The organism is Thalassobacillus sp. C254, assembly GCF_001310615.1.
The window spans coordinates 50672-164186 of the sequence record NZ_BAXQ01000001.1; the positions used below are offsets into that span (position 1 = coordinate 50672).

114 protein-coding genes and 30 pseudogenes (1 of these 144 only partly in view) are annotated in these 113515 nt (G+C 41.5%); 43 read left to right on the top strand and 101 right to left on the bottom strand.

What is annotated here, in order from left to right; all coding sequences use genetic code 11:
- Positions 1-5: 5 nt before the first annotated feature.
- Positions 6-1211 (top strand): annotated as a pseudogene (locus JCM19033_RS00340) (Bcr/CflA family efflux MFS transporter); the annotation flags it as partial.
- A gap of 241 nt (positions 1212-1452) precedes the next feature.
- Here the strand turns inward: JCM19033_RS00340 and JCM19033_RS00345 are convergent.
- On the bottom strand, positions 1453-1812 hold the full coding sequence (locus JCM19033_RS00345; protein WP_198153370.1) for a hypothetical protein: 360 nt from the start codon (positions 1810-1812) through the stop codon (positions 1453-1455).
- A gap of 324 nt (positions 1813-2136) precedes the next feature.
- Between JCM19033_RS00345 and JCM19033_RS22985 the strand changes: the two genes are divergently transcribed.
- Positions 2137-2292, top strand: a complete 156-nt coding sequence (locus JCM19033_RS22985) for a hypothetical protein (protein WP_157049677.1) — start codon at positions 2137-2139, stop codon at positions 2290-2292.
- Between the two features lie 40 nt (positions 2293-2332).
- On the opposite strand, the gene JCM19033_RS00350 is transcribed toward JCM19033_RS22985, so the two are convergent.
- The 6 genes from JCM19033_RS00350 to JCM19033_RS24745 all read right to left on the bottom strand — a co-directional run bounded on the left by JCM19033_RS00350 (position 2333) and on the right by JCM19033_RS24745 (position 5492).
- On the bottom strand, positions 2333-2992 hold the full coding sequence (locus JCM19033_RS00350; protein WP_054635141.1) for an FMN-dependent NADH-azoreductase: 660 nt from the start codon (positions 2990-2992) through the stop codon (positions 2333-2335).
- A gap of 220 nt (positions 2993-3212) precedes the next feature.
- Positions 3213-3638 carry a MarR family winged helix-turn-helix transcriptional regulator gene (locus tag JCM19033_RS00355; RefSeq protein ID WP_054634859.1) on the bottom strand — a complete coding sequence of 142 codons (426 nt, stop codon included), beginning with the start codon at positions 3636-3638 and terminating at the stop codon, positions 3213-3215.
- 263 nt (positions 3639-3901) lie between these two features.
- Positions 3902-4348: a cupredoxin domain-containing protein gene (locus tag JCM19033_RS00360; protein WP_054634860.1), complete on the bottom strand. Its 447-nt coding sequence runs from the start codon at positions 4346-4348 to the stop codon at positions 3902-3904.
- 196 nt (positions 4349-4544) lie between these two features.
- Positions 4545-4751 (bottom strand): hypothetical protein, encoded by a 207-nt coding sequence (locus tag JCM19033_RS00365; RefSeq protein ID WP_054634861.1) that lies wholly within the window; start codon positions 4749-4751, stop codon positions 4545-4547.
- 123 nt (positions 4752-4874) lie between these two features.
- Entirely contained in the window at positions 4875-5123 is a 249-nt protein-coding gene (locus JCM19033_RS00370) for a hypothetical protein (protein WP_054634862.1), read from the bottom strand.
- Between the two features lie 234 nt (positions 5124-5357).
- Positions 5358-5492: a hypothetical protein gene (locus tag JCM19033_RS24745; protein WP_269757887.1), complete on the bottom strand. Its 135-nt coding sequence runs from the start codon at positions 5490-5492 to the stop codon at positions 5358-5360.
- 576 nt (positions 5493-6068) lie between these two features.
- On the opposite strand from JCM19033_RS24745, the gene JCM19033_RS22990 reads away from it, so the two are divergent.
- Entirely contained in the window at positions 6069-6443 is a 375-nt protein-coding gene (locus JCM19033_RS22990; protein ID WP_198153371.1) for a type 1 glutamine amidotransferase domain-containing protein, read from the top strand.
- Between the two features lie 30 nt (positions 6444-6473).
- Here the strand turns inward: JCM19033_RS22990 and JCM19033_RS00385 are convergent, their stop codons facing one another.
- Positions 6474-6896 carry a hypothetical protein gene (locus tag JCM19033_RS00385; RefSeq protein ID WP_054634865.1) on the bottom strand — a complete coding sequence of 141 codons (423 nt, stop codon included), beginning with the start codon at positions 6894-6896 and terminating at the stop codon, positions 6474-6476.
- Between the two features lie 11 nt (positions 6897-6907).
- Positions 6908-7570 carry a poly-gamma-glutamate hydrolase family protein gene (locus JCM19033_RS00390; protein ID WP_054634866.1) on the bottom strand — a complete coding sequence of 221 codons (663 nt, stop codon included), beginning with the start codon at positions 7568-7570 and terminating at the stop codon, positions 6908-6910.
- Positions 7571-8123: 553 nt separating this feature from the next.
- On the opposite strand from JCM19033_RS00390, the gene JCM19033_RS22995 reads away from it, so the two are divergent.
- Positions 8124-8348 carry a hypothetical protein gene (locus tag JCM19033_RS22995; protein ID WP_054634867.1) on the top strand — a complete coding sequence of 75 codons (225 nt, stop codon included), beginning with the start codon at positions 8124-8126 and terminating at the stop codon, positions 8346-8348.
- Positions 8349-8481: 133 nt separating this feature from the next.
- Here the strand turns inward: JCM19033_RS22995 and JCM19033_RS00400 are convergent, their stop codons facing one another.
- Both JCM19033_RS00400 and JCM19033_RS00405 read right to left on the bottom strand, forming a co-directional pair.
- Positions 8482-9411, bottom strand: coding sequence for a peptidoglycan-binding protein (locus tag JCM19033_RS00400; protein ID WP_054634868.1), 930 nt, complete (start codon positions 9409-9411; stop codon positions 8482-8484).
- Between the two features lie 38 nt (positions 9412-9449).
- Positions 9450-9776, bottom strand: coding sequence for an N-acetylmuramoyl-L-alanine amidase (locus JCM19033_RS00405; RefSeq protein ID WP_054634869.1), 327 nt, complete (start codon positions 9774-9776; stop codon positions 9450-9452).
- 234 nt (positions 9777-10010) lie between these two features.
- Here JCM19033_RS00405 and JCM19033_RS00410 point away from each other — a divergent pair, with 234 nt between their 5' ends.
- Entirely contained in the window at positions 10011-10760 is a 750-nt protein-coding gene (locus JCM19033_RS00410; protein WP_054634870.1) for a potassium channel family protein, read from the top strand.
- Positions 10761-10855: 95 nt separating this feature from the next.
- Here JCM19033_RS00410 and JCM19033_RS00415 read toward each other — a convergent pair.
- The 4 genes and pseudogenes from JCM19033_RS00415 to JCM19033_RS00430 all read right to left on the bottom strand — a co-directional run bounded on the left by JCM19033_RS00415 (position 10856) and on the right by JCM19033_RS00430 (position 13027).
- Positions 10856-11709, bottom strand: a pseudogene (locus JCM19033_RS00415) (MBL fold metallo-hydrolase).
- A gap of 119 nt (positions 11710-11828) precedes the next feature.
- Positions 11829-12035, bottom strand: a complete 207-nt coding sequence (locus tag JCM19033_RS00420; protein ID WP_054634871.1) for a hypothetical protein — start codon at positions 12033-12035, stop codon at positions 11829-11831.
- Between the two features lie 259 nt (positions 12036-12294).
- Positions 12295-12480: a YjzC family protein gene (locus JCM19033_RS00425; RefSeq protein ID WP_054634872.1), complete on the bottom strand. Its 186-nt coding sequence runs from the start codon at positions 12478-12480 to the stop codon at positions 12295-12297.
- Between the two features lie 223 nt (positions 12481-12703).
- Positions 12704-13027, bottom strand: a complete 324-nt coding sequence (locus JCM19033_RS00430; protein ID WP_054634873.1) for a hypothetical protein — start codon at positions 13025-13027, stop codon at positions 12704-12706.
- 151 nt (positions 13028-13178) lie between these two features.
- Between JCM19033_RS00430 and JCM19033_RS00435 the strand changes: the two genes are divergently transcribed.
- Positions 13179-13601, top strand: coding sequence for a pyridoxamine 5'-phosphate oxidase family protein (locus tag JCM19033_RS00435; RefSeq protein ID WP_054634874.1), 423 nt, complete (start codon positions 13179-13181; stop codon positions 13599-13601).
- A 279-nt stretch (positions 13602-13880) separates the two neighbouring features.
- Here JCM19033_RS00435 and JCM19033_RS00440 read toward each other — a convergent pair whose 3' ends face one another.
- On the bottom strand, positions 13881-14069 hold the full coding sequence (locus JCM19033_RS00440; protein WP_054634875.1) for a hypothetical protein: 189 nt from the start codon (positions 14067-14069) through the stop codon (positions 13881-13883).
- Positions 14070-14209: 140 nt separating this feature from the next.
- Positions 14210-14593: a hypothetical protein gene (locus tag JCM19033_RS00445; protein WP_269757888.1), complete on the bottom strand. Its 384-nt coding sequence runs from the start codon at positions 14591-14593 to the stop codon at positions 14210-14212.
- 287 nt (positions 14594-14880) lie between these two features.
- Here JCM19033_RS00445 and JCM19033_RS00450 point away from each other — a divergent pair, with 287 nt between their 5' ends.
- From JCM19033_RS00450 to JCM19033_RS00465, 3 genes are all read left to right on the top strand, one after another.
- On the top strand, positions 14881-16146 hold the full coding sequence (locus JCM19033_RS00450; protein ID WP_054634877.1) for a peptidase: 1266 nt from the start codon (positions 14881-14883) through the stop codon (positions 16144-16146).
- A 737-nt stretch (positions 16147-16883) separates the two neighbouring features.
- Positions 16884-17435, top strand: coding sequence for a superoxide dismutase family protein (locus JCM19033_RS24750; RefSeq protein WP_054634879.1), 552 nt, complete (start codon positions 16884-16886; stop codon positions 17433-17435).
- Positions 17419-17598: a hypothetical protein gene (locus JCM19033_RS00465; RefSeq protein ID WP_054634880.1), complete on the top strand. Its 180-nt coding sequence runs from the start codon at positions 17419-17421 to the stop codon at positions 17596-17598. The genes JCM19033_RS24750 and JCM19033_RS00465 overlap by 17 nt, the downstream gene beginning before the upstream one ends.
- A 75-nt stretch (positions 17599-17673) precedes the next feature.
- On the opposite strand, the gene JCM19033_RS00470 is transcribed toward JCM19033_RS00465, so the two are convergent.
- On the bottom strand, positions 17674-18132 hold the full coding sequence (locus tag JCM19033_RS00470; RefSeq protein WP_054634881.1) for a hypothetical protein: 459 nt from the start codon (positions 18130-18132) through the stop codon (positions 17674-17676).
- A 206-nt stretch (positions 18133-18338) separates the two neighbouring features.
- A pseudogene (locus JCM19033_RS00475) lies at positions 18339-19234 on the bottom strand (SDR family oxidoreductase).
- Between the two features lie 312 nt (positions 19235-19546).
- On the opposite strand from JCM19033_RS00475, the gene JCM19033_RS23005 reads away from it, so the two are divergent.
- Complete coding sequence (locus tag JCM19033_RS23005; RefSeq protein ID WP_157049679.1) at positions 19547-19684, top strand: hypothetical protein; 138 nt, start codon at positions 19547-19549, stop codon at positions 19682-19684.
- Positions 19685-19726: 42 nt separating this feature from the next.
- Here the strand turns inward: JCM19033_RS23005 and JCM19033_RS00480 are convergent.
- From JCM19033_RS00480 to JCM19033_RS00525, 9 genes and pseudogenes are all read right to left on the bottom strand, one after another.
- A pseudogene (locus JCM19033_RS00480) lies at positions 19727-20370 on the bottom strand (uracil-DNA glycosylase).
- A 59-nt stretch (positions 20371-20429) separates the two neighbouring features.
- Entirely contained in the window at positions 20430-20777 is a 348-nt protein-coding gene (locus JCM19033_RS00485) for a metal-sulfur cluster assembly factor (protein WP_054634882.1), read from the bottom strand.
- 178 nt (positions 20778-20955) lie between these two features.
- Positions 20956-21977 (bottom strand): annotated as a pseudogene (locus JCM19033_RS00490) (processed acidic surface protein).
- 314 nt (positions 21978-22291) lie between these two features.
- Complete coding sequence (proC, locus tag JCM19033_RS00500; RefSeq protein WP_054634885.1) at positions 22292-23101, bottom strand: pyrroline-5-carboxylate reductase; 810 nt, start codon at positions 23099-23101, stop codon at positions 22292-22294.
- A 410-nt stretch (positions 23102-23511) separates the two neighbouring features.
- On the bottom strand, positions 23512-23802 hold the full coding sequence (locus JCM19033_RS00505; protein ID WP_054634886.1) for a hypothetical protein: 291 nt from the start codon (positions 23800-23802) through the stop codon (positions 23512-23514).
- 84 nt (positions 23803-23886) lie between these two features.
- On the bottom strand, positions 23887-24174 hold the full coding sequence (locus tag JCM19033_RS00510) for a hypothetical protein (RefSeq protein ID WP_054634887.1): 288 nt from the start codon (positions 24172-24174) through the stop codon (positions 23887-23889).
- 90 nt (positions 24175-24264) lie between these two features.
- Entirely contained in the window at positions 24265-24495 is a 231-nt protein-coding gene (locus JCM19033_RS23985) for a hypothetical protein (RefSeq protein ID WP_054634888.1), read from the bottom strand.
- Between the two features lie 116 nt (positions 24496-24611).
- Complete coding sequence (locus JCM19033_RS00520) at positions 24612-25535, bottom strand: AEC family transporter (protein WP_054634889.1); 924 nt, start codon at positions 25533-25535, stop codon at positions 24612-24614.
- 296 nt (positions 25536-25831) lie between these two features.
- Positions 25832-26074 (bottom strand): hypothetical protein, encoded by a 243-nt coding sequence (locus tag JCM19033_RS00525; protein WP_157049680.1) that lies wholly within the window; start codon positions 26072-26074, stop codon positions 25832-25834.
- A gap of 155 nt (positions 26075-26229) precedes the next feature.
- Between JCM19033_RS00525 and mbcS the strand changes: the two are divergent.
- A pseudogene (gene mbcS, locus JCM19033_RS00530) lies at positions 26230-27814 on the top strand (acyl-CoA synthetase MbcS).
- 48 nt (positions 27815-27862) lie between these two features.
- On the opposite strand, the gene JCM19033_RS24755 reads toward mbcS, so the two are convergent.
- Together JCM19033_RS24755 and JCM19033_RS24760 are read right to left on the bottom strand one after the other, a co-directional pair.
- Positions 27863-28141, bottom strand: coding sequence for a hypothetical protein (locus JCM19033_RS24755; protein ID WP_269757889.1), 279 nt, complete (start codon positions 28139-28141; stop codon positions 27863-27865).
- The gene (locus JCM19033_RS24760) at positions 28138-28512 is read right to left on the bottom strand and encodes a hypothetical protein (RefSeq protein ID WP_269757890.1); all 375 of its coding nucleotides are present in this window, start codon (positions 28510-28512) and stop codon (positions 28138-28140) included. Before JCM19033_RS24760 ends, JCM19033_RS24755 begins: the two co-directional genes overlap by 4 nt.
- Before the next feature lie 275 nt (positions 28513-28787).
- Between JCM19033_RS24760 and JCM19033_RS00540 the strand changes: the two are divergent.
- Together JCM19033_RS00540 and JCM19033_RS00545 are read left to right on the top strand one after the other, a co-directional pair.
- Positions 28788-30133, top strand: a pseudogene (locus tag JCM19033_RS00540) (alanine/glycine:cation symporter family protein).
- Positions 30134-30443: 310 nt separating this feature from the next.
- Positions 30444-30841 (top strand): annotated as a pseudogene (locus tag JCM19033_RS00545) (staygreen family protein).
- Between the two features lie 241 nt (positions 30842-31082).
- Here JCM19033_RS00545 and JCM19033_RS00550 read toward each other — a convergent pair.
- Positions 31083-31307 carry a hypothetical protein gene (locus JCM19033_RS00550; RefSeq protein ID WP_054634891.1) on the bottom strand — a complete coding sequence of 75 codons (225 nt, stop codon included), beginning with the start codon at positions 31305-31307 and terminating at the stop codon, positions 31083-31085.
- Between the two features lie 125 nt (positions 31308-31432).
- On the opposite strand from JCM19033_RS00550, the gene JCM19033_RS00555 reads away from it, so the two are divergent.
- A complete protein-coding gene (locus JCM19033_RS00555) occupies positions 31433-31777 on the top strand; it encodes a YolD-like family protein (RefSeq protein ID WP_054634892.1) in 345 nt (114 codons plus the stop codon).
- A 466-nt stretch (positions 31778-32243) separates the two neighbouring features.
- Here JCM19033_RS00555 and JCM19033_RS00560 read toward each other — a convergent pair whose 3' ends face one another.
- Positions 32244-33131: a D-glycerate dehydrogenase gene (locus tag JCM19033_RS00560; protein WP_306301168.1), complete on the bottom strand. Its 888-nt coding sequence runs from the start codon at positions 33129-33131 to the stop codon at positions 32244-32246.
- A 449-nt stretch (positions 33132-33580) separates the two neighbouring features.
- Here JCM19033_RS00560 and mgtE point away from each other — a divergent pair.
- Positions 33581-34926 (top strand): annotated as a pseudogene (mgtE, locus tag JCM19033_RS00565) (magnesium transporter).
- A gap of 37 nt (positions 34927-34963) precedes the next feature.
- On the opposite strand, the gene JCM19033_RS00570 reads toward mgtE, so the two are convergent.
- The 4 genes and pseudogenes from JCM19033_RS00570 to JCM19033_RS00575 all read right to left on the bottom strand — a co-directional run bounded on the left by JCM19033_RS00570 (position 34964) and on the right by JCM19033_RS00575 (position 36325).
- Positions 34964-35290 (bottom strand): metallophosphoesterase, encoded by a 327-nt coding sequence (locus tag JCM19033_RS00570; RefSeq protein ID WP_306301169.1) that lies wholly within the window; start codon positions 35288-35290, stop codon positions 34964-34966.
- Positions 35221-35382 (bottom strand): annotated as a pseudogene (locus JCM19033_RS26940) (metallophosphoesterase family protein); the annotation flags it as partial. The pseudogene JCM19033_RS26940 and the gene JCM19033_RS00570, both read right to left, overlap by 70 nt.
- Positions 35334-35456 carry a hypothetical protein gene (locus JCM19033_RS26945; protein WP_306301170.1) on the bottom strand — a complete coding sequence of 41 codons (123 nt, stop codon included), beginning with the start codon at positions 35454-35456 and terminating at the stop codon, positions 35334-35336. The gene JCM19033_RS26945 and the pseudogene JCM19033_RS26940, both read right to left, overlap by 49 nt.
- Positions 35453-36325, bottom strand: coding sequence for a 50S ribosomal protein L11 methyltransferase (locus JCM19033_RS00575; RefSeq protein WP_054634893.1), 873 nt, complete (start codon positions 36323-36325; stop codon positions 35453-35455). Before JCM19033_RS00575 ends, JCM19033_RS26945 begins: the two co-directional genes overlap by 4 nt.
- Before the next feature lie 92 nt (positions 36326-36417).
- On the opposite strand from JCM19033_RS00575, the gene JCM19033_RS00580 reads away from it, so the two are divergent.
- Complete coding sequence (locus JCM19033_RS00580; protein WP_054634894.1) at positions 36418-37323, top strand: DMT family transporter; 906 nt, start codon at positions 36418-36420, stop codon at positions 37321-37323.
- 111 nt (positions 37324-37434) lie between these two features.
- On the opposite strand, the gene JCM19033_RS00585 is transcribed toward JCM19033_RS00580, so the two are convergent.
- Together JCM19033_RS00585 and thpD are read right to left on the bottom strand one after the other, a co-directional pair.
- The gene (locus tag JCM19033_RS00585; protein ID WP_054634895.1) at positions 37435-38337 is read right to left on the bottom strand and encodes an aldo/keto reductase; all 903 of its coding nucleotides are present in this window, start codon (positions 38335-38337) and stop codon (positions 37435-37437) included.
- A 78-nt stretch (positions 38338-38415) separates the two neighbouring features.
- Positions 38416-39345 (bottom strand): ectoine hydroxylase, encoded by a 930-nt coding sequence (gene thpD, locus JCM19033_RS00590; protein WP_054634896.1) that lies wholly within the window; start codon positions 39343-39345, stop codon positions 38416-38418.
- Positions 39346-39663: 318 nt separating this feature from the next.
- On the opposite strand from thpD, the gene fumC reads away from it, so the two are divergent.
- Positions 39664-41052 (top strand): class II fumarate hydratase, encoded by a 1389-nt coding sequence (fumC, locus tag JCM19033_RS00595; RefSeq protein ID WP_054634897.1) that lies wholly within the window; start codon positions 39664-39666, stop codon positions 41050-41052.
- Positions 41053-41294: 242 nt separating this feature from the next.
- Here the strand turns inward: fumC and JCM19033_RS00600 are convergent, their stop codons facing one another.
- The 4 genes from JCM19033_RS00600 to JCM19033_RS00610 all read right to left on the bottom strand — a co-directional run bounded on the left by JCM19033_RS00600 (position 41295) and on the right by JCM19033_RS00610 (position 43366).
- On the bottom strand, positions 41295-41786 hold the full coding sequence (locus JCM19033_RS00600) for a GNAT family N-acetyltransferase (RefSeq protein ID WP_054634898.1): 492 nt from the start codon (positions 41784-41786) through the stop codon (positions 41295-41297).
- A gap of 83 nt (positions 41787-41869) precedes the next feature.
- Positions 41870-42223, bottom strand: coding sequence for a hypothetical protein (locus tag JCM19033_RS00605; RefSeq protein ID WP_054634899.1), 354 nt, complete (start codon positions 42221-42223; stop codon positions 41870-41872).
- Positions 42224-42254: 31 nt separating this feature from the next.
- Positions 42255-42434 carry a hypothetical protein gene (locus tag JCM19033_RS21740; protein WP_083465191.1) on the bottom strand — a complete coding sequence of 60 codons (180 nt, stop codon included), beginning with the start codon at positions 42432-42434 and terminating at the stop codon, positions 42255-42257.
- A gap of 350 nt (positions 42435-42784) precedes the next feature.
- A complete protein-coding gene (locus tag JCM19033_RS00610) occupies positions 42785-43366 on the bottom strand; it encodes a phosphatidylglycerophosphatase A (RefSeq protein WP_054635142.1) in 582 nt (193 codons plus the stop codon).
- A gap of 188 nt (positions 43367-43554) precedes the next feature.
- Between JCM19033_RS00610 and JCM19033_RS00615 the strand changes: the two genes are divergently transcribed.
- The 3 genes from JCM19033_RS00615 (at position 43555) to JCM19033_RS00625 (ending at position 45861) form a co-directional block, all read left to right on the top strand.
- Positions 43555-44283 (top strand): esterase family protein, encoded by a 729-nt coding sequence (locus JCM19033_RS00615; protein ID WP_054634900.1) that lies wholly within the window; start codon positions 43555-43557, stop codon positions 44281-44283.
- A gap of 75 nt (positions 44284-44358) precedes the next feature.
- Positions 44359-44793, top strand: coding sequence for a GNAT family N-acetyltransferase (locus JCM19033_RS00620; RefSeq protein WP_054635143.1), 435 nt, complete (start codon positions 44359-44361; stop codon positions 44791-44793).
- A gap of 3 nt (positions 44794-44796) precedes the next feature.
- Positions 44797-45861 carry a M42 family metallopeptidase gene (locus JCM19033_RS00625; RefSeq protein ID WP_054634901.1) on the top strand — a complete coding sequence of 355 codons (1065 nt, stop codon included), beginning with the start codon at positions 44797-44799 and terminating at the stop codon, positions 45859-45861.
- A 136-nt stretch (positions 45862-45997) separates the two neighbouring features.
- Here the strand turns inward: JCM19033_RS00625 and JCM19033_RS00630 are convergent.
- The 9 genes and pseudogenes from JCM19033_RS00630 to JCM19033_RS00665 form a co-directional block, all read right to left on the bottom strand.
- A pseudogene (locus JCM19033_RS00630) lies at positions 45998-47790 on the bottom strand (L-lactate permease).
- A gap of 86 nt (positions 47791-47876) precedes the next feature.
- Positions 47877-49334: a CoA-acylating methylmalonate-semialdehyde dehydrogenase gene (locus tag JCM19033_RS00635; RefSeq protein ID WP_054634902.1), complete on the bottom strand. Its 1458-nt coding sequence runs from the start codon at positions 49332-49334 to the stop codon at positions 47877-47879.
- 15 nt (positions 49335-49349) lie between these two features.
- Positions 49350-50560: pseudogene (locus JCM19033_RS00640) on the bottom strand (iron-containing alcohol dehydrogenase).
- A 203-nt stretch (positions 50561-50763) separates the two neighbouring features.
- Positions 50764-50895 carry a helix-turn-helix domain-containing protein gene (locus JCM19033_RS24770; protein ID WP_269757893.1) on the bottom strand — a complete coding sequence of 44 codons (132 nt, stop codon included), beginning with the start codon at positions 50893-50895 and terminating at the stop codon, positions 50764-50766.
- Positions 50896-51232: 337 nt separating this feature from the next.
- Positions 51233-52156 (bottom strand): annotated as a pseudogene (locus tag JCM19033_RS24780) (sigma 54-interacting transcriptional regulator); the annotation flags it as partial.
- 376 nt (positions 52157-52532) lie between these two features.
- Positions 52533-52844, bottom strand: a complete 312-nt coding sequence (locus JCM19033_RS00650; protein WP_054634903.1) for an MBL fold metallo-hydrolase — start codon at positions 52842-52844, stop codon at positions 52533-52535.
- Positions 52841-53173, bottom strand: a complete 333-nt coding sequence (locus tag JCM19033_RS00655) for an MBL fold metallo-hydrolase (protein ID WP_054634904.1) — start codon at positions 53171-53173, stop codon at positions 52841-52843. The genes JCM19033_RS00650 and JCM19033_RS00655 overlap by 4 nt, the downstream gene beginning before the upstream one ends.
- Positions 53154-53366, bottom strand: a complete 213-nt coding sequence (locus JCM19033_RS23990) for a hypothetical protein (RefSeq protein WP_054634905.1) — start codon at positions 53364-53366, stop codon at positions 53154-53156. Before JCM19033_RS23990 ends, JCM19033_RS00655 begins: the two co-directional genes overlap by 20 nt.
- Before the next feature lie 76 nt (positions 53367-53442).
- Positions 53443-53682 (bottom strand): hypothetical protein, encoded by a 240-nt coding sequence (locus JCM19033_RS00665; RefSeq protein ID WP_054634906.1) that lies wholly within the window; start codon positions 53680-53682, stop codon positions 53443-53445.
- A 160-nt stretch (positions 53683-53842) separates the two neighbouring features.
- Between JCM19033_RS00665 and JCM19033_RS00670 the strand changes: the two genes are divergently transcribed.
- The 4 genes and pseudogenes from JCM19033_RS00670 (at position 53843) to JCM19033_RS00680 (ending at position 56780) form a co-directional block, all read left to right on the top strand.
- Positions 53843-55723, top strand: a complete 1881-nt coding sequence (locus JCM19033_RS00670) for an ATP-dependent helicase (RefSeq protein WP_054634907.1) — start codon at positions 53843-53845, stop codon at positions 55721-55723.
- Positions 55724-55873: 150 nt separating this feature from the next.
- Positions 55874-56001: pseudogene (locus JCM19033_RS21745) on the top strand (3'-5' exonuclease); the annotation flags it as partial.
- A gap of 12 nt (positions 56002-56013) precedes the next feature.
- Positions 56014-56172 carry a hypothetical protein gene (locus JCM19033_RS23010; protein ID WP_198153374.1) on the top strand — a complete coding sequence of 53 codons (159 nt, stop codon included), beginning with the start codon at positions 56014-56016 and terminating at the stop codon, positions 56170-56172.
- A gap of 122 nt (positions 56173-56294) precedes the next feature.
- Complete coding sequence (locus tag JCM19033_RS00680; protein WP_054634909.1) at positions 56295-56780, top strand: CotY/CotZ family spore coat protein; 486 nt, start codon at positions 56295-56297, stop codon at positions 56778-56780.
- Between the two features lie 43 nt (positions 56781-56823).
- On the opposite strand, the gene JCM19033_RS00685 is transcribed toward JCM19033_RS00680, so the two are convergent.
- From JCM19033_RS00685 to JCM19033_RS21750, 3 genes are all read right to left on the bottom strand, one after another.
- Entirely contained in the window at positions 56824-57036 is a 213-nt protein-coding gene (locus JCM19033_RS00685; RefSeq protein WP_054634910.1) for a hypothetical protein, read from the bottom strand.
- Between the two features lie 111 nt (positions 57037-57147).
- Positions 57148-57345, bottom strand: coding sequence for a hypothetical protein (locus JCM19033_RS00690; protein ID WP_054634911.1), 198 nt, complete (start codon positions 57343-57345; stop codon positions 57148-57150).
- Between the two features lie 143 nt (positions 57346-57488).
- Positions 57489-57581, bottom strand: coding sequence for a YjcZ family sporulation protein (locus JCM19033_RS21750; protein WP_083465193.1), 93 nt, complete (start codon positions 57579-57581; stop codon positions 57489-57491).
- 263 nt (positions 57582-57844) lie between these two features.
- On the opposite strand from JCM19033_RS21750, the gene JCM19033_RS00695 reads away from it, so the two are divergent.
- On the top strand, positions 57845-58186 hold the full coding sequence (locus JCM19033_RS00695) for a hypothetical protein (RefSeq protein WP_054634912.1): 342 nt from the start codon (positions 57845-57847) through the stop codon (positions 58184-58186).
- Positions 58187-58267: 81 nt separating this feature from the next.
- Here JCM19033_RS00695 and ptsG read toward each other — a convergent pair.
- From ptsG to JCM19033_RS24805, 7 genes and pseudogenes are all read right to left on the bottom strand, one after another.
- A pseudogene (gene ptsG / locus JCM19033_RS00700) lies at positions 58268-60366 on the bottom strand (glucose-specific PTS transporter subunit IIBC).
- 132 nt (positions 60367-60498) lie between these two features.
- The gene (locus tag JCM19033_RS26950; RefSeq protein WP_306301171.1) at positions 60499-60738 is read right to left on the bottom strand and encodes a PRD domain-containing protein; all 240 of its coding nucleotides are present in this window, start codon (positions 60736-60738) and stop codon (positions 60499-60501) included.
- 23 nt (positions 60739-60761) lie between these two features.
- Positions 60762-61331: a PRD domain-containing protein gene (locus JCM19033_RS00705; RefSeq protein WP_306301172.1), complete on the bottom strand. Its 570-nt coding sequence runs from the start codon at positions 61329-61331 to the stop codon at positions 60762-60764.
- Between the two features lie 124 nt (positions 61332-61455).
- Complete coding sequence (gene fabI, locus JCM19033_RS00710; RefSeq protein ID WP_054634913.1) at positions 61456-62238, bottom strand: enoyl-ACP reductase FabI; 783 nt, start codon at positions 62236-62238, stop codon at positions 61456-61458.
- A gap of 362 nt (positions 62239-62600) precedes the next feature.
- On the bottom strand, positions 62601-62750 hold the full coding sequence (locus JCM19033_RS24785; RefSeq protein WP_269757896.1) for a hypothetical protein: 150 nt from the start codon (positions 62748-62750) through the stop codon (positions 62601-62603).
- 38 nt (positions 62751-62788) lie between these two features.
- Positions 62789-64496: pseudogene (locus JCM19033_RS24790) on the bottom strand (cation:proton antiporter).
- Positions 64497-64527: 31 nt separating this feature from the next.
- The gene (locus JCM19033_RS24805; protein ID WP_269757898.1) at positions 64528-64665 is read right to left on the bottom strand and encodes a hypothetical protein; all 138 of its coding nucleotides are present in this window, start codon (positions 64663-64665) and stop codon (positions 64528-64530) included.
- Between the two features lie 259 nt (positions 64666-64924).
- Between JCM19033_RS24805 and prpE the strand changes: the two are divergent.
- A pseudogene (gene prpE, locus JCM19033_RS00720) lies at positions 64925-65673 on the top strand (bis(5'-nucleosyl)-tetraphosphatase PrpE).
- A 202-nt stretch (positions 65674-65875) separates the two neighbouring features.
- On the opposite strand, the gene JCM19033_RS00725 reads toward prpE, so the two are convergent.
- The 4 genes and pseudogenes from JCM19033_RS00725 to JCM19033_RS00740 all read right to left on the bottom strand — a co-directional run bounded on the left by JCM19033_RS00725 (position 65876) and on the right by JCM19033_RS00740 (position 68667).
- On the bottom strand, positions 65876-66715 hold the full coding sequence (locus tag JCM19033_RS00725) for an RluA family pseudouridine synthase (protein WP_054634914.1): 840 nt from the start codon (positions 66713-66715) through the stop codon (positions 65876-65878).
- Between the two features lie 19 nt (positions 66716-66734).
- Positions 66735-67529, bottom strand: coding sequence for an NAD kinase (locus JCM19033_RS00730; protein ID WP_054634915.1), 795 nt, complete (start codon positions 67527-67529; stop codon positions 66735-66737).
- A gap of 113 nt (positions 67530-67642) precedes the next feature.
- Positions 67643-68262, bottom strand: a pseudogene (locus JCM19033_RS00735) (GTP pyrophosphokinase family protein).
- Positions 68263-68280: 18 nt separating this feature from the next.
- The gene (locus tag JCM19033_RS00740) at positions 68281-68667 is read right to left on the bottom strand and encodes a hypothetical protein (RefSeq protein WP_054634916.1); all 387 of its coding nucleotides are present in this window, start codon (positions 68665-68667) and stop codon (positions 68281-68283) included.
- Between the two features lie 261 nt (positions 68668-68928).
- Here JCM19033_RS00740 and JCM19033_RS00745 point away from each other — a divergent pair, with 261 nt between their 5' ends.
- From JCM19033_RS00745 to JCM19033_RS23995, 6 genes and pseudogenes are all read left to right on the top strand, one after another.
- Positions 68929-69510, top strand: a complete 582-nt coding sequence (locus JCM19033_RS00745) for a CYTH domain-containing protein (RefSeq protein WP_054634917.1) — start codon at positions 68929-68931, stop codon at positions 69508-69510.
- A gap of 105 nt (positions 69511-69615) precedes the next feature.
- Entirely contained in the window at positions 69616-69948 is a 333-nt protein-coding gene (locus tag JCM19033_RS00750; protein ID WP_054634918.1) for a hypothetical protein, read from the top strand.
- Positions 69927-70309 (top strand): annotated as a pseudogene (locus JCM19033_RS00755) (lytic transglycosylase domain-containing protein); the annotation flags it as partial. The gene JCM19033_RS00750 and the pseudogene JCM19033_RS00755, both read left to right, overlap by 22 nt.
- Positions 70310-70611: 302 nt before the next feature.
- Positions 70612-70995, top strand: coding sequence for a globin (locus JCM19033_RS00760; RefSeq protein ID WP_054634920.1), 384 nt, complete (start codon positions 70612-70614; stop codon positions 70993-70995).
- A 66-nt stretch (positions 70996-71061) separates the two neighbouring features.
- On the top strand, positions 71062-71931 hold the full coding sequence (locus JCM19033_RS00765) for a ClpXP adapter SpxH family protein (protein ID WP_083465194.1): 870 nt from the start codon (positions 71062-71064) through the stop codon (positions 71929-71931).
- A 293-nt stretch (positions 71932-72224) separates the two neighbouring features.
- Entirely contained in the window at positions 72225-72395 is a 171-nt protein-coding gene (locus JCM19033_RS23995; protein ID WP_198153375.1) for a hypothetical protein, read from the top strand.
- A gap of 35 nt (positions 72396-72430) precedes the next feature.
- Here the strand turns inward: JCM19033_RS23995 and pepF are convergent, their stop codons facing one another.
- Both pepF and JCM19033_RS00775 read right to left on the bottom strand, forming a co-directional pair.
- Positions 72431-74257, bottom strand: coding sequence for an oligoendopeptidase F (pepF, locus tag JCM19033_RS00770; RefSeq protein ID WP_054634921.1), 1827 nt, complete (start codon positions 74255-74257; stop codon positions 72431-72433).
- Between the two features lie 178 nt (positions 74258-74435).
- Entirely contained in the window at positions 74436-75668 is a 1233-nt protein-coding gene (locus JCM19033_RS00775) for a competence protein CoiA (RefSeq protein ID WP_054634922.1), read from the bottom strand.
- Between the two features lie 92 nt (positions 75669-75760).
- Between JCM19033_RS00775 and JCM19033_RS00780 the strand changes: the two genes are divergently transcribed.
- Together JCM19033_RS00780 and splB are read left to right on the top strand one after the other, a co-directional pair.
- Positions 75761-76003: a transcriptional regulator SplA domain-containing protein gene (locus tag JCM19033_RS00780; RefSeq protein ID WP_374701186.1), complete on the top strand. Its 243-nt coding sequence runs from the start codon at positions 75761-75763 to the stop codon at positions 76001-76003.
- A gap of 11 nt (positions 76004-76014) precedes the next feature.
- Positions 76015-77043: a spore photoproduct lyase gene (gene splB / locus JCM19033_RS00785; protein ID WP_054634924.1), complete on the top strand. Its 1029-nt coding sequence runs from the start codon at positions 76015-76017 to the stop codon at positions 77041-77043.
- Between the two features lie 240 nt (positions 77044-77283).
- Here the strand turns inward: splB and cls are convergent.
- The 6 genes and pseudogenes from cls to JCM19033_RS00810 form a co-directional block, all read right to left on the bottom strand.
- Positions 77284-78791 (bottom strand): annotated as a pseudogene (gene cls / locus JCM19033_RS00790) (cardiolipin synthase).
- A 191-nt stretch (positions 78792-78982) separates the two neighbouring features.
- Positions 78983-79653 (bottom strand): annotated as a pseudogene (gene mecA, locus JCM19033_RS00795) (adaptor protein MecA).
- Between the two features lie 475 nt (positions 79654-80128).
- Positions 80129-80525, bottom strand: a pseudogene (spxA, locus tag JCM19033_RS00800) (transcriptional regulator SpxA).
- Between the two features lie 422 nt (positions 80526-80947).
- Positions 80948-81085, bottom strand: a complete 138-nt coding sequence (locus JCM19033_RS24000; protein WP_198153376.1) for a hypothetical protein — start codon at positions 81083-81085, stop codon at positions 80948-80950.
- Positions 81086-81205: 120 nt separating this feature from the next.
- Positions 81206-81778, bottom strand: coding sequence for an N-acetyltransferase (locus JCM19033_RS00805; RefSeq protein ID WP_054634925.1), 573 nt, complete (start codon positions 81776-81778; stop codon positions 81206-81208).
- Between the two features lie 180 nt (positions 81779-81958).
- A complete protein-coding gene (locus tag JCM19033_RS00810; RefSeq protein WP_054634926.1) occupies positions 81959-83164 on the bottom strand; it encodes a putative glycoside hydrolase in 1206 nt (401 codons plus the stop codon).
- A gap of 431 nt (positions 83165-83595) precedes the next feature.
- Here JCM19033_RS00810 and JCM19033_RS00815 point away from each other — a divergent pair.
- Positions 83596-84131 (top strand): annotated as a pseudogene (locus JCM19033_RS00815) (HD domain-containing protein).
- A gap of 82 nt (positions 84132-84213) precedes the next feature.
- Here the strand turns inward: JCM19033_RS00815 and JCM19033_RS00820 are convergent.
- Both JCM19033_RS00820 and JCM19033_RS00825 read right to left on the bottom strand, forming a co-directional pair.
- Complete coding sequence (locus JCM19033_RS00820) at positions 84214-85083, bottom strand: NAD(P)-dependent oxidoreductase (RefSeq protein ID WP_054634927.1); 870 nt, start codon at positions 85081-85083, stop codon at positions 84214-84216.
- 23 nt (positions 85084-85106) lie between these two features.
- The gene (locus tag JCM19033_RS00825) at positions 85107-85379 is read right to left on the bottom strand and encodes a YciI family protein (protein WP_054634928.1); all 273 of its coding nucleotides are present in this window, start codon (positions 85377-85379) and stop codon (positions 85107-85109) included.
- Between the two features lie 480 nt (positions 85380-85859).
- On the opposite strand from JCM19033_RS00825, the gene JCM19033_RS26955 reads away from it, so the two are divergent.
- Together JCM19033_RS26955 and JCM19033_RS26960 are read left to right on the top strand one after the other, a co-directional pair.
- Complete coding sequence (locus JCM19033_RS26955; protein ID WP_306301173.1) at positions 85860-86303, top strand: hypothetical protein; 444 nt, start codon at positions 85860-85862, stop codon at positions 86301-86303.
- Positions 86300-86842, top strand: a complete 543-nt coding sequence (locus JCM19033_RS26960) for a sodium:calcium antiporter (protein WP_306301174.1) — start codon at positions 86300-86302, stop codon at positions 86840-86842. The genes JCM19033_RS26955 and JCM19033_RS26960 overlap by 4 nt, the downstream gene beginning before the upstream one ends.
- A 170-nt stretch (positions 86843-87012) precedes the next feature.
- On the opposite strand, the gene JCM19033_RS24005 is transcribed toward JCM19033_RS26960, so the two are convergent.
- The 3 genes from JCM19033_RS24005 to JCM19033_RS00840 form a co-directional block, all read right to left on the bottom strand.
- Positions 87013-87240, bottom strand: coding sequence for an EamA family transporter (locus JCM19033_RS24005; protein ID WP_269757925.1), 228 nt, complete (start codon positions 87238-87240; stop codon positions 87013-87015).
- The gene (locus tag JCM19033_RS00835) at positions 87156-87908 is read right to left on the bottom strand and encodes an EamA family transporter (RefSeq protein WP_054634929.1); all 753 of its coding nucleotides are present in this window, start codon (positions 87906-87908) and stop codon (positions 87156-87158) included. Before JCM19033_RS00835 ends, JCM19033_RS24005 begins: the two co-directional genes overlap by 85 nt.
- Positions 87909-87976: 68 nt before the next feature.
- Entirely contained in the window at positions 87977-88486 is a 510-nt protein-coding gene (locus tag JCM19033_RS00840; protein WP_198153378.1) for a peroxiredoxin, read from the bottom strand.
- A gap of 105 nt (positions 88487-88591) precedes the next feature.
- Between JCM19033_RS00840 and JCM19033_RS00845 the strand changes: the two genes are divergently transcribed.
- The gene (locus tag JCM19033_RS00845; protein ID WP_054634931.1) at positions 88592-88783 is read left to right on the top strand and encodes a hypothetical protein; all 192 of its coding nucleotides are present in this window, start codon (positions 88592-88594) and stop codon (positions 88781-88783) included.
- Here the strand turns inward: JCM19033_RS00845 and JCM19033_RS00850 are convergent.
- Both JCM19033_RS00850 and JCM19033_RS00855 read right to left on the bottom strand, forming a co-directional pair.
- On the bottom strand, positions 88769-89380 hold the full coding sequence (locus JCM19033_RS00850) for a glycosyltransferase (RefSeq protein WP_198153379.1): 612 nt from the start codon (positions 89378-89380) through the stop codon (positions 88769-88771). The two genes, JCM19033_RS00845 and JCM19033_RS00850, sit on opposite strands and share 15 nt — an antisense overlap.
- The gene (locus JCM19033_RS00855) at positions 89362-89871 is read right to left on the bottom strand and encodes a hypothetical protein (RefSeq protein WP_054634933.1); all 510 of its coding nucleotides are present in this window, start codon (positions 89869-89871) and stop codon (positions 89362-89364) included. The genes JCM19033_RS00850 and JCM19033_RS00855 overlap by 19 nt, the downstream gene beginning before the upstream one ends.
- Before the next feature lie 231 nt (positions 89872-90102).
- Between JCM19033_RS00855 and trpS the strand changes: the two are divergent.
- Positions 90103-91093 (top strand): annotated as a pseudogene (gene trpS / locus JCM19033_RS00860) (tryptophan--tRNA ligase).
- Positions 91094-91437: 344 nt separating this feature from the next.
- Here the strand turns inward: trpS and JCM19033_RS00865 are convergent.
- Together JCM19033_RS00865 and JCM19033_RS00870 are read right to left on the bottom strand one after the other, a co-directional pair.
- The gene (locus JCM19033_RS00865) at positions 91438-92190 is read right to left on the bottom strand and encodes a YjbA family protein (protein WP_054634934.1); all 753 of its coding nucleotides are present in this window, start codon (positions 92188-92190) and stop codon (positions 91438-91440) included.
- Positions 92191-92285: 95 nt separating this feature from the next.
- Positions 92286-92507, bottom strand: a complete 222-nt coding sequence (locus JCM19033_RS00870) for a hypothetical protein (RefSeq protein WP_054634935.1) — start codon at positions 92505-92507, stop codon at positions 92286-92288.
- Positions 92508-92734: 227 nt separating this feature from the next.
- Here JCM19033_RS00870 and JCM19033_RS00875 point away from each other — a divergent pair, with 227 nt between their 5' ends.
- The 4 genes from JCM19033_RS00875 (at position 92735) to JCM19033_RS00890 (ending at position 96797) form a co-directional block, all read left to right on the top strand.
- Positions 92735-93016: a hypothetical protein gene (locus tag JCM19033_RS00875; RefSeq protein WP_054634936.1), complete on the top strand. Its 282-nt coding sequence runs from the start codon at positions 92735-92737 to the stop codon at positions 93014-93016.
- 219 nt (positions 93017-93235) lie between these two features.
- A complete protein-coding gene (locus JCM19033_RS00880; protein ID WP_054634937.1) occupies positions 93236-94966 on the top strand; it encodes a CBS domain-containing protein in 1731 nt (576 codons plus the stop codon).
- Positions 94967-94992: 26 nt separating this feature from the next.
- Entirely contained in the window at positions 94993-95658 is a 666-nt protein-coding gene (locus tag JCM19033_RS00885) for a hypothetical protein (protein WP_054634938.1), read from the top strand.
- A gap of 176 nt (positions 95659-95834) precedes the next feature.
- Positions 95835-96797, top strand: coding sequence for an LCP family protein (locus tag JCM19033_RS00890; RefSeq protein WP_054634939.1), 963 nt, complete (start codon positions 95835-95837; stop codon positions 96795-96797).
- A 505-nt stretch (positions 96798-97302) separates the two neighbouring features.
- On the opposite strand, the pseudogene fabF reads toward JCM19033_RS00890, so the two are convergent.
- From fabF to JCM19033_RS00970, 19 genes and pseudogenes are all read right to left on the bottom strand, one after another.
- Positions 97303-98546: pseudogene (gene fabF, locus JCM19033_RS00895) on the bottom strand (beta-ketoacyl-ACP synthase II).
- Positions 98547-98746: 200 nt separating this feature from the next.
- Complete coding sequence (locus tag JCM19033_RS00900; RefSeq protein WP_054634940.1) at positions 98747-99682, bottom strand: beta-ketoacyl-ACP synthase III; 936 nt, start codon at positions 99680-99682, stop codon at positions 98747-98749.
- A gap of 210 nt (positions 99683-99892) precedes the next feature.
- Positions 99893-100159, bottom strand: coding sequence for a hypothetical protein (locus tag JCM19033_RS00905; protein WP_054634941.1), 267 nt, complete (start codon positions 100157-100159; stop codon positions 99893-99895).
- A 353-nt stretch (positions 100160-100512) separates the two neighbouring features.
- Entirely contained in the window at positions 100513-100704 is a 192-nt protein-coding gene (locus JCM19033_RS00910) for a ComZ family protein (protein WP_054634942.1), read from the bottom strand.
- 118 nt (positions 100705-100822) lie between these two features.
- On the bottom strand, positions 100823-100990 hold the full coding sequence (locus JCM19033_RS24010; protein WP_198153380.1) for a hypothetical protein: 168 nt from the start codon (positions 100988-100990) through the stop codon (positions 100823-100825).
- An 81-nt stretch (positions 100991-101071) separates the two neighbouring features.
- Positions 101072-101221: a hypothetical protein gene (locus tag JCM19033_RS23015; protein WP_157049682.1), complete on the bottom strand. Its 150-nt coding sequence runs from the start codon at positions 101219-101221 to the stop codon at positions 101072-101074.
- A 166-nt stretch (positions 101222-101387) separates the two neighbouring features.
- Positions 101388-101837: a spore coat protein gene (locus JCM19033_RS00915; RefSeq protein WP_269757899.1), complete on the bottom strand. Its 450-nt coding sequence runs from the start codon at positions 101835-101837 to the stop codon at positions 101388-101390.
- A gap of 94 nt (positions 101838-101931) precedes the next feature.
- Positions 101932-102165, bottom strand: coding sequence for a hypothetical protein (locus tag JCM19033_RS00920; protein ID WP_054634943.1), 234 nt, complete (start codon positions 102163-102165; stop codon positions 101932-101934).
- Positions 102166-102200: 35 nt separating this feature from the next.
- Positions 102201-102278 carry a YjcZ family sporulation protein gene (locus tag JCM19033_RS21760; protein ID WP_083465225.1) on the bottom strand — a complete coding sequence of 26 codons (78 nt, stop codon included), beginning with the start codon at positions 102276-102278 and terminating at the stop codon, positions 102201-102203.
- 308 nt (positions 102279-102586) lie between these two features.
- Positions 102587-103545 (bottom strand): annotated as a pseudogene (argF, locus tag JCM19033_RS00925) (ornithine carbamoyltransferase).
- A gap of 15 nt (positions 103546-103560) precedes the next feature.
- Positions 103561-106736: pseudogene (locus JCM19033_RS00930) on the bottom strand (carbamoyl phosphate synthase large subunit).
- Positions 106729-107810 (bottom strand): annotated as a pseudogene (locus tag JCM19033_RS00935) (carbamoyl phosphate synthase small subunit). The pseudogenes JCM19033_RS00930 and JCM19033_RS00935 overlap by 8 nt, the downstream one beginning before the upstream one ends.
- A gap of 43 nt (positions 107811-107853) precedes the next feature.
- On the bottom strand, positions 107854-109014 hold the full coding sequence (locus JCM19033_RS00940) for an acetylornithine transaminase (RefSeq protein WP_269757900.1): 1161 nt from the start codon (positions 109012-109014) through the stop codon (positions 107854-107856).
- Positions 109015-109034: 20 nt separating this feature from the next.
- Positions 109035-109814 carry an acetylglutamate kinase gene (gene argB, locus JCM19033_RS00945; protein WP_054634944.1) on the bottom strand — a complete coding sequence of 260 codons (780 nt, stop codon included), beginning with the start codon at positions 109812-109814 and terminating at the stop codon, positions 109035-109037.
- A gap of 29 nt (positions 109815-109843) precedes the next feature.
- Positions 109844-111078 (bottom strand): annotated as a pseudogene (gene argJ, locus JCM19033_RS00950) (bifunctional glutamate N-acetyltransferase/amino-acid acetyltransferase ArgJ).
- Between the two features lie 22 nt (positions 111079-111100).
- On the bottom strand, positions 111101-112138 hold the full coding sequence (argC, locus tag JCM19033_RS00955; RefSeq protein WP_054634945.1) for an N-acetyl-gamma-glutamyl-phosphate reductase: 1038 nt from the start codon (positions 112136-112138) through the stop codon (positions 111101-111103).
- Between the two features lie 251 nt (positions 112139-112389).
- Positions 112390-112695 (bottom strand): annotated as a pseudogene (locus JCM19033_RS00960) (redoxin domain-containing protein); the annotation flags it as partial.
- An 18-nt stretch (positions 112696-112713) separates the two neighbouring features.
- Positions 112714-112893, bottom strand: a complete 180-nt coding sequence (locus tag JCM19033_RS00965) for a hypothetical protein (RefSeq protein WP_054634946.1) — start codon at positions 112891-112893, stop codon at positions 112714-112716.
- A gap of 107 nt (positions 112894-113000) precedes the next feature.
- On the bottom strand, positions 113001-113515 hold the 3' portion of the coding sequence (locus JCM19033_RS00970; protein WP_054634947.1) for an SCO family protein. The gene runs 88 nt beyond the window's last position; only the last 515 of its 603 coding nucleotides appear in the window; its start codon lies off the right edge, out of view; the stop codon is at positions 113001-113003.

A 113515-nucleotide genomic window follows, 5' to 3' on the forward strand; every position in this document is an offset into this window, starting at 1 on the left:
TATGTATGCTTCATAATCCTACAGGTAAAGAACGTCTGGGGTTGGCTTTCCTTCTAGGTTTGCTGGCAGTCCTCGGCCCTTTTAATATTGATATGTATCTGCCGAGCTTCCCTGAAATTGCTCATGATTTAGAGGCAAGTGCCTCATTAGTACAACTTAGCTTAACAGCATGCTTAATCGGACTTGCACTCGGCCAGCTCGTTGTGGGGCCGATCAGTGATGCCCAGGGCAGAAGAAAACCATTATTAATTTCCATTTTTTTGTTCGCTCTTTCGTCCCTTCTTTGCGCTCTGGCGCCTAATATTACTACGCTTCTTATTGGACGTTTTCTGCAAGGCTTCACCGCATCAGCTGGAATAGTCCTTTCTCGCGCTGTAGTCCGTGACGTTTTCAGTGGGAAAGAGCTTACGAAATTTTTTGCCCTTTTAATGGTTATTAATGCAGTAGCTCCTATGGTTGCTCCTATGGGCGGCGGAGCCATTCTACTTCTCCCATTTGCAAGCTGGCATACAATTTTCTATTTTTTAACTCTGCTTGGTCTCTTTATCGTAATTACTGTGGCATTCCGTTTAAAGGAGACGTTACCACCTGAGAACAGAATTCCCAGCTCCATTGGAAATTCTATCCGGACCATGGGCAGTCTGGTGAAGGACCGTTCCTTTATCGGGTACGCTTTGGTTGTCGGGTTTGTTCACGGTGGAAGCTTCGCTTATGTTTCAGGTACCCCCTTTGTTTATCAGGGGATCTATGAGGTCTCGCCTCAAGTATTTAGTATATTATTTGGCATCAATGGGCTTGGCATTATTATGGGAAGTTGGCTTATCGGCCATTTTGCTGGAATCATCCAGGAAAGAAGTCTTCTTAAAGCAGCAGTCCTTACAGCCGTAAGTGCAACTTCTATTCTTTTAGTGATGACTATTATTGAGGGACCGTTAGCATCCATTGTCATTCCTATTTTTATTTATATGACATCTATGGGGATGATTTTAACTAGCTCCTTCACACTGGCTATGGAAAAACAGGGTCACCGGGCAGGCAGCGCTAGTGCTTTGTTAGGGATGTTTCCTTTATTATTAGGTGCTGCTGTTTCGCCTCTCGTTGGGATTAACGAAACCACAGCAGTACCAATGGGAGCCATATTATTCATCACTTCCTTTATTGGTTTGCTGGCCTTTTTTCTCCTCACTCAAAGCAATCAAGAGCAACAAAACAAAGAGTTGAAAATGGAGGATAACTCCCCCATTTTCGACATAAAAAAAGACAAGGATCTCCCCTTGTCTTTTTTGCTTTCCTTTTCTCTAAAGCTCTCCCCTGTCATCTGCTAGTCAGTCATCCACCTAAAATTCTACAGAGATCGAGAAAAACAGACAAATAAACAAAATATTCTGACATTTATTATCGCATTTTGTCGATTCATTTTATTTAAGCGCCAAGGCTTGCTTTTCTATTTATTTACCTTCTTGCTTCCACAAATTTGTGTAAGTATGTGGCGCACTGTAATGTAGTTTCTTTAATTTCCCTTTCGCTTTTGTGAAACTTTTTTGCTGTCATTTCTAATGGATTGTTCATTGGATCGTATAACTGCACTTCAAGGTAATATGTGTATATTCTCCGTTCCTCTACTCCCATTTGCTGAAGTCCTACTTCCCACAGCATGTCAGCTTCATTTTCCTTATTTCCTGTAGCATACATAATTCCCTCGATACGATCTGTAACAGTTGTGCTCATTAAAACCATCCACTCCTCTGAAAGTTTTCTAAAAGGTAATTTCTTCAAATTATACAATAATCCTTTACTGGTTTCAAATTTCAAATTTAGTCCATTTTAACTAGTTTTATTTTTTTCTTCTTTACCTCGGTAAATTCTATGTGCAGCAAATGAGGAAAATTCCAATTTGTTTGTCAACTCACATAACCTGAATCGGCTGTTATGAAAGGAAAAATCAACAAACCAATTATTCTTTTTAGAAAAGTACATAGGTGTTTATCTGTATAAATTATCAGACTTTTTCAAAAATCATTAGATTTATCATATAATTTTTACAATAGATGGTATAAAATAGATATATGGACCTATTCATTCATTCTGATAATTTTATTACTTATGCACATAGTAAGTAAAAAAAGGAGGGTACCCATGATGTTCACTTATGGCAAAGACATTCCCCTGGAGAACGTGCCTAACGAAAATCAATCTGCTGATTCACAGGAAGCAGCCACTCCGACTTCAGAGCAAGAACGTTTCTCTTATGATTACAGAAAGCCAATCCCCTTGGAAAACATCCCGAAATAGAAAAACCTCGTGATGAGATTCTCATCACGAGGTTTTTTCTTTATTGTGCTTTGACTGCATCCTTAGCGAAACGTTTTGCTGTTTCTTTTGCATTTTCGATTGCCTCTGCCTTGATCTCCTCTGATTTTTCAGGATTTTGAGCCATTCCTTCGGCAATGACTGATTCAACATCTGTTACACCCATAAAGGCTAATACCTGCTTAATGTAGCGGTCGCCCATTTCCATTTCCTTTGCAGGGCCTTCAGAGTAGATGCCGCCCCTCGCTTGAATGTGGATCGCCTTCTTATCTTCAAGAAGTCCCACAGGGCCTTCTGCTGTATATTTGAATGTCTTGCCTGCAATAGCAATGTTATCAATATAAGCCTTTACTCTTGGAGGAAAGCTGAAGTTCCATAGTGGAGTAACAAAGACATACTTGTCAGCTTCAATAAACTGGTCAGTCAATTCATTGATACGTGACACTTTATCTTTTTCATCATCACTTAGCTCTTCATAGCCTTTTCCTTGCTGAAGCTTGCCCCAGCCTTGAAATACATCGGTATCAATATAAGGAAGGTCTTTTTTATAAAGGTCGATATGCACCACTTCATCATTTGGGTTTTCTTCTTTGTATGCTTTTAAGAATTCTTCCCCAACTGCCAAACTGATAGATTCTTCTGGTGTTTTAGGATTTGCAGTAATGTACAATACTTTTGCCACTTGTATCTTCTCCTTTTTTTCCGTGTTTTTGTTATGGTTTCCTAACTCTTCATGTGTCATGCAGACATGAGAGTCAGAATAAATGAATGTATCTTCAAGATAAGAGGTTGCTATAGCAACCAAAACCCCAAAAAATTTTCTACAATCCCCACTATAATATAACTAAGTTGTTACAGCAACTATTTACACTCAATTTTTGATAAAAATTTTCCTGCCTGATCTAGTACACATTGTCTCTCATTTTTGAAAGCACTTTTCGAGTCGTATTTAATTCTTCCTCTGTAATCCCTCTGCATACTAGCTGGTTAAATTCTTCAGCTACGGGAAGGACTTTTTCTTTTAAAAGCTCTCCTTCTTCTGTGAGATATACTCTTTGAGACCGGCGGTCTTCCGGACAGCCTGCTCTGCGGACAAATCCCTTTCTCTCCAGGCTGTATGCCATCCGTGCGATATTAGTCTTATCCTTGTTTAAACGCTGGCCGATTTCATTTTGAGTAAGGCCATCTCTTTCCCACAGAACCATCATAATTAAATTTTGCTCTGGCGCTATATTATAAGGAGATAACTTTCCCTTTACGTAGTTCGTTAGCGTTAAGTCTGTCTGGTGTATAAAAATGCTGATATAACTCTCTATTGATATATTCATTCCCATTCTCCCCTGTATCTCTTTCCATCTTGTAGTCCTTGTCTCCATTATTTAACATTCTGCATTAATACTATACTTTTATTCTACAATGAACAAGGGAGTGAACCAAACTTCTTTTGTATCTTTAATATAAAATGGCCACCAGCGAGAAAAAGCTTGGGCTGCATTTTCAAGTTTTTTTCTTTGTGATTGATTGAAGTCACTCTATATGAACGGGAAATATTATAAGGCAAGCCTTCCAGCATGGAAGGCTTGCCTTGTTCCTAATTGACAACAATATATCCAACCATAGGGCCATTATCATCATGATGGGAATGCGTGAGACAAATCAGACGATAGATTCCACTCTCTGTAAAGTGAAGATCTATTTCTGTCTCTTCTCCTTTTTTCACAGTTCCTTTAATATCAGTACCTTCGATCATAAAAGGGTGCTCTTTTCCATTCACGCCGTATATCTTTAATTTCACCTGTTTATTTTTTGGAATGACAATGGTTCCTGGATCCCAGCGATAGGCTTCAATTTCTTTACCATCCTCAGTAGTCGTCTTAAATTCAGTTGTTACCATTTGAATCTCAAATTCCTCTGCCGGACCGGCTGTCTCATATGATTGAACTTCCTCATTGTACCACCAGGCAAAAATTAAAAAGAAAAAAACAGGTGAACAAATAATGACAGGAAGCCATTTTTTCTTAATTATGATCGAGCGCATGTTTCTCCCCCTTTGCTTGTCATATAATACATCTATATGACACGAAGAAGGATAAGCATGTCTATATCTTCCATTTTCCTTTTAGGGGTTTTTACTTTTATGCCCCCACCACCTGAACTGTCCCCCGTTAAAACAGATACTTAGAGGTATCTAAAAGAAGGCTGGGAATCGTTCCCAGCCCTCTGATGTTTCCCTGTTAGCTTTTCTTTTTTGATTTCTTTGGCTTCACAAAGGTAACTCTTGTTACCAGATTCATGTTAATGGCTGTATTTTCCTCATGAACCAGCCATTTATCCTTGCTTTTAGTAATCTGATCGAGAATCTCTTTCTTTGATTCACCTTTTATTCCGACAGTTTTGTAATTATCTCGGTCGAAATAAAATCTCACCTTATAGGTTTCCATAATTCCCCTCCCTTTCGGTTATACATTTTCCTATTGCTTTATTCCCTTCTTTATCAATACAGTAACTTCAATCTTTTCCTTCAAACAAATAAAAAACTGTCCGTTATCAGGACAGTCCTAAGCCTATGCTCCTTCTTTTATAAAACCTCTCAGCACATTCTCCTGCCGGTACTTTAAATGGATATCAATCAATATGCTGTCTATCAGCTCTTCATCATTTATTTTGTGTTTACTTACTAAATTCTCTTTTCGGCAGACTCTCCAATCATTTTTTGAAAACCTCACTAAATAAATCCCCTGAACATTACTTTTCACAATTCCGTCTTTATTTGTTAAAGAGCAAGTAACTTTTTCTTCAGGATAATATTCCATTATGAATTCCTCCTTTTCCCTAATAGCACATGCCTGGGCCTCGGTGAATCCTGTGAGTAGTGTTTTTTATTTATATGCGGACAAGTCTGTAAATAGTAGGAGATTATTAGTAAATCTATTATTAATAAATTAATAGTTTTAATGGAAGATAAGAAATAATGGCAATGTTGAACATAGGAACATGTCTACAACATGGTTGGAAAAAAGAAGAACATATGAACTTCGATTAATAACTTACCCAGTATCAGCTGCGTTGTAAAGTTCTATCGTATCATTTGGCTGAAATGAGGATAAAACACCAAGTCCACTGATAAAAAACAAAAAAACAACAAGAGCAAGTACACGTCTGTTCAATCTGCTGCTTTTCATTAGCTCCTCCTTTACTACCGTATTCGTATTGTTAGTAAACCAGGATGCCCTAATTTGTAATTTTAATCCGTGTAATTATAATTCATTGCATGTTCTGGTTTTCCTCTTTAAAGCTATAAATTAATTGTATATTCTGAAAATTAAACAAAGTATGTTGCTTTATATGAGGAAACCAATATTCTTCCTTGTTATTCTGAATATTTGAGATAAATAAAAGGAATAGGAATGACAAACCTACAATACGAAAGGGAGAGTTTCTATTAAGAGAATACTGATTGCAGCCACGAATCATGAGACATTGGAAAATCCGAAGAAAAGAACAGGATTATGGTTAAGTGAGCTGACCGTATTTTATGATAAGGCAATTAAAAAATATGAAGTAGACATTGTGAGTCCTACAGGGGGTGAAGTTCCTTTAGACCCAAGGAGCAAGCTTACTGCCCTTCTCCGAAAGAAAACGAGAAAGTATTTAAAGGATCCGGCCTTCAGGAATAAGCTTCAACATTCATTATCTCCTGAAGAAATTAAAAGTGATGAATACCACGCTATTTATTTTGCAGGAGGCCATGGAACCATGTGGACTTTCCTGATTCGACATATCTGCAGCGAATCACAAGAGAAATTTACGAAAACAAAGGAGTTGTCTCAGCGATCTGCCACGGTCCAAGTGCCTTAATCAATGTAAAGCTTTCGAACGGGAAGTATTTAATCGAGGACAAGACGTTAACCTCTTTTTCTTATAAAGAAGAGCGTCTGCTCATGCTTCATAAACAAATCCCTTTTGTCCTTCAATCAAAGCTGGAGAAACGAGGAGCAAATTATAAACAATCATTGCTTCCCTTTACCTCTTTTGTAAAACAAGATGGACGACTGGTCACTGGTCAAAACCCACAGTCGGTTAGAAAAACAACAAAGAAAACGTTAAAGCTTCTTAAGAAAACCTATAAATAAAGAAGGGGACGTCTCCCCTTCTTTATTGTATCATATATCGGATGCTCTATAATTATGGAAGATCCTCAATTGAGATTCAGTTAAGGCGTACGTATTCATAGCATCCTGTCTTGTGATCCCGAATTTTTCACTGGCTTTCTTTTCTACATAAGCGTCATATTCTTCCACATCTGTTTGTTTCCCTGCTGCTGCTAAACGCTCGTACTCATCACGCATATAAACGTAAACTGCACGTTGATCTTTAGGCAGGGTTTGTAAAAATTCTTCCGTTTTTTGCCTGCTGTCTGGCATTTCTCTTCCACCCTCTTTCATCCATCGATCTCTACTTTCTATATATTCGACAAAATCAGGAGAGTTTCCTTTAATATATAAATAAAAAGTATTAATCAATTTTACTGTTTGGACAAAAGAAACAGTCTTTTGACTTGCTTCATTCTTCGGTACGTTACCCATAATTCTACAAGTTATTTGATATAACCTTCATACCCTTTAATCACTGCTTCTGCATAGTGAAACAATGTATTCGTCCAATTTACACATTCTCTTCGTCTTGGACGATTCCACTTTCCTTCAGAAAAAAATGACCTCCTTAGTCCTTCACTTAATTCAAATTGAACGCCTTTCCCAATTTTTGTGCGGTTGCAAACGTTGACTGGGTTATTTCCTCCAATATGAAAAGGTGCCAGTTCAACCTGGAACCCGTATGCTTCAAGACTTGACCAAATAGCGTTCCGCAATGAATAATTAAGACCTCCAATATATGTGACACTCTCTTTTCCCATGCACCCATGAAAGGCAAGGTGGTGTTTCTTCTCATGAGATATCCGTACAATATTCTTTTCATCATAATGATTTGAGGTTACATGAAGGATGGTGTTACTTTTCCTAAGCCTTCCATTAAAATCAAAATAAGTAAAACCTCCCTTTTCTGAAACAAGGCAGGCAACCTCCGTGGTTCCAGGCTCAATTCCCCCGCCGTGAAGTGAAGAAACCACGGTCTCACTGTCGTTTTCTTTTATTGTAAAGGAATAGTCTCTGCCCGGACTCCAATAAGGATCAGAAAGAAGCTCTGTCATTGAATCGTATAAGTCCTGGCAGCCATCCCACCTTTCAAAAGGTGTCTTCATCTTTACCCCGCCTGTTCGTTTGCTCTTTTTTTTATTCTATAGATACGGCTTTCTTATTGAAAGGAACCTGCCTGTTTTTTCTGAAATGACTTCAGTATAAATCATCACGTAAGGGAAAAAGTAATCCACAGGGGGGTGAAAACATTGAGAAATAACAACAATAGAAATAACAATAATAACAATAACAACGAGAATAACAATCTGGAGAATGAATTAAATGTTGACGATTTAAATACAGAATTTGCTTGTGAAGTAAATCTGCAGGATTTAAAAAACAGAGATAACCGCGAGCGTAACAATAATAACTGTTAATTGAAAGGGTGCCTGGCACCCTTCTTTTTTGTAATGATTCTGTAACACTGATAAGTGCGGAACCCTGGGTTTATTCGCTTTGTCTCCTTTTCCTGTTTGTGGGTGCCAGGCACCACTGAAGGCGCCACTGTCAGGCACCTTTCTGATCTCAAAATTTTGATTATTCCCATCCTTTTTCTTCCAAATAAACTTAGTATAAGAATGTTAAAAAAGGCAATGCTATTTTTGGGAGGTGATAACGATGAATAACAATAACAACAACAACAACAACAACGACAACCGCAACAATCGCAACAACCGTAACAACCGCAACAACAACAACAACAACAACAACGAACTAAATCTTGACAATGTGAACACTGAGTTCGCAAACGATAACGATCTACAAGATTTAGACCGCAACAACCGCAACAACCGTAATAACCGCAACAATCGCAACAACAATGATAACAACAATAACAACTAATGATTCATCTCCAAACCCTCGTAATATACTTTACGGGGGTTTCCCCTTTATAGTATGCTGCCCCATATATAGCAGGTGAAGGCCTTGTTTAGCAGCACAAAAAAGGCTCAACGCCCAATGTTTTTCCCTTCTTTTATCCCTGCCTTTCTGCTTCTTGAAGAGCCCGGTGCGTTGCAGGTCCGGCTATACCGTCCACCGTGACTCCTGCATCCTGTTGAAAACTTCTTACTGCTTCTCGTGTCACCGGCCCGTATATTCCATCTGCTCCGTACGTCCCTATATCATATCCTAAGTCCAGGAGTCGCTGCTGCAAATCTCGAACCAACGGACCACGGGAACCCTCTTGCAGGATTTGACCGCTCCACCCTCCGGACACTTCTTCCATTGCCCGATACGTTTCGGGTCCGGCTATACCGTCTACCGTGATTCCTGCATCCTGTTGAAAGCTCCTTACTGCTTCTCGTGTCACCGGCCCGTATATTCCATCTGCTCCGTACGAGCCTAAATCATATCCTAAGTCCAGAAGTCGCTGCTGCAAATCTCGAACCAACGGACCACGGGAACCCTCTTGCAGGATCTGTCCGCTCCAGCCCCCGGACACTTCTTCCATTGCCCGATACGTTTCGGGTCCGGCTATACCGTCTACCGTGATTCCTGCATCCTGTTGAAAGCTCCTTACTGCTTCTCGTGTCACCGGCCCGTATATTCCATCTGCTCCGTACGTCCCTAAATCGTATCCTAAGTCCAGGAGTCGCTGCTGCAAATCTCGAACCAACGGACCACGGGAACCCTCTTGCAGGATCTGTCCGCTCCAATTCTCTTCATCTGGCGTATCAGGTGTATCTTCATCTCCTCCACCATTTCCTCCATTTTCAGTAATATCATCAAAAGCTGCGGCCAGTGCTGCAGCATGAGCTCGTGCAGCTTGCTCAATAAAACTTGGATCTTGTAAATAGCTGGCATCATTACTGTTAGTAACGAAACCTCCTTCAGTTAAAATAGAAGGCATTGTGGTGTGTCTAATAACATAAAATCCTGCAGTCATACTGCCACGGTCTGGCATTCTTCCGCTCCAGGCGAAATTATATAACTCCCTATGAATTACTTCGTGAAGTTCTTCTGTACGTTGCGGAGCGCCTGGTACCGATATGTCTCAAACCCTGATACCCCGGAGGCTGCTGCATTGTAATGAACCGAGATGAATATGTCAGCTCCCCAACTGTTTGCCTGCTGAACCCGATTTTCCAGGCTGACATCGACATCCGTCGTACGGCTCATATTTATCTCTGCCCCACTATATTCGTTTTGGAGAATATCTCTTATGTGAAGAGCTGTGTCCAATGCCAAGTCTTTTTCCACCAGACCATTTCCAACTGCCCCCGTATCACTGCCACCGTGCCCAGGATCAATAAATACCCGTACACTCATGAGCCATCTTCCTCTCCTTTTATTTTTGTTTGTTCCTTGTGAGAATTTGTCTAGTACCAGCCAACATGAGTGTGGCTTATTGGCGGGTTACCTTTCAGCTTACGGTAAACTCACTAGATACGGCTCGGCCATACCCCATGTACGTATAAAAGGGCCGGCAGTCCAAGCTTTCTCTTACTCTATTTACTAAAAAAAGGTTTTTGAGATATTGTATAAGAGAGAAAGGAGAGAAAAATGAAACGATCGTCTAAACCTGTCTACGTCATACTGTATGAAATATTCATGGTCGCATTAGCTATTTTATCTGTATCAATGATTTGGATCGACAATGTGTACGTTCCCCAAATCGATTTAATGGTTTGGCTCATTTTTACAATTGATGTTTCCGTCCGCTTTTTCAAAGCAGGTTCAAAATGGGAGTATGTAAAAAAGAACCCCTTTGATATCCTGGCTATTGTTCCCTTTGATTCATTATTTCAAATGGCAAGGATTGCCAGGCTAATCCGTGCGCTTCGGGCGGTAGCTATCATTAATTACTACGCCAGAGGACTTACTGCCGTTTTGATGACAAATAACTTACATAAAGTGTTAACAGTCACGATCATGCTCATAATGTTTACAGCCATACCAATGCCTTACATAGAGCCTTCTATTGAATCTTACGGTGATGCAGTGTGGTGGTCAATTGTCACCTCAACCACTGTTGGGTACGGAGATATTTCTCCAGAAACCGGTGGTGGACGCATGATCGCATTACTATTAATGCTAAGCGGAATAGGCGTGATCGGAATGGTTACTGGATCTGTTGCCACGTACTTTCTTTCAGATAAAAACAAGGAAAACCCAACTGTTACCCATATTGTTGACCAACTTTCAAACTATGAAGAATTAACAGCTGATGAAGTCAAGCGGCTGGGTCTTTTGCTTACAGAATTGGAAAAAGAAAAGTCGAAATCTGAACAAAACGTTTCAGACACGCATTAACCCTGCCTGCTATTCAGGCGTTCTCATACGCCTTGCTACATACCATGAAGAAAGACAGCCCTGGGATATCCAGAGCTGCCTCTTTTTTATTCGCTTCAATCTTCTTTAGCGCCGTCTCCTTTTTCAGGAACAGCAAGGCTGTCAAAGTTATCAGCAAGATCCTGCAGCCCCTCACGAAGCTCTTCCCCTTCCATTGGGTACCCATGCCCTGTAACCGCAAGGTCCAACGGAAGACTATTTAACTTGCTGACTGAATGCTTGGCTGCTTCCCAATCAGGCGTTAAATATTTAGGAGGACCACATATTTCTTTTTCCTGCTTCATCGCCTTATACAACGATTCTTGTTTCACCGTAACAAACGCGTCTCCTACAAGTAATACTTTGTCGTCTTGTCTGTATAAAGAAATATGCCCTTCTGTGTGGCCTGGAGTGGATAACCATTCCCACTCAGGCATTCCCGGAATGCTCCCTTCCTCAGGAAGAGGCTGTACCTTCTCTCCCAAATCAATAGAATTTGTAGGAAGCATTGGCGCCAGCTTAGGAACCATGCCCCCTTCAACCGAGGAATCAGGCTCTGGATAAGTCTCTTCTCCTCTTAAAAAAGGGAGCTCCTTTTCATGAGCATAAACGGGAACATCCCATTCTTCCACGATATCAAACAATGCACCCACATGGTCAAAATGACCATGGGTAACTACCACCGCTTTCGGCGGGTTTGTTTCACCAAATCGTTCCTTCGCTTCAGAATGATATCTTTGCCTGACCGTGGCATACCTGCATCCACAATAAACCATTCGTTTGTCTGCCCAGGATAGCCGACAAAAATAACATTGGCAATTTGAACAGGATAAACGTAAATATCCTTACGCACTTCTTCTCCTTTCCCGCTTCTGACGGTGGTCAAGGGGACAAATCTTTTGTTTAGCTTGTTATCTACCTTGTTGCTCACTGCCTATTCCTCCCTTCCATCTTTATGACATACCTTCCCTTTTTTTCCCTCCATGGAAACTAAAAAAAACAGAAGCTGGCTAAAAGTGTTTCCACTTAAGCCTAGCTTCTGTTTTTGGTTTAGCTTGCTGTTCTTTCACATTCATCTTTCTTTATCACCAATCTGTGAAAAGGGAATTCTTCCTCTTTATCCTCAATTGGATATTCTAACAATTCAATACAAATCGTCCGTTGATATTCAGCGATAACTTTTGCCTGTTCGCCTTCATAAATCACAATTTCTTCTTTTTCAAATAAGGTTTCTGGAGCATCATCTCTACCATACATAAAAACATCCCCTTAAACTTATTATTACAATTATAAAGGTTTCTACGAATAAAGCAAGGGAAAGTTTCAAAGGCCGATAGAACTAACGATCCTTGAGAAATCATTATGATAATTGCTGTATCAAAATAATTCCATAATTTAAATGAATCTATATGTATCACAGCTGACTGCCGAAGAAGGAAACGATCTGGACTGTTCACTCGTTCTCATAACCGTTAAAAAAGCTTGGATGATTACACATCCAAGCTTGGAAAAATCCTTATTTCTTTCTCCAATAGACAGCATCATTTTCTGTTGGCATTGGAGGAAATCTATCTTCTTTTTCTAACTCGATCTCTTCCATATTTTCCATCGGCGGGTTTCCTGACTCCGTGTTTACATAGCTGTCAAACACATACGTGCCTGTTTCTGGTGCCTTTTCACCTGTCTTGTAAAGAGTAGCCATAGTTTAAAACCTCCTTGGGAAATGTGATTCATAGAAGATTTGCCCGATCTATGGATCGTATAAACCTTCTCATTTCACATCACAACTTTTGTCTTACACACACTACTCCTTAGACTCTATTAACAATGATTATGCATGATTCTAATGCAGCTGTTTCATATGGTGCTTTAAGCTCCTGCCAGGTGATTTCGATTCGGCTTACGATCACCCTATTCCAATGTGCCTATTTATCAGATTGACTGTGAAGTAAATACCAGGCGATCTGAGTACTCGATAAGACACCAAGCAAGATTGCGCTGAGAACCCAAAAACCTGTATCCTCAACTACTGGTATAAGAACAATAATCAGTGCATTGGCCGCAAAGCCGCTTTGGTACCAGGCAGTAGTTAGAAAACGCATAAATGTAAAAAATCCAGCCAGACTTACTGCAAATATGATAATAACGGCCAGTGCATACGGATACTGCCGTGCTCCCTCAATTGAAAAAAACAGGACAGCTAGGGCAGCTGCAAAGATCAGCATAAATATTCCTTTTGTTTTCCCCATTTTTTCTCCCCTTATAACAAAATCCTCTTTTAAAACAGCATAACAAAAAAATGTTCAGGTGTATAAAGCAGACTTAATGTAAAGATAGATGTTTGAGCCATACGTTCTGAAGGAACAATGAAGATAGACATTCATAAAGGAGTGACGAAGGGTGAACAAACAGGAAATCAGGCAAAAGGCCATTGATATTATTGACAACAATAAAATTGGTACATTGGCAACCGTAGTACATGATAAGCCACATTCTCGCTATATGACTTTTTACAATGAAGATTTAACTCTTTATACGCCTACCAGCAAAGAAACTCATAAGGCTGAAGAACTGGAACAAAATCCGAATGTTCACGTTTTACTCGGCTATAATGGCGAAGGCATCGGGGATGAATTCGTGGAAATTGAAGGAACAGCGGACATTAGAGATTCAAATGAAATTAAGGAAAAAATATGGAATGAAGAGCTTGAAAGATGGTTTGACGGTAAAAATGATCCTAACTTAATTGTTCTGGAAATTAATCCGACTGCGATCCGCGTAATGAATGACAAAGGTGAACCTCCTCACTCTGTGGACCTGTAAGCTTTAGTATGTACCGCTCATCTCAGGCTGTTGATAACCCTATTCAACCAGCCTTTTTGAGTAGTAATTCTTTTCTATGCAAGCTGTGATCTGAACTTAGGCAATCGGGGATAGGCTTTACAAGAACAACTCCATTTTATGTTGATCATTTATAAATCCAGAGATTACATCAATATTCTGTTTGCTGATAATCTAAAAAGAGAGCGTTCGGTTGTTACCCTAAAAGTTAGAATGTCTACTCTAACTTTCGGGGCGGTACCTTCCCGCTCTCTTTTTTATCTATCTAAATAGCTGGCTGTTAATTTCTTTTTCCACATCTTTGTTCTTTTTATGGTCAGCTTCTCTTTTTTTCTCAACATCCATGATGTTATCTACATCTTTTTTGTATTGTTCATGGGTCAATCCATGAGACTGCATAAGGCCTTTTTCCATGTTTTCCGTTACATTCGGTTTTTCTTCTTCACTCATTTTTATACCTCCAAGGTTTTTATAAACTTTTTTTGTGAGATATTCTCACTTATATTTTTCTTCATTCCTGTTTATCTCACACTTAAAACTGCCAAATTGTGTCTATTCCATGGACACTTTTTTCCAAGTGAAAGGCTTCTTTATTCCAGAGGGTCTTTGGATTTACCGTACTTTAACAAGTCATATATGGCCATAGAGTCACTTGGCTGATCTTTCGAATAGCGTGCCGGAAACAAAGCAAAAAACATGTAGTATACAGAAAAATAAGCAAAATAATACCAAAACATATGCTCATCCATCACACCAGACATAATTAAGCCGTTAACTACAAAGATAGAGAGCAAATTAAAAAGCGGGCCGCCCAGGTATATTAAAACCCTTGCAGCAGTTGTGTCATGCTCTATTTTTTCAAACTGGTTAAATGCATGCCAAAAATATATCCTTCTTATTTCAACAGGTCCTATAGAAAAGAGTGGTTTCCCGGTTCCAATGACTAGCCTTGTCTTTCCTCCAAAAATCCACACAAAAAAAGCATGCCCCAATTGGTGAATGATGGTGATCATAGGCAGCAGGACAAACAGGGAAATAACAAGGACCCATGTATCTTCCCATGAAACATGTTTTCCCTCCCTGTTAAAACTATCTTCACTGACTCTCTTTATATATCCTCTTCTTCTCTTTTTAAATCTATTTTTTTCCCCTTTGTTCCTTATAAAGCGTATGTTTTGAATACCATTATTAAGGAAATTGGTAAGTAACGCGAAATATTAACTCTCCATGACTAATTCACTTTTTTTGAAGGAGGTTGTATATGAGCACGGAGGAAAAGATTAAACAATATATTTCGAACAACCGGGATCATTACATTGATCTTCTGCGTGAGTGGGTTCAGCACCCGACAAGATCAGGCCAGGAGTATGATTTACAAAAAAAGATCGCTGAGCGCCTTGAAAATTCTGGTCTGGACGTAGACTTTTGGGAGCCGGACAGAAGAGAACTTGAAGATCACCCGGCTTTCACAAGTCCCCGCAAAGACTTTAAAGACAGCCCAAATGTGGTAGGAACCTTAAAGGGAAGCGGCGGAGGACACTCTCTCATTTTAAATGGCCATATCGATGTCGTACCTGAAGGAGACCTGGAACAATGGGAGGATGACCCATTTTCCGGTGCCGTTAAGGACGGAAAAATGTTTGGACGGGGAACGACTGATATGAAAGGCGGAAACCTCGCTCTTCTCATTGCTTTGGAAGCCATAGTAGAAATGGACATTACATTAAAAGGAGATCTTATCTTTCAAAGTGTGATAGAAGAAGAAAGTGGCGGAGCCGGCACCCTTGCAGCGATAAAAAGAGGGTACAAAGCAGACGCAGCCCTTATTCCTGAACCCACCCAAATGAAAATCATTCCAAAGCAACAAGGATCCATGTGGTTCCGGGTAACTGTACGTGGGATCTCTGCCCATGCGGGAACACGATTTGAGGGGATCAGTGCTCTTGAGAAATCCTGGAAAGTGTATGACACATTGATGGCACTAGAAAACCAGCGGAATATCCGGCTCCAGGATCCTCTATTTAAGAACATGACTATTCCTATTCCTATTAATGTTGGTACCATTCAAGGCGGAAGCTGGCCTTCTTCAGTTCCATCTAAGGTAGTAATGGAAGGAAGGTATGGCATCGGTCCTGATGAGACAATTGAAGAAGCAAAAGCGGAGCTCGAGCAGTCTCTTCACCGTCTCCAGCAGTACGATGACTTTTTTAAACAGCATCCGGTAGATGTCGAATGGTTCGGCGCAAACTGGATACCTGGCTCTGTCGATCTTTCTCATCCTCTTCTTGGTATCCTGCAGGACCAATATGAATCTTCCCAACATGAAGAACCTGTGATCCAGGCTTCTAACTGGGGTACTGATGGTGGAATGCTTACCCAGTACGCTGATACCCCTGCCATCGTTTTTGGACCTGGAACAACAAAAATGGCTCACTTTCCAAATGAATGCATTGAATTAGATAACATTTTTGAAATTGCAGAGATTTTCTTCCACTCTATAATTGAGTGGTGCGAGAAGGAAGATTAATTACCTTGCTCACTGCGAGGAGAACATCGCTGGATAAAAGCTGCTTCTATTATGAAGCAGCTTATTTTATTGATGTGGACCCAAAAGTAAGAGGAACTGAAAATCCCTCAGTGGTCACCCTTCAAAACGTAAGAGCTTCCTGCACCATAGACCATGAAAGAGAGAAGTGTTGCACCTGGGACTTCAGGGTAGAATGAGGTGTTTTTTAGCTGAAAGATCCTTTTAAAACAGATCATTATTTGTTTCTATCTAAATGCTGAGTGCCATATTTATAACGGCATAGTGAAGGCAGACACTATTTTTAAAATTCTATTTTAAACTAGTAATTTTCTCCCCTGGAATTGCAATGATACTTTGGTCTTATTTTCTTGAGATAATGTTTTGAAATCTATAAACCTGGCAATAATTCTAGTAACAAACACAAAATAATAAATTAAAAACTGACAAAATACAAAAGATATTCAAGGAGGAAAAAAACATGAGTTTACACGAGTATATTGAAAACATTAATAAAATGCTGGAAGAAGCAAAAGAGGAAGAAGAAATAACTGAAGAAGATATGGATCTAGAATAACACTCTATTTACTTAATTCTTGATGCCAACAGGGACTATCCTGTTGGTTTTCGTATTTCAACTCATATAACTTGTTTACTAGAATAATTGTTAGGGAAATATGGTACTGACCATAAAAAAGAGTGACAGAACTCTTCTAGAAAACATAGAAAGGAGAATTTTCATGAAACCATACTTGCTTAAATCACTTCCTATTGCGTTAGCTGCCATAGTCGCAGCTGGCTGCCAGACTCAGGACAGTCCAGGTACTGAAGATATGCAGCAGCCGTCTGATTATGATGAAGACGTAGACGAAATGGATGAGGCTGAAATTCCTGGCGGGGAAGCAGAACCAGAAGCTGAACCAGACACTGAAGAACAAAACGGTGAGGCACAGGCTTCTATTATTGGTTATTATGATGAAACAGGTGATGAAGTGGAAGCCCAGGCTGTCATGAATACACCGAACGAAGAGGTTGGCACTGTACAATTTTACACGACAGCTGAGGACAACGTCCTTGTGGAAGCCAACTTTGTTGATCTGGAAGTAGAGCCAGGCTATCACGGGTTTCATCTTCATGAAGAAGGCGTTTGTGAAGTAGACGATGATGGAGAGCCGTTTACATCTGCCGGCGGTCACTGGAATCCTGATGATGAGGATCATGGCTCCCACGCAGGTGATCTTCCTCCGTTTATATCAATGAAGATGGAACTGGTACTTGCTGACAAAAGTTGATACGTTTACTTCTGAGCAGGCAGCTGAAGACGAAATAGCAGTTATGCTTCATGAAGATCCAGACAACTTTGCTCACATCCCTGACCGTTACCAGTCTGAAGATGCAGATGAACCGGTCCTGATGAAGACACTCTTGCAACCGGTGATGCTGGTGACCGCTTAGCCTGTGGTGTAGTAGAGGCTGTAGAAGAATAGCAGATATAAAAAAGGATGACCGGAGCGGTCATCCTTTTTCTGTTTAATCTATCGGATCTTTTCCTTTGCCATATTTAAATAAATCATAGATAGCCATCAAATCACTTGGGTGATCTTCTGAAAAACGAGCAGGGAACAAAGAAAAGAACACAAAATAAATCGTAAAGTACACAAAGTTATAGAAAATGATGTGTTCAGGCAGTATACCTGCCACAATCATACTATTGACCACGAAAACAGACAGTATATTAAATATCGTTCCTCCTAAAAGGATAAGAACGTGAGCTGTTTTTGTATCCCACTTCAGCTTCTCGATCTGGCAAAAAGAGTGCCAGAAATATATTCTTCTAAATTCCATCGGACCAATATTAAATAATTTTTTTCCTGTTCCTATTGTAAAAGTAGATTTCCCCCAAAAACCCATATAAAAAATGCGTGACCCAGTTGATGAACCATTGTGATAAACGGCAATATAACCAGGAGCGAGAGAAAGAAAACCCACATGTCTTCCAGTGTAAACATTTGTCCGATCCTCCTTACCCTTACCTATAATACAGCATTATTTCTTTTTCCTCGTTTTGGACAAATTAATCGTATTTACGCTTTAATTTATCATTTTACATAATTCCTCAATTTTTCTGGCTCCAGACTTTTCCACAGCTAATAAAAAAAGCACCTGCCAGTGGGCAGATGCTTTTTCATACTCTCTTATCCGTTGACTACAGCTCCTCCATTCACATGAATCGTCTGTCCTGTCACATAGGTTGAATCATCTGAGGCTAAATATACATAACTTGGAGCAAGCTCTGCTGGCTGTCCTGGCCGCTGCATCGGTGTAGGTGCCGGATCGCCAATCCCAAAGTCTTTTACCACATCTTCTGGAAAGGAACTTGGAATGAGAGGTGTCCAGATTGGGCCTGGCGCCACCCCATTTACCCTGATTCCTTTGTCAACCAGGTTTTGTGATAAAGATCGTGTCAGGGCCACAAGGGCGCCCTTCGTTGCAGAGTAGTCCATTAACACCGGCATTCCTTGATAGGCCACGATAGATACCGTATTAATAATTGAGCTGCCTTCTTTTAAGTGTGGCAAAGCGGCCTGGATGAAGTAAAACGAACCATAAATATTGGTTTGAAAAGTCCGGTGAAGCTGCTCTGAAGAAATATCTCTAATATCTTCCTGGTAATGTTGCTCGGCTGCATTATTAACCAGAATATCTAATTGACCGAATTCCTCTATTGTCTTCTCAACAGCTTCTTTGCAAAATGCTTCCTCCCCTACATCCCCTGGGATAAGAAGGCATTTTCCTCCCTTTTCTTCCACTAATTCTTTCGTTTTCTCAGCATCTTCGTGTTCATCTAAGTAAACAACGCTGACATTGGCTCCTTCTTTTGCATAATAGATGGCAACTGATCTGCAATCCCGCTGTCGCCTCCAGTAATCAAAGCAACTTTATCTTTCAGCTTGCCGCTGCCCTTATAAGCTGGATCGTCATATATTGGTTCTGGATTCATTTTGTATTCATAGCCAGGCTGTTTGTCCTGTTCCTGTGGAGGAGTTCCCTCAGACTGCCGGCCTTTAAAAAGGTTATAGCCTTCACTCATTGATTAACACTCCTTCTTCTTTTTTAAATTTGCCTAAACAGAAATAGGCAATACTAGTGTTTATCCGATAATCATTTTCATTAAACTTTTTTCCACCTTTTTCTCTCCCTTACCCTGCCCAGGATAGAAAGAAGCTGACAGCTTTTCCTCACTTTGATTTACATTCAAACTTTTATCCATAATAAGGTCTGTAACAAAAGCCCTTCACTACTAATGACTCATAATTTATGTAGGTAAATTTGTATATACGTCTTCAAAATAAAAGGCATATTTGTTAAAATTTTCACGAGATTAAATGACAAGGTGGTACATATGAAAAAGCTTGCTGCAACGATATTATTTTCCTTTCTTACTTTAGTAGTGTCTGTCCCTGTTTTCTTTGCAGATTCTCTTGATGACGATAATGTTGATCAACCTGAGGAAGAAACATATTACCAAACCCAATTATAAGCAACGACAAAACACTCATCTGTACTCTCAGATGAGTGTTTTTTAAGAGGTCTCATGTTGAATTAAGGCTGCAAGTGCTTTTGCATCTTCGTAGATCATTTCTTCAAGCTTCCTGTTATAAAAAACAGAGGCCGGATGAAAAAAGGAAAAAGAATATATTCTTTCATTCCATAAACCAGGGTATTGTCAGTTGTATTTTTCAGCTTGAGTATTTTTGTCTTTTGCGCCTCCCCATGAATCTCTGTCATTTTGTCCTTTTTTCCTGTCAGTCTTTCATAGGCCACACCTCCCAATGTAACAATGATCGTCGGATCTATTTTCTCAATCTGGTAATCAAGAATAGGCGCGTGGGCAATGATTTCTTTTTTTGTCGGTTTTCGGTTCGGCCTTTTGATAACCACTTCTTCTCCTTTTTGTTTTCTGACTATTTTATACGGGCGGCTTCTTACAGCACTTGTAATGTATACATCCTCCCGTGATATCCCTGCACTTTCAAGAAATTTATCCAGTTCCTTTCCCGCCCTGCCGGTAAATGGCTGCTTAGATATTAGCTCATGCTCTCCAGGCGCTTCTCCAACAAACAGGACATCAGCATAAGGATTCCCTCCGCCGATGAGAAAGCCCTCAGCAGGATAAGGCTCCATTCTTTTTTTACACGTATCAATTAAAGCTTGCGGAATGTCCATGGTTTCCTCCTTTTGGCAGAAACGAAAAAGGCCATCATAACAAATGATGACCCTTCGCTCTATGCTCGATCTTCAGGACCTTCGTGTACGCCTAATGCGATCTTGGCGTACCTTGACATTTTACTTTTATCCCATGGTGGATCCCATACAATATTTACATCTACTTCATTTATTTCTCCAAATTCTTTTAAATCCGATAAGGCATTTTGAATATCATTGACAATCGTTCCAGCAAGAGGACAGCCCATGGATGTCAGTGTCATTTCCACTTTGACGTTCTTGCTGTCATCAATATCCACGCCATAAATCAATCCAAGATTCACAATGTCTACTCCAAGCTCAGGGTCTTCAACATTTTCCAGCTCCCCATACACCCGGTCAATCATTTCTTGTTTTTCCTCAGACATTTTATCCCTCCCCACATCTATGAGTACGGGCTCTATTTTCCATGAATGTAGAACCTTCTTCACTTGTTTTAACCTTTTTTTATTTTATTTAAACCTCACTTGTACTGTGTCTGACGGTACAGAAAAAGAAAGATGAGGGGCGTTCTGCTCCTCATCTCCTTCTTATTTACATTTTGTTTCATGCTGCTGTCTTTCTTACTCTTACGTAGAACAATCCTCCAAGCACTGCCGCAGCTAATCCAATGAGAACCTGTAATGGATAAGAGGAAGCTGTTTCAGGAAGTCGCCCTCCTGTTTCCGTCCGCTCAGCCGGTCCGCTTACACTTTCTCTATCTCCCCCTGCATCAGCCGAAACCTCAACGATAGTCTTTATTTCATTAAACTCTCCAGTCACTTGATCAATAGAGTCGTAAGCAAATAATTCAGCTGATAAAATGATGTCGGCAAGAAAGTCTCCTTCTGCGTTGTATAACTCTATTAACAGATCATATCCATTCGTCGTTTCAAGAGAAAGGAGATCACCAAGCGTAAGAGAAAGCTTTTCTTCTTCCTTGGTCAGATAAAAGTCGGCTTCAAGCTGGAAAATGCTTAACAGCTCCTGGCAGATGGATAAGAGTTCGGCAATATTTTCTGCCGTTAAATCATCAGCGCTTTCAAAGTAAGGGAAGCTTTCCAGCCTTTCAAGCAGTGCTTCTAATCTTTCCAGGACTCCTTCATTCAAGTCTCCGTTTTCAGTAAACAATACTTGATAAAAGTGTTCATACAGTACCCAGAATTCATCTTCATCCAGACCAAATTCTGCAAAATAATCATCATAGAGCATTTCAGCTTCTTCAAAATCAAGCTCAGCAAGCATGTGGTCAAACAGGAAAAAATCTAAATCATCAGTAAACTTGAAATCTGCTAATGTCTTGTCGTCTGCTTTAAGCAGCTGCTCAAGCTCCTCTATTGTCATCTCGTAATCTGTTAACAGCTCATGTAACGATTCGTCTGTTAGTAAGTCTCCTAAAATATTCTTAACTCCTCTGCATCCTCAAAATCAGAGAGCTCTGTCCCATATTCAGTCTCCAGGTACTCCTCTAACTCTTTCTGAGTCCAGTCAATCTCCTGCAGGTACAAATCAAGCTCCTCCTGCTCGGATGCAGCATATGTATGTACCGGGACCAACGCCAGCAGCACAACAACAGCCAAACATTTCATCAGTAAACGACTCACGGTTTACTCCTCCTGCCATATGTAGTTGTAGGATCAAAGAATCAATTGTGATCAAGATTAGTATAATTAGTATTTTCCTGAATTACCACATATTTTTTCTTTATTCTGCAAATAACTTAATCACTATTTTAAAACGCTAGAGTTCTCTTATATTCTTTTTTATACAAGTATTCTTGTATTTTGTTATTCTTTGAACCATTCAAGGAAACCGACCTTCAGCGGATTTCATTCCGTTTATCTATGAATAACTGAAAAAGCCGCTCCCTCTATGAAGGAACGGCTCTGAAAAGATCTTTTTTTCAGTCTTCAGCCTGGTCTTTGGCCCGTTGGTTTGTCGCTTGCACGGCGTTCTTAATCAATTCTTCAAACCCGGCTTCTTTTAATGTTTCTATCCCGGCAGCTGTCGCTCCTCCCGGTGACGTCACCTGTCCTCTAAGATCAGCGGGATTATGGCCTTCCTGAAGCATGGCGGCTGACCCGGCTGCCATCTGAACGACCAGCTTCCTGGCCTGCTCTCTTGTCACTCCGTATTCCATTGCTGCCGTTTCCAAAGCTTCGCAAAATAAATACATGAAAGCAGGAGCGCTTCCTGTCACTGCCGTTAAATCATGAACCTGCTGGGCACTTAATTCTTCATACTCCCCGATCGCGTGCAATATCACTTCTAATACATGTCTATGCTCACTGTTCACATACTGCCCGCATACATAGGTGGACATCGACTGTTGAACTTGCGCAGCTGTGTTAGGCATAATCCATGCCACAGGGGTGCCTTCTGGAAGACGCTTCTCCATATAATCTGGATCGATGCCTGCTGCAACTGTAATAACAAGCTGCCCATCTACAACTTCTGCCAGCTCCTTAAGTAACTCATCATGAACTCCAGGGGGAGCTGCCAGTACGATGACTTCAACCTGGCCAGTTTCCTCCTTCCACTTGGTTGTTTGCTTTACCCCGTACTGCTTCGCTTGATTATGTAAACGTTCCTCATCGGATTTATTTGAAACGATAATTCTTCCGATATCAGGGTGGCTTTGGCGAAGCAAGCCGGCGTAGATCGCTTCCGCCATTCTTCCTGCTCCAATAAATAAAATGTTATTTTTCTTCATATACCGCTGCCCCTTTCTTATATGGCTCCAAGGTGATCTCTTTCTATTTTACCGTATCAGCTTTTGAGGGAACAAACTATTGACGTTTTCCAACGAAAGGCTGCTAGAATATTATTTTTCTTCTGTGCTTCCTGGGATGGCTTTATGTAATCAGCGGATATTAAACGCTTTGTGTATAAATCGAACGGTTTGCAGATTAATTGGGTCGTTTTACGCAATAATTGGGTCGTTTTGCGGGTTAATTGGGTCTATTTTCAAATAATTGGGTCAAAACCAACACTAATTGGGTCAAACGACAAATTTCAACACTCCTCGCACTCTCACCCGCTTCCTCCCTTCCGCTTATCTCTACTTCTGCTCCCATAGAAAAAAGCTGTTGAGATTTTACTCAACAGCTCTTCCCTACTTTTCTAATTGCGTAAACCGTTTAAATGACCTACACCTTTTAGCGTAATCACACTTTCTTCCACAGTGGAATCAAGAGCCTCCACAGAAATGATTCCATTTAACGTTCCCCGGTCTGTTTCAAATGTGAGTCTTTCCTTGGTGTCATCCTTCATTGCATCTGTAAAAAAGCGCTGGTTCTCCACGCCATAAAGCTTTGCTTCCCATGATCCGGAAGTTTCATCTTCAACGATTAACTCTCCTGAAGTTATATGAAGCTCGTCATTATGCTCATTAAATACTTGATCAATTTTCATTTTGACGTCCTCCTTCATTAAAGCTCTTACTCTTTTAATAACGCCATTCCCCGGGGAAGAAAAGATAAAACTGGGAAGAAGAGATTATTCTTCATCATCTTCTTGAGTCTCTTCTACTTCATCTCTTTCTTCCTCAGACTCCTCCAGCTCTTCATCCTCAATTGCTGGATCCTGATCCCCTTCTTCTCTCTCTTCCTGTTCTTCTTCATCTATAATTTCTTCACTATCAGCAGGTGGATCCTCTTCTTCATAATCCTCAACCGGCTCTTCATCAATCGGCTCCTCGGGAGCTTCATCTTCCTCCCCGCAGCCTGTTAGAATCCCAGCTGCTACGAGAGCCGAAGCTGCTGAGTAAACAAATTTCTTTTTCATATAGAAAAAACCTCCATATTAGAAGCTGGTGTATGATAACTTCCTATTCAAACATTTCTATTCCCACCCAAAGTATGTATTAAACAAGTCCTAGGCAAAGCGGAAAATGTAGATAACATAGGAACAAATAGCTAACAGGCCAGCGGAAGTAATCAAAATCCATAATTGAAGGCGGCTTATGTATCGTTTCAGCACTGCCGAAGCCGTAGTTAACCCGAAAGTAAGCACCAAGTTTAAAAGAAATAAATAAACCAGGGCAGCTTCTATTCTTTCAAAGTGAAAGAAAAAAGATAGAATAAGACTGATTAAAAGAGCAATCATGAGAAAAAAGAATATACACTTAATTGTGCAATTCGCTCTTTTGTATCTACCTTTTTCTTTTCCTCTAATTTCTTTGTTCTCGTCATTCTTGCCATGTAAGTTCTCCCTTTCTTCTATTAAAAAAGTATAAAGGCAATATACACGACTGCCGTTACAGTTATGCTGCTTAAAATAGTAGAAACCAGTACCATTTGAGCCGCAAGGTCAGGATTGTTGTCATATTCAAGGGCAATGGCCGCGCTGTTTCTTGACGTAGGAAAAGCACTTGAAATCAAAAGTGCCTGGGCCATCATTCCCGAAAGATCCAATAACCATATCACAGCAAGGGCAAGCATTGGGGAAAAAAGCAGTCGTAAAAAACTGCTAAAGGCTACAATTCCAAGGTTCTTATTAAGCTTTAAGTATGCTACCTGAGCGCCCAAAGACATTAAAGCCACTGCCAGAAAACCAGCTGCTGCTGAATCTAAAGGAATAGCAATGGCTGCAGGGAGGGTAATGCCGGCCCAGCTGAACAACAGTCCTAACAGAAGCGCATGAAGAACCGGCATTTTCACAAAGCTGGCTGCTGCTTTCTTCGCTCCCTGCTGCGAGGCTCCCATAGAAAACACGCCATATGTAAAGGTTAAAATATTTTGAAACGTCATTATGATAATTTGAATCGAAGCCGCAAATGGATCATTCCGAAACACGAGCGCATTCACAGGAAGACCAAAATTGCCTTGATTATTTAAAAGTATACTATTTTGCAAGGTTACCCTGTAATCCCGCTGGTATCCGAAAATTTTACTGCCGGCATAGCTTATCAGCATAACCCTGCTGCCTGAATGAAAAGAAAAAAGAAGCACGTTTCCTATCAATTCAAAAGAGAGACTGCTTTCATAGATTCGCAGAAAAATAACCGCCGGAATCAAATAATAAAAGTTTACTTTTGATAATGTAGACAAATCCATTTGAAATTTTCGTTGCAGGAGGACCCCAACAAAGATAAGAACAAACACAGGTGCAATAATTTCTGAAATAATTAACAACAAAACGTCCATCGCGTCACCAACTTTTCTCTTACCACTGTAATATTTCTACCAGAAGTATAGCACACTCCCTTTTAACAAGAGGAAAAGCTCGCTCGTTTGCTCTCCTCCTCTCTTTAGTTCTTCTTACTTCTGAAAAGAAAAAACCTGCGCCAGAAGGCACAGGTTAGTTCTCCTCTTTACTTTTACAACTGAATAAACCAGTTTTTCCAGACAGCTGGCTTATGACTAATGCTCCGGCCAGGCAGCCGATACCCGTTAAGAGGAAGCGGTTAAGGTCAAAAGCAGGGATAAAGATCGTCTCTTCATCAGTTACCTCGTAGACGCAATTGGCTTTTCCCTGACCGCTCCGCCTCCTCCTCCCCCTTCTCCCTCTTGAGAGGATTCTTTTTCTGTACCTGATCCCCCTCCGCCTCCAAAGGACAAGATTTTTTTGAAACCGGGATCACTGTTTTATCCCCATGTCTGACCGGCTCGCCGTATACAAGCTGCTTTTTCATACCCTCATTAAGTATTTCTCCTGCTTTTTCGAAAATATTTATTTTCTCCATTCCATCCTCTCCTTCCTTATCTTCATATCTATTATCTTTTTTCACACAAATGTCCTGCTTTATAAAAAAATCTTCTCCTGCAATAATAAAAATATTCAAAATTCAACTTCAATTTAGTATAATAGGATGATAATAGATTTTCAGGAGGGGATCCTTTGAGTACTGAATCACTAATTGCACCTGCTAAGTATAATGTAACGAATGAATTGGAAGCGTTTTCAAATGATTCGACCCGCACGGCTATCCGATGGCTCGATGAGTCAGGAGAACGCCGGGAAGTCTCTTATTCCTTACTTATTGAAAAAATGAATCAATATGCCAACGCTTTGAAAACAGTAGGCATTGAACAAGGAGACCGGGTAATGATCATTCTTCCCCGCTCACCTGAAGCTTATATTACCTATTTAGCTTGCTTAAAAGCAGGCATTGTAGCCATTCCATGTTCGGAAATGCTTAGAGCGAAGGATTTATCATACCGAATTAATCATTCCAGCGCCACCGCAGTTATATCTTTTCACACCGCTGTCGGTGAAGTTGAAAACATCTCTGATCCGACTCCGTCCCTTCAGTACAAACTGACAATCGGCGGCTCGCATAGCGGATGGGAAAACCTGGAGTCTTTAGCTGATTTGCAGCCGGCTGCCTTCTCTGGCGCTCAAACCTCTAAAGATGACATGGCATTTTTATCTTATACCTCCGGCACAACAGGAAATCCTAAGGGGGTTGTCCACAGTCATGGGTGGGCGTATGCTCATGTCCGCACCGCAGCAAAGAAATGGCTGGACGTCAGAGAGAATGACATCGTTTGGGCGACTGCTGCTCCCGGCTGGCAAAAATGGATTTGGAGTCCTTTCTTATCCACGATTACATTAGGTGCTACGGCCTTTGTGTATAACGGGAAATTCGATCCTTATATTTACTTGCAGCTATTAGAAAAAGAAAACATTCAAGTTCTTTGCTGCACACCTACTGAATACAGGCTCATGTCTAAGGTAGATACACTTGCTTCCTATAAGCCCCTCATCTTCGCAGTACCGTTTCTGCCGGCGAACCTTTAAACCGCCCGGTGATCGAAGCGTTTAAGAATGCTTTTGGAGTTGATGTCCGCGATGCTACGGCCAAACGGAAAATACTCTTCTTGTCGGCACCCTTCTTGGAATGGAGATTAAACCAGGCTCCATGGGAAAACCGACCCCAGGCAATCATGTAGAAATCATCAATGAGCAGGGTGAACCTGTTGCGGTCGGTGAAGTTGGTGACATTGCCGTTCATAAAGACTGCCCGGCTTTATTTAAGAAATACTACAAAGATCCAGAAAGAACTTCCGCTGCCTTTCTTGGTGACTGGTATTTAACCGGTGATCAGGCGTCAAAAGATGAAGACGGCTACTTCTGGTTTGAAGGACGCAGCGATGACATCATCATCAGCTCCGGCTATACAATCGGGCCTTTTGAAGTCGAGGATGCACTAACAAAGCATGATGCAGTCAAGGAGTGCGCAGTGGTTGCCAGTCCTGATGAAGTCAGGGGAAATGTCGTCAAAGCCTTTATTGTGCTTAAAGATGAAGAAAAAGTATCTAACCGGGAAGAATTGGTAAAAGAACTTCAGGAGCATACGAAAAACCTTACAGCTCCTTACAAGTACCCCCGTAAGATTGAATTTCTTCATGAGCTTCCAAAGACCACTTCCGGAAAAATCCGCCGTGTGGAGCTTCGTGCTCGTGAAAAGCAGGCAACATAAACGTGATAGATTTAAAAAGAGATGCCTCTCTGGGCATCTCTTTTTGCATTATCGTACTTGTCTTACCGGCTTTATCTCAGCTCGAGCTTTGCTTTTAAAAATTTTATATACAATATAACACAGGACAAGGAAAATGCTGTAAACCGCAATAACATAGAAAAGATCCCATGGGTTCGTTACCGCTACCGTTCCAATGGTAGCAAATAATACCATGGCGGGAACCTTTCCTGCCGAAGAAGCCACCGCATACGGCATAAATCTGACTCTGCTCAGCCCTGAGTATATGTTAACTGCAATCGATGGGACTACAGGAACCAGCCTTGTCAAAAAGATTGCGAGAAAAGCATTTTTTCAAATAAAATCGTTACCTTCTCCAGCGCCTTATACTTTCTCAGTACCTTGTATCCCCAGTCTTGATAGCCGTAACGAACAAACAAAAACATAATAATGGAAGCTGCTGATGATCCAATCCATATGACGATTGTTCCTAATAACGGTCCGTAAGCCGCCCCGATAATTCCTCCAATGACAGGGTATGGAATAATAGGAAACAATGAAAACATGGTTGCTGCAATGGTTGTTATGGTAACATAGTTATGGCCTTCTTCATTTATCCATACAATTAACGGCTCTCCATATAAATAAATAAGAAAGCCAATAACAATATATAGTAACGCGATTCCTGCTTTCTTAATCATTGATGCCCTCCACTTAAAGTGTACTCTATTTTATCTTATGGACTCTTTACGTGGAAAGCAAGAGTCTATTACTGGCAGAGCTATTTATCTGAAGAAATTCTTGTGGTGACAAAATAATTTATAATTGTTTATTTTTTCAAAAAAATGATACTATTATATTATTCCTTTAGCCTTCACTTCTGCTAGTTTAGTATACATAAGCAAAAGTGAGGGGCTTTTTATCTACAAACAAAGAATAGGGGGAACAAACATTGACATTCAGTGAATTTATCGACATGCTGAGCGGGTTAGTCTGGGGGCCGCCTCTTTTAATCCTGCTTGTCGGGACAGGGATATTTCTTACGATCCGGCTATCATTTCTTCAATTTTCCGCCCTGCCCTATGCATTGAAGCTTGCCTTCAGCCGTAAACAGGACAAGACATCAGAAGGGGATATCTCCCACTTCCAATCTCTCATGACAGCTCTTGCAGCTACTGTGGGAACAGGTAACATTGCCGGTGTCGCTACAGCTGTCGTGCTCGGGGGACCTGGCGCCGTATTTTGGATGTGGCTCTCGGCTCTCTTCGGGATGGCAACAAAATACGCGGAGGCCATTCTTGCGGTAAAATACCGTGTCAAAGACCCAGAGGGCAAAATGTCCGGGGGGCCAATGTATTATATTGAAAAAGGTCTCGGCCTTCGCTGGCTTGGCATTATCTTTGCCCTCTTTGCAGCTGTGGCTGCGTTTGGTATTGGGAATACGGTTCAATCAAACTCTGTCGCAGATGTTTTGGAATCAAATTGGAACGTAGCACCTTGGCTTACTGGAATTCTTCTTACTGTATTTACCGGCCTTGTTATTCTTGGCGGGATTAAAGCATCGGCCGCGTTGTTGCTTTTATCGTTCCTGTCATGGCACTCTTTTATGTTGTTGCCGGACTTGTGATGATGATTATGAACGCAGGACTTGTTCCCGCAGCAGTAGGCCTTATCTTCACAGATGCCTTTACCGGCCAGGCTGTAGCCGGTGGTGCAATCGGGGTCGTGATTCAATACGGGGTTGCCCGTGGTGTGTTCTCGAACGAAGCCGGGTTAGGTTCTGCTCCAATTGCAGCTGCTGCCGCCCGTACAGATTACCCGGGCCGCCAGGCGCTCGTTTCCATGACACAGGTATTTATTGATACGATTGTGATTTGTTCCATCACAGGGATTGCTCTTGTGATGGGTGGTATGTATATGGAAGAGGGGCTTGAAGGTGCAGCTCTTACATCCGCTACATTTGAGTTCTTCCTTGGCCCAATCGGCGGAATTATAGTCGCAGTCGGCCTTGTGTTCTTTGCCTATTCTACGATCCTTGGCTGGTCGTATTACGGGGAACGCTGCTTTTTGTATCTCTTTAAGAAGCCAGGATCCGTTCCAATTTACAGGATCATGTTTGTGATCGCCGTATTCTTTGGGGCCATCATGGACCTCGGCCTTGTGTGGGGAATTGCCGACGTATTAAATGGACTCATGGCAGCTCCAAACTTAATCGGCTTACTCGGTCTCTCCGGTGTCGTTGTGGCAGAAACCACCTACTTCCTGAAGAAAATGAGAGAAGAGAAAGCCCAGAAAAAAGCATCGCCTTATCACGACGCTTGATAACAGAAACCGGATTCCTCACAGAGGGATCCGGTTTTTATTTTATATGGAGGGTTGTGGCTTAGAAAAACCCTTTAAGCAGAACACCGGTAGTCTGTACGAAACTTCGCTCACTAAAGCACGTATTTAGCACAAATAAAGAGCATCCGGCGTGTTTGAGTGCAGGGTGAAACTAAAACTCTCATCGTAATTATTAGAATTAGTGATGGTAAATGAACATAATGATGGTATAAAAAAGTTTGGAGTTGATTGCTTGAGTCATTTCAATCCAGAAAAACTATTTGTGGAATACTTGAATGGTGTTACTACGATGAAACCTGTTTTCCCAAGACGTCATACATTAACTCACTCGGATGAGACAGGAGAGCTTTTTTAACAATTGGAATGGATTATGCGTGGGATAAAGTCAATCCTATGAGAGATGAAGTCTTAGGAGAATGGAAAACAAAGGGTAGTTCCTTAGTTTACCGTGTTTATTTGCATGTGGATCAAGGAGAATATAATCAAAATGAAGCAGCAATACGCAATGAAATCTTTAGACGTGAATTGCCTCTTGCTTTGACAGCTATTCGCTACGGCGATCGGTTTTTATTTGACACATATCCTCATCTAGATCACTCTCCTATCATTATTACGTTTATATCCACTTATCCTCAGTTTGCTAGACAGGAAAATTGGGGGCCTTTCCGCAATTTTCTTTTTAATTAATGAAAGGTTACCTTACTCATTCTTAATCTGGACTACTGTGGGAACTATGATGCACAATCATAAAATCTAAGATTGGTCATCAAGGAAAAATCCTATTATAGAAACATTCCATTACAAGGTTGAAATACACAAATATTAACTGTCTACTTCAACCTTTTGTATTCTCAACTTTCTCTTTACTTATGATACGGTTCTCCTTCCTCATTTTAACCTATCCGTCCCCCCTGACGATCTACCTCACCTACGCCCCCGTCTCTGCTCTTTTCTTCAACTGAATCGAAAGAACATTATCCATCTTAAATATTCTTTCGCCTTTCCTTAAGTAACAGTATCCGACAAAGCGGCCTGCCAGAACCTTTTTCACTTCTACCGTTCTTTGGGTCAATTCCCCTGTCTTTGCCTCATAGATAAACGTTATGGCTGTGTTTGTCATCATGGCTTTTTTGATTATTTTTTCTGGATTCATTGTTGTACCCTCCTTCTTGGTAACACGAACAGTTTCTCTATATATTATTATGTCAGAACAAATGTTCTTATTCAAGGTTTAAAAGAACGTTTGTTCGTGTATAATAAGAACAAGGAGGGATTCGAATGGATATCAAAGATCGTGGAACAATCAAGTGGACAGCAATGATGCTGCCTGAGCACGTAGAGCTCTTAAAGCAATTGGAACACGAGCAGCAGAAAGTCAAAAAGCCGGAACTTGATGAGCAGGCCTGGCAGGAGATCGAAGAAAAGGTGTGTGAAGCGATGGCGGACCATCATCCCCTGCTTTTTATCTATTGGAAGAATGGTTTTATACACAAAGTTTCTGGAAGGATTCACCACCTTAACCAGCAGGAAAGAAAGTTTCATATTGTGACCAGGAAAGATGAAGACACCTTTTACCTGCCCTTTGACAGTATTGTTTATATTAACAAAGACTCTGATGAATGAATCATAAGAAGAACTCCAAGCACTTTGGCTGCCTTTTTGTTTTTTTCACATAAACATTTACATACACCCTTCTGCAGCCAAAAAAAACGATCCATTACGGATCGCTTAAAAGGGATGATGATGGTAAAGAAGAACATAGCATACCGGCCGATGGGATGAATAACTTACTACAGGGGGAATAGATAGAAAAAGTATGCAGAAACCGCAAAGATAAAGTAAACCATTACCAGGAGTTCCTGCATACTTTTTCACTTATAGCCGGCAGCCAGTTCTCTTTAATCCTATCTTTCCTTTTTCTACTCTGTGTCTAAACCTGTTTTTTTCTTTTAAAACGAAAAAAGTTCAATAAAATTTCAAAAAGAGACCTATTGTCCTATCCCCTTATAGGTTCATCCTCCCACTAAATGATCCGGACGTTCTCCAGATAAAGCTTGCAGGATATGACGGGCGGTCATTTCAGCCATTCTCATTCTTGTTCTTTCACTGGCGCTCCCAATGTGAGGAAGAGCCACCACGTTTGGCAAGGATAACAGCGATGATCTGGTCCTATCGGTTCATCTTCAAAGACATCAAGCCCTGCTGCCCATATTTCCTTTTCTTTTAGAGCTTCATATAAGGCTTCCTCGTCTACCGTGCCGCCTCGGGAGGTATTAATAAACACAGCTGAGTTTTTCATTTTTTTCAGCTCTTCTTTTCCGATCAAATGAAACGTTTCCTGCGTATACGGAGTCATTAAACAAACAAAGTCCGACTCTGCGAGCAGCTGCTCTAATTCTGCATACCTTACACCAAGATTGATCTCAGTCTCATGCTTGCGGTTACGGTTATGGTAAAGAACCTTCATGTCAAACCCTTTCGCTCTTCTCGCAAGGGCTTCACCAATTCTCCCCATACCAATGATTCCAAGGGTTGCCCCGTGTATATCCTGTCCAATCAGGTGAAACGGAGCCCATGTCTTCCACTCCCCATTCCTTATGCTATCCACCCCTTCTGGAATGCGCCGGGCTGTGGCCATGAGCAGGCCGAAGGTAAGGTCAGCCGTCGTGTCAGATAAAATACCCGGAGTATTAGCAACCATGATTTCTCTTCTCGCTGCGGCCTGAACATTGATATTATTGTAGCCGACCGCCATGGTGGCTATGATTTTAAGGTTCTCAGCTTTATCAATAAGGTCCTGATCAATCTCTTCTGTAATTGTACAAAACAAGCCGTCTGCTTTTTTTATTTCTTTTTCCAGTACTTCCCTTGGTACGGGCTCGTCTTCTTTCTCCCACATGGAAACATCACATTGTTCTTCAAGCATTTGTATGATGGATTCCGGCATTTTTCGTGCTACGTATACATACGGTTTCATGGGGTCACCCTCTCTCATTTATACCTTTCTCTCTTTACCATACTTCTATTTCAACTCTTTGTCTTCCTCTTTGTCTATATAATAATTATGTCGAAAAAAGCAACACATTCAAAATAACCAATCCGAATTCTTTTTTCAAATCAAACCCCGGGAATCACTCCTCAAAGAAACCCCGAGGCTGGAGAGAGATTGAAATAGGGTTGGAGAGGGTATTTATGAAAAGAGCCTCAGATTCTGAAAAGCAGGGCGTCAGGATAAAGGATAAGAAAAAATTACTTTTCTGAGAGAAATCGTGTTACATAAAAGGAAAGAGTGACAAGCACTCATGAAGGAAAGAGTAATATAATGAAACCTAAAGAGGCTGTGTAACTGCCTTCAGCTTATAAAGAATCAGAACATCCCAAAAGAGAAAACGCTCCAGGAAATGAGGTGCTAATGTGGCACGCAGCATGACTGAAAATGAAATGACACTCGCTTTGATCAAGACCTTAAAGGAAGGAAAAAAGACAGTCTTTCAAGAAATCATTGGTGAACTGCAGCCGTATGACCTGGCTCAGCAATATCATTATCTTCCTGCAAAACATCGCAATAAGTTTCTTCTTTATTTGTCAATTGAACAGCTGACTTATCTCATCGTTGAATTAGATCAGGAAGATCAGCTCGAGGTGCTACATAAACTGGGAACCGAAAAATCCTCAAAAGTCCTTGATTTAATGGAAAACGATGAAATTGCCTCCCTGTTAACAGATGTAGAACCGGAGAAAGCAAATGAGCTGCTTTCAGAAATGAAACAGGAAGAGTCTGAAGCCGTTCAGTATTTAATGAATTACCCGCCGGAAACAGCAGGGAGAATCATGACGGACAGGTACGTCTGGATTCCAAAGCATTACACGGTCCATGAAGCCGTAGATAAACTGAAGAACTTCTATGAGCTAGCTGAATACTTAAATTACATTTATGTAATTGATTCGGAGAAAAAGCTTGTAGGAGTCGCATCATACAAGGATTTACTCCTTGGAAAACCTACTGATAAAATAGAAGATATCATGTTCAGCCGCATCGTTAAGGTTGACGTGTATACAGACCAGGAAGAAGTAGCAAAGCTTATCAATCGCTATGATTTTATTTCCATGCCTGTTGTGGAAGAAGACGGCAAGCTTGTCGGTATTATTACAGTAGATGACGTAATTGATGTCGTTATTCAGGAAGCAAATGAAGATATCGAAAAGCTTTCCGCATCAGGAAAAGCCATCGACTTTAACACAAAGCCAACCATTGCCGCTTATCGGCGGCTTCCCTGGCTTATTCTCCTATTGTTTATCGGACTGGTTTCAGGGGGAATCATCAGCGGGTTTGAAGGAACCTTGAGCAGGTTGTCGCTTTGGCCTTTTTTATGCCATTGATTGCCGGAATGACAGGCAATACCGGGACACAGTCCCTGGCAGTAGTTGTTCGGGGATTAGTATCACAGGAATTAAATTTTAAACAATCTCTCAAATTGATATTTCGTGAACTCCTAGTCGGTATTATTATCGGAATCGTTTGCGGTATTCTCATTGCTTTGATTGCCTATGTTTGGATGGGAAACATAATTCTTGGCCTGGTTGTGGGAAGCTCCCTGCTAGCCACCTTAATCATCGGGACGTTAGCCGGCACCATTATCCCATTGATTCTTTACAAATTTAAAGTGGACCCTGCCGTAGCATCCGGCCCCTTAATTACAACGATTAACGATATATTATCCTTGCTCATTTATTTTGGGATGGCGACCATGTTTATTGCAAGGCTTACGTAAATTTAAAGCCTGAAGGGGGAGACCTTCAGGCTTTTTCTTATTCCTTGTTTTCATAAAAAATGTGCTCTGTTTTCAGTTCTTCCCCAACAGTGAGAACTCCAAATGAATAATAAGGCATCTTTCGTTTGCTCGTAGCAGAACCGGGATTAAACAGTAGTGTTTTGCTGGCGAATCTGACGTATGGGATATGGGAGTGACCAAATATAATGCAGTCAAGAGGCTCTTCAAATCCTTCGAGGCTCGCTTTTCCGTCGTTTTTTTCTCGCCATGGCCGTGTATAATTCCAATGGTAAAGCCGCCAGCCTCTATAATCTTCTTTTCGGGCATCACTTGCCTGATATCCTCCCCGTCCACATTGCCACATACTCCATCAACCGGGGCATATTTCTGTAGCTCTTCATACACCTCTATTGTCTGCCAGTCTCCGGCATGGATGATCCTGTCTGCTGTTTCCAGCTCCTGAAGCAGAGAGAAGGAAGCTGCTTTGCACTTTTAGGAATATGTGTATCAGCTGTCACTACAATTTTCATGTTACATCTTCTCCTTGCCCGTCAGTAAACAACAGGGTGTGCCACTCTTCTGACTGTCTGCTGTTACAAAGCTTGAAACCAGCGTCATGAAATAATGCAATGATCCCGTCTTTGGACCAGTCAACAATGCCCGATACTAAATAGAGAGAGCAGGTGGATTTTTCAAATACTCTTTTGCTCTGAAGCCACTCCTTTGTCACGGAAGCGCCAATATTAATGATAATGAGGTCATAATGATAGGTTTCAAGATCTTCTGAAAGAACGTCCTGTTCCTTTACGATAATACGCTCCTGCACATGGTTAAGCTCGGCCTGGTGAGTGACTTCCCTTTGTACCGGCTGTATATCAAAAGCGTCTACTTGAACTCCTTTTACCGCAGCACCAACTGCAAGAATTCCCGACCCTGTTCCTATATCAGCGGCTTTTCTGCCATTTTCAAGGGGAAGTTCCATCAGGATATCAAGACTATCCTGGGTTGTACCGTGGACGCCGGTTCCAAAGGCCCCCTGAGGATCAAGAAGCAGCTCCTTTTCTCCTTTCTTTGCGGGAAAAGGAGGATAGATTACTTTCCAGCCAGAGGGAAGCGTAATATTTTCATAAGCTGCCTGCTCCTCTTTCCATTCCTTTTCTTTTATATCCTCTACTGTGACACCGACAATTGCTGCTATTTCTTCAGCACTCCAGTCGTCCTCAGGAAACAGATGAAGCTGGGCTGTTCCCTCCTCCAGCTTCTCTACCCCGTAGCCGTCTTCCGTTTGAATCTGCTTGATTGGCTCTTCTATGTAAAAGTGATGAAATCCCGCTTCATACAGCTGAAAAGATACTTCTTCTTCTTTTTGAAATGAAAAAGGGATGACCCATTCTCTCATTCTCCTCGCTCCTTTCTAAAAATGTATAATGCTCACAACATTCCTGTGATAAAATAACCGGGGCAACTATTAAACAAAGAGGGTGATATCCTATGGCTCACCCATATGTATTATTGCTGTTAGCCATGCTTATGTTTTCAGGGAACTTTATTGTCGGAAAAGCTTTTAGCGATACTATCCCGCCATTAACGCTATCCTTTATGAGATTTGCCATGGCCGCTGTCATCCTGCTTCCATTGGGCTGGCAGGAGATTATGAACAACAAGGCGCTGTGGCGCCAGGAGTGGCGGCCGTTAGCCGGGCTTGCTTTAACGCTCGGCTTATTTAACGTCATGCTATATACATCAGTTCATTATACTACTACCATTAATGCTTCCATAGTAGATGCGCTCACTCCGGCTGTAGCCGCAATGCTGGGGTTCTTATTTTTAAAAGAAAGACTGCTGTCAAAACAGGTCGCCGGGATTATCATTTCCTTTGCCGGCGTTGTCTGGATTGTATCTCGGGGCTCTCTCGGAACTCTTCTCTCTCTTTCGATCAACCCAGGAGACCTCCTTATGCTTTTAGGAGTGGTAAGCTGGGCTGTGTATTCCATTTTTATTAAGCAGTACGGCCACCGCTTTCCTTTCTACGGAGGTATTATTATGACGATGGTGTTCGGGGCTGTTTTTTTGCTTCCTGCTGCAGCCTTTGAGTGGAGAGATGGGTTCCCCATTGAATGGACTGTCTCTCATATCTCTGGGCTGCTGTACATTGGGATTTTCCCTTCTGCGCTTGCCATCCTTCTCTGGAATCGGGGCGTCGCTGAAGTCGGTCCTTCTCAAGCGAGCATTTTCTTCAATCTTGTTCCCCTCTTTACCACAGTCGCTGCTGTGCTCTTTCTCGGCGAAAGCTTTGGTCTCGTCCAGCTTGTAGGAGGAGCTCTCGTCCTTGGAGCGTGTACATCGCCACCAAACCATAAAGGGTGCCTCATAAAAGGTGCCTGGCACCTTTTATGAGGCTATTGCCCTTTTTCCCGTTAGACCGGGGTTTACAGCTATTATTTGTTACAGGAGTGTAACATCCTACTGGGGTGCCAGGCACCCTGAAAGGCACCCTGAATGGGGACTCTAAATGATGTCGAGTGGGACTTTTTTGTCGGGCTCAGGAAAGGCTTCGTCAAGCTGTGCCAGCTCTTGTTCGCTGAGAATAATAGAAGCAGCTTCAGCATTTTCGATCACGTGATTCTCCTGAACGGCTTTAGGAATGGCAATCGTATCGTGATTTCTAATGGTCCAGGCCAAAGCAATCTGCAGGGGCTTCACCTGGTGCTGCTCTGCGATCTCCCTTACAGTTGGATGGTTGACAAGGCTGACTCGGGAGTGATCATCACCTCTTGCCAAAGGACTGTACGCCATAATCGGCATGTTGTGCTTACGCTGCCAGGGAAGAAGATCATAATCAATCCCCCGTGAACCTAAATGGTACAATACCTGGTTTACTGCGCAGTTGGACCCTTGTTCTTTCCCAAGTAATTCTTCCATGTCCTTTGTATCAAAGTTCGAAACGCCCCACCTTTTGATCTTTCCCTCTCTTTTCAACTGTTCCATTCCTTCTATCGTTTCCTCTAACGGAATGCTTCCTCTCCAGTGAAGCAAATATAAATCTATATAGTCTGTCTTAAGACGTCTTAAGCTTTGTTCACACGCCTTCGGCAAGGTATCCTTTCCACCGTGATGGGGATACGCTTTTGAAACGAGAAACACATCTTCTCTTTTTCCTTTTATCGCTTCCCCTGTTACTTCCTCAGCTCCACCGTCAGCATACATCTCTGCCGTATCAATTAACTTCATGCCGGCTTCAACTCCAAGCTGGAGAGCCTTAACTTCCTGGTCCTTATTCCTAGGATCTTCCCCCATATACCATGTTCCCTGGCCAATGGAAGGAACAGACGTGCCATCAGGAAGGGTAATTGTTCTCTCCTCAGCCTTGTCTTTTGCCCTCGCCACTCTTTCTTGGTCTTTAAATGACATTTACTTTTCACCGCCTCTTCTTGTTTTCATATAGTAAAAACAGCTTGTCCCGCTCGGACAAGCTGTTCCTTATTCATTTTACTTTGTCTTTTGTTTCGTAATATCTCCGCTGACCGGAGTGATCGGCTGTACGTTTTCACGGTTAGCCAAGAACTCAGGTCGCGGCTCTTTGCCGGAAAACGGCTCCTGAAGCTTATTTGTAATCGAGTTATAGACAAAGAAAACATTGCTTCGCGGATAAGGAGAGATGTTCCCTGCAGATCCGTGCATCGTGTTGCACTCAAAGAACAACACAGATCCTGCCGGACCGGTTGCACGGTCAATGCGTCCTCCTGCCTGATCCACCAGCCACTTCATGCTTTCATTATCCGGCACCCCAAGCTCCTGCTTTTGAAGAGAGCTCTTATAGTTTGCATCTGGAGTTTCACCAGGGCAGGAAACAAACCATTTGTGGGACCCTGGGATCAGCATAAGCGGTCCATTGTATTCATAGTTGTCCGTAAGAACAATTGAGCAGCTGACTGCACGCATGTTCGGCATGCCGTCCTCTACGTGCCATGTTTCAAAGTCAGAGTGCCAGTAGAATTCTTTCCCTTTGAAACCGGGCTTGAAGTTAATACGGGATTGGTTAATGTACACCTGGTCTCCTAAAAGCTGCTCTGCGATTTTCACAAGACGCTCATTTTTAGAAAGAGCTTCAAAGAAGCTGCCATCCTTATGAGTTTCAAATACAGAGCGGATTTCATTGCTTCCAGGCTCTTTGATGACATCGTCAGCTTCACGGCTTTCATTTGCTTCCATTGTACCGTCAAGCTCTCTTTTCATGATTTCGACTTCTTCATCGCTGAACATTTTTTCAAAGAGTAAGTATCCATTTTCTTCATAAAAATCTAGCTCTTTTTTATTCAACGGACCATTACTTTGAGAAGAATCTGAATGAATCACTGGGTCTTTCCGTTCTACAATTTTAGTTTCTTGTCCGATGCGAGATGGATATAAATCTTTCATCGCACAATCACTCCTTTTATTAAAATTATTGTTCGGAAATTTTGGTGTCAATCATTGGAGTTCCCCTCTAAAATCTATTTTAAACACAATTATTTATAGAAGTTAAGTAGATTTTTTAGCAATAGGCTTGTTGTTCGGGATTCTCGAATATTAGCTCATATTTCACCGTGTATGAAAAATATCCTTTTCTATCATTTTTTTCCCACCTTTATTTCTTCTTTTTTCTTTTTATCATACTTTTCAAAAATCTATGATTTGATGATAAAACTTCAGGGTATATAATAAGGTAAAAATCTTTTTTTAGGGGGAACGTTCAAGATGGAATATAGAATTGAAAAAGATACCCTAGGTGAAATGAAAGTCCCGGCTGATAAAAACTGGGGAGCTCAAACCCAGCGAAGCCTGGAAAACTTTAAAATCGGAAAAGAAAAGATGCCCATCGAAGTTGTCCATGCTTTCGCCATTTTAAAGAGATCAGCCGCCCTTGCGAATAAAAGACTCGGCAAGCTGGAACCGGAAAAAGCAGACGCAATCGCCAAAGCGGCGGATGAAGTGCTAAGCGGCCAGTTAGATGATAACTTCCCTCTTGTCGTATGGCAGACTGGAAGCGGTACACAATCCAATATGAACATGAATGAAGTCCTGGCACGCCGCGCTACAGCTCTACTAGAAAAAGAAGGAAAAGATCTTATCGTTCATCCAAATGATGACGTCAATCGTTCCCAAAGCTCAAACGACACCTTCCCGACAGCGATGCACATAGCTGCTGTTGAAAAAGTGGAGAGCGATGTTCTCCCTGCGCTTGATATACTTAAGAATACACTGGCTGAAAAAAAGAAGGAATTTGATGATGTGATTAAAATAGGCCGTACCCATCTTCAGGACGCAACGCCTCTTACTTTAGGCCAGGAAATCAGCGGATGGCACCGCATGCTGGAAAAAAGCAGTGAAATGATTAAAGAAAGCATCGATCATGTACGGGATCTGGCGATTGGCGGCACAGCAGTAGGTACGGGAATTAACGCACACCCTAAGTTTGGCGCTTATGTAGCTGAAGAAATAAGCAGCATCACAGAAAAAACCTTCCGTTCAGCTCCTAATAAGTTCCATTCGTTAACAAGCCATGATGAGATAACCTATGCTCACGGGGCGTTAAAAGCTCTGGCTGCCGACTTAATGAAAATTGCAAACGATGTGCGCTGGCTCGCAAGTGGTCCTCGTTCCGGATTGGGTGAAATTACAATTCCTGCTAATGAACCTGGAAGCTCCATCATGCCTGGTAAGGTAAACCCTACTCAAAGCGAAGCTCTTACAATGGTAGCTTCCCAGGTCATGGGCAATGATGCCACCATCGGCTTTGCGGCAAGTCAGGGGAACTTTGAACTGAATGTATTTAAGCCTGTAATTATTTACAATTTCCTTCAATCCTCTTACTTGCTTGCAGAAGGCATGATTTCCTTTAACGATAAATGTGCCGTAGGTATTGAGCCTGATCGCGACAAGATCAAAGAGCATTTAAACAATTCCTTGATGCTTGTTACAGCACTTAACCCTCATATTGGCTATGAGAATGCAGCAAAAATTGCAAAAAAAGCTCACCAGGAAGGAACAACTTTAAAGGAAGCTGTGCTTGACAGCGGCCTTCTGACTGAAGAACAATTTGAAGAGTACGTGAATCCGGAAAAAATGGTTTCTCCTCAGGAATAAGAAATGTGGAGACCGTAACAGAACCTTCGCTTTTAAAAAAGTGGGGGTTCTTGCTTTTTGAGGGGGACTACAGCGGCTTAAAAAGACGGAAACCTCTCTTTACTGTTGGCTTTTCGTGCTCATTATCGTCCAGCTTTTTTCCTCTCTTTCCACGCTGGTAAAGAGAAGCGGCCTGCTGAGTCACCGTCCAGTCATCACGAAACAGGCTGTTGAGAACATCTTCTCAACAGCCTGTTTGTCTATTATGAAAGAGAATATTTAAGAATATGAGTCTTCACTTCCTTGCGGGAGGGAAACGTAATGGAATCTTCTTTTACCTTTTCAAAGCCTATATGCTCATAAAAAGAAAGAGCTGGTTTATTTTCCTGCTCCACTTCTACAAGCAGAGCTTCCATACCAATAAGAGCGGATTTCCCTGCTTGAAACAAAGCTTTCCCTGCTCCTAGATTTTGGTATTCAGGAAGAACAAACATTGCAACAAGCCAGCTGTTAATCATATCCTGCCGGAAAAAGCCTGCAAATCCTATGACCATTTCATTTTGCTCAGCAACAAAATGAAGGCCTTCCTTAAGGTAGTTTCCCAGCCTTTCTTCGCTGTATGCTCTTTGTAAATATTCATCTCGTTCTTCTTTTGAAAGAAGAAAGTGATAAGCATCATGCCAAGTAATACAAGCGACTCTCTGAACAGAAATAAGATCTTTTTCTTCCATGGTCCTTATTGAAATTTCTTTCAAGTACAGAACCCCCTTTACTTACAAGATCTTTCTCCTGTTATTGTTCCTCGGATGTGTACGTAAAGCGAACTGCTGACCATACATCATCCACAGACACTTGAGAGACTCCTTTCATACGCTCTTTCTCGCAGTCTCCCATCCTTATCCCTTGTAAGGTCAGTATCTACTTTTGAAGCCTTTTTTGGATAGGACACCCAGACAATCCGCTTGCCTTTCAGATGGTCTTTACATAATGGAAGCAGTTCGTCTACTTCTTGTTTCCAGCCTGCAAAAAGATGTATAATATCATATTCTTCCGTCAAAGCGGCAGAAATCTCAACATCCTCAGGAAGAGGGTGCAGAAGGCCTGAAATATGAGAGGGGGCGTTGATTAATGCTACCTTGTATCCTGGTTTTATTTGCAGCTTTTTGGCCAGTTTACTGATTTCTCCAGACATCTTCCAGGCTCCTTCGCATATCTATGTCAATCTAACCAATTTCATCAAATGTATAACGAACGACGTATTTATCGGTTTTAAGCTTCTTAATCTCCACACACGGACCTATCTCGTAACCATTGTGCCAGTTCTCTTCCAGCTTGGCTTTTAGACAGCCCGCCTGGAATTTGGAGCAAAAAGTCTGCTTCCAGTATATCCAACGGGGTTTCATGACCTTTTCCCATCCTTTCTCCTTCCATATATTTTCAATAATTATGCTATCTATTGTAGTCTAATTGCAAAGAAAAATCACTACTCTTCTTTCTTTACTTATTCAGTTACTATAGGATGTATGCAGCTTCCGAATACTGTGCCACGGTACATATCCCATAGTTATTATTTCCAAGCGATCCTTTTATATGAATCCATTTTCCAGGCCTGCCATTGAAAAAGCTGCTGCCCAAAAGAAAACCTATACAGGGACATTCATCCACAGAAACCATAAGTCATGAGCCCTGTTTTCCCCAGTGTTTCATATAAAAAGAGCACCTTAGTAAAAAGGTACTCTTTAACTTAGATTTCTTATCCAATTAATTCTTCATCTTCCCTGGCATCAATGTCTTCTTTTCTTTTATTTTCTTCCCGGTCTCTTAAACGGTGAGCCAAGCGGGCCGAAGCACTCGAAGCTATACTGGCAACAAGATCATCTAGAAAGGTATGACACTCGTCTTCCTTTCCTTTATCGTCCAGCGTCTTAATAATACCCACTTTCTCTTTATCTAAAAATCCAAATGTAGTAACCGCGATACTTCCAAATCCAAACACAGAGCCAAGAGCGATGGTTTCATCGACTCCAAACAACCCTTCATCCGTATCTACGAGAGACTGTAATGGTTCGGATAACATATTTTTTTCTGCTAATTTATCAAGCTCCACTCCAACCAGAATAGCATGCTGGATTTCACGCTTGCTAAGTACTGCGTCGGAACTTTCATAGCAGTCTTCCATTGAGAGGTTAGGAACATATTTTGCCTGCATATCGTATACGATTTGAGCTATATCGCTTATTTCTACACCACGCTCTTTTAAAATATCACGTGCTGCTTTTTCTACCACATCGCAAGGTACTGGTTTTTCATGACAGACCGCCTCCTCTAATTCTATTCTACCATATTTATAAGATGTATATAGCAATCTATGGAATGTCTCCTTGTCATCTGGCCAGATCAGCTGAATATCTTTTATAGGAGCAGAATCCGTATGTTACAATATTTTTATATTATTACTATATGTCTGTGCGTATTCCCCTATGAAAATCAAATAAAACAACGCTCTGCTTAAAGAAAGGATCTATGATAACTATGAAAGGCCAAATGAAAGCTCTTACTTTCACGAGTGAGATTTTAGAGACCACATTTGACTTGCATGTATATTTACCGCCTAATTATAATCCCCTGTATACATATCACCTCGTCATCGCTCAGGATGGAAGAGACTACTTTCAGCTCGGAAAAATCGGCCGGAAGGTAGAGGCAGTCATGGAAGAAGGTGCTAGGGAAACAATTGTCATTGGTGTTCCCTATCCCTCTGTAGAGATGAGACGAGTATGGTATCACCCGGACAGTGAGGACCATAAAAAATATATACAATTCCTGGTAAAAGAGCTTCTTCCTTTCCTCGATGACCAGTACCAGACGTGGAGCCTCCCCCACGGCAGAACCTTAATGGGAGATTCATTGGCTGCTACCGTTTCCCTTATGGCTGCTCTGGAATACCCCAACACTTTTTCCCGGGTGATGATGCACAGTCCGTTTGTTAACGAAACCGTGCTTAATGCCGTGAGAGAAAATCAAAGCTGGAATCGCTTTGAGATTTACCACACGATAGGATCAGAAGAAACAAACGTAAAAACAACAGATGGTTCGCGAATGGACTTTTTAACGCCGAATCGTGAGTTAAACAAATTGCTCGCTGGAGGAAAGGCACGTTATTATTATCACGAATTTAATGGAGGGCATTTCTGGAAAGACTGGGAAAAGGATTTGCCTGAAGCACTTCGTTTTATGTTCACCCTTGATTAATACTCACGAAAGAACACATACAGAAAGGAAGACGAAAAAGTGCCAGAGGTTATCAAAGTAACAACACAGGAACAAATGAGTGATGCTTATAACGTACGCTTTAACGTATTTGTAGAGGAACAAAAGGTACCAGAGGAAGAAGAAATTGATGAATTCGAAGAAGAAGCTGTTCATTTTGTCGCTTATGACCAAGACAAACCGATTGGAGCCGGCAGGTTCCGTGAGGTAGAAGGTGTGGGGAAAGTAGAACGAATTTGTGTTCTTGCAGACTACCGTCATACCGGAGCAGGACGATTACTTATGGAAGCAATTGAAGCTTTCGCAAAAGAGCAAAGGGTAAACCTTAAGTTAAACGCCCAAACCCGCGCTAAAGGATTTTATGAAAAGCTGGGGTATCATGTTACGTCCGGTGAGTTCATGGATGCCGGCATCCCCCACGTCGAAATGAAAAAACCTTGCAGTTGCAGTAACTGCAAGGTTTTTGCTGATTACTTAGGAAATGAGGTATAGAAAATGTATGAGTTATTACAACAATTGACCCGGTTACACGGGCCGTGCGGACACGAACAGCCTGCAGCCCGGTGGATACTAGAATACGTACAGAACCTTGCAGACGATGTAAAGGTTGACTCCTTGGGAAACATCATTGCTGAAAAACACGGAACCTCTCCAGGCCCTTCTACAATCATTACAGCCCACATGGATGAGATAGGCTTTATCATTAAAAAAATAGAAGAAAACGGTTTGCTCCGCTTTGAAAAGCTGGGCGGACACGATGACCGCATCCTGCTAGCGCAAAAGGTACAAATCAGAACGAAAACAGGCTTACTAACAGGGGTGATCGGCACCATGTCAGCCCATTTCGTGAAGTTTGACGATCCTAAGAAGGTAAGAAACCATCAACATCTGTATATTGATGTTGGGGCCTCTTCAAAGAAAGAAGCAGAAGATTTAGGAATTAAGATGGGTGATCCTGTTACCTGGAAATCTGACATGGAACCTTTAGGAAATGAGACAACTGGAAAAATTGTTGGGAAGGGGTTTGATGATCGAGCCGGCTGCGCTGTCTTATTACACACTTTAGAAGAGCTGCAAACCTCCTCTTTTGCCGGGACAGTCATTGCTATTTTTACCGTACAGGAAGAGGTAGGCCTCCGTGGCGCAAAGGTGGCTGCAGAACAGGTAGAAGCTGATGCAGCAATCGCCCTCGATACGACAGCCGTAAGTGATACACCTGAAGAAACTATGGATAACAGTCTTATACTAGGAGAAGGTACAGGCATTAAGATACTGGACTTTAGCTTAATCTCTCATCCTGCGGTAAGAGAAAGCTTAATAGAGCTTGCTGAAAAAAACAAAATCATCTATCAAGGAGAAATATTTCCCGGCATAGGAACTGACGGAGGAGCCATGGCGCTTGCAAACAAAGGAATCCCAACTGGAGTCCTTTCGATCCCATCACGGTATGCCCATTCTCCAGTTGAAGTGATAGATGTTCAAGACCTTTATGCCACCAAGGACCTTCTACTAGCATTTCTTTTAGCAGCAGAGCAGGACACTGATTTTTCTTTCATATAAGCACTACTTTCTAAAATGTTCATGACGGCTTTACGGATTGCCCGGGAACATGATGAAGCAGGATGAAGCTGCGGGAATACAGCTATGATAACCCAAAACTCCCTCTCCTCTTTCAACGAGGGAGGGAGTTTTGACCTTAGGCTTCTATTTTCTTCTCTTCTTGCCGCCGGCCTTTTTTCATGCTGGCTTTAGAAGACTTTGATCTGATCGAAACCATTAATACTACACAGAGGATCACAGCTGATGCATAAACGGTCATGACGTTCAAAAAGCTGAAAGCAATAATCGCTGTAGCCATCAGTCCTGCCATGAGTAAATAATAAGTGAGCGGAATGATTGTTTTGCGAATAATGAGGCCTTCTTTGCCTATCAAACCAACCGTGGCAGCAGCAGCCACTACATTGTGAACTGTAACCATATTGCCAGCAGCTCCTCCTACAGCCTGCATGGCTACAATTAATCCTTGAGAAACACCTATATTATCGGCAACCCCCCATTGAAACAGGGCAAACATCATATTACTAATTGTATTGCTTCCTGCTACAAACGCCCCCAATGCTCCGATCCATGGGGCAATGAGCGGCCATGCTGTTCCTGCAATGGAGGAAACTCCTTCAGCCAGTACAAGAGGAATACTCTCTAAACCGCTTTCATTTGTTTCTGAATTAATAAGCACCCTTACCATAGGAACAGCAAATATAAGGCTCCTGCGGCTTTGATCATCGTTTTTCCGGCTTCTGTCCACGCTCTTTTGACTTCTTCCATTTTCATTCTATGAAGAAAAATAACAAGCAGCGAGACCGCGATAAAGACTGAACCAGGGGAGTATAATACCTCTACCGTTTCTGATACGTCTGTGCCAAACATATTGGCAAAAGTGATTTCCTGAGCAGTTAAAAATTGAGTGACGGGTTCTACCAGTCGAGTCATGGCTAATATTGCCGCCACAAGTACATAAGGAATCCATGCTTTTATCATGCTCATACCTGGACGAAGTTTGTCTGCATCCGCAGTGACTGAGCCTGTCCATTCCTCGTTCCATTCCTTCTTTGGAGGAAAATCCCACTTTTCCTCAGGTAATAGAAATCCTTTTTTTGCAGTGAACATGACAATAGCCAATGCCACCAGACCACCGATTACTGATGGAAGCTCAGGACCAATATACATGGCAACGAAAACATAAGGAAGCGTAAACATGATAGACGCAAAAAGAGCAAACTTCCAAATGCCCAAACCTTCTCTGAAAGAACGATTTTTCCCAAAAAACTTTGTAATGATACAGGAGAGAAATAAAGGAATCAACAGCCCTATCGTTCCATGAATGAAGGCTGCCTGCATTCCAATCTGCATCACATAATCAGTATAGGAAATCCCCATGGCCTCAACGGCTGCATTCACGTTAGGAGCGTCGATACCAGTTTGCAAACCGACGATTACTGGCGTTCCGACTGCACCAAAGGTAACTGGGGTACTTTGAATAATTAAGCCGACTAAGACAGCTGCAAGTGCAGGGAAGCCTAGGGCGAATAGCAACGGGCCTATAACTGCTGCCGGAGATCCAAAGCCTGCGGCTCCTTCCAGAAAGCTTCCAAATAAAAATCCTATGATCACAGCTTGTGCTCTGCGGTCAGGTGTAATATCAGTAAAAGCCTGCCTGATTGTGGCAATGGCACCGCTTTCTTTTAACGTCTGAAGTAAAAGCAGTGCCCCAAACACAATGTAGAGCAATGTCAAAGCGATAACAAACCCCTGAACAGTGGATGCTGCGATAAAACTCGCCGGCACCTGCCAGACAACAAACGCTACGACAACGGCAACAATGTAGGAAATTGGCATAGCATATTTCGCGGGCCAATTTAATATTACAAGAAATAGAATAACAGCCAGTATAGGAGTAAACGCTAATAAGGATAAGACTAATAGATTCATCGGTACACTCCCTAGAAAAATAAATCTGAATTTTCAGTCTCTAGTAACCAGAGAGGGATTTCTCCCTCTCTTTCTTTCCTTTGTTATTACCAGCGAGCAGTGACCATCTTTTTCCGAGTGTAAAACTCCACACCGTCTGTACCGTTGGCATGCAAATCTCCGTAGAAGGAATTCTTCCAGCCGGAAAATGGGAAAAAGGCCATGGGAGCCGGTACACCAAGGTTCACGCCAAGCATTCCCGCGTCTATGGTCTGGCGGAATTGACGCACAGCACTACCGCTGTCAGTATAAATGCAGGCGCCATTGGCAAATTCGGATTCGTTTGTAAGGGAGATGGCTTCCTCCAACGTTTCTGCTCTTACAATAGAGAGAACAGGAGCAAAAATCTCTTCTTTCCAGATTGTCATGTCTGTTGTGACGTTATCGAAAATAACGGGACCAATGAAATATCCCTCTTCCATATGAACGGTCTTTTCCCGGCCGTCATAAGCAAGAGTTGCTCCTTCTTCCTGTCCTTTTTGAATATAGTTTTCTGTTTTTTCTTTATGAGACTGACGGATGACCGGTCCGAGAAAGACACCTTCCTCTAAGCCATTTCCAATTGTGATGTTATCAACTTCCTCTTTCAATTTATCTACAAATTTGTCTGCCACATCGCCTACCGTTACGACCACAGCTGCCGCCATGCAGCGTTCACCAGCTGACCCGTAAGCAGCGCTGGCCACTTGGGAAACCGCATTATCAATGTCGGCATCTGGCATGACGATCGAATGGTTTTTCGCTCCTGCAAGAGCCTGTACTCGCTTACCATGCTGGGCGCCTTTTTTGTACACATACTCGGCTACCGGCTGAGAGCCAACAAAGGAAATTCCTTTTACTCCAGGGTTTTCAAGAAGCTCGTTCACGACATCATGGGCCCCGTGTACCACGTTCAGGACACCTTCAGGCAGACCTGCTTCTGTAAATAGCTCGGCCAGGCGATTGGCCAACAGAGGGGTACGTTCAGATGGTTTCAAAACAAAGGTGTTTCCACATGCAATCGCTAACGGGAACATCCAGCAAGGCACCATCATAGGGAAGTTAAAGGGGGTAATTCCACCAATGACTCCGACAGGATAGCGGTACATTCCGGATTCAATGCCACCAGCAATGTCTGGAAGCTGTTTTCCCATCATAAGCGTCGGTGCCCCGGCTGCAAACTCCACGCATTCAATCCCTCTCTGCACTTCACCGTAAGCTTCGTTGTAGCTTTTGCCGTTTTCCATTGTGACAAGACGTGCGAGCTCATCCCAGTTTTCAACTAACAGCTGCTGATACTTAAAAAGGATGCGCGCTCTTTTTGGAACTGCTGTGGTGCTCCAGGAAGCAAAGGCTTTCTCGGCAGCTTTGATTGCCTTGTCTACGTCTTCTCTTGAAGAAAGAGGCACTTCAGCGAGTATTTCCCCTGTTGCTGGATTAGGAACAGTCTCGGCTTTGTCGGAAGCTGAAGCCACCCATTCACCATTAATATAATTCTTTAGCGTCTTTTCTGTTTTTGTAATCATCTTATCTTCTCCTTTTTAAATCACTGTTGTATTTTTAGTAAACCTATAATCATAACAAGCTTGATAAAGCTCTTTCACTTCTTCTTTGGTAGGAACCCTCGGGTTATTGCCTGGACTGCCGCTTGCTAACGCATCCTCAGCCATTTTATCAGTAACCTGTTTAAATTTTTCTTCCTCAATTCCCCATTCTTTTAAATTAGGAATGTCTAAATCAAGACAGAGCTTTTTCACTGTCTCTACAGTGCGAATGGCAGGGTTCGTTTCCGCTGTATCGTCTTTCCCTACTATTTCTCCTATTTTTGTCAACTGTTCCTGGCAGTTTTCCTGACTGAATTCCAGTACCGCAGGAAGAAGCATGGCATTAGACAAGCCGTGGGGCACATGAAACAAAGCTCCTATCGGACGGGACATCCCGTGAACAAGGCAGACAGAAGAATTGGAAAAAGCAATACCAGCCTGCAAAGCCCCCAAAGACATCGCTTCCCTTGCCTCAAGATCATCGCCGTGAAAATAAGCCTGGCGAATGTTTTTAATGATAAGCTCCATAGCGGACAACGCCAGAACATCAGTCATCGGGTGTGCTTTGCGTGAAATATAAGCTTCGAGTGCATGGCTTAATGCATCCACTCCCGTAGCTGCTGTTACTGACTTAGGAGATGAACGAGTTAACAAAGGGTCTACGATTGCTGCTTCCGGCATAAAAGCAGGCTGCTTTATCATCATCTTCACTTCCGTGCTCGTGTTCGTAATGACTGTTACATCTGTTGCCTCTGAACCTGTGCCTGCTGTTGTAGGAATAGCAATATGAGGAATCGGGTCTTGGGTCACATTTTTTTCCCTCCCATATAATCGCCGATATACCCTCCGTTTGAAGCTAAAATGGATACAGCTTTTGCTGTGTCGATGCAGCTTCCACCGCCTAATGAAATAATGAGATCGCATTGATCATTGGAAAAAATCTGTAACGATTCTTCCACGTAGGTATCAGTTGGCTCAGAATCTATATCTAAATAAACAGAAGATTGAATGGCATGCTCTGAAAGATTTTCCCTGCATTGTTCTACATAGCCTAAGCTGTCCATAATCTTATCGGTGATAATCAAGGCTCTGTTTCCACGCAGGCCCGCTTCTTCTCCAACCTTTTGAAATGAGCCTTGTCCATAGAATATGGCAGAAGGCATCCGCAATGTTGAAAACGCTCCCAAAATATCCCCTCCTTGTTTCATTTGTTTATTATAATTGCAAAGATTGTGCCAACTTTTGTCACCATTCTTCATTTTTGTGAAAAACCTTATAGAAACAGGTTTTTTTCTCTTTTTTTTTCACTAATTTAAAAAAGACACTTTGTGCAAAGTGTCGGAAAAATCAAACAAAAATGATGAAAATGTAGTGTTTCTGTCTGGTTATTGTCGGGGTGGCACGACAACTTCTATTTTATCTGAAGCTTTTTCAGCTTTTCATATAAAGTTGAGCGGTGAATTCCTAATTTTTTTGCCGCCTGTGATTTGTTTCCTTTTGTTTCTTTTAAGACATTTATAATGACTTCTCGTTCCTGCTCCATACTTTCTTTTCTGACAGTATCAAGCACTTCAGTGGTCTCCCCGCCAGAGAAGGACACGGGAGCATGACTGTCTTGGTGCCTAAGGACCATGCTGGAAGATCAGTTGCAGATATTTCTTCTCCTTCTGCTAAACTGACGATTCTCTCTACTATATTAACTACTTCCCTTATATTCCCCGGCCAGTTATAAGCTGTCAGAAGCTTCACTGCTTCTTCTGTAAAATGCTTGGGAGACGACAAGTACCTTTCACAAATCTCCTTTACATAATAGCTGAGAAGCAGAGGGATATCTTCTTTTCTTTCACGCAGCGGTGGGATATGAAGCCTGATAATGTTCAACCTGTAGTAAAGATCTTCTCTAAATCCCCCTTCACTCACCATTTGCTCCAGCTCTTTGTTTGTCGCCGCAACTATTCTGACATTTGTCCGGTAAGGCTTTAAGCCACCGACACGCATCCCTTCTTTTTCCTGAAGCACACGAAGTATTTTGGACTGCATAATCATTGGCATATCCCCTATTTCATCTAAAAAAGAGTCCCCTGATCAGCAAGCTCAAACTTTCCCGGTTTCCCGCCTTTTCTGGCACCCGTAAAGGCTCCTTCTTCATATCCAAATAATTCTGCTTCCAAGAGGTGTTCAGGAATTGCCGCGCAGTTGACACTTACAAAAGGTCCGTCAGCAAAAGGACTTAATTGATGAATGCTTTGCGCAAACATTTCCTTGCCGGTTCCGCTTTCACCTGTAATTAACACCGTCGCCAGTGTCTTTGCCGCTCTCCTTGCGATTCGTTTTGTTTCACTCATTTCCTTGCTCTTGCCAATAATTTGATCAAGTGTCACCATTTGCTTTTTATTTTTTTTCTGGCTGTCTGCCAGGGCCTTGTCAGCCTTTCTTTCTTTTTCCTGGTGCATTTCCAATATTTTATGAAGCTCTGAAACCCCTTCAAAGATCAACATACCGACTGCTGCGACCACTTCCTCTCCTCTCCAGATTGGAATCCGGTGCACGACCATTTCCTGGCCGCTGATTACTTGAATCTTTCCTCGTTCTGCTTGTCCGGTTTGTAGTGTCATATGCAGCTGGGTATTGTCGATTATGTCAGTCACTGGCTGTCCTAACGCTTGCTCTTTTTTTATCCCTGTTATTCTGCTGTAAGCATTGTTAAAATGAATGATTCTTGCTTGTTTGTCGACGATGACGATGCCTTCATAAGCACTGTCGAGAACTGTATGTAATATATCAAAGGAAAGCTCTTCACTCATCTTCACAGCAAACCGGCTCCTTTTCTATCATTTGTCCTTTCATTCTATCATTTTGCCGGTTACTATAAGACTGATTTCTATAAAATAGAAAAAGGCTTAGCGTGACGTAAGCCTTTTTCTTTCCATTAACCTGCCGTTATCATAAGCTGATTTCTTTCAAATGTAAGTCTGGCGTGTTCTTCGTTAACAAGACTCATTACATAAGCCGTTACAGCCGTCCGGTACAACGCCCATGATCCAAGCTGGGAAAATATGATTCCTTTGTTCTCGCAAAATTTTCCAATTAACTCATCTAAAGAGATTTGTTTTACTGTCCTCAGTAAAAAAAGCAGGTCATCTTCTACCCGTTGATGAAAATCAATGTTCTTGCTTACAGTTATCTTAAAGTTTTCTTCATAGTGGCCATGCCTGGGACAGCTCCTTGAACGTCTAACGTCAACAATTTCTTCAATGAGGAGACTGCAGCCTGTTTATCGACCATAAAAGGAATTTTATGTTTTTCAAGATAGAGAGGAGCAAAGTAACTATCACCAGCGTATAGAATGCCGTCAACACGGAAGCCGATCTGGCCGTGGCTGTGCCCTGGCAGAGAAATCACTTCCCCGCTGATGCTGCCAATTTCCACTGTTCCTTCCTCCACAGAATGGGTAACGGAGACAGCGGGGCCTTCAAGAAATTTATTTCTCATTTCCTTTGGAGGTTCGTTTCCCTGAAATAGATATACAGGCTCAAGCTTTGGCTGTTCCAGCACTTGTCTTTCAAAAGACTCAGCCACACACGTACCTGCTCATTCTCTGCTATCCACCCGGCTCCTCCAAAATGATCCGTATGAGCATGAGTTATCAGCACATCAGTTAACGGCAGCCCCTTTTCTTTTAACTGTTTTACCGCTTTTTTAGATACGGAAGCATCGATGCCCGCGTCAATAAGAAGCCCTGTCTCATTTTTTTGTACATATCCTATGTTGACCGGGCTTGCAAAGTAGGAACACCCTTCTTTAATCTTTTTTAGGTTCATGGCTTCCCTTCTCTCCTTCTTTTTCTCTTTTCCTCAGCTTAATTTGCTGCCAGGAGATAATAAGGAATACAATTCCTATCAGCAGTCCAAAAAAAGATCCAATATGAAATATACCTTGCTGAATCCAATAAAGAAAAAAAAGACCTCCTGAAAACAACAAAATGAGTACTCCTAATATAACAAAAGAAATCACAGAGATTCCCCTTTCTTTTAAAGCTTTTATACTTGTACGCAAAAAAAGGACCTTATCAGATGGTCCCTCTCAGCCATTACGCTTTTCCATCAAATAAACGCCCGTGTCCGTAGAGCTCCTTCTCGATGTCTCTGCGTTTTCTTGTAAGCTCTGCGTTTCTTTCATACCGGTCATATTCTTTCGTTTTCCCGCCGGGCAAACGCTGAAAAAGGATCCGCTGAACCGGTGTTATTCTCTTAACAAAAAGCTTTTCTTCAGGCATCCGGCTCCCGTATTGAAGTGCTGTAATGTTATGATGCGGCGGTACATATCCCATATGTAACAGCCCCTCTCATAAATGGTTTATAGTACTATACCCTCATTCTTAAAAAATATACTTTTAACCAAGACTTACCTTTTCCCTTTGCCCACCTTTTGATAGGATAATAAGGTAGCTTACCAAACACGATATTAAGCATATAGGGTGGAGATTTTGAATGAAAGTAGCCTTGTTTCAAGAGCAGCTGATTCATACAGAGAAAGTAGACAGGTACCATTGGCAGCGTGTGGTCAGCAGTGCAAGCAAAGGACAAGTGTTATGCCCTGTGTGCCGTGCTCCGATCCATGCGAAAGTCGGTATCCACCATCCCTTGTCTTTTCATCACCCAGGGGATGATTCTTTTTGCCTCTCAGAGGCTGAAAAGCTTGCCAAGCATATTCAAACGAAGGACACGTCTCCTAAAGAAAACAACGGATTTGAATTACCAAAAAGCAGAACAATATCCGAAGGAACAACTGAAGAAAATAGTACACATTTATGGCGTAGTCCTCTGTGGGTAACAGTTCCCACAGAATGTAGTCTCTCCCAGCGAAAGGAACCAACAGGTGACCTTTATAAACAATTTCTCGACAGGCACAGCCTTTCGTTAACCCAGCCTCAGTGGGAAGCCGTCCATACTACTGATGGTCCGCTCCTTATCTTAGCCGGAGCAGGCAGCGGTAAAACCAGAGTGTTAACAGCCCGGACAGCGTATATGCTGACGACAGAAGAGATTCCTCCTAATAGATTGGCGCTTATCACTTTCACAGTAAAAGCAGCCAAAGAAATGAAAAGACGTCTCCAAACCCTTCCCGGTCTGGGCCATATTAATTTATCAGGTCTTTTAGCCGGAACGTTTCACAGCATCTTTTATAAAATGCTGATTCACCATGAAAAGGAGAAATGGCAGCAGCACCGCCTTTTAAAGGAAAATTGGAAGCAAGAAGGAATCTTAAAAGAAAAAGGGAAAGAGCTCGGACTCGATGACCGCTCTTTTGCTTATGATCAAGCCCTGCTGCAAATCAGCCAGTGGAAAAACCAAGGAAAGTCTCCTCAAGAGATAGAATCCGCTGATCCCTTTGAAGAACAAACACTTTCTTTGTTTTCTTATTACGAAGAGGTCAAGGAGCAAAAAGGCCTTTTTGATTTTGACGATATGCAGACTGGCTGTTTAAAAATGCTCCAATCGAACCCGGAACTGTTAGAACGATATCAGGAACGTTTTAAATATCTTCTGATTGATGAATATCAGGATATAAACCCTATTCAATATGAAATTGTACAGCTGCTGACGGCACGCTATCGTAACCTATGTGTGGTTGGTGATGATGACCAGTCTATCTATGGATTCAGGGGAAGCGATCCTTCTTTTATACTCAGATTCACTGATAATTTTCCGGAAGCCAAAACAGTTACCTTAGAAGACAACTACCGCTCTACGTCTCCGATTATTACATTGGCTAACCAGGTCATTACTAACAACCAGGCAAGACATGAAAAAGAAATGAAGTCGATAGAGCCTGCAGGCCATTCCCCTCTTCTGTATTATCCATTGAATGAAGAAGAGGAAGCTACAGCAACCGTTACAGACATCAAGCAGCAGCTTGAACAGGGTTCTTCTCCTAACGATTTTGCTGTATTATACCGTACTCATTCGGCAGGGAGAGCATTATTTGAACGGCTGCTGGAATCTAACGTTCCATTTACGTCTTACGGAAACCAGGAAGCATTTTATTTAAAAAAGCATATTCGCAAAGCGCTTGCTTATCTTCGATTATCCATTAATCCTGACGATGGAAACGCCGTCCGCGAACTCATGTCTGCATTGTTTATTAAGCAGTCAGCATATAATGATGCCCGCGTGCTTTCTATTAATGAAGATATCACGCTCCTTGAAGCACTGCCTTTGCTTTCAGAATTCCAACGGACAAAGCTTAAAAAAATTATCCCTAAGATTCCTTCTTTGAAAAGGAAGGAACCTATAGAAGCCCTGAAAGTTCTGCAGCAGGACCTTGGATTAAAAGAATATGTAAAAAAGAACGGGAAAGAAAGGAAATAAACTGGAAAGAGGCTCTGACGATATCAAAGATCTTGAAACGGCAGCCCGCAGACATGATACAGTATCCAGTTTTCTAGAACATGCCGATCATATGACGGCGCAATGTGAGCTGATGAAAAAAGAAGGCGAGCAGCTCAAGCCGTGAAAATTATGACCATTCATCAATCTAAAGGATTGGAATTTGAGAATGTCTATATATTAGGGGCAGTAGAAGGCGGACTCCCCACGACCATTCCCTTGAAATGCTCAGAGAAGGAAAAAGCAGTTACCTTGAAGAAGAGCGGCGGTTAATGTACGTTGCCTTGACCCGGGCGAAGAAAAAGGTTGCCATCTCTGTGCCCCAGTACCGCCGGGAAAGCAAGGCCAGAGCTTCCCGTTTTATAAAGGAACTCCGGGGACAAAAGCATCTTCCATCTACCCATAAAACAATAAAAGCCGGCCACCCATAAAGAAAAGGGTGGCTTTTACTTTTTTTGGCACGCCTAAATAGTCAAATTTCCCAGATTTCACTCACCAATTTCCACCTATCTTTATATGATGGTATGGAAAAGATTAAGAAGGAGTGAAAAACATGGGTTGTGGAAAAAAGCATGATACTGGCCACTGTGTATGTGATGCAGTTGCTGCCATTAAAGATGCACAAGATAGAGTCAGACCAGCAGATGACTGCGTAAACAGCTGTTTTACTAATTTATTAAGTCCAAAAGGCAGACCTACTACCATGGATACCATCCCGTTTATCCTAAAAGATAAAAAAGGCGATATGTTCCATGCTTTTGGAGATATTGGAGGAGATGACTGCTTTGCAACCGTCTTTTTCAGAGTAGAAGAGCTGGATGAAGCTAAATGCTGCGCTACATTGTCTTTGCTGCGCCCGGATGCAACAGTGGACTTCCATGGCAGCTGCATTGATCCAACGTTCCTTTGCGATGTGACTGCTCTTGAAAGAACAAGGTTCTGTATTGAAGTTGACTTAAAATGCTTCTGTGCCATTCAATGCCTGGATCCGGCATTAGTCGGACCGATCGATGACCGCCGTCATCATTGCAGCAAATAAAGAACAACCCTCCTCACATACGAGGAGGGTTTTCTTCATTATCTTATAAGCTTGTAATAGCTAAATGTTTAATATCTTTTTCATGGACTGAGACTGTGGTAAAGGTGTCTCTAGTTTCAAGAGTTATGGTTTGATTCTGGTAGGATTTAAAATATCCCTCATAATACTGTTCATCAGTCTCACATGTAATAACCGGATGAATAAAATGAGGCACGGTTTTTAAATAGGCAATGGTTTCTTTTACTTCTTTTGGCACGTTAAAATCAGGCTGTTTATTTAGTATCAGTTCTTCATTCTCTCTGTTTTCTTTTTTTATCGTTTCCTCTATACCTGTCCTTGTTCAAGCCTTAAAATATCCTTTTCTTTTTCATTCATGTTCTTTTTGTTCGTTTTTTGCCCCTTTTTCCTTCCGCTGCTTTGGCTTTCTTTCTTCTCTTGCTTTCTTATCAGAAAGCTTCCTCTTTACAGCAAACATCTGCTGGGGGGCGTCTGAACTTTTAAATTGAGGCTGGTCAATATAATAAAGGGGTTGCTGCACCGGTTTTTTTTGATTGTAAGTGGACAAAAGTTTCCCCTCCTTTTTTAATCTTTTCTTTATATGTATGTGTAAAATACAGAGGTAGACGTTGTTTTCTTTCTTCTTTATGGTCTAAAAAGATAAAAAAGAAACAGAAAATAAAAAAACGCCGGGTATACCGGCGTTAATAATTAACACACGTAAGCTGCTCCAACAATTACAAGCAAAATAAACAACACAACAATTAAAGTAAATCCGCCGTATCCTGCTCCATATCCAGACATTAAAAATTCCTCCTTTAAATTGGTTCTTGAGAAATCTCTCTCACCATAGCTATATGCAAATGTTTTTTGATGGTGTGTTTTCTTACGCAATTAGGCTGGTGCTATCTTCGTTTCACTTATCAGCCATTTTTCAGGCATTCGCACACTAGATATTCCTTCTACATATGGTATAGGGAAAAGAAAGTGACTTAGATAGAAAATAAGGAGAGAAAAAATATGTGGTTTGAAGACTATCAGGATGTTCGGCAGCAGCCACTGTCCAAATGATCCCTCCGCAGGTGATCAGCCGGTACGTAAATCAATGGATTACTACCTCGATTCCAGGGTACGGCGAAGTAGTGGCTTATGTCCTAGAGTATAATCCGCGCACAGGAATGGTATCTTTATTTATGTATCGAGAAGGCCGGGTCACACCTCAATATATTCAAGTTCATTATTCTGACTTAATCGGCATTGCTCCATACTATGGTCCAATTCCTCCTCGTCCTCGTCCCCGTCCAAGGCCTCCCCGTCCGAGACCTCCATGGGGAACCGCTCCAGGACCGGGTGCTCCAGGCCAGCCAGGTACCGGGTTTTTTCCTTGGCTATGGGGCCAGTTTTTTTAAAGGATAACTTTTGCTCTTACCCTTTCTTACATGAAGATAAAAAAGCGAAGGGGGGAATCCCCCCTCCGCTTTTTGTTTAAGTTATGAGACGCCGGCATCCTTTTTTACAAAAGCGACTTTTTCCTCTTTCAGCACTTGACCGTTCTTTGTTACTTGTATATATTCACCATCAGTTAAATTGGTAAACACCACAGGTGTGATCGCTGACTTCGCTTTTCTTTCAATCAAGTCTAAATCAGCTTTCACCAAAGGCTGCCCGGCTTTTACCTTCTCTCCTTCTTCCACAAATACTTCAAAGCCTTCTCCTTTCATATTTACCGTGTCAATCCCAATATGAAGAAGAATTTCCAGCCCATTCTCTGACTTAATTCCTATCGCATGTTTTGTTGGAAACACATTAATAATTGTCCCATCAACTGGCGAGACAAAAATGTTTTCTGAAGGCTTGATCGCAAACCCATCACCCATCATCTTTCCAGCAAACACCTCATCCGGCACTTCTGAAATATCAAGTACCTCTCCACTCGCAGGACTAAATAGTTCTTTCTCATTTACAGCTGCCGGCACTGCAGGCTGAGATTCTTTCTTGGGATCAAATGAGGGTTCATTTGTTGCAGGCTCGGTTGGTACTTTTCCTGCAATAATATCCTGCATCTGGGATTTAAGAGCATCTGATTGAGGGCCAAAGATCGCTTGGACATTATTTCCTACTTCCATCACACCCGATGCTCCAAGCTCTTTTAGTCGGTCTTTATTTACTTTGCTTTTATCATTGACGCTGATACGAAGACGTGTAATACATGCATCAAGCTGATTTAAATTTTCCTGTCCACCAAATGCCTTTAAGACTTCATAAGGAAGTTCTTTGGTTTCTCCCGTATCGCCTTGCTGCTTTTCTTTTGGCTTCTCACGTCCAGGGGTCATCAGGTTAAACTTCTTAATCGCAAAACGGAAACCAAAGTAATAAATTAGGGCAAAAGCAAGACCAACCGGTATCACCAGCCACCATTCTGTTCGGTTAGGTAGTATTCCAAACAAGAAGAAATCAATGACTCCCCCTGAGAAGGTCATGCCAATTTGAACCCCTAGAATGTGCATTACCATAAAAGATAAACCAGCAAAAACTGCATGAATGGCAAACAACAAAGGAGCAACAAATAAGAAACTAAATTCAATAGGCTCAGTAATACCAGTTAAAAATGAAGTAAGAGCTGCAGAGCCCATGATACCAGCCACATATACTTTTTGGTCTTCTCTTGCACAATGGTAAATAGCTAACGCAGCGGCCGGTAGCCCAAACATCATGAACGGATATTTACCGGTCATGAATGTTCCTGCTGTCAGGTCAGCTCCTTCGCGAATTTGTTCAAAGAAAATCCGCTGGTCCCCGCGAATCGTTTCCCCGGCAGCATTTACATACGAACCAAATTCAAACCAAAACGGGGAATAGAATATATGATGAAGGCCAAACGGAATCAATGCTCTTTCAATGACTCCAAAAATAAAAGCAGCCAATGTACGGTTAGATTCGGTCATAAAGTAAGAAAATGTGTTCAGCCATCCTGTACAGTTGGCCAGATAAAATTCAAGGCGATCCCGATGAACAACCCGCCAAAGGCGGTAGCAATCGGAACAAACCGTTTTCCAGCAAAAAAGCCAAGGTATGAAGGCAATTCAATATTAAAATATTTGTTATACATGTATGCGCCAAGTATCCCTGCAATAATTCCGCCGAACACACCGGTCTGCAACGTCGGGATCCCTAATACTTCCGCATAGGCCGGGCTTCCATCAACCATGTCAGATTCAACGCCGCCCATTACTCCCATCGTTACGTTAATAATTAAAAATCCAATCACTGCTGCTAATCCGGCAACACCATCACCATTGGCAAGCCCCAAAGCTACCCCGATGGCAAAAATTAACGGCAGGTTGTCAAATACAATTCCTCCTGCGTCTTCCATCAGCTGAGCTATAAGCTCTACGGGTCCAGCCTCCAAGAAAGGCATGATAGCGATCATGTCAGGATTTTGCATGGCGTTCCCAAACGCCAGTAAAATCCCGGCTGCAGGCAGGATGGCTACAGGGAGCATTAATGCACGCCCAATACGCTGTAATATACCAAACGCGTTTTCATCTTTTATCCTCCTAATAAGTATAAATAAATATAAAAAAGGCATGAGAGAAAATAGAGGCCAGATAAGCGATGGTCAAAAGAGCACACACTGCTCCCTGCCATCAGCATCTGGACATCTAACTTTTTCTCTCATGCCTGCTTTACCAGTAACACGGAATAAGTTCATCCACGTTTATTATTTAGTTCTTGAAAGCCTTTGCATATGAAGCGTTAAATAAACTGCTTCACTGTCAGGTATTGTTGTCTGTAAGGAATGCTGCATAATTTTTATCAACTTCCAGGACAAATTGTAGCACACAGGATATTCTTCCATCAACACCTTTTTTAAAGAATAGGGCTCTTCCTCATTGTAAGTATTATTTTGTATGCGCTGAATAGCTTGGTGTAAATGTCTGAAAAGTCGTTGGTGGTTCATATCCTTAGGATCCAGCTCAATATTTAGACTTTTTCAATCACCTCTGTCAGATTAGACACCAGCTGTGTGTGTTTATTAACATCTGATAATGAGCGATTAGAAACTGCACTATGCAGATGCAGCGTAACAAATCCAATTTCCCCTTTAGGAAGTGAAACCCCCACACATCTATTCAAATACTCAATAATTTCTTCAGCGGCTGCGTATTCCTTAGGATAAGCAAGTTCAGTTTCATGAAGGAAAGGATTCTTGATCTCCATCCCCTGCTGCAAACGGCGCACGGCAAAAAATAAATGGTCAGTTAAACCAATGTGGATATGTTCATTTAGCTCAAACTTATATTGTTCTTTAACAAATGACATCGCTTCATTCATGCAGGCAATAAAGTCTTCACTTACCTCGTTTAAAAGCTGCTTATATTGCTCTTGCTCTTCTTTTCCATGCAAAATAAAAAACTTTTCTGCTTTTTCCTCTCCTACTGAGTCACCTGTTTTCTTTCCAAAACCAATTCCCTTGCCTGTCAATATGACTTCTTCAAATTCTTCGTGCTCTGCAATGACGACATTGTTATTCAGAACTTTTAATACTTTCATCCTAAACCCTCATTTACCCGTGTTTATCTCTTTGATCTTATAGCTGTGACCCAAAGGTGTCAACAAAAAAACAAGTGCTTATAAACACCGGCGAAGCGTTTTAAGCACTTGTTTCTCTTATTGTTTACATCCCAATGATGTTATATCCTCCATCAACGTGGAGCATTTCTCCTGTGATCCCACGGGATAAATCGCTCATAAGAAATAAGGCTGTATCGCCTACTTCTTCCTGGGTGACCGCTCTGCGCAGTGGTGCCCGTTCTTCCATTTCCTTAATCACATCGTTAAATCCAGCGATTCCTTTGGCAGCCAGGGTACGGATAGGGCCTGCAGAGATAGAATTTACACGAATTCCATCTTTTCCAAGGTCGTTAGCCAGATATTTCACGCTTGCATCCAAAGAAGCTTTCGCTACTCCCATTACGTTATAATTTTTCACTACCTGCTCTCCGCCAAGATACGTCATCGTAACAACTGATCCGCCTTCGCTCATCAAGTCAAGGTTTTTCACAGCTTTCATTACTCCAGTCAAGGAATAAGCGCTAATATTATGAGCTAGCAAAAATCCATCTCTCGTAGTATTTAAATAGTCTCCTTCCAGCTCTTCTTTGTTGGCAAAAGCAATACAGTGTGCGAGTCCGTGGATCACTCCTACTTCCTCTTTGATCGTTTGAAAGGCTGATTCAATTGCTTCATCATCACTAATGTCACATGGCAGGACCACAGAGTCATCCTTCTCAAGGCTGTCTGCAAGCTGGCGAACGTTTCTCTCCAGGCGCTCTCCTGCATAAGTGAATACGAGGCGGGCTCCTGCTTTGGATAAGCTTTGGGCAATCCCCCATGCAATGCTTCTTTTATTTGCTACGCCCATCACAACATATGTACGTCCTTCTAACGATAAATTCATTTTCTAACCCCTTTCTATCTTTATTATTTTCCCTTGTTCTTATCACCTGGTCATAAGAAAGTATAACATGTTTTTTTCTTTATCCTACCAATCAAAAATTGACCTGACACAAAAAGATAAAGGGCTGTAGAGAGACTTTTCTTCCCATAGCTTTTTATATAATGATTAATGAGACTCCTCAGATACGCTCCAAGACGTTTTCCCCGGGCAACGCTTCAGCTGCCTCACAGCCAGCTAAGGGGTGTTTTTGCATTTTTAGAGCAAATAAAATGGCTGGAAGACAACATTTCTCCAAAACATTAGGAACCCACGCTTTAAAAAAGCGTGGGTTCCTCGACAGTCTGAGGGCTGTTCCAAGCCCTTTAATCTTCGTAATCGCTTCTTCTCATCACTGTTTTTGGTATTTCTGTCCCTCTTGCCCCTCTTTCGTCCACCTCTTGATCTATTGGCGGGAACATCACCATAAAGCTTTCGGGCGGAAGAGTAGCCAGTTGCTGGGGTAGATCCTCCAATACAGGACTCCACGCACTTGTTCCTCTTCTTCCGCTGATTAAAATAACAAGGGTATCTTTCTTTGTTTCCTGAAGGGGCCCTCCAGAACCTCTTCCCATGAATCAGCTTCTTTCATGTCAAAGGTAACTTGCGGTTCAGCTCCACTGATAATTCCCTCGAACCGTTTTTTCTTATCTTTTACGACAAGTACTTCTATCTGAGCACTTAGTTGAGCTGCCAATCTCTTAATAGTAATTACTGATTCCATAAAGCCGCTTTGATGGTCACTTCCAGGTGGAAGGAGGAGTACCAGCTTATTTACTGTATTAATTGGATGGGCAAACTTGGAAACAATAAGGTGCTGCTGAGTAAGGTCTAGAATCTGGTCAAGTTTTCGGCCAAACATTTTTGATTCCGTAGAAGTTTCAGCCTTCCACTCAAGAAGAATCGTATCTATACTTTTCTCTTGTGAAGCCCGTTCAATACCGGCGGCTACATTGGCATCAACTGGGGTCAAAATTTGAACAGGCACCTCAGCTGCAGCTCCGTAAACGATGGCGTGACCGAGCATTTTCTCTGCTTCAGCGAGCCGTTTTGCATCCGGTTTCCCCTGATCCTGAACCACATGTAACGCATATACATGCTCTGTGGAATGCTGTGTCCTTAATAAAAAGGCAAGATCGAGCAGTGCATCTGTGGTTGTTGTGGTGGTTTGGGAAAGTGGAATGAGCACTCTTCCGGCATCCTGCTTCGTACGCGAAAAGCTTACTTCCTCGTTTAAAGCCATTTGCCTTCCGTATTTTTCCACTACATATGGGCCAATCATACAAGTAATAAGAATCATAAAGATTACACCGTTTACGGTCGTCTGGTCAAACAGGCCCAGATCGTACCCGACAAGAGTAGCCGCAAGAGTGGCCGCTGCCTGCGGCACGGAAAGCCCAAACATAACTTTTTCCTCGGTTTTATTAAAATGAAATAATTTAGAGGAAAAATAGACAGCAAGCCATTTCCCTATGGGAAGGAGTAAAATCATCCCGCCCGCAAGAGCCCAGGACTCTGGCGACTCTATAAATAGGCGGACATCCATCAACATCCCCACACTTAACAGGAAAAATGGAATAAACAGCGCATTTCCCACAAATTTGATTCGATTCATTAACGGACCATGCTCTAAGATGTACCTGTTTAAAGCCAGGCCTGCCAGGAACGCCCCAATAATGGTTCCAGCCCGGCAAAAGTCGCTCCTGCTGCGCTGGCAAACAACATTGTCATCACAAAAATGTATTCTCTTGATCCTTCATGACTTGTTTTTCTAAAAAATATTTTAGATAAAAAGGGCAAAATAAGAAAAACAAGAGTGACATAGAGAATAATTGATACGAGCAGAACCATCCAAAAAGCAGCATTAATCTGTCCTTGTGTCATTGCTGCAATAATAGCAAGAACAAGCATGGCTCCTGTGTCTGTTATAACCACTCCGCCCACCGTGGTGGTTATTGCTCTATTTTTTGTTATTCCCAGCCGGCTTGCTATCGGATAGGCAAGCAATGTATGAGAGCCAAGGATCGAACCAAGCAATACAGAAGCTGTTAGTGAATAACCCAATACCAGTGCCAGGACTAAGCCTAGGAAAAAGGAATAGCAAAGGAAAATGACCCGTAAATGACACTGTCCCTCCGGTATTTCTGAAATCCTTCCAGGTCAATCTCCAGCCCCGCAATAAAAATGATATATAATAGTCCAACTGTACCGAGTAAAACAATTGTATTGTCTCTTTCAAGAAGGCCGAGACCATTAGCCGATGATTACACCGGCAAGTATAAGGCCAATCAGGCCGGGAGTTCTTAATTTGTGCATCAGCATTGGGGCAAGCAAAAACGTCACCATAGCTAAAGCGAAAATTAAAACCGGATCGCCAATAGCTGTATACATGTTCCATCTCCTTTATAAAACATTTTATTTTCCCGCTTATCCCATCATGTTTTTGTTCTGTTTAAATAGGGAATGGGTCAATCTCATTACACCGGCAGCGCCCGCCTTCTACTATGTATGGCTGACGACTACCTCTGCAAAGATATCATTATCACATTATTGCTTTCTTGCCGTCAATGCAAAAAACCTGATATAAAAAGTCTTTTTATACCATTGTAAGAGGAAAACGCTTAAATTATTCTGGAGGAGGAAAAACGATATGAAATTGGATTTTATAGGCGATATCCATGGATGTCTTCATGAATTAAAAGAAATGCTTTCGACGTTGAACTATAAGTACATCGATGGGAAGTGGACTCACCCTGATAACAGGAAACTCGTATTTATCGGTGACCTGACAGACAGGGGGCCTGATTCAGTTGGTGTTATAGAGCTTGTTTCTTCTCTTACTGAAAATAATATCGCTTACTATGTCCCTGGCAATCATTGTGATAAGCTGTATCGGTACTTTTTAGGAAGGAATATAGTGATCAGCCATGGCCTGGAAACAACGGTTGAAGAATTAGAGAACCTTGACCGCAGAACGTACAAAAAGGTTCGTGCCCGCTTTATGAAGCTTTTTGAAGGCTCTCCTCTTTATCATGAACTGGACGAGGGAAACATTGTAGCCGCCCACGCTGGAATCCGTGAAGATTATATTGGGCGCCATGATAAGAAGGTAAAAACCTTCGTCTTATACGGTGATATTACCGGGGAAAAAGAACCGAATGGATCTCCTGTAAGAAGAGATTGGGCAAAAAATATAATGGAGAATCCTGGATTGTTTACGGCCACACTCCGGTTACAAAACCCCGAATGTTGAACAGGACGATCAATATAGACACAGGCTGCGTATTTGGAGGGGCCTTAACAGCCTTTAAGTACCCAGAGAAAGAACTTATCTCTGTCCCTTCAACCATGCCATTTGTACAGGAGAAGTTCCGAGAATTCGAAGAAAATGAACTCTAAAGTTTTGAAGTCTCCTGTTCTTACCACGGAAGAAAGTCCGGAATTCTCGAGAACAAGATTCACGAGTATTTTGATCTGGACTTTCCTCCCTCTAAATTTTGGTATTTAAAAACAGGCTGTAGAAAAGTCTTCCTTGCAGCCTGTTGTTAGTCAATAGCTTCCCATGCCTGAGCCATGTCAGGAGGAAGTGACGAATGAACGTTTATTTTTTGAAAGGATATGGATGAATCGTTGAATAATAACCCGAGTGAAGTGCCTGGCGCCGGATATACCGTTGAGAACCTCCATACAGGTCATCCCCTGCAAGAGGGTGCCCGATATGAGACATATGCACCCTAATTTGGTGGGTTCGACCTGTCTCTAATGTAAGCTCAATCATACTGGCACTGTCTTTTTCCTTTATGACCTTATACGAGCTTTCTGCATAATCACCAGTGCTGATCACTATTCTTTCAACCATGCTTCCTTCCCTGCGTCCAATAGGTGCAATGATCTGCCCCTTTTTCGGAACAACACTGCCTTCAGCCACGGCAGTATACCTTCTCACTGACCTTCCTTCCTTTTGAAAAAAAGAAAGCCTCTCATGAATATATTGATGCTTTGCTACCGTTACAATTCCGCTTGTATCTCTGTCTAAACGATTTACAGCATGAAAGGCCGCTGGAATCTTTTGTTCTTTGTAATAATGGATGACAGCTTCAGCAAGAGAGCAGCCCCTCTCTCCTCTTCCCGGTATCGTTGCCATCCCCGCAGGCTTGTCAACAATGAGAAGATGTTCGTCCTCGTACAAAATAGATAGTGGACAGAAAAATGGTTCAAGTTCTTCGGAAGGTTCCTCCATAGGGAAGCACACTGTAACAGTATCTTCCGGCTTCAATAAAGCCCGCACTGTTTCCTCTCTTCCGTTAACCAGCAGATTCCCTTCTTTTTTTATCGCTTTCAACGTACGCCCTGACATGCCGATTTCATGTCTTAAAAAGGAACGGAGAGTGCCTTCTTCAAAGGTAGAAGGCACTCTCCATATAGCTTTAGGCGAATTCATTTACATCACCACTTTTACGTTAGTCGCCAATGAATGATTCCTTTACTCTTTTCCAGAAAGGAAATGGCCTGAAACGAGCAAAGCGAACTTTCTCTTCAGCTACCCGGCATTGAATGGATTTGACTTTGTTGTCTACTAAGGTTGTATGATCAATTGTCAGCTGCAAATCTACATCGTTTAATGGTCGTAACAAGCAGGTATGGTGCTGCGGCAGTACCAGGGGAGAGCCTACTGTCCGGTATACCCGGTTATTGATCGACGCCATCTCTGCTACTTGCATCGAAGCAAGAGAAGGATGCAAGATCGCTCCTCCTAGTGCTTTATTATAGGCTGTGCTTCCGGATGGAGTTGAAATACAAAGGCCATCTCCGCGAAAGGTTTCAAAATTTTCCCCTTTAATATCCACGTCGCATACTAAAGACCCTTCCATGGTTTGGACTGTACATTCATTAATCGCAAGATAGCGGTCAGATTGGGGTTGATTATAATGTCTCACAACAACCTCAAGCAAAGGGTATTCCACAATCTGAAACGGAGTCTTTGCAATATGGATGACAAGCTTTTCCACTTCCTCCGGCTTCCAGTCAGCGTAAAATCCTAAATGGCCGGTATGGACTCCCACAAAACACATGTCATCCAGCTTATCTTTATAGTGATGAAAAGCATGAAGAAGGGTTCCATCACCCCCAACAGAAATAACAATTTCCGGATTCTCTTCATCGTATTCAAGGCCAAAATCATTCAAATAACTTTTTACTCTTTGCTGGAGGGCGTTTGATGTTTCATCCCCCCTGGAGGTTACCGTGTATCTCATGTTACCCGTCCCCTGTCCTTCATTAATAAACCAGAAACTGGATCCTGGTGTTTTATCTTTGGTTTCTATTAGTCCTTTATATCCTGTGCTGATATTTGTATGGTGAATGTAAATTATGTAGACCCGCGCTGTTGAGATAATATTTGCTGAGCTTCCCGGACTTCCCCCTGAATTTTGGACATCTCTTCATCGAGCTGGAAAGCTGCTTCGGCCGCTCGCTGAAGACGTCTCTTAATGTCTTCAGGGATCTCCCGCTGTATTTGTAATTTAAGGAATGCTCTATGGTGGCCCAGAAATTCATAGCCATCGTTCTCACTTGAATTTCCACCATAACATCCTTTTGTCCTTCAATGGTATGGACAGGGTAGTTTACCACCATGTGATACGAGCGATACCCGCTTTCTTTCTTTTCTTTAATATAATCTCTTTCTTCAATTACTTTAAAATCCTTTCGTGCATGAACAAGCGCCACAATCGTATCAATATCGGTAACGAACTGGCAGACAATTCTTACACCGGCGATATCCTGCATTTCTTCCAGGCGATCCAGAGACATATTTTTTCTTTTTGCTTTATCAAGGATACTGGTGATTGGCTTCACCCGCGCAGTAACAAATTCTATAGGCGTGTGCTGAGAAGACCTTTGATACTGTTCTCTCAAACCTTTTAGCTTTACTTTAAGCTCTTCCACAGCCTGCTTATAAGGAGACAAAAAGACTTCCCAGTTGCTCATATGACCACCTGCTTCTTCTTACTTATTTAATTGAAAGGCGTTTTCAAAGGCCGCCACCATATCCTCTCCGTAGTTCCCGTTACCTTCGATGTTATCAAGAAGATATTCCAATTCTTCTTTGAACTTTCCAAGTGTTATATTTTCTGGTCCATCTAAAACAGCTGGAAGTTCTTTTTGATAGCCTTCATGTAATTGGGGCCACGTATGCTTTGGAAAACGAAGCTGGACAAACTGACCGTCAAGCTCCAATATATATACCAAAGCCAAGGCATCAGAGTCTGCAAGCATTCTTTCTCCGTCTTTCAGTTTCAACCACTCATCCTTTGGCCAATCTTCTATAGGAGTAAGTAATAGTTCATTTTCTTTAATTTTCACTTGCGTAATGGTAAGTACGTGCTGCTGCATGGTTTCACCTCATTATATTTCTATCAATAGTGCAGGGCTAAGCCTGAACAATCCTGTATTCCCTTTCTATTTTACCACACCACGCCTTTTCAACTCTAACAGAAGGCTGTCACAAGCCAGTATCATTCAACAAGATTCAGTCGGAGGCAGCGCTTTAAAGAACAGCTTCTATTGAACCTCCCTCTTTTTTGCCCCATACTGAAGACATGTTATCTTATATTCAATAAATGATTTTTTACCATAAATAAAAGGAGAGAAACTATGGGTCAAGATATTGAAATTGAAGGAAAGAATCTGGTTACCAAAGATGAGTTTGAACGCATCATGAAGGAATGGAACCTTTCTTATGATCAATTCACACGTCAACGCAACACCTATTTTGACACAGAAGATTTTCAAATAAAAGGGAAAAAAGCGGCTCTTCGCATCAGGGAGAAGAACAATCAATGGATGTTGACTCTGAAAGAACCCCACAAAGATGAGCTTCTGGAAACAAATCAGCTGTTAACCGAAAAAGAAGCAGAAAGAGCAATACAAACGGGACATATCCCTAAGGGAGAAGTTGAAAAACAATTAAAACTTTCTCTTTCCTTAACCGATATAAAAAAAGTAAACAACCTTGGTACACTGACTACATACCGTCTAGAGCTTCCTTATCAAAAGGGAGAGCTTGTATTTGACCACAGCACTTATTTGGATAAGGAAGATTATGAACTGGAATTTGAAGGAACGAGTAGAGACCATGTCGACAAGGTACTGATGTCCATCTTAGATAAATATGACATCCTAAAAGGGAAACACCAAACAAAATACAAAGGTTTTTTAATAGAAAAAGCGAATTAACAAAGAAAACGGAGTAGCTTTTCATTTAGGTTCATTTCTCCGAATCCTTTTCGAAGTTCCTTACCATCCATTTGCTCTTATGTATACTTTAACGAGGTGAAAGTAATGAATATTTCATTTATATCAGGTTCCTTGTTTTTTGATGGATCAGCCGGCCGTCAGAAGTCAATAAAAGACCCAGCTTTTCATTCATCATTTGACGCCCACTTACAAAACCTGACAGAAGCAATACCTTCTTCGTTTACAGAAGCCAGCTCTGTAAAGGAAGGATTAGCTGACCGTTCGCTGTTTTTAACACCTGCCGCAGCTGAGCGTTTTCATGAAGCTGCAATGAAGCTTGCATCAAAAAGTAAAACTTCACCACCTGCAGAGATTTCTCAGGCTCGTCTTCTTCAGAGAAGAAATCACTCTCTGCTTCTTCAAACTATAATCAATTAATTGAAGAGGCTGCCGAACGTTATAATCTGGATCCCCGCCTAATTTATTCAGTTATAAAGCATGAATCAAACTTCAATCCTAACGCCAAAAGTCATGCAGGAGCACAGGTTTAATGCAGTTAATGCCGGGCACAGCAAAGTGGCTGAAAGTCAATGATCCATATGACCCTAAACAAAATATTGACGGGGGTGCAAGGTATTTAAAAGATATGCTAAACCGCTATAATGGCAATACCCGGCTGGCACTTGCAGCTTATAATGCAGGTCCGGGGAATGTAGACCGCTATAATGGCATTCCTCCTTTTAAAGAAACGCAGGCATACGTACCTAAAGTTATGAACACCTTTCACTCGTTAGCTTAATAAAAATGATATGTAAGCAGGTCCAGCTTGTAACTGGATCTGCTTTTTTGTCTTCCTCCTTTTCTTCCCTCTCGTTCAGACCGTCATTTTAACCATACAGCACAAGTTCGTTATATTTGCTGATATAAAGATGCATTGCTACAATAAAATTGTAAATGATTTGTCATTTTTCATATTCCTTTCAATCTAATCGTTTATTTTTACAGAGCTTTTTTCTTGCAATCTATATTCCTTCCCGCTATCTTAAGTGAGAACGATTGTGGAAGAATAACAAGTATGGAAACCGTAAAAGGAGAAAACCTATGAAAGAAGAACAAAGCCCATTTGAAGGAATCGGCGGCCAAGAAACATTAAGCCGCCTTGTTGATACTTTTTATATACATGTGAAGAATCACCCTGAGCTGTCACCTATCTTTCCTGAGGACTTAACAGAAACAGCCAGAAAACAAAAACAATTTTTAACCCAGTTTCTTGGCGGGCCGCCCTTATACACCGAAGAGCATGGACATCCAAGGCTGCGTGCAAGGCACATGCCATTTCCTATCACACCCTCTCGTGCCTCGGCATGGCTTTCCTGTATGAAATTGGCTATGGATGAAGTTGGTTTGGAAGGCCCGTTGCGTGAACACATTTTTGATCGATTAACTTTTACTGCACACCATATGGTCAATACACCTGAAGAATAGACAGAAAGGAGTGTGGACCATTGAAAAAGAGGAGAAAAAGGTTCAATGTGATGACTGGCTTGGCATATGCGGGATTCTGCCGAAGAAGCTGAAGCACTGAGAACTCCAAAAAAGAAAATAGAATTATACGTCTTTACAGACCCTCTTTGTCCAGAATGTTGGGCCTTTGAACCCACTCTAAAGAAATTCATCATTGAATTCGGCAGTTATTTTTCTATTCGTTTTTTCATTGCAAGTCAGCTCGAGTCGCGGGATTCTTATGATTCCAAACATAAGAAAAACCCTAAGAATTTAGCGTTAAGGTTTGAAGAAACGGCAGCAAGAACAGGGATGTCCTGTGATGGGGATGTCTGGCTGGAAAACCCTCTTGTCTCTTCTTATGTCCCTTCACTTGCCATTAAAGCTGCCGAGATGCAAGGAAGAGCAAAAGCTGCCACTTTTAGTCGTAAACTGAGGGAAAAACTTTTTCTAGAAAAACAAAATGTGGCTGACGAAAAGGTTCTTTATGAGATCGCCAGAGCAACAGGACTGGACGAAAACAGCTTTCAATCTGACTTTCATTCAACCTGTGCCATCAAGGCGCTTCAGTGCGATATTAAAACGACAAGAGAAATGGAAGTAGACCGTGCTCCCACCTTTGTATTCTTTAATGAAAAAATTGAAGAAGCCGGCCTGAAGGTACCTGGCTCCTATCCATACGAAGTATATGTTGATATTCTCACTGAAATGCTGGGCTTTACGCCCAAAAGGGCAGACAAACTTCCTCTGGAGGATTTCTTAGAAAAGTTTCAATTCGTCGCAAGCAAAGAAGTTGCTGTAGTTTATGATCTTTCTCTCAAAGAGGCTGAATCCTGTTTGAAGAAATTGATGTTGAAGCGAAAAGTCGAGCGAGTGCCAGTAAAGTACGGAACCTTTTGGAAATATTTATCCTCTTAAGCTCTGAGGCAAAGTACAACATTTGCATACAGCGCGTTACTTCATATTGCCATTTACGGTATCTTTTATTCCGCGGGCAGCGCTTCAGCTTCCTTATGTAAAGCCCATTGCTGCATGACCTTGAGCTGTGGCTTTTCACTGAAATCTACAGAAGTTCCACCTGAAAAATTTATTAACAATTAAACCAACATGCCTTATCGTGCAATCTAACGTTTTTCACTTTCAAAAAGGAATAGCCTTTCAGTCATGGACATATATTCAAGAATGAATTTCATGGCAAAGGGGAGGACAAAGTGCTGGCATTTGGTGTAGGAATCATTCTAATTATATTGAGCTTTTTCTTATTTATACTGGGGGTAATGCATTTTATCCCTGTTGCTGCAGGCAGCCTTGCTTTATTTTTTTCTATTCTTTTTACCGTTCACTGTTTAAATGAGCGCAATAAATTTAAGGGGATATCATAAAAAGGCACAGCTCGGGCTGTGCCTTTTTTCATGGCTTATTTTTCCTTCATCTCTAAAAGCTTTTCCATTTCATTCAATGTGTCCTCAAACACACTCATCGCTTCTTTGATAGGTTCAGAGGATGTCATATCGACCCCCGCTTTTTTCAATACTTCAATAGGATAATCTGAGCTGCCCGATTTTAAAAATTCCAGATACCTTTCTACTGCTGGCTCTCCTTCTTCTAAAATTTGTTTAGATAAAGCTGTCGCTGCACTATAGCCAGTTGCATATTGATACACGTAAAAATTCATATAGAAATGAGGGATTCTGGCCCATTCGAGTCCAATTTCCTCATCCAAAGTTATATCATCTCCAAAATACTTTTCGTTTAACTTATAATAAGTCTCATTCAGCAAATCCGGGGTAAGAGGTTCACCATTTTTCCCTTTCTCATGAATGATTTGTTCAAACTCAGCAAACATAGTCTGGCGAAAGACTGTGCCTCTGAACCCTTCAAGGAAATGGTTTAACAAGTAAAGCTTTTTATCCTTGTCATCAATTGTCTTCAAGAGGTAATCATTAAGCAGGGCTTCATTTAATGTAGAAGCGACCTCGGCCACAAAAATGGTGTAATCAGAGTAAATGAACGGCTGGTTTTCCCTGCTGTAATAGCTGTGTAAAGAGTGCCCTAACTCATGTGCAAGAGTAAACATGTTGTTTACATTATCCTGCCAGTTCATCAAAATATAAGGCATCGTTCCATACGCTCCGGAAGAATATGCTCCGCTTCTTTTCCCTTCGTTTTCATACACATCAATCCAGCGGTTTTCAAAGCCTTCTTTTATCTTGCTCACATACTCTTCCCCTAGAGGCTGAACTCCGTTTACAACGTGCTCCTTTGCCTCTTCATAGCTGATTTTCATATCTACTCCCTTTACAAGCGGGGTGTATAAGTCATAATTGTGTATCTCATCAAGCTGTAACACTTTCTTCCGAAGGCTTACGTACCTGTGAAGGAGATGGAGATGTTCGTTTACTGTGTCAACCAGCTGGTCATAGACGACCTCTGGAATGTTATTATTACTTAACGCTGCCTGGCGTGCAGACTCATAATTACGGACGTTAGCGTAAAATAAATTTCTTTTTACTTGTCCGCTTAACGTGCTGGCAAATGTATTTTTATACTTTCCATACGTCTCATAAACAGCTTTAAACGCATCTTTTCTTACACGGCGGTTCTCACTTTCATAAAACGTCAGAAGCCGCCCATGTGTGACCTGGGTTTCTTCCCCGTTTTCATCCTCAATGGAAGGAAATTTCAAATCAGCATTGTTTAACATGCCAAAGGTGTTCCCTGGTGCGGAAGTTACTTCTGACGCTTGAGCCAAAATAGACTCTTCTGATTCATTTAATACGTGAGGACGGTTTTTATTGATCTCATCCAGTGCGTGAGCGTATACCTGCAATTCCTTTTTCTCTTCAAGAAAATCATTGATTTTATCCTCGGGTACGTTAAGAATTTCAGGGACAATAAAAGCCATAGCCTGCCCTGCTTGGGAGGCAAGGCTTGATGCTCTTTCGTTTAAGCCTTGATAATAGGAATTCCCTGTATCTTCATCGCTACGCATATGAGCGTATGTATATAAACGTCCCAGCTTTTCAGCAATTTTATCCTGAAGGGCTAACAGTCCGTATAACTGTTCTGCCGATTCTCCCGTTTTTCCTTTGTACTCTTGCAAATCAGGCAGCAACTCTTTTATATGATTAAATTCTTTTTCCCACTCTTCATCCGTGGAAAAAATATCTTCTAGATTCCATGTTGTTTCAATTGGAAGATCTTCCCGTTTCGGTAAGCTATTGTTCTTCTTCTCTTCACTCATTTAGCATCCTCCCACGTAATATATATTCTGTTTCCAATTTTAACGAATGATGAAAAGTTTCTCCAGCAAAAATGGCTATTCCTTATAATCCTTCCCTTTAAAAAAGAAAGCTATGTTAAAGATGAAGATAAATGACCTTAATCATCATTTCGGATCCTTCCTAATTACTGGAGCTTCTTCATGTATTCTTTTTCTGCCAGGCGTCAAAAGAAGAGAAAAATGAAAAAAATGCTTTCGATATCTTTACGTCTAAAAAATATCCTTCATCCAGAGATGATGGAAGGTACAAAGAACGTTTCTGCTTCCAAACCCCTTTTTCCACCTCCTCTACCAGCCCTGCTTTTTCTATAAACCTAATGTAGATAAATAAGTATTCATCATGTCTGGTTAATAAAGGCAGCACTCGTTTTTGAAATCCATTCTCCTCCATTCGTCCATTGAACTCCTGCCAAAGAGTCTTTTCCTTTATCGTCCTCCCTTCTTTTACACATGTACTTAGAAAAAAAAGGAGCCAGCTCTGCCACCACAAAGGTTTGGTTATTAATTCCTCCTTGTTTACTATTGGCCAGCCCGCTTCCGCAGAAAACAAGCTGCTGTCTCTATAATGAGAAGCAAATAATTTATTCACTTCGTTATAGACTATTCCTTCGCGATTATTCTTACGACCATATCTCCATTGTTTTTTCACTTTCATCCAGGCAGGAAATAACACGGTCGGGGGCTTTGTTGGAACGGGCGGATTAAACAAATGGGAAAATGAAAGTTCTGTTTCATGAAGTAAGGTCTGCTGATAAAAGGTACGGCGTGAGGAAAGGCTAGTAAGAGGGAACAAAAAATGAAAGCGCTGCTGAGCAGGGGAATAGTAAATAAGAAAACGATGAGAAAGTGAGACGCTTTCTCTTAAGGGAATCCATTCAAAAGAGTAGAGAGAGGTTATTCCTTCGAGGCTCATTGGGTGCCGGGACCGGAATCGCTGCAGGGAAAATATCCAAACAGGCCACACTCCCTCTTTAAGATAATCCCTTGTACGGTTTAAGCATTCCTCGTCTGTCATAGAAGCGCATTGGAATTCAATTGCTACGGGACGTGGGGCAAGGGGAAGATAAAGATCAGCTCGTCTTTTTGTAACGGGGAGAGTATGTTCCAGAAATACGGGTAAACCTTGCTTTTTCAGCCAATAATATAGGCGTTGTTTTCCTGCAAGATGCTCTTCTGTTTCGGGTTCATTTTGAGAAGAGCATAACGAAGAAATTTTATGAGCAAAATGCCACTGGCGTTTGGACCCTTTTTTTAAAATAACTTCACTGCTGCAAGCAGGACAAAACAGCAAGCTGGCATTTTGGGCTTCTTCTCTTTGATAAGAATGTAACAAGGAAATGATAGAACCATTACTTTTTTTAGCTACGAACATAAAACACCTCCAATGAATATTCAATTCACCAGAAGGAAGACGAATTCCTGCTCTGTAGAAAAGTTGGTATGGTTTATGAAAGGAGAATCTCGGTGAATCAATTTAAAAACGGGGACAAAGCTTATGTTATTTACCGCAACCCTCACACTCAAAATGTAGCAACCATTCAGGAAGCAATCATTACTGAAAGCCCGGAAAACAATGAAGAGCTGTCATTATTTCTAATGGATACCCACTATCCTCTTCAGGATGATTATGCGATATATACAACGTATGAAGAAGCAGTAAAGATGTACAATTATTATTTCGAAGACAACGAACAAAGTGAAATGTAAAAAGGAGATGGATGATGAAACCTTTTTATCCCCAGCTTGTATATATTGAGCCAAGAGCCTTAGAATACCCACTTGGCAGGGAATTAAAAGCCAAATTTGAAAAGGAAGGAGTAGAAATTCGGCAAACAACCTCTCATAATCAAGTTAGAAACCTGCCAGGAGATACTCACTTACAAAAATACCGCAAAGCCAAATCAACCTTGGTTGTAGGTGTCCGAAAAACTCTGTCCTTTGATTCATCCAAGCCTTCTGCTGAGTATGCTATTCCCTTAGCCACTGGCTGTATGGGACATTGCCATTATTGTTATCTTCAAACAACAATGGGAAGTAAACCTTATATTCGTACCTATGTTAACCTAGAAGAAATTTTTGAAGCAGCAGATAAGTATGTAGAAGAAAGAGCCCCGGAAATAACCAGGTTTGAGGCTTCCTGTACATCTGATATCGTTGGAATCGACCACCTAACACACACGCTTAAAAAGACGATAGAGCATATTGGGCAATCAGAACATGCCCTGCTTCGATTTGTGACCAAATTCCATCATGTCGATCATCTTCTTGATGCCAATCATAACGGCCGGACAAGGTTTCGATTCAGCATTAATGCTCCTTTTGTCATTAAAAACTTTGAACCAGGCACCTCACCATTAGACTTACGAATTGAAGCGGCCGCAAAGGTAGCAAAGGCTGGCTTCCCTCTTGGCTTCATCATAGCACCCATTTACATCCACGAAGGATGGGAAGATGGATACCTTGGAATGCTTCAACACCTAAGCGAAACATTACCTTCTTCTGCCACGGATGATTTAACCTTTGAATTAATACAGCACCGGTTCACAAAGCCGGCAAAGCGAGTCATTGAACAAAATTATCCGATGACCAAGCTGGAATTAGAAGAAGAAAAAAGAAAGTATAAATGGGGACGATACGGGATAGGTAAATATGTGTATCAGACAGATGAACAAGAAAAAATAAAAGAATTCTTTTCCAAACACCTCTCTGAGTATTTCCCGGAAGCAAACATAGAGTATTTCACGTAAGCACGCTCTTTTTAGCTTGTAGTTGATTTTCCTAGACGCTCACATGCACCTAACGTACAAGTGCCATATCCATTCATGAATTCTACATCCCAATCACGATATCTTCTATGCTTTAGGCATGACCTCAACTTCCTCGAAAAACACCCTGCGGGACCTTCGGCTCCTCCTAATGCCGAAGCTCTCGCTCTTTTATTTACAAACAAAAGCCTTATAAAAAGACTATTCGCCTATAACAGAGTCCTATAATAATGGAGATAGAAGCCTGGACGTTGATTCTACGACTCTTGTTACAAATGGCCTCTTTTGAAACTCTGGCAGCATAATCCGGGTGGAATGCTCCAAGTCATAAATATAATCTCCCACCAGAGTGGTTACACTTTTTGTCCGGTAAAGGAAGGCATTAACTTCAAAATTCAAATGAAAACTTCTCATGTCCATATTTGCTGTGCCTAAAGAGGCAATCTCATGATCGACAATCATAATTTTACTGTGCATAAAGCCACGGTCGTATTCATAAATTTTCACCCCTGCGTCCATGAGTTCAGGAAAATAGGAACGCGATGCATAAAATACAATCCGTTTATCTGGTTTTGCAGGCATTAACAACCTGACATCAATTCCGCTCAAAGCAGCAATCTTTAATGCAGACAAGATATCATCATCAGGGATAAAGTAAGGGGAAGCAATCCAAATTGATTTTTTTGCAGAAGTAATCATAGAAAAAACAGTTTTTTAATGACTTCCCACTTTGTATCCGGCCCGCTTGCGATCATTTGCACGCCCCCATCTTGTTTTCCCTCCGGAAGAGCCGGCGACAAGTACTGAGGTTCTAAAAGCGCTTTGCCTGTCGAATAGTACCAATCCCTCAGAAATATTAATTGAAGAGTTCTGACCGCTTCTCCTTGCACCATTAAATGGGTATCCCGCCAGATCCCAAAGTACTTATTCCTTCCCATATATTCATCCCCAATATTGAGCCCGCCGACATATGCAAGCTGACCGTCAATGACGATAATTTTCCGGTGGTTACGGTAATTTACTTGATGTGTGATCAGAGGGAGTCTGACAGGAGCAAAAGGAACCATTTCCACTCCTGCATTTTTCAACTCTTTAATATACTTTTTTGACAGCTTCCAGCAGCCAACTGCATCAAACAAAAAACGAACCTTTACCCCTTCTTCGGCTTTCTGGATAAGTATCTCCTTGATCTCCTGGCCCAGCTTGTCATCTCTTACAATATAATACACTAAATGAATGTGATCTTTAGCCATTTTTAATGTTTGGGTAATGTGGGTGAAGGTTTCTTTTCCGTCTGTCAGCACTTTCGTATTTGTATTGAAATTTATTGGATTATTTCCTATTCGATGAGCTAGACGGAATAATTGTTCCTGCCTTCCCATTTTTCTGAGCTCCCCTTCATCTAAATAGCGGCTTTGTTCTATTTTTTCAAATGCCTGCTCTTGAAGGGCTGCTTGTTTCGTTAAGTTTTTGTTTTTGCGATGATTTTGTCCAAACAGTAAATAAAAAATAAACCCGACAACAGGGAACACACCTAAGACGATCAGCCAGGTCAATGTCTTTGTTGGATTTCTGTTCTCCAGAAAAATAACAATCGCTATAAAAATGACTGACAAAGTAAAAAGAAGGGTGATGGCTCCTACAATCCAGCCATCCCATAAGTCCCGGCTTATATAAAAAACAGTAACCAATAGCAATAAAAAGACGACAATATTAAAACGGTTTTTCATGGTCATTTCTCCAATTCATAAGCTGTTATTTTATGTATGAGATAAATACTTCCTTTCCACTTCCTTTTCTTCCTCATTCCCTATTTATATACTGTTCAAAAGCAAAGTCTCTCTTGCTCTCTTTTCAGGAACGCGCAAAAAAAGCCGGTTCCTTAATGGAACCGGCTTTAAAAAGGCACGATTTCTCTTGATTATGAAAAGTTATCTTTTATAACCTGCAAACCGTTTTCTTCTACAATAGTCTTACCATACTCTCTAATACGGTAAATCGACACGTCAGACTCTTCTCCATATTCGAGCACCCGGCTTAACATATCATCCTGTTCATCTTCTGTGTAGTGATTATCAAAGAGAAGATACAAGTAATAGGAGCCTTGGAAGTGGTATACTTCGTTTTTCACGTACGATGCATCAAAGGATTGACTTAGTGATATCAAATCCTCTAAATCCTTAAATTCAATAACAAGTTCAAGTTCTTCATCCTGGTTTTGACTATATTGACGACTCTTTTGGGAAGAACGGAACTGTTCATCCAGCATATCAACAATGTTATCATCCACAGGCATGTCTTCACCTTTATCCTGAGTTACAGGAATTTCCAGTTTCACATTACCATCAGAAATCTGGCCTCTAGTTACTACTACTTCAAGTCCTTTCTCTAGAGCCTGGATCTGGATCCAAAGGGGACCTTCTATTTCAAATGAATCTTGATGATCCGTTGCTTCATTCATCATTTCAAAAAGAGCTCTTCTCCACGTTCTCTGTTATACCAGATCTCATCTCTGTCAAAACCTCTATCTTCAATGTCACGATACGTGATATAAAACTTAATTGTGGAGTCATTAATTCTTTCGATTTCCATGATTCTCTCCCTCCTACTAGGTAAGGTCGAATGCTTTTCTCCAAGATATCTTTAGTACGGCTATACCCAGTGCAAAGCATCTATAATCTTATCGTTTATTATATTAATTATTTTATACGATAAGACGATTGTTGTTAAGGCTGGTGCTCATCCCTTACTGTTTTTCGTTTATGATGGGAGCGGAGCGAATCAAGAGAATGGGTCGTGTAAACCTTTTATTAAATCATTATTTTCAAGGAAAGCGCGTGCATTGTCAAGAATTATTTTGAAAATTATAATTACAACAACAATTATTCCCTTCCTACATATATTATAACATTTCTTCAGCTCGTTTCGGTATAGAAAACCACACTTTTCTTCTCCTATATGCTTCGTTGTTTGAAGGATTGCCAAACTTTGTTCTATTTATGTAAATAGTATGTAAATGAGAAAAAGCTTCTACAATTGATAAGTAGAAGCTTTTTCTTTTTATACATTAATTCACCATTTTCTGTGCTTCTAATAAGTTAAAAGTACGAACTTTTCTCGGTAGAAAACGGCGAATTTCCGCTTCATTGTATCCAACCTGCAAACGTTTTTTCATCAAAAATAATCGGCCGTCTCAGTAACCCTGGATGTTCACTGATTAACTCGAATAATTGCTGCAAAGGCATAGATTCAAGCTCAACTTCTAGCTCTTGGAACACCTTGGATCTTTTTGATACAATTTCGTCGGTTCCATCTTCTGTCATTCGAACGACTTCTTTAACTTCATCCACGGTAAGAGGAGATGCAAATACATTTCTCTCTTCATATGGAATATTATGTTCTTCCAGCCACGCTCTTGCCTTCCGGCATGATGTGCAGCTTGGAGATGTGAGCAAGGTTACCATTGGTTGAAACCTCTCCCTTCAAAGAAACGATATATTATATTAAAGAGTTTTCCACGGTAGTTCTTCATCTTTACAAATATAATTATACAATAATTATTCTAATTTGGGTACATTTTTTCAAGATATTCGTTTTTTTTGACATAGTTACATAATTCACAGCTTACAGATACGCACAATCTTTATATACCTTTTCTAAATTCTCTATAAACCTTTTTTTCATTTTTTATCATAAGGGCTTTGCTTGTCACATTTTGTTGTTGATGTTCAGTAAACGATGCTCCCATGAACATGTCACAGCTTCAACAGAAAAATGAAGCCGCCTTACTTTTATCTACAATCAAATCCCTTATAGAAGTCACTATTGGACTATAACAGAGCTATAAAAAAGAAAACCGCAGTGATAGCGGCTTTCTTTTTTTGGTTCAGGCAGATGTCTTTGTTGGCTGAGCAGGACCTCTTTCAGGCTGAGGCAGTCTATTAAGATCCTTTAAATTCTTCCTCAGCATATCACGAAGGACCTCTCTTTTATTTTTGCGTTTCAGCTTTTGTTTGTTTTTCATTATTTCTCCCTCCTTGTGAAAGAGATGTTCGAGTAAACTTTGTTTGATTGACAATCCAAAATTAGAACATGCTCTGACAAAAAGAGGATGGTACCTTGAAACCATAGAGGATGAGCAGTTCTAAACTTCTTCTTTCTTCCGTTCTGATGCCTTTTCAGTGTAAGTCAGAACTTCATCAACATCCTGATAGGATTCTCCATATAACTGCTGGTCCTTGTACGTATGAATGTTTTCATAAGTGTGCTTCATCTTCTCATAAATGGTTTCCTCTGATTCATTTCCAGGAGACCAATATAAAATCTCTAACGTGTTCACTTCTTTAGTTGCTAAGGAACGGCGGCTATAGCCTATCGACTTTGCATGTTTAAACCCTTCCCGCTGATAAAAACGAAGTCTTTTTTCACTATCTGTGTCTTCGTAGTCTAGTGGCTCTACTTCAAGTATAATTGGTTTTCCTTTTTTCTTCAACTTATCTATAAGCTTATGGCCCAAGCCTTGTCCCCGGCTTTTCTTCGAAACAAATAGATAGTCAATGAAGACAAAGTCTTCTGTTTCCACATACATAATGACATGATGAGGGCCTTCATCTTTACGGTAAATGTCACCTTTTTCTTTTAAAAGCAGCTCCATATGCTCCTTCGACTTCATTTCTTCTATAGGGAAATACTGGTTCAGCTTTTCGTACCAATTCATATGGTTACTATAACCTCCATTTGTCTTCTCCACTACATTATACGAGAATTCTGATTATTTTGGAACCACCTGCCTTTAGTTTCCGCACCCTTTCACCTTTTATCCACCTAATGATCCCAATAAAAAAGATGCCTCATTCCTGTCACGAGTATGGGACTGGAATAAGACATCCTCTTTGCTTTAATCTAATGGGGTGTAATCTACCCCTTCGGTATAATTATTACTTGCATTCCACAGCAGGAATTCATCAATGCCATTTTCATTTAAGGCCCTGATTTGAGCTTCCACCTCTTCTACTCCATAAGGGATATAGTTACCGGCACCAAGGTAGCTCGCTGTGAAGTCCTGAATCCATGGTCTTGATACCGGTGGATCATCAAGCTGTCCCAGCACTTCATTTTCTACTTGAGCATAGGCATCGGTCAGTTCGTATGGGTATAAGTCCGGCTTGTCTAATCCAAAATGAGGAGTCCAATGACTCGGATAAATCATGGAAGAAATAACATCTACATTTTCTGAAATTTTCACGATATTCTGTCCAATGCCAGGAGCGTTTTCCACTGTAAATGCATAACCAAAAACATCAACCGAAACATCTACATCATAGGCGCCTCCAAGCCTCTCCCTGGCATGTGCCACAAAGTCGGATACAGCATCCACTCTCGCTTCCACATCATCATCACTGTCAGCGTAATTTCCATGGTCATAATCTAACACATCGTACCTGTTTTCAAACCCTTCCGGAAAACGCACATAGTCAAACTGAATTTCCTGGAAACCCAGCTGGGCTGCTTTTTCAGCAATGTCAATGTTATAATCCCAAACTTCTTCAACAAACGGGTTCACAAAGGCTTCTCCTCTGTTATTTTTCCACACTTCCCCATCTTGAGTGAAAGACCATTCCGGTCTTTCTTCTGCTAATACAGTATCTTTAAAAACCACCACACGGGCTATCGGATATATTTCATGTTCTTCGAGGGTAGCCATCATTTCCTCAGGGTCATTAATCCATTCCTGGCTGATATCCATGTACGGAGAATCTTCGTTTGGCCTGAATGTCAGGTGGCCATGATCATCCTTGACATCAATAACCATCGCGTTTAGCTCCGTTTCGTTTGTTAATTCAATAAGTTCATTAAACTTGGAGCCACCTGCTGAGTGGCCGGTTACAAATGTCCCACGAACTGCGTCCGGATATTCAAAGGTGTAACCGGACTCATAGCGAAAACGCAGCATTCTTTCTGGCAATTCTCTTTCTTTTGCTTCTGATACTTTATGACTGTGCTGTCCAACGTCAGACGTTTCTTCAGCTTTTGCAGATTCAGGAGAGATAAACAACACGGTAGCCAACAATGCTGTCCCTGCTCCAATAGCATATTTTTTCATTTTCCCACTGCCCCTTTTATGTATAGTTCACATTCTGATTCCCGATTTCCAGACAAATATTTGGAATACATATCATTTTCAATATACTTTCTTCCAAAATTATACTACGCTCAAGATTGCATACCAATAGATTTAGGGAAAAATTTCATTTCTTTTACAACTTTCTTTGTTACTCCTCCCGCGATATGTCATTATCTCCCTTCTCTCGCAATTTTTTATTACTTCTCGCAAGGTTTGTTTACCCTGTCTATATTGAAAAAAACGAGTAACAAGCAATTAAAATTATGACGAATACCTTGTATATATTGTGACTAAGATAATATAGGCAGCGGTAAACTAAAACGTTTAAATTTCACTTGCAAGTATGTTTGGAAATCGTTATAATAGTAAAAATATATTTAGAAGAGACTATAAGTATAGGAGGGATTTTGGTGAGACAAGTAACGCTATTACAAATATTTAATCACCCGATCGCCCAAAAATATGTAAAGCGCGCTGGTCTGGCCCATGCCATTTCTGCCTCCTATCATGCATTTCGTCTTTCTCACGAATTCGGAGTGAATCCCGACCTTGCTGCAAAAGCAGCCTTCCTTCATGATATGGGGCATTATACGTGGTATAAAAATGGAGAATGGGACTTTAATTTATATAAAGAAAATGACATTCACGCCATCAAGGGAGCTGAGCGGCTCATAAATTATTAGTGAGGCTTGGTGAAGACCGACGTTTTGCAAAAGAGATTGCATTAGCAATTCTGCTTCATACAGATTCTTATCTGCCTGAAGCCGATTTAAACCGAAGTAATCTTCAGCGAGTCGTCGCACTTGCAGATGAAATGGACGAGGAACCAAACGGACGTCACCATTACCGCCGCATTTCCGAAGAAAAGGCTTATGAAAAGCTGAAACAGCTGGATGGAATGATTGAGAAAGCCCTTTATGAAAGAAAGCTTAAAGAATCGGTGTAGCTTTACCTACTATCGGGTGATCAGCAAAGTAAAATAAAAAAAGCCATCAACCCCCTTTAAAAAAGGCTTGATGGCTTTTTTGTTATTTGCTTTTTACATATTTGTATAAAGCGCTCATGTCTTCTTTACCTAATTCCATCTCTTCTGCTTTTGCAAAAGCCTTCGTTATACTTTGACCAAATTCTAAAGAAACATTTGCTTCCTCAGCCATTGCACTCATCAATCTAAGATCTTTATGAAGGAGTTCAAGGGCAAAGCCTGGTGTGTACTGCTCCTTGGCAATAAAATCAGGATAATGCCTGTCATAAATTCTGCTCTGAGCAAAACTTTTACTAAGAACACCATAAAGAAGGTCCCGGTCAATACCAGCTTCAGCCGCCAAATGCATCGCTTCACTTACAGCCATGGTATGCATACCGACAAAATACTGGTTGATCAGCTTCACCTTCGTCCCGCTCCCGGATGGGCCGGCATATGTAATATTCTCGCCGACTGTTTCAAGAATTGGGGTGACTTCCTGAAACACCTTCTCGTCCCCGCCAACCATAATGGCTAAAGTTGCTGCTTCTGCCCCTGTTGTGCCTCCGCTAATCGGTGCATCTAAAAAGTGCACCCCTTTCTCATTAGCCTGTTCATAAATTTTAACGTTCAATTCTGGGGAAACCGTACTAAAATCAATGATCGTCAATCCTTCTTTCGCATGTTCCAGAAGGCCGTCTTTCCCCAGAATCATGTTTTCCACATCATCCGGCATAGGCAGGCATGTCATGACAACATCAGCTTCTTTTGCCAATTGGGCAACAGATTTCCCTACTTTTCCGCCTTGTCCGGCAAACGTCTCTTCTTTTCCTTGAGAACGGTTTTTGCCGTAGACTTCATAGCCAGCTTTCACAAGATTTACAGCCATGGGAAGTCCCATATTCCCAAGCCCTATGTATGCTAATTTTGTCATTGATCTTCCTCCTCTCCGGCTCTTTATTTCCAGTGATCAGACACCAATGCCCATTCATGGACTTCAAAATCTCTTGCCCCTTCGGCCACAAATGGATCCTGCTTTACCAGTTCTTCAACTTCCTCCTGGGATTCTCCTTTATAGATGACCAATCCTCCTGCGCCATCAACAAAGCGTCCATAAGCAGGAATCGTTCCTTCATCTTTTAGTTTGTTTAAAAAATCTAAATGAGCTTGTCTGTATTTGTCACTAAGCTCCTTATCTTTCATTGGTAAAAATGCTGCAAAATACTTCATCTTACCTCTCCTCCCAAATTCCAGCAAAGGCTGGACAATAGTATAAATTTTCAAAATGTTACTTTCACCTATTTATTTTAAACTTGTTTTCTATATAGATAAAGTATTTTGTTTTCTGGTGTTAGGTTTTATTGTTTCATGGCTTTTCCCGTGAGTAAAAACGGCCAATTATTCAAAATTTTCCATTGACTGAGTACGAAAGCGGTGGTATGTTTAGTTTGTAAACAAGGTTCATTTAAAGGGGAGTAGCGTCCAAATGGTTGGCGGGTCGTCATGACAGTGAGTTTCTCACTCGGTCCGTTGAGCTTTGAAGTCCAGGTGGCTCAAGGTACGCAAGACCTTTTTATGAAAGCTTTTTGGGCAGAAAACCAGAAGGCTTTTATAAAAAGGTCTTTTTTGTGGAAAAAGCTCCCTGATTTTTCTTAATGAAAAGACCTGAAAATGTCCTTACTATTACGGAGGGAAAAGGAGACAAACACTATGGCGTTCTTTTTATTTACTATTGCCGCCATTTTCACCGTGCTGGCCGCAATCAAACTTTCCACTTATGCCGATGTCTTAAGTGAGAAGTCAAAGCTTGGAGGATTGCTGGTAGGAACGCTTCTTTTAGCAGGGGCAACCTCCCTTCCTGAAGTGACAACCAGTTTAACAGCCGTAGTGCTTGATAATCCTGACATTGCTGTTGGAAATGTATTAGGAAGCAATATGTTTAACCTGCTGATCATTGCAGTATTTGATTTGTTTTACCGTAAGGAAAAGCTCTTTGGTCAAACTTCTAAATCCCATGCTTATACATCAAGTTTAGGACTGTTTTTAGGCTTAATGGTCATCTTTGCTCTCTTTGTCAGAACTGATATTTCCATTCTTGGCATTGGACTTGATTCTTTTCTTATTCTTGCCGTGTATATAGCGGGATGGTTTTGATCAGCAGAGTAAAAGGAGAAGCTCCGGTTCAGGGGAATGAAGAGGAATCTGACTACCATACACACGCCATTTCATTAAAGCGAGCAAAGATAGGGTTTCTTATTGCAGCGGTGATCATACTGCTTGCCGGTTCTGTTCTTACAATTACAGGAGATCAGATTGCCGTCATTACGGGCCTGGGCTCAAGTTTTGTAGGAAGCTTCCTTATCGCAGCTTCCACATCCTTGCCAGAGGCTGTTTCAGTGCTAGTGGCTCTTCAATTAAAGAACCACAACCTGGCTTTAGGCTCCATTCTTGGAAGTAATCTCTTTAACATCATTTTGTTGTTTGTAACAGATTTGGCTTATCAGCCTGCCCCAATTCTTCAGGCTGTAAGTGATGTTCATATGATTACGGCAGTTGCTGTAACAATTCTGTCAGCTATCGTCCTCTTGTCTATCTTTCGAGGACGGAAGGATCATATTTCATTTTATCCCCTGCCTTCAGCTGTATTGATTGTTTTCTATTTTGTCTCCTCCTATTTAATATTCATTGCTTAAATAATGAAGTCATCGTGAAAAGCGAGTGTAATTGAACTTGAACGGATCGCGCACCTCATTTAAGTGCAAGCGAGGTTCATGTAAAACAAGAAAAATAAAAAATGCCTCTCACCAGCAGGTGGGGGGCATTTTTTATCTGGTTATTGTCAGCTCGTTCTTTTTAGGTTTCCTTATGTAAAAAGGATGATCATAGCTACTCCGCCTACAATTGTGAAAGCGGCCGCCAATGTATACCCATAAATTTTCTCTTCCTGCCTAAGAAACAATTTACTTAAAATAATAGTCAGCATGGGCTCTAATGCAGCTACTACAGCTACATAAGAAACTGGTATAAACATAATTGCAGAAAAAAACAGATCATAGCAAAGCTTGTAAAGACTCCAGCTCCTATATAATATATATTTTTTGCTTTTATCTGTCGCTTTATTTGAGTAAAGATACGCGTTTCCCTTGCTTCCACGGATAAAAAAAGTATCGAAGCTACTGAAGCGGAAATAAACGCTCCTAAAAACGGGTCCGACATAATCTCCATTCCTGGCTTCCGAAAAGCCTGACCGATCCCAAACACAACGGCAGAAGTCAGAGCTATGAAGTAACCCTTTCTCTCTCTTCCTTTATCGACAGATAAATCCGGGCCTTGCTGAACCATATAATAACCCTGGATGAAAAGGCCGCATAATACAAGAATGATACCAACCAAGGGAAGACCTGCCACTGCTTCTCCCAAAAAAAGCACAGCAAAAAGTACGGTGAACATAGGCGCACTGTTCTTAACAGCTGTTCCCCTCGTTGGTCCAATGTGCCGAAAACTCATAAATAAAGTGGTTCTCCCAAGAAATGTTGTAAATACACCTGCCAGGGCAAACCACCCTAACCCCTGCCAAGTTATTGGCTGTCCTTCTGTAAGGAGTCTGAAAAGTAAAGCGGCGCCTCCCAATACGATAAGATTCACCAATAACGTTGTCAGCACTCCATTATCTTTTTGTGAATGGGCCATCCCTTTTCTTACTAAGATGTTGCTGATCGCAAAACAAAGCCCTGTTAACAAAGCCAGGATAAATCCCATGATTAGCCCTCCTGCTGCCGTCTTAGTAACATATCTGTGTTTCATCGTATGGCAGCAGGAGACTATTGTCAATTTTTTCTAAAGTGTTTCTTAAGTTCCTCTTGATGCACAGGCCCGAAGTATCTTTTTTCTACTTTCCCCTCTGCATCAATGATATAAGTCATTGGCACTCCGGTTACCTGGTACTTTTGAGAAGACGTTCCGGTTTTGTCGATTAAAACAGGCATTGATAATTGAAAATGACGGGAGAAGTTCTCAAGGTCCTTTCCCTGTACTTCTTGTGCCGCAACATTAACCGCAAACATTTTTATTCCTGTTCCTTTTTCCTCCTGGTACAGTTGAGACAAGGCAGGAAGCTCTTCCTGGCAAACACTGCACCACGTAGTAAAAAAGGTAAGAATAATGGTTTCCCCGTAATAATCAGATAACGTAACCTCTCCTCCTGCAAGAGAAGGCAGGGAGAAGTCAGGTGCTTTCATCCCGGCTTCTATTCCTTCTTTTTCTATGGGCTGAACAACTTCTTTGACCGGAGCTTCCCAATTTTGATACATTAACCCCAGTAAAAAAACAGCCCGCAAAACAAAACAAATATGAGTCTGCCTTTACCTGTTTTCATCATGCCCTCCTCTCCGGGTCCGGGACTCCATTCCATGTCCCTATTATTTTTGAAAGGAGCCCTGCTCTTGAGAATCTGGTGGTACCGGGTCATCTTAACTGTTCTTTCTATTATCATTGGAGGTGTAGTCCTGTTTACATACCAGGGAAACAGAGATCCTGGATGGATGCTCATCCTTCCCCTTCTTTTAGCCTGTCTTTTCTATGGAGGGTTACTGTGGGAGAAAAGAAAAAAGGATCAAACGTCAAATGAGAGTTAAGTACGGGGGAAGCTTTCTCCTTTGACTCCTGACACCTTCCCTGAATAAATACCTGACAATTGATGGAGCAGCCGAATCTTTAATAAATTCATACCCAGACTTTTGCATTCTTTGATACAAAAAAGGATTTAAAAGTAAGTCTGATGCTCTTTCCTTCACTTCTTTATAATTTTCAGTAACAAGAGCAGCATTTCTTTCTTGTAACAGCATAGGGTTTTCTTTCCCTCCATCTTTTCGCGACGGCAAACAGATAAAAGGGATTTTTAAGGAGAGGGCTTCACTGCTGGTTACAGCCTCGCCTCTTCCTATGACAATATCGCTTGTCAGAAGATACTCATAATATTTCTTTGTATGAGGTACAATGCGCATGTCATGGCCGGAATGACTAGTTTTAAAGTAGAAGGAAGCTGCCTTTGAACTCCTTGCAGTTAGTAAGAGGAAGGTACATGGCACCGGCACCTTTGAAAGCTGTTTCCACAGTCTCGAATATGAAATCCCTTCCTCCCCTTCTACGATTGTTATTATTTTTTTTCCAGATGAAAGAGAGAATTCCGTCCTTGCTCCTTCTTTTGTATTCTTTATGCTATCAGCTGACATGACAGGCATACCCAGTGGACTACAGGTGCCCTTGTATTACTTCCTGCCTCTGCAAACGGAAAGGGAGTGATAATGGCATTCACACCTTTTACATCATGCATCCTCTCCAAGGTGAAATTTGCATTCACACCGTATAAAGGTATGCTGCTTTTGCGCTCGCTTTTGTATAATGCCAGGAGATACGTATAAAGCGGGTGAATACTTACAAACAAATCAGCCTTTCTAGAAACCTTATCAAGCCATGGATACATTTTCTTAAAAAGATATCTAGCCCAAGCCTCCAAATACTTCTCTATATATTCAGCGATCTTTGAACTGCTTTCTTTAAGCAGTGTTATCTTCTTTAAATATTGGTGGGCCCCTGGAACGTATTCTTTTAAAGGGTCAACAACCTTGATTTTCATTCCATACGCTTTTCCTTCCTCTTTGACAGCGAGCGCAGCACGATCAGAACCGTTACATCCGGACATTGAAAAAAGCAAGACATTCACACCGGTGCCCCCCTTTGTCCCCTTCTTTCTAACATGCTATGCGCAAAAGGGGAGCGGCATGTAAACTTTAGATGTCCGGTTTACGAGAGGAAAGAGTTTCGGGTAATATGGTAAGAGATCAATCACAAAGCAAACTAAGTATTTGAAAAGACTGAAGTTGTAAAACAGGGTTTCTTAGTTTCTCCCTGTAGAAAACGACCAAGTGTAATTTAGGAGAAGGGATGACAAACCATGAAAACAGTATTTTCTGGCATACAGCCGAGCGGAACATTGACTCTCGGCAATTATCTGGGTGCCATGAAGCACTTTGTAGATATGCAGGAGGATAATGAGTGCTTTTTTTGTATCGTTGACCAGCATGCGATTACCGTGCCTCAGGATAAAATAACCCTCCGTAAAAATATAAAAAGCCTCGCTGCTCTATACTTAGCGGTAGGCATTGATCCACAAAAATCTACATTATTTATTCAATCTGAGGTTCCTGCTCACGCGCAGCTTGCCTGGATTATGCAATGTGTATCTTACATTGGTGAACTTGAAAGGATGACGCAATTTAAAGATAAGTCGGAAGGAAAAGAAGCTGTCTCCTCTGCGTTATTAACATATCCTCCTTTGATGGCAGCAGACATTCTTCTGTACCAGACAGATATTGTACCAGTTGGCGAGGACCAAAAGCAGCACTTGGAACTTACCCGGAACCTTGCTGAAAGATTTAACCGGAAATATAATGATATTTTTTCAATTCCAGAAGTACAAATTCCTAAGGTAGGCGCAAGAATCATGTCTTTACAGAATCCTGTGAAGAAAATGAGTAAATCAGACGAAAACCAAAAAGCATTTATATCTATGCTCGATGATGAAAAAACAATTATGAAAAAAATTAAAAAGTGCCGTAACTGATTCTGAAAACGAGATCCGCTTTAACCGTGAAGAAAAACCTGGAGTATCTAATCTGATGTCGATTTTGTCTTTAGGAACCGGAGAAAGTCTGGAGGAGATTGAAAGCAGATATGCTGGCAAAGGGTATGGTGATTTCAAGCAGGAGGTTGGGGAAGTTGTTATTGAAATCCTGCGTCCTATCCAAGAAAGATATAATGAACTCATTGATTCCCAGGAACTTGATAACATACTTGACGAAGGGGCAGAAAGAGCCAATAGAAAAGCCTTTAAGACGTTAGCCAAAGCAGAGCGAGCAATGGGACTTGGCCGAAAAAGAAGATAGCATAAATAACCGGAAATGAAAAAAGAGAACTCTGTTGACGGAACAGAGTTCTCTTTTTTCCTCTTATTTTTCAAAAAATAAGTATCAATAAGTATTAATAGCCGTTTCTCTTTTTCCAAACTTTACCAACTAATAATGCAAGTGCGATGGTCCCTACTGCATATACGACGGTTAAGATCTGCATAACCAAATAAGCTAACCCGTCCATCTCAAAACCTCCCTGCCATCAAATCTATTCATTCCAACTTCTATTATAAAAAAGAATCTAACACCTGTAAATGTGAATCCTAAACGTTCACATATTAGATTCAAAGCATAAGGGTGATGACAGGGGGTCTGTCCGTTTAATTTTTCTTAATGCTCTCTTCATGCTGCATATCCCACAGCTTTTCAAAAAAGGGCTGACCTTTAATCATCGCTTCACAAAGTTCGTAGTGGCGGCTTGTCCAGCCTGTTTGGATTTCTTCATACAATGCATGCCAAACTTCGTCCTTATCCATCGTTTGAATCACCGGATAGCTCGTTGGTTTCCATTCCGTGTACCAGTAACGAATTTCAGCTTCGTTGCCGGTTGTATAAAGCTGGTCAACAGCCATAAACAAAAGTTGTTTCAATTGACGTTCTTTTCTCGTTAATCCTTCCATATACTGTGGGTGTGGAGATAATATGTGATATTCCTTTTCCGGCATTTCCTCGGTAATATCGTATTCTTTTTCATTTTCTTCAGCCAGCAGATCATAAATGATTTGTTCCTGTCTTGGGGTGAGTCGGCTTTTGCGTATTGGTGTGTTATATCCTAATGTATCCACGGCTATAATTCTTGTCCCATCGCAAGCGATAAAACAGTAATCCAGAGTGACCCGGGACATATTTTTTCTTAAAGAACTTTTTTGGTACACGTCCTTCAACAGAGTATCAGGCAAGTCTTCGAGTCGATTTTCAATGTAATTAAACAACCGTTCTGTTACCTTGACCACCACAGCCTGATCAAGCACTTCCACACGATCTTCGCTTCGCCATTCATGAAAAGGACAGACATTGTACCCGTTTTCTTCTCCTTCAAACCAATTAATCCAAACATCTCTTACCTGGACCATACCTTCAGCCTCCTAACTCTAAGCGCTTTGTACCCACAGTATAGTCAGAGGCAACCCAATTTATTCCATAACCTTGCTATGTCTGAACTTTTCTTTTATTCTTTGTTCCCTCGCATTCTTTGTGGAAAATAAATGCTGACAGCGATAAAAAGAAGGCCGAGAACAAAAATATAGAATTCAATTCGGTGCACGATGAATTCCACATACGAATAAAAGGTATATCCTGCTGCCATGTAATTCATATACGCCAGAAGACTGATCCCGCCCGCCACTGATAATCCAAAACCTACTAGTAAAACAAAGAATCTTACAAGCATTCTCCTCTCCTTTACTTATGGAATCATTCCTCTAAAGCAAATTTGCTTCTATCATATTTTCTTAACCTTTCGCCACGTTCGTATTATTCCCCTTCAAAAAATCCCAACATTTTGAAGTACACCCATTATTCATCTATAACACACAGCAAAGGCTCTCTTTTTCGTTTACAGCTGTTCTATGGTTCAACTAAAATGTAACTAACTTAAGGGAGTTAGGAGAATTAAGGATGTCCACAAATCGCGAACGCCAGCTTCAGCAATACTATAACAAAGTAAAAGAATTCGATGCCCTGATTACTGACTTAAACGCCAGAGCTTCTCACTTAGGAATTGAAACTAGTTTCACTTCTCTGCGACTGTATAAGGAACAAAAAGACCAAATTGAAGAAATCATGAAGTATTTTGATCAAGTGGAAGTTCCTCCCGAACAAAATAACGTAGAAGCTATTCTTTCTCTTTCATTAAAAGAATTTCACGCTTTCATCACGACGTTAAAAAAGCAGGAATAAGGGAAATATACATTCTACATCTACATACGCAGAACAAGTAGAATTGCCATTGACAGTGTCAGAGGAGGAAAAAATGGAAGTTATTGTATCACATACTAATTTAGATTTTGATGCCCTTGCGAGCATGATAGCAGCAAAAAAACTGTATCCCGATGCCATGCTTGTCTTGAGCGATAAACAAATCCCTCCGGTTGAAGCTTTCTGGCCATATACCGTGATATGTTTGATTTTTATAAAGCAAAAGATATTTCCTGGGAGGACGTTACTCACCTCATTATTGTTGACACAGCTTCACCTAACAGAATAGGTTCCTTTTTAAAAGAATGTAATGAGCCCTATATTACTGTTTTTGATCATCATCCTTCTAAAGAAGGCGACATAAAAGGCGATACATCAGTTCTTGAACAGACTGGAGCAGCTGTCACCCTCCTTCTGGAGGAAATTCAAAGGCAAGAGGTTTCTATCACGGATTTTGAAGCTACTTTGTTTGGACTTGGCCTTTATACTGATACAGGATCATTGTCTTATTCTACTACCACCATTCGCGACATGAAAACAGCCGTTTATTTGATGGAACAAGGGTTAAACCTCGAGCTGGTCAATCGTTTTTCAGAGCAAGGTCTTTCATATAACCAGCAGGAATTGCTGCATGAGCTTCTCTCCAACGGAAAAGAGTATCACTTCCAAGGTTTAACGATGATGGTGACGTGGCACGAACAGGAAAACTTTGTGGGAGGCTTATCAACGGTTGTAACCAAGCTTTTGCAAACAACGGGGACTGATGCTGTATTTGCTGTTTCTAAGATGGGAAACAAAGCGTTTATTGTGGCCCGCTCTTCAACCAGCCGAATTGACGTTCTGCCTCTCATCAATCGATTTGGCGGTGGCGGCCACGAAAAGGCGGCTTCAGCTTCTGTGAAGAACCCTGAGCTTAAAAGCCTTAGAGATGACCTTGTCTCTAATTTGAACATAACGGTTAAGCCTGCCATAACGGCAGACGTGATGATGTCAAGTCCTGTGAAATCTATTCCTCCTGACATGAAAGTAGAAGAAGTGAAACAAATGATGTTTCGTTTTGGCCATACTGGCTTTCCTGTTATGGGTGAAAATGATAAGCTTATCGGCATCATTTCAAGGAGAGACATAGATAAAGCCACTCATCATGGTCTTGGACATGCTCCAGTGAAAGGATATATGAGCACAAACCCACTATCCATTGGACCCAAAACGACTCTCGAAGAAATCCAGGAGATCATGATCCGCCATAATGTAGGGAGACTCCCCGTAGTAGACGATGAAAAGGTTGTAGGAATTGTTTCTCGTACAAATGTCATCGAAGTTCTACACAGCAAGGAGCTTCAACATGCATTAGAAGAAGAGCGCAATTTAGCCAAAGAAATGAATGATCATCTGCCAGAAGAGATCTTTGATTTCCTCGAAGAAGTAAGCCATCTCGCAGATGCCTTGGAACTTAAAGTATATATGATCGGTGGAATTGTAAGAGATCTGATCATGGGACGTCCTAATTATGATGTAGATATCGTAGTAGAAGGAAACGGAATTTCCTTTGCAGAGAAGCTCTCTTCACAAGTAAAAGGGGAACTTAAAAAACATGAATCTTTTGGTACGGCTGTAATTACGTTGCCAAAAGGGTTCAAAATCGATATTACAAGCTCCAGAACCGAATACTATAATTTTCCCGGAGCTCTTCCGGAAGTACAGTTATCCAACCTGAAAGAAGATTTGTACCGCAGGGATTTTACCATTAACGCCATGGCCATTGAGCTTAACGAAGGAAACTTCGGGCAGTTGATCGACTTTTATAACGGTCTAGAGGATATTAAAAACAAACGACTTAAAGTCCTTCACAACTTAAGCTTCATTGAAGACCCAACCGGATTTTACGGGGAATTCGCTTTGAGATCCGTTTTGGGTTTCGATTTGACATAGAGACAGAAAAATTTGCACGACATTCGGTGTCAGCGGTCTCCTCCCTCTCCAAGGACAGAATTGCAAATGAAATTAAAATTCTGCTCAGGCAAGTAAACCCTGTACAAGCTGTTCCAAGGTTGAAGGAGCTTGATGTACTGAAACACTTTCTTCCGGGTGCAGACTGCACAGAAGAAACCAAAGCATTGCTTCATACAATTGAATTCTGTTTTAAAGAGTATAAGGAACTCCTTTCTGCACAAAATAAATGGTTTATGTGTCTTATGGCCCTGTTTTCAGCTGACAAAGAAAATTTGCTTCGTGCACAAACCTATGCAGCTAACCGCCACTATAATCAAATCCTTGAAGAAGCGGTTACTCTGCTTGAAAAAGAAACTCGTTTTTCACCTTATTCACTTGGAGAAATTCATGATGAATTTTTTTCTTTTACAAACGATGCCTTATTTTTTGCCTATTCCTTCTTTACCGTAAAAGAGAAAAAAATATCCTCAGAATTGATAAAGGAATATATAATCAAAAGATCCTCTCTTCCAAAGCTTCTGGACGGAAATGATTTAAAAGGATTAGGTCTTCAACCTGGGCCTCTTTTTCGAGATCTCCTATTCCAAGCTGAGAAAGCCTATTTTGATGGCTTCATTACAAACAAATCAGAAGCTCTTTCCTACGCTAAAGAACTTTCCCGCCGGAAGTAAATCCAAAGATAAATAGGGAATGTCATCCAGCCCTGGTGGTTCCTCATCAGGGCTTTTCCTTTAGTCGATAAACATTGGAAAAGACAACATTCTTAAAAGAATAAAATTAAAATCTCCTCTACATAAATAGTTGTAATCTGCTATAATCTAGTGTGGATGTAAGGGAGGTTAATATTTTGGAAAGCGAAGACAAGAAGAAACTATTCATATTTAAACCGGTCTTCTTCCTTAGCTCAGTCAGCCTCTTGATTCTTGCAATTATTTTTACCTTTTATTTCCAAAGCTTTACTCAAAACGAACAAATGGACCATAAAGGCTTTGCAAATCAAGCAAATAGTACGGCTCTTGCAGACCCTCCTTCCGGGAACGAGGAAATTGTTCTATTTGTTGGGCTTGGCAAAGAGGATGATGATCATGTAACCCCTCAGACGATATCTCTAGCCAATTACTCACAGAAGGAAGAAAAATTACGGCATGCACTACTATTAGAAGACAGTTATGTTTCCATCCCCGGAGGTCCTGACCATAAATTGAAATTGGCATATTCATATGGCGGTATTGAACTTTTAATAGAAACCATAGAAGACCATTTTGGAGTAAACATTACTTATTATGCTTTATTTCCGCCAAAAGGAATGGCAGACTTGATCGATTTTCTTGTGCCACAAGGTTTTAATACAAAAGAAATGGAATCACGCATCACCTCTAATATCAGATTGCTGGATGACCCTCTGCCTTACTTAGATGTTGGACAAGATCTGCCTGATACCTTGGATGGCAGTCAGACAGTTATGCTTCTTCATACTCTTCAAGGGAAAGAGAACAGCTATAGCCGTAATAAGATACGAGAGGAAATAGAAAGGACATTGTTTCAAGTAACACTTACATTACCGAACAAAGAAGAGATTTCAACTTTGGTAAATTTACTGCGTAACCGCAGCGAAACAAACATGTCCACTTCTTCTATGTTCAGCTGGGTAAATAATTTAGTTCATACTCCTTACACGGAACTTGAAACAGGAGTGTTTCCCCTTGAGAATACCTACCAGTATGAAACATATAGTCATGCAGGAGATGTCATTACGTGGGACCAAACAACAAATGAACGAGCTATCGAAGATTTTTTTAAAGAAGACTAAGGATGGTGGGACAGAACTGGCTCACCTAAGTAAATAAGGCTCCGATTATCTTTTTTGATAATTAGAGCCTTATTTTTGAATTCAAACCTGTTTGGTTATCCGGCTGGGCGGTGCGCAGATTAGCCTACAGGAATCCTAAGACTGGATCCCCGTCGATCTTACGCTTCCCATAGACAGCCTGTGGCGTGGACCTTCGTGCCCAATGAAGATTTTCTCATCATCAATCATGCAACAAGCTGCTTGCCCTCCCCTTTCTTCGAGAAAGAGTGGATTGTGTTTAAGCCAAAGGATCAGCTTCATCATCATTTTTGGATGATAGGACGGACAGCCGGTGCGAATGAAAGGAAGTTTAAACTGATGTCGTCCTTATCCTTAAGATTCAAGCGAGTGTATTTTTAACAATCAACCAACAGAATTATAATATAAGTAAGGGCCCTCACCGACGGTGAAGGCCCTTCTATTCAGCTGGGTATTGTCCCGGCTTTTTCTTAAGGCTTTAGTCAAGCTACTCTTCAAAGCGTTTAAATGCAATTGTAGCATTGTGGCCGCCAAAGCCTAAAGAGTTACTAAGTGCAGCCTCTATGTCCTGCTTACGGCTTTCATTAGGCACATAATCCAAATCACAATCAGGATCTGGTGTGTCATAATTAATTGTTGGAGGGATAATTCCGTCTTTAATTGCTTTAATCGTAAAAATAGCTTCTATGCCGCCGGCTGCTCCTAAAAGATGCCCGGTCATTGACTTGGTAGAGCTGACTGCAAGGTTATAGGCGTGGTCGCCAAACACTTGTTTAAGGGCCATAGTTTCAAATTTATCATTATAAGGAGTACTGGTTCCATGAGCATTCATATATTGGAATTGCTCTGGTTTTAAGCCTGAATCTTTAATTGCCTGAGTCATTGCCCGGGCACCGCCCTCTCCTTCCGGAGCAGGAGCCGTAATATGGTATGCATCTCCCGTGGCCCCATAGCCGATGATTTCTGCATAAATTTGTGCTCCCCGCTTTTGGGCGGACTCTAACGACTCCAGGATGACTATGCCTGCTCCTTCTCCCATGACAAATCCACTGCGGTCCTTATCAAACGGACGGGAGGCAGTTTCTGCATCCTCGCTTGTGGTTATGGCTTTCGCTGTACTAAACCCAGCAACAGCCATGCTTGTAATTGGCGCTTCTGCACCGCCTGTGATCATAATATCAGCATCACCACGCTGAATAACCTTAAATGCATCTCCAATGGAGTTCGTCCCAGAAGCGCACGCAGTTACTGTACAAGAATTAATTCCTTTGGCCCCTGTCACAATGGATACTTGTCCAGAAGCCATATCTGGTATCATCATTGGCACAAAAAACGGGCTGACTCTGCGGTATCCCTTTTTTGAAAAAGCCTGAACTGCTGTTCATATGTTTCCATGCCGCCAATGCCTGAGCCAATCCATACGCCTGTTCTTTCTGCAATTTCCTCTGTAATTTCAAGGTTGGCATCTTTTAGAGCCATCTGAGAAGAAGCAACAGCAAACTGAGTGAATCGGTCCATCTTTCTCGCTTCTTTCTTATCCATGAAATCACTTGGATCAAAGTCTTTTACTTCGGCTGCTATTTTCATTGGAAAATCATTTTTGTCCAAACGAGTTAATTCTCCGACACCTGATTTACCAGCTGTAATGTTTTCCCATGTTGTTTCTAAATCATTACCCATTGGATTAACAGTTCCCATTCCAGTAATCACTACACGAGGGGTATCGCTCATTCTTTTCTCTCTCCTTTACGTAGTGGCAAATTAAAAGTAAATTGCTTCAAAAATATCTGGTTACTTTTCATGTAATCATGGTTGCAGTAAACACGGTTTTCAAACACTCCCGCTGCCTTGTAACCCCAGACTTTTGTCCCTCCTTTACATGGAGAAACCAAAAAGTCAGACCGCGTTACCGAGTATTCTTCTACACTTTATTATTTTCCCCAGCGGATGGCCATGGCTCCCCAGACAAGCCCGGAACCAAAACCTACCATCACAACCAGATCATCTTCTTTTATTTTACCATTTTTCACTTCTTCAACCAGAGCAATTGGAATAGAAGATGAAGATGTATTCCCGTATTTTTTAACGGTTACGGACATTTTTTCTTCCGGCAGGTCCAGTCGCTGGCGGGCGGCTTCCATTATTCTTATGTTTGCCTGATGAGGAATAAGAAAGTCCACATCATCCTTTGTAAGACCGGCTTTTTCAACGACCTTCATAGATGACTCACCCATCTGTCTTACGGCAAATTTAAATACTTCTCTTCCATTCATAGTAAGGTAAGGATCCTGGTAAATGTGCATGGCACCAGCCCCATCAGCACCAAGGTCAAATGAAAGGATTCCCCGTCCTTCTGATACCGGTCCCAGGATGGCTGCACCTGCCCCGTCACCAAATAAGACAGCTGTGTTTCTATCCTGCATGTCAACAACCTTAGAAAGCTTTTCAGCACCAATAACAAGCACATTCTCATAAGCACCTGTTTGTATAAACTGCTGCCCGGTTGCCATTCCGTATATGAAGCCTGCACACGCAGCACTTACATCCATCGCTGATGCATTCTTTGCTCCGAGCCTTTCTTGAATCAACGCAGAAACAGACGGAAACGGGTAATCAGGTGTTACGGTTGCTACAAGGATCAAATCAAGTTTTTCTGCCGGAAGATCTGCATCCTCCAAAGCTTCTACGGCTGCGTGGTAACACATGTCAGATGTATCTATATCATCGTGGGCAAATACTCTTCTTTCGATCCCAGTTCTCGTTTTAATCCATTCATCGTTTGTATCTAGAACTTTCTCAAACTCTTTATTAGTTATTTCTCGTCCCTCAGTAAAGCTTCCTATACCTAAGATTCCGGCTTGCCTCATATCTATCCCCCCTAATTCTTTCCTACAGCTTGCTGGTTTTGTTCCTTATTTTTTATTATTTTACAGCTGCTATTATTATCACTAATTATTATGACCTGGTTTTAATTTTAGAGGATTTCTCATTTCTTGTCTAGCAAGCAAAGCTTGGTGTGATAAAGGGATTGAGACAAAAGAGATATGTACATAAAAAAAGAAGCTGTGATACTTGCTTCAACAGCTTCTTGATCTTCCCTTATTAATAAAATGGACTTGACCCGTAGCTACCATATACCGGGCCAAACTGCGGTCCATAGGATGGGCCGAATGAAGGACCGTAATGAGGACCATAAATTGGTCCATAGGATGGGCGTAGCCTCCGTACCCCCCACCATAACCTCCAAAGATTAACGGACTGACTGCTAAGCCTGCTAAAAATGGCAGAACCGGAAAGTATCGCTGAGACTCACTGCTGCTTCGATAAGGAACATATTGATACATGAAACTTCCTCCCTCTCGCATTGTCACAACGTATTCTATGCCATATGCCCTTCTTCTGTGATAGGAAACCAACTAATAAAACAATACGCTTTCGTGTATTCATACGTTTATTGTGCAGATTTTCGAGAGAAGGAAAAAAGATTTTTCAAATGTACATGCAAGAATCTCTGTGCTCCATCTCATTTCACTTGCATTCCAGTGTCTTGCTAACAGAGATAACATTAGGACGAAGAATTTGTTGTACCGTCCTCATTCCTTTGCTGAACGCAGATTATAAGGCTGAAGGAAATAATCGATACAAAAACTATTGCGATTTAAAAACCCTCTGGCGTCAGAACCAAAGGGAGCAGTTTTTATTCTCTTTCTTTCTTTCCATCTTCATATCCTAATTCATATGCTTCTCCCATAACACTCATTAACAATTCAAGTGCTGGCTGGAGATCATGCATATCCAGCTCAATTCCCTTACTTTCAAGAAGACCTCTTCCTTCTTGCACGTGAGCCATTGCGATTTGCATAAATTTCATATTAAGTTCTTGATCCATGATGTCACCTCATTTACTGAAATGGTTGCCTCAAACTTTATTCAAGCATTATCTCTCTTAATCGTCAAGAGAGTTCATTAAATCATTAGGGCTATGTACACAAATTAATTTCGTTTTTTCATTGAGTGTTTTTTCTGTAGACCCATTCAGCTGCAAAAGCGAGGAGCAAGGCTGCCAGCACAGAAATTGTTTCGTTTAAGCCAAGTCCTTGAAAAAGCAGTAAAAATGAAAACAAAGCAACGGCACAAAAAATGAAAGCGCCAAGAAGCAAGTGTCTTATTGCCACGTCCAACCCTCCTACGTCAACTCCAGTATCTTTGTTTTATTTCATACTATCACGAGAGAACACGTAAGAAAGTATAAATTATCAGCTTTCTTCTTTTTCTGGGAAATAAGGAAAAAAGTTTGCCCCAGACTCCTCGTAGTGCTGGGCTAACTCTTCAAGCCTTTTTACCCCATGCAGAGTCAGGTTACTTTCTGATTGTTCTTTTAAAGCTTTGTATTCTTCAAAAGACATATGATCGCCTCCTCTTTTCATCATACGCATCAGAATGAATATTTATCCCCGCCTCCGAGATTGTTCTGTAACACTCCTCCATTTTGATAGTTTCTCAACTCATGCAAATAAAAAGCTGTTCCCCCGAGTCTGCACTTTGGTACAGGGGGAACAACCTACTTATCTTTTAAAGGATGTCAACAATTACGGCAATGGCCAATAACAGTTGAAGCATTAACTGGATATTTACCGCTACTTGTGTGTCAGTCGTTCTAATATCTACACCTCTTGAATTTTCAACAATAGTTTTTTGATAATTTAACTGTTTTGTTTTTACTTTTTGGATAAGCTCCTGCGTGAATTCTGGCACCTCTGCATCGTCACCTATTGCAATTGAAATGATCAAGATAATCGCAGCCTGGATACCTGCTTGCAGGCTGACTGCTGCTTTTGTATCTGTAGTACGGATTGTTACATCAGCTGAATCCTTTACCAGTATACACTCATCAGAAAGCTGAATTGTTTTATTATCAAATTGACCGCTTTGGGTCGCATCATCTTTCGCTAGCGGATGCTTAACATCATCTAATGCTCTCCATTCAGTCCTTTTGTATCTTTTATTCTGCATGCTCTGCATTTGCAACTCAACGAAAACACCTCCTTGTTTATCTTCATTTTCATCTTATGAGGCTTTTTACTGAAAGTTTGGACAAAGACCTTAGGTTATTCGTTTATTTTTTTCTTTTTTTAAGGTTTTGAGGCTTTTTATCGCCTTTTTCTTCCTCTTTCTCACTAACAACTACTTGCTTTTTAAGGAATTCATCCACCTCTTTTTGTAAACCTGTAACTACATTTCTAAGCTCGTTTTTTTCTTCATTAGAAAGATTTATTTTCTCGGGTTCGATATTATATTTCTCCATTGTTTTCTTCACTAGAACTTCCATAAGTTTTTGATAGCTTTCCAAGTGTCTCCCCCTCCTTTCACAGGCTTAGATGCTTTTTAACAATAAGCTGCACCGATAATGATCAGCAGGATAAACAGCACCACTAGAAGTGGAAATCCATAGCCGGCATACATCGCATAAACCTCCTTTATTGCATGGGTTGCTATACTCTATGTAAAAATCCAAAAAAAGGTTGGACTGCCAACTAGATTAACAACAGAAATAGCCATGACTTTTCCAGTCACAGCTAAATACAATGCTATATGATGAAGGGTGTTGATCGGGAACTACTTTGCCTCAGATCTAAATCTACAGGCAATTCAAGTGAGGGTTATGAGACGAAGGAAAAACGGATTTATAATGTTGTGGCTTAATCGATACATTCATGAAACACAAAAAAACTGCGGTAAAACCAACGGTTCACCACAGCTTTTCTTATCTTTTACTTTATTGTTGCTGCAAGGATTGCTTTTTGGACGTGCAGACGATTTTCCGCTTCATCGTATACCACAGATTGTGGCCCATCGATTACCTCTGCACTTACTTCTTCACCTCTATGTGCAGGCAGACAGTGCAGGAAGATGTAATCATCCTTAGCATTGTTTACGAGATCACTGTTTACCTGAAATCCTTTAAAGGATTCTTCACGCCTTGTTTGTTCCTCTTCATATCCCATGCTTGCCCACACATCGGTGTAGATCACATCTGCATCTTTTACCGCTTCAACGGGATCCTGGGTCAGCACAACCTTACTATTTGTCGAGGCTGCAACTTCTTCCACTTCTTTTACAACCTCTTCATTTGGCTCATATCCAGATGGCGTTGCCACATACACGTCCATGCCCATTTTTGCGCAGGCAATCATCCAGGAATGAGCAACATTGTTACCATCACCTACAAATGCTGTCTTTAAGCCTTTTAGAGTTTCCTTTTGCTCTTTGACTGTCAACAGATCCGCCAGAGCCTGGCACGGGTGGTACCAATCAGTTAAGGCATTAATAACAGGTACATCGGCATGCTCAGCGAGTTCAGCCACTTTCTCATGAGAATTCGTCCGGACCATTATCGCATCAACATATCTAGAGAGCACTTTCGCCGTGTCTTTGATTGGTTCTCCTCTTCCAATTTGTAGATCACGAGGGCTTAAAAACAGGGCATGCCTCCTAATTGTGTCATTCCAACTTCAAAAGACACACGGGTTCTCGTAGAAGAATTTTCAAAAATCATTCCCAGAGATTTCCCTGCCAGCAGCTGAGGACACTTTCCCTCTTTCTGCTGGGCTTTCAACTCTTCTGCTGACTGAAGCAGAGCATAAATCTCCTCTGGCGAAAAGTCCAGGAGTGTTAATACATCTCTTCCTTGCAGAGAAGCAGCGTTTTTGTCTTGTACTTGCTGTTGCATATCTTCACTTCCTTTTTAAACTGTGGTAGAGACCGCAGATAACCATTCTTGAATGGAAGTTTCTTTACTTTTCTCCCCGTTCATGGCATCAACCATCACTTTTAATGTGGACGGGTTCGTCACAATCGTTTTTCTGAATTTAAGAGAAGCCTGCCTGTATTCTTTTCCTGTTTGATGTCCTCTTGGAGGAATGCTCACTAAGGCGACACTCTCTTCCCTTTGAATCCAATCCTGGAAATCCATTTGTGTTACACCTTCTGCTGCTTTTTGGACCGCTAGTGTATATCCTTGTTTCACAAGAGTCTGTAGCGTCTCCTCGCATGCATCTTTCCACTCGGATGCAATGTCGCAATAGATGATTCCCTTCTTTTTATACAAAAGGGGTATTTCACTTTCAGACCAGGCAAAAGCTTTATTAAACGCTTGTTCTGTTGTCTCTGCAATGCTGATAAGTTCTCCGGTTGACTTCATTTCTGCTTCCAGAATCGGGTCTAATCCAGCAAGCTTGTTATTAGAAAACACCGGAGCCTTTACTGTGAAGTATGGTGTTTCTTTTCCAAGCCCTGTATGACCGCCGGTTACCTCCGTAACAGACTTGCCAAGAAGAAGACCGATGGTTGCCTCTATCATGTTAAATCCAGTAACCTTTGAAAGAATAGGTACTGTCCTTGAAGCACGTGGATTTATTTCAATGACAAACAGCTCATTGTTATCAAGTACAAATTGAATATTAAAAATACCTTTAAAATCCATGCCTTTTGCAATGCTGCTTGCGATTTGAGCAACCTTCTCTTTTACATCTTCACTCAAGGTAAAAGGAGGAGTTACCGCCATGGAATCACCGGAATGCACGCCGGCAGGCTCTACATGCTCAAACATTCCCGGGATATAAATATCTGTTCCATCTGTTAAAACATCAATCTCCAGCTCTGTTCCAGGCATATAAGCATCTATAAGAATAGGAAATTCAATGTCATTCCCCTTGTGAGAGAGATATTCAGCTAATTCCTTTTCATCTGAATGAATAGTCATCCCCTGGCCGCCAATGACATAGGAAGGACGCAGAAGAACAGGAAACCCTACTTCTGAAGCTTTCTGAATGACATCTTCTTTATGATAGCCTGTTACACCAGGAATGTGACGCACGTTCACGTCGCTCATAAACTCATAAAATCTTCCCCGGTCTTCAAGCTGGTCAATAATATCCGAAGTTGTTCCAAAGACATGCTGTCCCGCTTCTTCAAGTGCCTCAGTTAGTGAAATCCCTGTCTGGCCGCCAAGCTGTACGACGATTCCTTCCACACCTTCAAGCTCTGCGACATGAAGAACGTCTTCAGGTGTCAGCGGGTCAAAATACAGGCGGTCTGCCATTTCATAATCTGTACTGACGGTCTCAGGGTTGTTGTTCATGATTATTGCTTCATATCCAGCTTTTTGCACCGCTTTTGCTCCGTGAACTGAACAATAATCAAATTCAATTCCTTGCCCTATTCTGATTGGACCGGAACCTACTATTAATATTTTTTTCTTTCCGGTGTTCACCTCTACATCGCTTTCTTTATACCAGCTTGAATAGTAATAAGCAGTAGAAGCTGTAAATTCAGCTGCACATGTATCAACCATATGATAAGAAGGAAGAAGATCCAATTGTTTCCTTTTTTCATAAATTTCGCTGCTTTTTGTATCCCACTGCTCGGCGAGCCATTGGTCAGTGAAACCAGCTTTTTTGAGCTCCAAAAGAAGAGAAGGATCGACCGAACTCCAACCTATGTTCTGGACTTTCTTTTCTAAGGACACAAGATATTCCCAATTGGATAAGAAAAAGAGATTAATTTGTGTTTCCTTATGAATGTCTTCAATTGAAACATCTCTTCTGATCAGCTCCATAATAATAAAGAACCGCTGATCATCCTGTCCTTTTAATGCCGTCCAAAGGTCACTTACCGAAGCGTCCTGCAGACTTGGGAGACTGAGACCGTTGACCTTAAGTTCTAAGGAGCGGACAGCCTTTTGAAGAGCCGATTCTAAATTTCGTTCAATGGCCATTACTTCACCAGTTGCTTTCATCTGTGTTCCAAGCTTTCTGTCAGCCTGCTTGAATTTATCAAAAGGCCAGCGAGGAAACTTAAGAACAACATAGTCCAAGGCTGGTTCAAAGCTGGCATAAGTATGGCCTGTTACCGGGTTCAGCAGTTCATGAAGATGATAACCCAGGCTGATTTTAGCAGCCATCCTTGCAATCGGATATCCAGTAGCTTTTGAAGCAAGGCAGAAGAACGGCTTACCCGGGGATTTACTTCGATTAAATAATATTGTTTGCTGTAAGGGTCCAGAGCAAACTGAATATTACAGCCGCCCACAATCCCCAATGCTCTGATTACTTTTAACGATGAAGCTCTAAGCATCTGATATTCGACATCGGTGAGTGTCTGGGAAGGAGCCACTACGATGGAATCTCCCGTGTGAACCCCAACCGGATCAATATTTTCCATATTACATACGGTAATGCATGTGTCATTGTCATCACGCATTACTTCATATTCAACTTCTTTAAAGCCCGCAATACTTTTCTCTACGAGGCACTGATGAATCGGACTTGCTTCCAAGCCGCCTTCAATAATGTATAAAAGCTCCTCTTCATCCTGGGCTATGCCTCCTCCGCCCCCTCCAAGAGTATAAGCCGGGCGCACAATAATCGGATAGCCGACAGAGGCTGCAAATTGCAAAGCCTGCTCTTTGGTTTCAACGATTTCACTTTCAGGAACAGGCTCATCCAATTCCTTCATTAAATCCCGAAAGGCTTCCCGATCTTCCCCTTTGATAATGGATTCAATAGGCGTTCCAAGAAGCTCTACATTATACTTGCTTAATATATCCTGCTTGTGCAAAGAAAGGGCTAGATTTAATCCTGTCTGTCCCCCGAGGGTTGCCAGCAGTCCATCAGGCTGTTCCTTTGCAATAATGTTCTCTACTGATTCTACAGTTAAAGGTTCAAAATAGACTTTATCTGCACAAGACTCGTCAGTCATAACAGTAGCCGGGTTATTATTTATTAAAATGACTTCTATTCCTTCTTCTCTCAAGGCAAGGCACGCCTGTGTTCCAGAATAGTCAAACTCAGCAGCCTGCCCGATAACAATGGGCCCTGAGCCAATAACCAGAACTTTTTTTATTTCTTGATTTTTAGGCATACGCTGTCTCTCTCCCTTTGCTTCTCAGTTGTTCCATAAATTTGTGAAAGATCTCTTCGCTGTCAGCTGGTCCCGGGTGTGCTTCCGGATGGAATTGAACAGTGATGATCGGAAGTGTATTATGAACCAGACCTTCAATTGAACCATCATTGATGTTCTTAAAAAGGATAGAAAAATCACTTTCGTTAAGAGTATTTTCTTTCACTACATAGCTGTGGTTTTGGGAAGTTATATACACTTTCTTCGTTTCCAGGTCCTGTACAGCTGATTTGCTCCCCGGTGGCCAAACCTTAGTTTTTCAGTGTCTCCGCCAAACGCTAAAGCCAGGAGTTGATGACCAAGGCAGATGCCAAGTGTCGGGTATGTCTCCGCTAAACGTTTGTATGCTGGCAAAAATGAATTCAGCTGTTTTGGATTTCCTGGACCATTTGAGAAAAGAAGTCCATCCGGATTCAGCTGATGGATTTCTTCTTCAGCCATATCGTACGGTACGACGGTAACCTTGCATCCCTGCTCGACTAATGAAGTCACCATAGATTCTTTATAGCCGAAATCTACAAGTACAACGTGATGGCTACCTTCCCCAAAGGTTTCTGCCTTTTTCACAGCTGCATCAGCCACAAGCTGCCTTTCACCAATAGGAGTAAAGCTGGCAACATCGATTTTGTCAGGATTTGTGGTGATCACTGCCCCCATGTCTCCATGCTCGCGAATTCGTTTTACGAGAGCTCGCGTATCCAGACCCGTCAATATAGGAATTCCTGCCTCTGCCGCTTCTTTTTCAACCGTTTTATCACAAGCGTAATGGTGTCCTGTTTTGTGGCACTCGCTCATCACCAGAGCTGCCGGCTGCGGCTTTTTACTTTCATTATCGGTAAGATTAATACCGTAATTTCCGATTAGGGGATAGGTAAAAACCACTACTTGGCCGTTAAAGGAAGGGTCAGTCATCACTTCCTGGTAACCTGTCATTCCTGTAAAGAACACGGCTTCTCCATACACTTCTTTGTCCGTATTGCCGCTTAACTCTCCTTCAAATATTTCTCCATTCTCCAACTTTAGAAAGCCTTTCATGCCTTTCCCTCCTATCCATCTGGATGTCAAATGGTTTTCTTTTTTATTCGCTTATTACGTTTTTGATGGCTTCTACACCTTGGAGAAGCTGATCTTTTGTCATGGTTAATGGCGGAAGCAGCCTAATGACATGTGTTCCGGCCGGAATGCAAAGTACTCCTTTTTCTTGAAGCCTTAAAATATAGGGAGCAGCTTCTTTTTCACACTCAATTCCTGCCATAAGTCCCCTGCCTCTGATAGCTTTAACGCCGGGAATACGGCCAACTTCCTCCTTGAGAAGACTGAAAAGATATTCTCCCTTTTCTTCAGTCTCTTGTAAAAATCCGTCGTTCAGTACCTCTAATAATGTCGCTTCAGCTGCAGCCATAGCCAGAGGGTTTCCGCCAAAGGTTGATCCATGACTTCCTGGCCCAAAGGCGTCCTTTAGCTTTTCTTTGCCGATGATTGCTCCTACGGGAAAGCCATTCCCTAGACCTTTTGCTGCCGTTACAATGTCCGGACTGAGATTTGCATGCTCATAAGCAAATAGCTTTCCTGTCCGACCAATCCCTGTCTGCACCTCGTCCACGATAAGCAGTGCACCGTGTTCTTGTGCAAGCTTTTGTACTCCATGTAAAAAAGCATCTTCTCCAGGAACAACTCCGCCTTCTCCCTGGACTATTTCAAGAATTACAGCTGCTGTTTCTTTATCCATTTCTCTTTCCACCGCTGCAAGATCATTGTAAGGAAGGTACGTAAAACCGTCCAGCATAGGACCAAAACCTTCATGAATCTTATCCTGGCCGGTAGCAGCCATTGTTCCGTAGGTTCTTCCATGAAAAGATTGCTTAAAGCTCAGAATCTTCGTACGCTGCGTATGCTTCCGAGCGAGTTTAATGGCAGCTTCGTTAGCTTCTGCCCCGCTATTGCAAAAGAAGACAAGATCTCCTGCCGAATGCTTTGTTAATAAGGAAGCCACTTTCTCCTGGATTTCAAAGTGAAACAGGTTTGAGCCGTGCCAGCCTTTAGATAGCTGCTTTTCTACCGCTGCGATAACATTGGGATTCCCATGACCTACATTAACAACGCCGATTCCAGCCATAAAATCAAGGTATACTTTTCCGTTATCTGCGGTAATGTGACATCCTTCTGCTTTTTCAAATGCTATCTCCCAGCGTTTATACGTAGGAAACAAACTTGTTTTTGTCTCTTGTATCATTTCCATCGAGCTTCACCTTTCTTTGCTTAGAGGGTCGCTGTTACTTCCTTCACAATTGCTGTTCCTTTTATTGTTCCATCTTCGTTTCTGGAGCCTGCCTTACCGCCTGCAATCACAACCTTTTCAATCTCCCCCTGCAGGCTGTCAACAGCAGCTTTTACTTTCGGTATCATTCCTCCGTACACCGTTCCATCATCTATGAGCTCCTGCACCTGTGCAGCAGATAAGACTTCAAGAAGCTGCCCATCTTTTAACACCCCGTCAACATCTGTCACAAAGACAAGTTCTTGGGCCTTCATATAGTTGGCAACAGATGAAGCTGCCGCATCAGCATTTACATTAAGGTGATCCCCTTCTTCAGTGCATGCAATCGGAGAAAGAACTGGGATGGTCCCTTCGTTCAATAAACTATGAAGCAATGAAACATTCACGTTGTTTATTTGGCCAACAAGACCCAGGGAAGCAAGATCTACGGGAACCGCCTGCAACAGAGAGCCATCACAGCCTGAAATGCCAAGGCCTTTACCTCCAGCTCTTTGAAGTCCTTGAACGATTTGCTTATTCACCTTTCCGCTCAATACCATCTCGGCAACCTCTAACACGGCAGGCGTCGTTTTCCGAAGTCCGTCAATAAATTGTATCTCCACTTCAAGCTTTTCAAGCATTGAGTTAATCGCTGGTCCGCCGCCATGGACAATTATTGGATATTTTCCAGCCGTTTGCATAGCCACGATCCCTTTGAAGAATTCTTCGTTTAATTCATCAACTGTAGAGCCACCACATTTAATTACGACGATCTCCATCATCAATCTCCCCCCTTTTCATTTTTGGACATTTACGTCCGGTACCCCGCGTTAATCCTTACATAGTCATATGTCAAATCACAGCCCCAGCTTTGCCGGTTCCCTCTCCAACGTTCAAATCAACGTGAATCGTTACTTCTTCATTTTTCAGATATTCTGTTGCCTGCTCTTCGGAAAACCAGACCGGCTGACTGTTTTTTAAGGTAGGAATGCTCCCGATGGATATATCAATATTATCAGGATCTATTTTCGCGTCAGTCGACCCTATCGCAACAATAATTCTTCCCCAATTCGCATCAGTTCCGTAAACAGCTGTCTTCACTAAGTCAGAACCGACAATTTGCTTTGCTACCTTGCCTGCTTCTTCATCAGATGCTGCTCCCTTTACTTCCACTTCAATAAGCTTGGTAGCTCCTTCACCATCTCTTGCGATCTTTTTTGCCAGGCTTTCACATGTGAGTGATAACCCTTTAACAAAAAGGCTCCAGTCAGGATGTTCAGGGTGAAGGGGCTCATTTTCAGACTTACCGCTTGCCATAACAACCACCATATCATTTGTTGATGTATCACCGTCTACAGTAATTCTGTTAAAGGTAGTATTGGTTACCTCTGACAATGCCTGCTGTAAATAAGAAGGTTCAATATTTGCATCGGTTGTAATAAAGCTAAGCATAGTTGCCATGTTCGGATGAATCATTCCTGATCCTTTTGCTACTCCTCCAATGGTCACTTTCTTCCCATCAATGTTCATTTGGTAGCAGGCATGCTTCTTCATCGTATCAGTGGTCATAATGGCTTCGTTAAATGACTCAGCATCTTTAAAGCTCCCTTTTGTTTCAATGGCTTCTACCCCGGGAAGGATTTTATCCATTTGAAGCATTTCGCCAATAACGCCTGTTGAGGTTACAGCTACATAGTGTTCTGGCACGTTGAAAGCCTCAGAGCTTTTTTTGCGCATTTCATAAGCATCCTTCAAACCTTGTTCTCCCGTACACGAATTAGCATTGCCGCTGTTTACCACAATCGCTTGCAGCTTTCCTTCCGCCGCAATGCTTTCCTTTGTTACAGCAAGGGGTGCTGCTTGAATTGGATTTAACGTATAGACCGCTGCACTTGATGCAGGCACGTCACAGAAGATCGCACCTAAGTCATTTCGTTTTCTTTTTACCTTTGTATGGACTCCTCCTGCTGTAAATCCGGCAGGACTGATAATGCTGCCCTTTTCCACTTCAACAATTGACTTCGTTTCTTCTGCGATGCTCACTATACTTCCCTCCAAAGCTAATTAATTAAGGGTAAACCGGTACTTGGTTCAATCCCTCGTTTTCTTCAAAACCTAGCATAAGATTCATGTTTTGTATGGCTTGCCCTGAAGCCCCTTTTACTAAATTATCTATGACTGACACGATTGTAATTCTGCCGGTTCGTTCATCGTAGGTTAGACCAATATCACAGTAATTCGTGCCATAGACTTCTTTTGTGGACGGGTATTTACCGTCTTCTCTGATTCGTATAAAAGGTGCATCTTTATACATCTCTTCATACAATTCTCTAAGCTGATTTTCTGTAACAGACATCGTCGCTTTTCCATACATTGTGGCCATAATACCCCTTGTCATCGGCACAAGGTGCGGAGTAAAGGTGACGGTTACGTCTGATTCGCTCCAGCCTTTTAGAGTCTGTTCAATTTCAGGGATATGTTTGTGTTCATTAACCTTATAAACTTTGAAATTATCATTCATCTCGCTGAAATGCGTAATGGCTGAAGGCGACCTCCCTGCCCCGGTCGTCCCGGACTTTGCGTCAATAATAAGCGTGTCTAGGTCGATAAGTTTTTCGCTGACGAGCGGCCCTAAACCAAGCAGCGTTGCTGTCGGATAGCACCCCGGGTTGGATAATAATGAACTGGCTTTAATTCCTTCACGATTCCATTCTGTTAACCCGTATACCGCTTCATTCAACAGTTCCGTATCTGCAGAGTCTCTCTCATACCATGATTCATAGACATCTTTCTCCTTCAATCTCAGGTCACCGGAAAGGTCTATGACTTTAGCTCCGTTTTCAATAAGCTTTCCGCTGTATTCAGCAGACACTCCAGGAGGAGTTGATAAAAATACAATGTCAGCTTCCTTTCCGATCATTTCTGGATCAATTTCCTGAAGCTGTGATGTATATAAATCGCTCAAATGCGGATAGCTTTCCTCCATTGCTTTGCCTTCCTGGCTTGAAGAATGAAACGTAATTTCCGTAATATGGGGATGGCCATGAAGCAAACGAATAAGTTCTGCTCCTCCATAACCTGTCGCTCCTATAATCGCAACTCTCATAAAATTGCACCTCTTTTTATCTTTATGCGTTTTTCGTTGTGTCTTATTATAAATTTGAATAAAAATTAATTCAACTGTATTTTTACTATTTTTTTATTTTTTTTCTAATTTGCTGACCCAGTTACACCTATTCACCTATGTACCAGGCCTGCGCTAAGGGAATAAATTGTCTGCTGACTCTTCATTTTCTCCTGGCATTCCTCATAAAAAAGCAAAAAAACCTGCTCTTTACAAGCAGGTTCTTTCATAATTTATTCGTTCAAAGCCTCGCGGATCCGTTCTTCTGTGTCATCTATTTGCTCACCAAACAAATCATTAACATGAGAATAAATCTTTTCTCCATTTTCATCAAGAATTGAAAAACCTCTATAAGAAATATCCCCGTCAGACATCTCAACAATTTCTATCACTTCCTGATTTGGGTCTGACAGAAAAGAATAAGTAATGCCAGCAGCTTCCTTAAATTCTTCATGGTGGCCTGGTGAGTCAACGCTTATGCCATAGATATCAGCATCCACATCCTCAAAACGATCAAGTTCTTGCTGCAGCTGCACGAGCTGCTGTTGGCAGAGTCCTCAGCCAACGCCAGTAAAATGAAACAGCACGGTTGGCTGCTCTTTATTCACAAGACTGATTTCTTCATAATTTTCATCATGAAGAGCCAGTTCCTCTTCCTCTTCTCCGCAGGCAGCAAGCATCATAACTGCAAGGGCCAGCAGCCCAGCTAAGAGGAGCCTAGGATAAACTTTTTTCATAGGGGTCTCTCCTTTAACATATACATCAGCTCGAACCGATTACTGCTTTTTTCAGGTCCCAAGACAGTGTATCAGTTATTCAATGTCAATCCAATTAAAATGCTTCCCTATGAACCTGTAAGGTATTTCAAATCCTCAACAATTGGAGAAGTATCATTATCAAGTCCATCATATTTTCTGATGACTTGTCCTTCCCCATCAACCAAAAAGAAACTAGTAGCATGGACAATGTCCTCTTCTTCGGGCACCTTTTGGACTACACTTCTAAAAGAGGACTGAGCAAATTCTTCTATTTCCTCATCTGAGTACCCTGTGAGGAAATTCCAGTTACTAAAGTCTACATTGTAATTTTCACCGTAATTTAAAAGTCGTTCCGGCGTATCAAATTCAGGGTCCACTGTAAAAGAAACAATCTGTACAGGTACGCCCTCTTCTTCCAACTCTCCCTGCAAATTAAGCTTATTAGGTGTCATTAAAGGACATACGCTCGGACAGCGGGTAAAGATCATACTCGCAATCCAGTAGTCACCTTCAAGTTCAGAAAGCCCAAAAGATTCTCCATGCTGGTTTGTATACTCAAAATCCTCAACCTGCATGTCTGCTTCTGAAATGTCATATTCAC

Bases quoted from the DNA above. Each gene is read 5' to 3' on its own strand.
- JCM19033_RS00390 (WP_054634866.1), bottom strand. From the start codon at position 7,570: ATGAAGACACCTTTTGAAAGGTGGGATGGCTGCCAGGACTTATACGAT.
- JCM19033_RS00665 (WP_054634906.1), bottom strand. From the start codon at position 53,682: ATGGGATATGTACCGCCGCATCATAACATTACAGCACTTCAATACGGG.
- JCM19033_RS00450 (WP_054634877.1), top strand. From the start codon at position 14,881: ATGAGCACGGAGGAAAAGATTAAACAATATATTTCGAACAACCGGGAT.
- JCM19033_RS00605 (WP_054634899.1), bottom strand. From the start codon at position 42,223: ATGTCTGGAGAAATCAGTAAACTGGCCAAAAAGCTGCAAATAAAACCA.
- JCM19033_RS24745 (WP_269757887.1), bottom strand. From the start codon at position 5,492: ATGAAAAGCAGCAGATTGAACAGACGTGTACTTGCTCTTGTTGTTTTT.
- JCM19033_RS00670 (WP_054634907.1), top strand. From the start codon at position 53,843: ATGAAAGTAGCCTTGTTTCAAGAGCAGCTGATTCATACAGAGAAAGTA.
- JCM19033_RS26955 (WP_306301173.1), top strand. From the start codon at position 85,860: ATGGCGTTCTTTTTATTTACTATTGCCGCCATTTTCACCGTGCTGGCC.
- JCM19033_RS00615 (WP_054634900.1), top strand. From the start codon at position 43,555: ATGATAACTATGAAAGGCCAAATGAAAGCTCTTACTTTCACGAGTGAG.
- JCM19033_RS00430 (WP_054634873.1), bottom strand. From the start codon at position 13,027: ATGGGGAAAACAAAAGGAATATTTATGCTGATCTTTGCAGCTGCCCTA.
- JCM19033_RS22995 (WP_054634867.1), top strand. From the start codon at position 8,124: ATGAATAACAATAACAACAACAACAACAACAACGACAACCGCAACAAT.
- JCM19033_RS00835 (WP_054634929.1), bottom strand. From the start codon at position 87,908: ATGGGATTTATCCTGGCTTTGTTAACAGGGCTTTGTTTTGCGATCAGC.
- JCM19033_RS00420 (WP_054634871.1), bottom strand. From the start codon at position 12,035: ATGTATGGTAGAGATGATGCTCCAGAAACCTTATTTGAAAAAGAAGAA.
- JCM19033_RS00620 (WP_054635143.1), top strand. From the start codon at position 44,359: ATGAGTGATGCTTATAACGTACGCTTTAACGTATTTGTAGAGGAACAA.
- JCM19033_RS22985 (WP_157049677.1), top strand. From the start codon at position 2,137: ATGATGTTCACTTATGGCAAAGACATTCCCCTGGAGAACGTGCCTAAC.
- JCM19033_RS00635 (WP_054634902.1), bottom strand. From the start codon at position 49,334: ATGATTACAAAAACAGAAAAGACGCTAAAGAATTATATTAATGGTGAA.
- JCM19033_RS00680 (WP_054634909.1), top strand. From the start codon at position 56,295: ATGGGTTGTGGAAAAAAGCATGATACTGGCCACTGTGTATGTGATGCA.
- argC (WP_054634945.1), bottom strand. From the start codon at position 112,138: ATGAGAGTTGCGATTATAGGAGCGACAGGTTATGGAGGAGCAGAACTT.
- JCM19033_RS26950 (WP_306301171.1), bottom strand. From the start codon at position 60,738: ATGAACCACCAACGACTTTTCAGACATTTACACCAAGCTATTCAGCGC.
- JCM19033_RS23005 (WP_157049679.1), top strand. From the start codon at position 19,547: ATGAAAAAGCTTGCTGCAACGATATTATTTTCCTTTCTTACTTTAGTA.
- JCM19033_RS00360 (WP_054634860.1), bottom strand. From the start codon at position 4,348: ATGCGCTCGATCATAATTAAGAAAAAATGGCTTCCTGTCATTATTTGT.
- JCM19033_RS00405 (WP_054634869.1), bottom strand. From the start codon at position 9,776: ATGAGTGTACGGGTATTTATTGATCCTGGGCACGGTGGCAGTGATACG.
- JCM19033_RS24805 (WP_269757898.1), bottom strand. From the start codon at position 64,665: ATGTATACAGCTATTGGCGATCCGGTTTTAATTTTCGCTTTAGCTATG.
- JCM19033_RS00650 (WP_054634903.1), bottom strand. From the start codon at position 52,844: ATGAGAAATAAATTTCTTGAAGGCCCCGCTGTCTCCGTTACCCATTCT.
- JCM19033_RS23015 (WP_157049682.1), bottom strand. From the start codon at position 101,221: ATGTCTTTTGAAGAATACAAAGCTTTAAAAGAACAATCAGAAAGTAAC.
- JCM19033_RS00905 (WP_054634941.1), bottom strand. From the start codon at position 100,159: ATGTATCAATATGTTCCTTATCGAAGCAGCAGTGAGTCTCAGCGATAC.
- JCM19033_RS00965 (WP_054634946.1), bottom strand. From the start codon at position 112,893: ATGAAAAAAGTTTATCCTAGGCTCCTCTTAGCTGGGCTGCTGGCCCTT.
- JCM19033_RS00570 (WP_306301169.1), bottom strand. From the start codon at position 35,290: ATGTGGCAATGTGGACGGGGAGGATATCAGGCAAGTGATGCCCGAAAA.
- JCM19033_RS00385 (WP_054634865.1), bottom strand. From the start codon at position 6,896: ATGGGTAACGTACCGAAGAATGAAGCAAGTCAAAAGACTGTTTCTTTT.
- JCM19033_RS26945 (WP_306301170.1), bottom strand. From the start codon at position 35,456: ATGAAAATTGTAGTGACAGCTGATACACATATTCCTAAAAGTGCAAAG.
- JCM19033_RS00910 (WP_054634942.1), bottom strand. From the start codon at position 100,704: ATGGATCAAGAACTTAATATGAAATTTATGCAAATCGCAATGGCTCAC.
- JCM19033_RS00365 (WP_054634861.1), bottom strand. From the start codon at position 4,751: ATGGAAACCTATAAGGTGAGATTTTATTTCGACCGAGATAATTACAAA.
- JCM19033_RS00425 (WP_054634872.1), bottom strand. From the start codon at position 12,480: ATGGCTACTCTTTACAAGACAGGTGAAAAGGCACCAGAAACAGGCACG.
- JCM19033_RS00695 (WP_054634912.1), top strand. From the start codon at position 57,845: ATGATCCCTCCGCAGGTGATCAGCCGGTACGTAAATCAATGGATTACT.
- JCM19033_RS00810 (WP_054634926.1), bottom strand. From the start codon at position 83,164: ATGAAAAAATATGCTATTGGAGCAGGGACAGCATTGTTGGCTACCGTG.
- JCM19033_RS24770 (WP_269757893.1), bottom strand. From the start codon at position 50,895: ATGGAGCAGGAACGAGAAGTCATTATAAATGTCTTAAAAGAAACAAAA.
- JCM19033_RS00655 (WP_054634904.1), bottom strand. From the start codon at position 53,173: ATGAACCTAAAAAAGATTAAAGAAGGGTGTTCCTACTTTGCAAGCCCG.
- JCM19033_RS00440 (WP_054634875.1), bottom strand. From the start codon at position 14,069: ATGAGTGAAGAAGAAAAACCGAATGTAACGGAAAACATGGAAAAAGGC.
- JCM19033_RS24760 (WP_269757890.1), bottom strand. From the start codon at position 28,512: ATGATTAAGAAAGCAGGAATCGCGTTACTATATATTGTTATTGGCTTT.
- JCM19033_RS00560 (WP_306301168.1), bottom strand. From the start codon at position 33,131: ATGAAACCGTATGTATACGTAGCACGAAAAATGCCGGAATCCATCATA.
- JCM19033_RS00870 (WP_054634935.1), bottom strand. From the start codon at position 92,507: ATGCTTGTAAGATTCTTTGTTTTACTAGTAGGTTTTGGATTATCAGTG.
- JCM19033_RS00355 (WP_054634859.1), bottom strand. From the start codon at position 3,638: ATGAATATATCAATAGAGAGTTATATCAGCATTTTTATACACCAGACA.
- JCM19033_RS00400 (WP_054634868.1), bottom strand. From the start codon at position 9,411: ATGCCAGACCGTGGCAGTATGACTGCAGGATTTTATGTTATTAGACAC.
- JCM19033_RS24750 (WP_054634879.1), top strand. From the start codon at position 16,884: ATGAAACCATACTTGCTTAAATCACTTCCTATTGCGTTAGCTGCCATA.
- JCM19033_RS00760 (WP_054634920.1), top strand. From the start codon at position 70,612: ATGAAAGAAGAACAAAGCCCATTTGAAGGAATCGGCGGCCAAGAAACA.
- proC (WP_054634885.1), bottom strand. From the start codon at position 23,101: ATGAAGAAAAATAACATTTTATTTATTGGAGCAGGAAGAATGGCGGAA.
- JCM19033_RS00850 (WP_198153379.1), bottom strand. From the start codon at position 89,380: ATGTCAGCTGATAGCATAAAGAATACAAAAGAAGGAGCAAGGACGGAA.
- JCM19033_RS00550 (WP_054634891.1), bottom strand. From the start codon at position 31,307: ATGAATCCAGAAAAAATAATCAAAAAAGCCATGATGACAAACACAGCC.
- JCM19033_RS00880 (WP_054634937.1), top strand. From the start codon at position 93,236: ATGTTTGATTTTTATAAAGCAAAAGATATTTCCTGGGAGGACGTTACT.
- JCM19033_RS00580 (WP_054634894.1), top strand. From the start codon at position 36,418: ATGGCTCACCCATATGTATTATTGCTGTTAGCCATGCTTATGTTTTCA.
- JCM19033_RS00940 (WP_269757900.1), bottom strand. From the start codon at position 109,014: ATGGAAATGATACAAGAGACAAAAACAAGTTTGTTTCCTACGTATAAA.
- JCM19033_RS00730 (WP_054634915.1), bottom strand. From the start codon at position 67,529: ATGAGATACACGGTAACCTCCAGGGGGGATGAAACATCAAACGCCCTC.
- thpD (WP_054634896.1), bottom strand. From the start codon at position 39,345: ATGAAAGATTTATATCCATCTCGCATCGGACAAGAAACTAAAATTGTA.
- JCM19033_RS00525 (WP_157049680.1), bottom strand. From the start codon at position 26,074: ATGGAGAAAATAAATATTTTCGAAAAAGCAGGAGAAATACTTAATGAG.
- JCM19033_RS00915 (WP_269757899.1), bottom strand. From the start codon at position 101,837: ATGCAGAGCATGCAGAATAAAAGATACAAAAGGACTGAATGGAGAGCA.
- JCM19033_RS00370 (WP_054634862.1), bottom strand. From the start codon at position 5,123: ATGGAATATTATCCTGAAGAAAAAGTTACTTGCTCTTTAACAAATAAA.
- fabI (WP_054634913.1), bottom strand. From the start codon at position 62,238: ATGAATTTATCGTTAGAAGGACGTACATATGTTGTGATGGGCGTAGCA.
- JCM19033_RS00575 (WP_054634893.1), bottom strand. From the start codon at position 36,325: ATGAGAGAATGGGTCATCCCTTTTTCATTTCAAAAAGAAGAAGAAGTA.
- JCM19033_RS00750 (WP_054634918.1), top strand. From the start codon at position 69,616: ATGAATATTTCATTTATATCAGGTTCCTTGTTTTTTGATGGATCAGCC.
- argB (WP_054634944.1), bottom strand. From the start codon at position 109,814: ATGATGGAGATCGTCGTAATTAAATGTGGTGGCTCTACAGTTGATGAA.
- JCM19033_RS23985 (WP_054634888.1), bottom strand. From the start codon at position 24,495: ATGATTGCTCTTTTAATCAGTCTTATTCTATCTTTTTTCTTTCACTTT.
- fumC (WP_054634897.1), top strand. From the start codon at position 39,664: ATGGAATATAGAATTGAAAAAGATACCCTAGGTGAAATGAAAGTCCCG.
- JCM19033_RS00775 (WP_054634922.1), bottom strand. From the start codon at position 75,668: ATGTTCGTAGCTAAAAAAAGTAATGGTTCTATCATTTCCTTGTTACAT.
- JCM19033_RS00820 (WP_054634927.1), bottom strand. From the start codon at position 85,083: ATGACAAAATTAGCATACATAGGGCTTGGGAATATGGGACTTCCCATG.
- JCM19033_RS00510 (WP_054634887.1), bottom strand. From the start codon at position 24,174: ATGAAAAAGAAATTTGTTTACTCAGCAGCTTCGGCTCTCGTAGCAGCT.
- JCM19033_RS00825 (WP_054634928.1), bottom strand. From the start codon at position 85,379: ATGAAGTATTTTGCAGCATTTTTACCAATGAAAGATAAGGAGCTTAGT.
- JCM19033_RS00585 (WP_054634895.1), bottom strand. From the start codon at position 38,337: ATGTCATTTAAAGACCAAGAAAGAGTGGCGAGGGCAAAAGACAAGGCT.
- JCM19033_RS00900 (WP_054634940.1), bottom strand. From the start codon at position 99,682: ATGAGGCAAGCCGGAATCTTAGGTATAGGAAGCTTTACTGAGGGACGA.
- JCM19033_RS00875 (WP_054634936.1), top strand. From the start codon at position 92,735: ATGTCCACAAATCGCGAACGCCAGCTTCAGCAATACTATAACAAAGTA.
- splB (WP_054634924.1), top strand. From the start codon at position 76,015: ATGATGAAACCTTTTTATCCCCAGCTTGTATATATTGAGCCAAGAGCC.
- JCM19033_RS00625 (WP_054634901.1), top strand. From the start codon at position 44,797: ATGTATGAGTTATTACAACAATTGACCCGGTTACACGGGCCGTGCGGA.
- JCM19033_RS00705 (WP_306301172.1), bottom strand. From the start codon at position 61,331: ATGAAAGTATTAAAAGTTCTGAATAACAATGTCGTCATTGCAGAGCAC.
- JCM19033_RS21740 (WP_083465191.1), bottom strand. From the start codon at position 42,434: ATGAAACCCCGTTGGATATACTGGAAGCAGACTTTTTGCTCCAAATTC.
- JCM19033_RS00725 (WP_054634914.1), bottom strand. From the start codon at position 66,715: ATGAATTCGCCTAAAGCTATATGGAGAGTGCCTTCTACCTTTGAAGAA.
- JCM19033_RS00865 (WP_054634934.1), bottom strand. From the start codon at position 92,190: ATGGTCCAGGTAAGAGATGTTTGGATTAATTGGTTTGAAGGAGAAGAA.
- JCM19033_RS00805 (WP_054634925.1), bottom strand. From the start codon at position 81,778: ATGAATTGGTACGAAAAGCTGAACCAGTATTTCCCTATAGAAGAAATG.
- JCM19033_RS23010 (WP_198153374.1), top strand. From the start codon at position 56,014: ATGTACGTTGCCTTGACCCGGGCGAAGAAAAAGGTTGCCATCTCTGTG.
- JCM19033_RS00505 (WP_054634886.1), bottom strand. From the start codon at position 23,802: ATGAAAATTGATCAAGTATTTAATGAGCATAATGACGAGCTTCATATA.
- JCM19033_RS00410 (WP_054634870.1), top strand. From the start codon at position 10,011: ATGAAACGATCGTCTAAACCTGTCTACGTCATACTGTATGAAATATTC.
- JCM19033_RS00745 (WP_054634917.1), top strand. From the start codon at position 68,929: ATGGGTCAAGATATTGAAATTGAAGGAAAGAATCTGGTTACCAAAGAT.
- JCM19033_RS00520 (WP_054634889.1), bottom strand. From the start codon at position 25,535: ATGGACGTTTTGTTGTTAATTATTTCAGAAATTATTGCACCTGTGTTT.
- JCM19033_RS00555 (WP_054634892.1), top strand. From the start codon at position 31,433: ATGGATATCAAAGATCGTGGAACAATCAAGTGGACAGCAATGATGCTG.
- JCM19033_RS00485 (WP_054634882.1), bottom strand. From the start codon at position 20,777: ATGTCTGAGGAAAAACAAGAAATGATTGACCGGGTGTATGGGGAGCTG.
- JCM19033_RS24000 (WP_198153376.1), bottom strand. From the start codon at position 81,085: ATGAAAAACAAACAAAAGCTGAAACGCAAAAATAAAAGAGAGGTCCTT.
- JCM19033_RS21760 (WP_083465225.1), bottom strand. From the start codon at position 102,278: ATGTATGCCGGCTATGGATTTCCACTTCTAGTGGTGCTGTTTATCCTG.
- JCM19033_RS00765 (WP_083465194.1), top strand. From the start codon at position 71,062: ATGCGGGATTCTGCCGAAGAAGCTGAAGCACTGAGAACTCCAAAAAAG.
- JCM19033_RS21750 (WP_083465193.1), bottom strand. From the start codon at position 57,581: ATGTCTGGATATGGAGCAGGATACGGCGGATTTACTTTAATTGTTGTG.
- pepF (WP_054634921.1), bottom strand. From the start codon at position 74,257: ATGAGTGAAGAGAAGAAGAACAATAGCTTACCGAAACGGGAAGATCTT.
- JCM19033_RS00740 (WP_054634916.1), bottom strand. From the start codon at position 68,667: ATGCAGCAGCACGTACTTACCATTACGCAAGTGAAAATTAAAGAAAAT.